This window comes from Paenarthrobacter sp. TE4293 (assembly GCF_050435325.1).
GTDB lineage: Bacteria > Actinomycetota > Actinomycetes > Actinomycetales > Micrococcaceae > Arthrobacter > Arthrobacter nitroguajacolicus_C.
In genome coordinates this window covers 1-114154 of sequence record NZ_JBNJRY010000012.1, presented here as the reverse complement: position 1 = coordinate 114154, position 114154 = coordinate 1, and the positions used below count along the sequence as shown (strand labels likewise).

113 protein-coding genes and 1 tRNA gene (1 of these 114 cut by a window edge) are annotated in these 114154 nt (G+C 63.4%); 61 read left to right on the top strand and 53 right to left on the bottom strand.

Going from position 1 to position 114154, the window contains the following annotated elements:
• The 5 genes in view from QF015_RS20605 to QF015_RS20585 are tightly spaced (at most 27 nt apart) and all read left to right on the top strand, a layout consistent with a single transcriptional unit that may run on beyond the window.
• On the top strand, positions 1 to 1001 hold the 3' portion of the coding sequence (locus tag QF015_RS20605) for a styrene monooxygenase/indole monooxygenase family protein (RefSeq protein WP_429390595.1). The gene continues 241 nt to the left of window position 1, outside the view; only the last 1001 of its 1242 coding nucleotides appear in the window; its start codon lies off the left edge, out of view; its stop codon occupies positions 999 to 1001.
• A 27-nt stretch (positions 1002 to 1028) separates the two neighbouring features.
• Entirely contained in the window at positions 1029 to 2810 is a 1782-nt protein-coding gene (locus QF015_RS20600) for a flavin reductase (protein WP_429390594.1), read from the top strand.
• A 21-nt stretch (positions 2811 to 2831) separates the two neighbouring features.
• Positions 2832 to 4469 carry a phytoene desaturase family protein gene (locus tag QF015_RS20595; protein ID WP_429390593.1) on the top strand — a complete coding sequence of 546 codons (1638 nt, stop codon included), beginning with the start codon at positions 2832 to 2834 and terminating at the stop codon, positions 4467 to 4469.
• Between the two features lie 7 nt (positions 4470 to 4476).
• Positions 4477 to 5253, top strand: a complete 777-nt coding sequence (locus QF015_RS20590) for a cyclase family protein (protein WP_310203713.1) — start codon at positions 4477 to 4479, stop codon at positions 5251 to 5253.
• Positions 5250 to 6926 (top strand): thiamine pyrophosphate-binding protein, encoded by a 1677-nt coding sequence (locus QF015_RS20585; RefSeq protein ID WP_429390592.1) that lies wholly within the window; start codon positions 5250 to 5252, stop codon positions 6924 to 6926. The genes QF015_RS20590 and QF015_RS20585 overlap by 4 nt, the downstream gene beginning before the upstream one ends.
• Positions 6927 to 6962: 36 nt before the next feature.
• Here QF015_RS20585 and QF015_RS20580 read toward each other — a convergent pair whose 3' ends face one another.
• Genes QF015_RS20580 through QF015_RS20570 form a run of 3 tightly spaced genes read right to left on the bottom strand, consistent with a single transcriptional unit; the run spans position 6963 to position 10446 of the window.
• Positions 6963 to 7997 carry a LacI family DNA-binding transcriptional regulator gene (locus tag QF015_RS20580; RefSeq protein WP_429390591.1) on the bottom strand — a complete coding sequence of 345 codons (1035 nt, stop codon included), beginning with the start codon at positions 7995 to 7997 and terminating at the stop codon, positions 6963 to 6965.
• Positions 7994 to 9574 carry a glycoside hydrolase family 43 protein gene (locus tag QF015_RS20575; RefSeq protein WP_310203721.1) on the bottom strand — a complete coding sequence of 527 codons (1581 nt, stop codon included), beginning with the start codon at positions 9572 to 9574 and terminating at the stop codon, positions 7994 to 7996. Before QF015_RS20575 ends, QF015_RS20580 begins: the two co-directional genes overlap by 4 nt.
• Before the next feature lie 5 nt (positions 9575 to 9579).
• Positions 9580 to 10446: a PmoA family protein gene (locus tag QF015_RS20570; protein WP_429390590.1), complete on the bottom strand. Its 867-nt coding sequence runs from the start codon at positions 10444 to 10446 to the stop codon at positions 9580 to 9582.
• A gap of 299 nt (positions 10447 to 10745) precedes the next feature.
• Here QF015_RS20570 and QF015_RS20565 point away from each other — a divergent pair, with 299 nt between their 5' ends.
• The 7 genes from QF015_RS20565 to QF015_RS20535 all read left to right on the top strand — a co-directional run bounded on the left by QF015_RS20565 (position 10746) and on the right by QF015_RS20535 (position 19289).
• Positions 10746 to 12056, top strand: coding sequence for an ABC transporter substrate-binding protein (locus QF015_RS20565; protein ID WP_429390589.1), 1311 nt, complete (start codon positions 10746 to 10748; stop codon positions 12054 to 12056).
• A gap of 33 nt (positions 12057 to 12089) precedes the next feature.
• Positions 12090 to 13037, top strand: coding sequence for a carbohydrate ABC transporter permease (locus QF015_RS20560; protein WP_429390588.1), 948 nt, complete (start codon positions 12090 to 12092; stop codon positions 13035 to 13037).
• Positions 13038 to 13045: 8 nt separating this feature from the next.
• The gene (locus QF015_RS20555) at positions 13046 to 13942 is read left to right on the top strand and encodes a carbohydrate ABC transporter permease (RefSeq protein WP_310203733.1); all 897 of its coding nucleotides are present in this window, start codon (positions 13046 to 13048) and stop codon (positions 13940 to 13942) included.
• 49 nt (positions 13943 to 13991) lie between these two features.
• Positions 13992 to 15974 (top strand): pectinesterase family protein, encoded by a 1983-nt coding sequence (locus QF015_RS20550; RefSeq protein ID WP_429390587.1) that lies wholly within the window; start codon positions 13992 to 13994, stop codon positions 15972 to 15974.
• Position 15975: 1 nt separating this feature from the next.
• Positions 15976 to 17421 (top strand): pectinesterase family protein, encoded by a 1446-nt coding sequence (locus tag QF015_RS20545; RefSeq protein ID WP_429390586.1) that lies wholly within the window; start codon positions 15976 to 15978, stop codon positions 17419 to 17421.
• 84 nt (positions 17422 to 17505) lie between these two features.
• Positions 17506 to 18651: a zinc-dependent alcohol dehydrogenase gene (locus QF015_RS20540; RefSeq protein WP_310203742.1), complete on the top strand. Its 1146-nt coding sequence runs from the start codon at positions 17506 to 17508 to the stop codon at positions 18649 to 18651.
• Positions 18652 to 18707: 56 nt separating this feature from the next.
• Positions 18708 to 19289, top strand: a complete 582-nt coding sequence (locus QF015_RS20535; protein ID WP_310203746.1) for a hypothetical protein — start codon at positions 18708 to 18710, stop codon at positions 19287 to 19289.
• Positions 19290 to 19367: 78 nt separating this feature from the next.
• Here the strand turns inward: QF015_RS20535 and QF015_RS20530 are convergent, their stop codons facing one another.
• Positions 19368 to 19799 carry a universal stress protein gene (locus QF015_RS20530; RefSeq protein ID WP_310203748.1) on the bottom strand — a complete coding sequence of 144 codons (432 nt, stop codon included), beginning with the start codon at positions 19797 to 19799 and terminating at the stop codon, positions 19368 to 19370.
• Positions 19800 to 19961: 162 nt separating this feature from the next.
• Between QF015_RS20530 and QF015_RS20525 the strand changes: the two genes are divergently transcribed.
• Both QF015_RS20525 and QF015_RS20520 read left to right on the top strand, forming a co-directional pair.
• Positions 19962 to 20768, top strand: coding sequence for an SDR family oxidoreductase (locus QF015_RS20525; RefSeq protein ID WP_429390585.1), 807 nt, complete (start codon positions 19962 to 19964; stop codon positions 20766 to 20768).
• A 108-nt stretch (positions 20769 to 20876) separates the two neighbouring features.
• Positions 20877 to 21086 (top strand): dodecin, encoded by a 210-nt coding sequence (locus QF015_RS20520; RefSeq protein ID WP_011773002.1) that lies wholly within the window; start codon positions 20877 to 20879, stop codon positions 21084 to 21086.
• Positions 21087 to 21139: 53 nt separating this feature from the next.
• Here the strand turns inward: QF015_RS20520 and QF015_RS20515 are convergent, their stop codons facing one another.
• The gene (locus tag QF015_RS20515) at positions 21140 to 22018 is read right to left on the bottom strand and encodes a helix-turn-helix transcriptional regulator (protein WP_429390584.1); all 879 of its coding nucleotides are present in this window, start codon (positions 22016 to 22018) and stop codon (positions 21140 to 21142) included.
• Between the two features lie 186 nt (positions 22019 to 22204).
• Between QF015_RS20515 and QF015_RS20510 the strand changes: the two genes are divergently transcribed.
• The 5 genes from QF015_RS20510 (at position 22205) to QF015_RS20490 (ending at position 27003) form a co-directional block, all read left to right on the top strand.
• Entirely contained in the window at positions 22205 to 23026 is an 822-nt protein-coding gene (locus QF015_RS20510) for an aldo/keto reductase (protein ID WP_429390583.1), read from the top strand.
• A 26-nt stretch (positions 23027 to 23052) separates the two neighbouring features.
• Positions 23053 to 24024, top strand: coding sequence for an aldo/keto reductase (locus tag QF015_RS20505; protein ID WP_310203764.1), 972 nt, complete (start codon positions 23053 to 23055; stop codon positions 24022 to 24024).
• A complete protein-coding gene (locus tag QF015_RS20500) occupies positions 24018 to 25058 on the top strand; it encodes an NAD-dependent epimerase/dehydratase family protein (RefSeq protein ID WP_310203767.1) in 1041 nt (346 codons plus the stop codon). Before QF015_RS20505 ends, QF015_RS20500 begins: the two co-directional genes overlap by 7 nt.
• A 61-nt stretch (positions 25059 to 25119) precedes the next feature.
• Positions 25120 to 25950, top strand: a complete 831-nt coding sequence (locus QF015_RS20495; protein WP_310203770.1) for an aldo/keto reductase — start codon at positions 25120 to 25122, stop codon at positions 25948 to 25950.
• A 3-nt stretch (positions 25951 to 25953) separates the two neighbouring features.
• A complete protein-coding gene (locus QF015_RS20490) occupies positions 25954 to 27003 on the top strand; it encodes a lactonase family protein (protein WP_429390582.1) in 1050 nt (349 codons plus the stop codon).
• 74 nt (positions 27004 to 27077) lie between these two features.
• Here QF015_RS20490 and QF015_RS20485 read toward each other — a convergent pair whose 3' ends face one another.
• Positions 27078 to 27308: a hypothetical protein gene (locus tag QF015_RS20485; protein WP_310203773.1), complete on the bottom strand. Its 231-nt coding sequence runs from the start codon at positions 27306 to 27308 to the stop codon at positions 27078 to 27080.
• Positions 27305 to 27502, bottom strand: coding sequence for a hypothetical protein (locus QF015_RS20480; protein ID WP_310203776.1), 198 nt, complete (start codon positions 27500 to 27502; stop codon positions 27305 to 27307). Before QF015_RS20480 ends, QF015_RS20485 begins: the two co-directional genes overlap by 4 nt.
• Positions 27503 to 27809: 307 nt before the next feature.
• On the opposite strand from QF015_RS20480, the gene QF015_RS20475 reads away from it, so the two are divergent.
• Positions 27810 to 30602, top strand: coding sequence for an alpha-amylase family glycosyl hydrolase (locus QF015_RS20475; RefSeq protein ID WP_429390581.1), 2793 nt, complete (start codon positions 27810 to 27812; stop codon positions 30600 to 30602).
• 97 nt (positions 30603 to 30699) lie between these two features.
• On the opposite strand, the gene QF015_RS20470 is transcribed toward QF015_RS20475, so the two are convergent.
• The 4 genes from QF015_RS20470 to QF015_RS20455 all read right to left on the bottom strand — a co-directional run bounded on the left by QF015_RS20470 (position 30700) and on the right by QF015_RS20455 (position 35493).
• On the bottom strand, positions 30700 to 31740 hold the full coding sequence (locus QF015_RS20470) for a hypothetical protein (RefSeq protein WP_429390580.1): 1041 nt from the start codon (positions 31738 to 31740) through the stop codon (positions 30700 to 30702).
• 5 nt (positions 31741 to 31745) lie between these two features.
• Complete coding sequence (locus tag QF015_RS20465; RefSeq protein WP_310203785.1) at positions 31746 to 32255, bottom strand: RNA polymerase sigma factor; 510 nt, start codon at positions 32253 to 32255, stop codon at positions 31746 to 31748.
• 130 nt (positions 32256 to 32385) lie between these two features.
• Positions 32386 to 34815, bottom strand: a complete 2430-nt coding sequence (locus QF015_RS20460) for an Ig-like domain-containing protein (RefSeq protein WP_429390579.1) — start codon at positions 34813 to 34815, stop codon at positions 32386 to 32388.
• 54 nt (positions 34816 to 34869) lie between these two features.
• On the bottom strand, positions 34870 to 35493 hold the full coding sequence (locus tag QF015_RS20455) for a hypothetical protein (RefSeq protein ID WP_310203792.1): 624 nt from the start codon (positions 35491 to 35493) through the stop codon (positions 34870 to 34872).
• 240 nt (positions 35494 to 35733) lie between these two features.
• On the opposite strand from QF015_RS20455, the gene QF015_RS20450 reads away from it, so the two are divergent.
• Positions 35734 to 36711: a serine hydrolase domain-containing protein gene (locus tag QF015_RS20450; protein ID WP_429390578.1), complete on the top strand. Its 978-nt coding sequence runs from the start codon at positions 35734 to 35736 to the stop codon at positions 36709 to 36711.
• On the opposite strand, the gene QF015_RS20445 is transcribed toward QF015_RS20450, so the two are convergent.
• The 8 genes from QF015_RS20445 to QF015_RS20410 form a co-directional block, all read right to left on the bottom strand.
• The gene (locus QF015_RS20445) at positions 36708 to 37754 is read right to left on the bottom strand and encodes a HoxN/HupN/NixA family nickel/cobalt transporter (protein WP_429390577.1); all 1047 of its coding nucleotides are present in this window, start codon (positions 37752 to 37754) and stop codon (positions 36708 to 36710) included. The two genes, QF015_RS20450 and QF015_RS20445, sit on opposite strands and share 4 nt — an antisense overlap.
• Positions 37754 to 38587 carry an urease accessory protein UreD gene (locus QF015_RS20440; protein ID WP_397336742.1) on the bottom strand — a complete coding sequence of 278 codons (834 nt, stop codon included), beginning with the start codon at positions 38585 to 38587 and terminating at the stop codon, positions 37754 to 37756. Before QF015_RS20440 ends, QF015_RS20445 begins: the two co-directional genes overlap by 1 nt.
• Positions 38588 to 38736: 149 nt before the next feature.
• Positions 38737 to 39354, bottom strand: coding sequence for an urease accessory protein UreG (ureG, locus tag QF015_RS20435; protein ID WP_429390576.1), 618 nt, complete (start codon positions 39352 to 39354; stop codon positions 38737 to 38739).
• 21 nt (positions 39355 to 39375) lie between these two features.
• Complete coding sequence (locus QF015_RS20430; protein ID WP_429390575.1) at positions 39376 to 40044, bottom strand: urease accessory protein UreF; 669 nt, start codon at positions 40042 to 40044, stop codon at positions 39376 to 39378.
• A 204-nt stretch (positions 40045 to 40248) separates the two neighbouring features.
• Positions 40249 to 40722: an urease accessory protein UreE gene (ureE, locus tag QF015_RS20425; RefSeq protein WP_429390574.1), complete on the bottom strand. Its 474-nt coding sequence runs from the start codon at positions 40720 to 40722 to the stop codon at positions 40249 to 40251.
• 8 nt (positions 40723 to 40730) lie between these two features.
• Positions 40731 to 42461 (bottom strand): urease subunit alpha, encoded by a 1731-nt coding sequence (ureC, locus tag QF015_RS20420; RefSeq protein WP_429390573.1) that lies wholly within the window; start codon positions 42459 to 42461, stop codon positions 40731 to 40733.
• A complete protein-coding gene (locus tag QF015_RS20415) occupies positions 42458 to 42826 on the bottom strand; it encodes an urease subunit beta (RefSeq protein WP_429390572.1) in 369 nt (122 codons plus the stop codon). Before QF015_RS20415 ends, ureC begins: the two co-directional genes overlap by 4 nt.
• 8 nt (positions 42827 to 42834) lie before the next feature.
• Positions 42835 to 43137, bottom strand: a complete 303-nt coding sequence (locus QF015_RS20410; protein WP_089593256.1) for an urease subunit gamma — start codon at positions 43135 to 43137, stop codon at positions 42835 to 42837.
• Positions 43138 to 43336: 199 nt separating this feature from the next.
• Between QF015_RS20410 and QF015_RS20405 the strand changes: the two genes are divergently transcribed.
• Positions 43337 to 43858 carry a flavin reductase family protein gene (locus QF015_RS20405; protein ID WP_429390571.1) on the top strand — a complete coding sequence of 174 codons (522 nt, stop codon included), beginning with the start codon at positions 43337 to 43339 and terminating at the stop codon, positions 43856 to 43858.
• A gap of 49 nt (positions 43859 to 43907) precedes the next feature.
• On the opposite strand, the gene QF015_RS20400 is transcribed toward QF015_RS20405, so the two are convergent.
• On the bottom strand, positions 43908 to 44981 hold the full coding sequence (locus tag QF015_RS20400) for a LacI family DNA-binding transcriptional regulator (protein WP_310203827.1): 1074 nt from the start codon (positions 44979 to 44981) through the stop codon (positions 43908 to 43910).
• Positions 44982 to 45196: 215 nt separating this feature from the next.
• On the opposite strand from QF015_RS20400, the gene QF015_RS20395 reads away from it, so the two are divergent.
• The 8 genes from QF015_RS20395 to QF015_RS20360 all read left to right on the top strand — a co-directional run bounded on the left by QF015_RS20395 (position 45197) and on the right by QF015_RS20360 (position 53042).
• Positions 45197 to 45679 carry a hypothetical protein gene (locus tag QF015_RS20395; protein WP_429390570.1) on the top strand — a complete coding sequence of 161 codons (483 nt, stop codon included), beginning with the start codon at positions 45197 to 45199 and terminating at the stop codon, positions 45677 to 45679.
• A 40-nt stretch (positions 45680 to 45719) separates the two neighbouring features.
• A complete protein-coding gene (locus QF015_RS20390; protein ID WP_310203833.1) occupies positions 45720 to 46880 on the top strand; it encodes a substrate-binding domain-containing protein in 1161 nt (386 codons plus the stop codon).
• 58 nt (positions 46881 to 46938) lie between these two features.
• A complete protein-coding gene (locus QF015_RS20385) occupies positions 46939 to 48447 on the top strand; it encodes a sugar ABC transporter ATP-binding protein (RefSeq protein ID WP_429390569.1) in 1509 nt (502 codons plus the stop codon).
• 3 nt (positions 48448 to 48450) lie between these two features.
• Positions 48451 to 49437: an ABC transporter permease gene (locus tag QF015_RS20380; protein WP_310203840.1), complete on the top strand. Its 987-nt coding sequence runs from the start codon at positions 48451 to 48453 to the stop codon at positions 49435 to 49437.
• Positions 49438 to 49440: 3 nt separating this feature from the next.
• A complete protein-coding gene (locus QF015_RS20375) occupies positions 49441 to 50598 on the top strand; it encodes a Gfo/Idh/MocA family protein (protein ID WP_429390568.1) in 1158 nt (385 codons plus the stop codon).
• On the top strand, positions 50595 to 51410 hold the full coding sequence (locus QF015_RS20370; RefSeq protein ID WP_310203847.1) for a sugar phosphate isomerase/epimerase family protein: 816 nt from the start codon (positions 50595 to 50597) through the stop codon (positions 51408 to 51410). Before QF015_RS20375 ends, QF015_RS20370 begins: the two co-directional genes overlap by 4 nt.
• 64 nt (positions 51411 to 51474) lie before the next feature.
• A complete protein-coding gene (locus QF015_RS20365) occupies positions 51475 to 52647 on the top strand; it encodes a Gfo/Idh/MocA family protein (RefSeq protein ID WP_429390567.1) in 1173 nt (390 codons plus the stop codon).
• 56 nt (positions 52648 to 52703) lie between these two features.
• On the top strand, positions 52704 to 53042 hold the full coding sequence (locus QF015_RS20360) for a putative quinol monooxygenase (RefSeq protein WP_429390566.1): 339 nt from the start codon (positions 52704 to 52706) through the stop codon (positions 53040 to 53042).
• Positions 53043 to 53165: 123 nt separating this feature from the next.
• Here the strand turns inward: QF015_RS20360 and QF015_RS20355 are convergent, their stop codons facing one another.
• Genes QF015_RS20355 through QF015_RS20345 form a run of 3 tightly spaced genes read right to left on the bottom strand, consistent with a single transcriptional unit; the run spans position 53166 to position 55753 of the window.
• On the bottom strand, positions 53166 to 54266 hold the full coding sequence (locus QF015_RS20355; RefSeq protein ID WP_310203857.1) for a D-TA family PLP-dependent enzyme: 1101 nt from the start codon (positions 54264 to 54266) through the stop codon (positions 53166 to 53168).
• An 18-nt stretch (positions 54267 to 54284) separates the two neighbouring features.
• Positions 54285 to 55289 carry a LacI family DNA-binding transcriptional regulator gene (locus QF015_RS20350; protein ID WP_310203860.1) on the bottom strand — a complete coding sequence of 335 codons (1005 nt, stop codon included), beginning with the start codon at positions 55287 to 55289 and terminating at the stop codon, positions 54285 to 54287.
• Positions 55290 to 55345: 56 nt separating this feature from the next.
• Positions 55346 to 55753 carry a RidA family protein gene (locus QF015_RS20345; protein ID WP_310203864.1) on the bottom strand — a complete coding sequence of 136 codons (408 nt, stop codon included), beginning with the start codon at positions 55751 to 55753 and terminating at the stop codon, positions 55346 to 55348.
• Positions 55754 to 55966: 213 nt separating this feature from the next.
• Here QF015_RS20345 and QF015_RS20340 point away from each other — a divergent pair, with 213 nt between their 5' ends.
• From QF015_RS20340 to QF015_RS20330, 3 genes are all read left to right on the top strand, one after another.
• A complete protein-coding gene (locus tag QF015_RS20340) occupies positions 55967 to 56116 on the top strand; it encodes a hypothetical protein (RefSeq protein WP_429390609.1) in 150 nt (49 codons plus the stop codon).
• Positions 56117 to 56145: 29 nt separating this feature from the next.
• Positions 56146 to 56736 carry an ANTAR domain-containing protein gene (locus tag QF015_RS20335; protein WP_429390608.1) on the top strand — a complete coding sequence of 197 codons (591 nt, stop codon included), beginning with the start codon at positions 56146 to 56148 and terminating at the stop codon, positions 56734 to 56736.
• A 115-nt stretch (positions 56737 to 56851) separates the two neighbouring features.
• Positions 56852 to 57226 carry a hypothetical protein gene (locus QF015_RS20330; protein ID WP_429390565.1) on the top strand — a complete coding sequence of 125 codons (375 nt, stop codon included), beginning with the start codon at positions 56852 to 56854 and terminating at the stop codon, positions 57224 to 57226.
• Here the strand turns inward: QF015_RS20330 and QF015_RS20325 are convergent.
• The 3 genes from QF015_RS20325 to QF015_RS20315 form a co-directional block, all read right to left on the bottom strand.
• Complete coding sequence (locus tag QF015_RS20325; protein ID WP_429390564.1) at positions 57223 to 58749, bottom strand: alpha-N-arabinofuranosidase; 1527 nt, start codon at positions 58747 to 58749, stop codon at positions 57223 to 57225. The genes QF015_RS20330 and QF015_RS20325 overlap by 4 nt on opposite strands.
• Positions 58750 to 58909: 160 nt before the next feature.
• Positions 58910 to 59146, bottom strand: coding sequence for a hypothetical protein (locus tag QF015_RS20320; RefSeq protein WP_429390563.1), 237 nt, complete (start codon positions 59144 to 59146; stop codon positions 58910 to 58912).
• Positions 59143 to 59424, bottom strand: a complete 282-nt coding sequence (locus tag QF015_RS20315; RefSeq protein ID WP_429390562.1) for a helix-turn-helix transcriptional regulator — start codon at positions 59422 to 59424, stop codon at positions 59143 to 59145. The genes QF015_RS20320 and QF015_RS20315 overlap by 4 nt, the downstream gene beginning before the upstream one ends.
• Before the next feature lie 226 nt (positions 59425 to 59650).
• On the opposite strand from QF015_RS20315, the gene QF015_RS20310 reads away from it, so the two are divergent.
• The 6 genes from QF015_RS20310 (at position 59651) to QF015_RS20285 (ending at position 64762) form a co-directional block, all read left to right on the top strand.
• Positions 59651 to 60265: a helix-turn-helix domain-containing protein gene (locus tag QF015_RS20310; RefSeq protein ID WP_429390561.1), complete on the top strand. Its 615-nt coding sequence runs from the start codon at positions 59651 to 59653 to the stop codon at positions 60263 to 60265.
• Positions 60252 to 61334, top strand: coding sequence for a hypothetical protein (locus QF015_RS20305; protein WP_429390560.1), 1083 nt, complete (start codon positions 60252 to 60254; stop codon positions 61332 to 61334). The genes QF015_RS20310 and QF015_RS20305 overlap by 14 nt, the downstream gene beginning before the upstream one ends.
• A gap of 93 nt (positions 61335 to 61427) precedes the next feature.
• Positions 61428 to 62399 (top strand): hypothetical protein, encoded by a 972-nt coding sequence (locus tag QF015_RS20300; protein ID WP_429390559.1) that lies wholly within the window; start codon positions 61428 to 61430, stop codon positions 62397 to 62399.
• A 16-nt stretch (positions 62400 to 62415) separates the two neighbouring features.
• Entirely contained in the window at positions 62416 to 62886 is a 471-nt protein-coding gene (locus QF015_RS20295) for a hypothetical protein (RefSeq protein WP_429390558.1), read from the top strand.
• Between the two features lie 100 nt (positions 62887 to 62986).
• Positions 62987 to 63331 (top strand): ImmA/IrrE family metallo-endopeptidase, encoded by a 345-nt coding sequence (locus QF015_RS20290; protein WP_429390557.1) that lies wholly within the window; start codon positions 62987 to 62989, stop codon positions 63329 to 63331.
• 63 nt (positions 63332 to 63394) lie between these two features.
• Positions 63395 to 64762, top strand: coding sequence for a tyrosine-type recombinase/integrase (locus QF015_RS20285; RefSeq protein ID WP_429390556.1), 1368 nt, complete (start codon positions 63395 to 63397; stop codon positions 64760 to 64762).
• Between the two features lie 83 nt (positions 64763 to 64845).
• Here the strand turns inward: QF015_RS20285 and QF015_RS20280 are convergent.
• Positions 64846 to 64918 (bottom strand) — tRNA-Lys (locus tag QF015_RS20280).
• Positions 64919 to 65156: 238 nt separating this feature from the next.
• Here QF015_RS20280 and QF015_RS20275 point away from each other — a divergent pair.
• On the top strand, positions 65157 to 65816 hold the full coding sequence (locus QF015_RS20275; RefSeq protein ID WP_207595776.1) for a hypothetical protein: 660 nt from the start codon (positions 65157 to 65159) through the stop codon (positions 65814 to 65816).
• Between the two features lie 234 nt (positions 65817 to 66050).
• On the opposite strand, the gene QF015_RS20270 is transcribed toward QF015_RS20275, so the two are convergent.
• Positions 66051 to 66767, bottom strand: coding sequence for a hypothetical protein (locus tag QF015_RS20270; protein ID WP_310203882.1), 717 nt, complete (start codon positions 66765 to 66767; stop codon positions 66051 to 66053).
• 212 nt (positions 66768 to 66979) lie between these two features.
• Here QF015_RS20270 and QF015_RS20265 point away from each other — a divergent pair, with 212 nt between their 5' ends.
• Together QF015_RS20265 and QF015_RS20260 are read left to right on the top strand one after the other, a co-directional pair.
• Positions 66980 to 67597: a DUF47 domain-containing protein gene (locus QF015_RS20265; RefSeq protein ID WP_310203885.1), complete on the top strand. Its 618-nt coding sequence runs from the start codon at positions 66980 to 66982 to the stop codon at positions 67595 to 67597.
• A gap of 1 nt (position 67598) precedes the next feature.
• Positions 67599 to 68615, top strand: coding sequence for an inorganic phosphate transporter (locus tag QF015_RS20260; protein WP_429390555.1), 1017 nt, complete (start codon positions 67599 to 67601; stop codon positions 68613 to 68615).
• A gap of 94 nt (positions 68616 to 68709) precedes the next feature.
• Here the strand turns inward: QF015_RS20260 and pstB are convergent, their stop codons facing one another.
• The 4 genes from pstB to pstS all read right to left on the bottom strand — a co-directional run bounded on the left by pstB (position 68710) and on the right by pstS (position 72856).
• Positions 68710 to 69489: a phosphate ABC transporter ATP-binding protein PstB gene (gene pstB / locus QF015_RS20255; protein WP_011772968.1), complete on the bottom strand. Its 780-nt coding sequence runs from the start codon at positions 69487 to 69489 to the stop codon at positions 68710 to 68712.
• A 71-nt stretch (positions 69490 to 69560) separates the two neighbouring features.
• Positions 69561 to 70664, bottom strand: a complete 1104-nt coding sequence (gene pstA, locus QF015_RS20250; RefSeq protein WP_310203890.1) for a phosphate ABC transporter permease PstA — start codon at positions 70662 to 70664, stop codon at positions 69561 to 69563.
• A complete protein-coding gene (gene pstC / locus QF015_RS20245) occupies positions 70665 to 71597 on the bottom strand; it encodes a phosphate ABC transporter permease subunit PstC (protein WP_310203893.1) in 933 nt (310 codons plus the stop codon).
• A 137-nt stretch (positions 71598 to 71734) separates the two neighbouring features.
• The gene (gene pstS / locus QF015_RS20240; protein ID WP_310203896.1) at positions 71735 to 72856 is read right to left on the bottom strand and encodes a phosphate ABC transporter substrate-binding protein PstS; all 1122 of its coding nucleotides are present in this window, start codon (positions 72854 to 72856) and stop codon (positions 71735 to 71737) included.
• Positions 72857 to 73102: 246 nt separating this feature from the next.
• On the opposite strand from pstS, the gene QF015_RS20235 reads away from it, so the two are divergent.
• The 4 genes from QF015_RS20235 to QF015_RS20220 are packed head-to-tail and all read left to right on the top strand — an operon-like array spanning position 73103 to position 77054.
• Entirely contained in the window at positions 73103 to 74230 is a 1128-nt protein-coding gene (locus QF015_RS20235; RefSeq protein ID WP_310203899.1) for an FUSC family protein, read from the top strand.
• 41 nt (positions 74231 to 74271) lie between these two features.
• The gene (locus QF015_RS20230; RefSeq protein ID WP_429390554.1) at positions 74272 to 74970 is read left to right on the top strand and encodes a phosphatase PAP2 family protein; all 699 of its coding nucleotides are present in this window, start codon (positions 74272 to 74274) and stop codon (positions 74968 to 74970) included.
• A gap of 32 nt (positions 74971 to 75002) precedes the next feature.
• The gene (radA, locus tag QF015_RS20225; RefSeq protein ID WP_429390553.1) at positions 75003 to 76376 is read left to right on the top strand and encodes a DNA repair protein RadA; all 1374 of its coding nucleotides are present in this window, start codon (positions 75003 to 75005) and stop codon (positions 76374 to 76376) included.
• 54 nt (positions 76377 to 76430) lie between these two features.
• Positions 76431 to 77054 carry a Pr6Pr family membrane protein gene (locus QF015_RS20220; protein ID WP_429390552.1) on the top strand — a complete coding sequence of 208 codons (624 nt, stop codon included), beginning with the start codon at positions 76431 to 76433 and terminating at the stop codon, positions 77052 to 77054.
• On the opposite strand, the gene QF015_RS20215 is transcribed toward QF015_RS20220, so the two are convergent.
• Positions 77051 to 77767 (bottom strand): TetR/AcrR family transcriptional regulator, encoded by a 717-nt coding sequence (locus QF015_RS20215; protein ID WP_429390551.1) that lies wholly within the window; start codon positions 77765 to 77767, stop codon positions 77051 to 77053. The two genes, QF015_RS20220 and QF015_RS20215, sit on opposite strands and share 4 nt — an antisense overlap.
• A gap of 229 nt (positions 77768 to 77996) precedes the next feature.
• On the opposite strand from QF015_RS20215, the gene QF015_RS20210 reads away from it, so the two are divergent.
• The 6 genes from QF015_RS20210 to disA all read left to right on the top strand — a co-directional run bounded on the left by QF015_RS20210 (position 77997) and on the right by disA (position 88018).
• Entirely contained in the window at positions 77997 to 79538 is a 1542-nt protein-coding gene (locus tag QF015_RS20210) for an amino acid permease (protein WP_310203916.1), read from the top strand.
• 34 nt (positions 79539 to 79572) lie between these two features.
• Positions 79573 to 80460 carry an urea amidolyase associated protein UAAP1 gene (locus QF015_RS20205; RefSeq protein ID WP_429390550.1) on the top strand — a complete coding sequence of 296 codons (888 nt, stop codon included), beginning with the start codon at positions 79573 to 79575 and terminating at the stop codon, positions 80458 to 80460.
• Complete coding sequence (locus QF015_RS20200; RefSeq protein ID WP_429390549.1) at positions 80457 to 81113, top strand: urea amidolyase associated protein UAAP2; 657 nt, start codon at positions 80457 to 80459, stop codon at positions 81111 to 81113. Before QF015_RS20205 ends, QF015_RS20200 begins: the two co-directional genes overlap by 4 nt.
• A complete protein-coding gene (gene uca / locus QF015_RS20195) occupies positions 81110 to 84808 on the top strand; it encodes an urea carboxylase (RefSeq protein WP_429390548.1) in 3699 nt (1232 codons plus the stop codon). The genes QF015_RS20200 and uca overlap by 4 nt, the downstream gene beginning before the upstream one ends.
• Positions 84805 to 86706, top strand: a complete 1902-nt coding sequence (gene atzF, locus QF015_RS20190) for an allophanate hydrolase (protein ID WP_429390547.1) — start codon at positions 84805 to 84807, stop codon at positions 86704 to 86706. Before uca ends, atzF begins: the two co-directional genes overlap by 4 nt.
• A gap of 235 nt (positions 86707 to 86941) precedes the next feature.
• Complete coding sequence (gene disA / locus QF015_RS20185; protein ID WP_024819020.1) at positions 86942 to 88018, top strand: DNA integrity scanning diadenylate cyclase DisA; 1077 nt, start codon at positions 86942 to 86944, stop codon at positions 88016 to 88018.
• A gap of 15 nt (positions 88019 to 88033) precedes the next feature.
• On the opposite strand, the gene QF015_RS20180 is transcribed toward disA, so the two are convergent.
• Complete coding sequence (locus QF015_RS20180; protein ID WP_310203930.1) at positions 88034 to 88750, bottom strand: hypothetical protein; 717 nt, start codon at positions 88748 to 88750, stop codon at positions 88034 to 88036.
• 115 nt (positions 88751 to 88865) lie between these two features.
• On the opposite strand from QF015_RS20180, the gene QF015_RS20175 reads away from it, so the two are divergent.
• From QF015_RS20175 to QF015_RS20165, 3 genes are all read left to right on the top strand, one after another.
• Positions 88866 to 89816: an A/G-specific adenine glycosylase gene (locus QF015_RS20175; RefSeq protein ID WP_429390546.1), complete on the top strand. Its 951-nt coding sequence runs from the start codon at positions 88866 to 88868 to the stop codon at positions 89814 to 89816.
• Between the two features lie 114 nt (positions 89817 to 89930).
• Positions 89931 to 90413 (top strand): hypothetical protein, encoded by a 483-nt coding sequence (locus tag QF015_RS20170; protein WP_429390545.1) that lies wholly within the window; start codon positions 89931 to 89933, stop codon positions 90411 to 90413.
• 45 nt (positions 90414 to 90458) lie between these two features.
• A complete protein-coding gene (locus QF015_RS20165; RefSeq protein WP_310203937.1) occupies positions 90459 to 90932 on the top strand; it encodes a MepB family protein in 474 nt (157 codons plus the stop codon).
• A 3-nt stretch (positions 90933 to 90935) separates the two neighbouring features.
• On the opposite strand, the gene QF015_RS20160 is transcribed toward QF015_RS20165, so the two are convergent.
• Positions 90936 to 91763 (bottom strand): helix-turn-helix domain-containing protein, encoded by an 828-nt coding sequence (locus QF015_RS20160; protein WP_429390544.1) that lies wholly within the window; start codon positions 91761 to 91763, stop codon positions 90936 to 90938.
• Positions 91764 to 91842: 79 nt separating this feature from the next.
• Here QF015_RS20160 and QF015_RS20155 point away from each other — a divergent pair, with 79 nt between their 5' ends.
• On the top strand, positions 91843 to 92355 hold the full coding sequence (locus tag QF015_RS20155) for a VOC family protein (protein WP_310203943.1): 513 nt from the start codon (positions 91843 to 91845) through the stop codon (positions 92353 to 92355).
• Between the two features lie 19 nt (positions 92356 to 92374).
• Here QF015_RS20155 and QF015_RS20150 read toward each other — a convergent pair whose 3' ends face one another.
• The 7 genes from QF015_RS20150 to QF015_RS20120 form a co-directional block, all read right to left on the bottom strand.
• Positions 92375 to 92734 (bottom strand): VOC family protein, encoded by a 360-nt coding sequence (locus QF015_RS20150; RefSeq protein WP_310203945.1) that lies wholly within the window; start codon positions 92732 to 92734, stop codon positions 92375 to 92377.
• A 3-nt stretch (positions 92735 to 92737) separates the two neighbouring features.
• Positions 92738 to 92998 carry a DUF4235 domain-containing protein gene (locus tag QF015_RS20145; protein ID WP_090824014.1) on the bottom strand — a complete coding sequence of 87 codons (261 nt, stop codon included), beginning with the start codon at positions 92996 to 92998 and terminating at the stop codon, positions 92738 to 92740.
• A gap of 104 nt (positions 92999 to 93102) precedes the next feature.
• On the bottom strand, positions 93103 to 93279 hold the full coding sequence (locus tag QF015_RS20140; protein ID WP_035760998.1) for a CsbD family protein: 177 nt from the start codon (positions 93277 to 93279) through the stop codon (positions 93103 to 93105).
• A gap of 91 nt (positions 93280 to 93370) precedes the next feature.
• Positions 93371 to 94066, bottom strand: coding sequence for a dihydroxyacetone kinase phosphoryl donor subunit DhaM (dhaM, locus tag QF015_RS20135; protein ID WP_310203950.1), 696 nt, complete (start codon positions 94064 to 94066; stop codon positions 93371 to 93373).
• The gene (gene dhaL / locus QF015_RS20130; RefSeq protein WP_429390543.1) at positions 94063 to 94725 is read right to left on the bottom strand and encodes a dihydroxyacetone kinase subunit DhaL; all 663 of its coding nucleotides are present in this window, start codon (positions 94723 to 94725) and stop codon (positions 94063 to 94065) included. The genes dhaM and dhaL overlap by 4 nt, the downstream gene beginning before the upstream one ends.
• Positions 94726 to 94727: 2 nt before the next feature.
• On the bottom strand, positions 94728 to 95729 hold the full coding sequence (gene dhaK, locus QF015_RS20125; RefSeq protein ID WP_429390542.1) for a dihydroxyacetone kinase subunit DhaK: 1002 nt from the start codon (positions 95727 to 95729) through the stop codon (positions 94728 to 94730).
• Positions 95730 to 95863: 134 nt separating this feature from the next.
• Positions 95864 to 96532 carry an isochorismatase family protein gene (locus tag QF015_RS20120; protein WP_310203958.1) on the bottom strand — a complete coding sequence of 223 codons (669 nt, stop codon included), beginning with the start codon at positions 96530 to 96532 and terminating at the stop codon, positions 95864 to 95866.
• Between the two features lie 104 nt (positions 96533 to 96636).
• Between QF015_RS20120 and QF015_RS20115 the strand changes: the two genes are divergently transcribed.
• Positions 96637 to 97614 (top strand): GlxA family transcriptional regulator, encoded by a 978-nt coding sequence (locus QF015_RS20115; RefSeq protein ID WP_310203961.1) that lies wholly within the window; start codon positions 96637 to 96639, stop codon positions 97612 to 97614.
• A gap of 52 nt (positions 97615 to 97666) precedes the next feature.
• Here the strand turns inward: QF015_RS20115 and QF015_RS20110 are convergent, their stop codons facing one another.
• The 9 genes from QF015_RS20110 to lysS form a co-directional block, all read right to left on the bottom strand.
• The gene (locus QF015_RS20110; protein WP_429390541.1) at positions 97667 to 97855 is read right to left on the bottom strand and encodes a hypothetical protein; all 189 of its coding nucleotides are present in this window, start codon (positions 97853 to 97855) and stop codon (positions 97667 to 97669) included.
• A 12-nt stretch (positions 97856 to 97867) separates the two neighbouring features.
• Positions 97868 to 99316 (bottom strand): FAD-binding oxidoreductase, encoded by a 1449-nt coding sequence (locus QF015_RS20105; protein ID WP_310203966.1) that lies wholly within the window; start codon positions 99314 to 99316, stop codon positions 97868 to 97870.
• A 118-nt stretch (positions 99317 to 99434) separates the two neighbouring features.
• Positions 99435 to 99944 carry an amino-acid N-acetyltransferase gene (locus QF015_RS20100; protein WP_429390540.1) on the bottom strand — a complete coding sequence of 170 codons (510 nt, stop codon included), beginning with the start codon at positions 99942 to 99944 and terminating at the stop codon, positions 99435 to 99437.
• A 52-nt stretch (positions 99945 to 99996) separates the two neighbouring features.
• Complete coding sequence (locus QF015_RS20095) at positions 99997 to 102096, bottom strand: S9 family peptidase (protein WP_429390539.1); 2100 nt, start codon at positions 102094 to 102096, stop codon at positions 99997 to 99999.
• Positions 102097 to 102169: 73 nt separating this feature from the next.
• Positions 102170 to 103387, bottom strand: coding sequence for a glycosyltransferase (locus QF015_RS20090; protein WP_429390538.1), 1218 nt, complete (start codon positions 103385 to 103387; stop codon positions 102170 to 102172).
• Positions 103388 to 103469: 82 nt separating this feature from the next.
• Positions 103470 to 105962, bottom strand: coding sequence for an ATP-dependent Clp protease ATP-binding subunit (locus QF015_RS20085; protein WP_310203975.1), 2493 nt, complete (start codon positions 105960 to 105962; stop codon positions 103470 to 103472).
• 372 nt (positions 105963 to 106334) lie between these two features.
• Complete coding sequence (locus tag QF015_RS20080) at positions 106335 to 106661, bottom strand: histone-like nucleoid-structuring protein Lsr2 (protein ID WP_310203978.1); 327 nt, start codon at positions 106659 to 106661, stop codon at positions 106335 to 106337.
• 129 nt (positions 106662 to 106790) lie between these two features.
• Positions 106791 to 106964, bottom strand: coding sequence for a hypothetical protein (locus QF015_RS20075; RefSeq protein WP_310203981.1), 174 nt, complete (start codon positions 106962 to 106964; stop codon positions 106791 to 106793).
• A 2-nt stretch (positions 106965 to 106966) separates the two neighbouring features.
• Entirely contained in the window at positions 106967 to 108496 is a 1530-nt protein-coding gene (gene lysS, locus QF015_RS20070; RefSeq protein WP_310203984.1) for a lysine--tRNA ligase, read from the bottom strand.
• A gap of 76 nt (positions 108497 to 108572) precedes the next feature.
• Here lysS and QF015_RS20065 point away from each other — a divergent pair, with 76 nt between their 5' ends.
• Genes QF015_RS20065 through QF015_RS20055 form a run of 3 tightly spaced genes read left to right on the top strand, consistent with a single transcriptional unit; the run spans position 108573 to position 111225 of the window.
• A complete protein-coding gene (locus QF015_RS20065) occupies positions 108573 to 109469 on the top strand; it encodes an alpha/beta fold hydrolase (RefSeq protein ID WP_310203986.1) in 897 nt (298 codons plus the stop codon).
• A 9-nt stretch (positions 109470 to 109478) separates the two neighbouring features.
• On the top strand, positions 109479 to 110333 hold the full coding sequence (locus QF015_RS20060) for an alpha/beta fold hydrolase (RefSeq protein ID WP_310203989.1): 855 nt from the start codon (positions 109479 to 109481) through the stop codon (positions 110331 to 110333).
• Positions 110334 to 110391: 58 nt separating this feature from the next.
• Positions 110392 to 111225 (top strand): alpha/beta fold hydrolase, encoded by an 834-nt coding sequence (locus QF015_RS20055; RefSeq protein WP_429390537.1) that lies wholly within the window; start codon positions 110392 to 110394, stop codon positions 111223 to 111225.
• Positions 111226 to 111266: 41 nt separating this feature from the next.
• On the opposite strand, the gene QF015_RS20050 is transcribed toward QF015_RS20055, so the two are convergent.
• A complete protein-coding gene (locus QF015_RS20050) occupies positions 111267 to 111989 on the bottom strand; it encodes an EamA family transporter (RefSeq protein WP_429390536.1) in 723 nt (240 codons plus the stop codon).
• A 130-nt stretch (positions 111990 to 112119) separates the two neighbouring features.
• On the bottom strand, positions 112120 to 113058 hold the full coding sequence (locus QF015_RS20045; protein ID WP_429390535.1) for an alkaline phosphatase family protein: 939 nt from the start codon (positions 113056 to 113058) through the stop codon (positions 112120 to 112122).
• Positions 113059 to 113129: 71 nt separating this feature from the next.
• Here QF015_RS20045 and QF015_RS20040 point away from each other — a divergent pair, with 71 nt between their 5' ends.
• The gene (locus tag QF015_RS20040) at positions 113130 to 113993 is read left to right on the top strand and encodes a LysR substrate-binding domain-containing protein (RefSeq protein ID WP_310204001.1); all 864 of its coding nucleotides are present in this window, start codon (positions 113130 to 113132) and stop codon (positions 113991 to 113993) included.
• Positions 113994 to 114154: the final 161 nt, after the last annotated feature.

Here is a 114154-nt window from a genome sequence, read left to right as displayed (position 1 = left end):
CCCACCCCGAACTGCCTGGCGGGAAGGCCATCAGCTGGTCCTCACGCCTGGACCACCGTGCCAAGTCCATCGACCAGCGCGTGAAATTCCCGCGGTTCATGGAGGAGTTCACCGCGCGCGGCGGCGAGCTGGTGTTCGAAGACGCCGGAGTAGGCGAGCTGGAAAAGTACACGCAAGACTCGGACCTGGTGATCGTGGCAGCCGGCAAGGGCGAGATCGCGCAGCTCTTCACCCGCGACGCCGAACGCAGCACCTACGACGCCCCGCAGCGGGCCCTTGCCTTGACCTACGTGAAGGGACTGAAGCCGCGCGAAGAGTATTCGGCGGTGTCGTTCAACCTCATCCCCGGCGTGGGTGAGTACTTCGTCTTCCCGGCACTCACCACTACCGGCCCCTGCGAAATCATGGTCTTCGAAGGCGTTCCCGGCGGCCCCATGGACACCTGGAAGGGACTGTCCCCCGAAGAGCACCTGGAGAACTCCAAGAACATCCTGAAGACCTTCCTGCCGTGGGAAGCCGAACGCGCCACGAACGTGGAACTCACCGATCCCAACGGCGTCCTCCAAGGCAGGTTTGCCCCGACCGTCCGCCACCCGATTGCCACCTTGCCGAGCGGCCGGCAGGTACTGGGCCTGGCCGACGTCGTGGTGTTGAACGACCCCATCACCGGCCAGGGCTCCAACAACGCGAGCAAGTGCGCGGCGTCGTACATGGACAGCATCATCGAGCACGGCAACGCAGCCTACGACGCAGAGTTCATGCAGGGCACGTTCGAGCGCTATTGGGATTACGCCCAGCACGTTGCACACTGGACAAATGCCCTCCTGGCCCCGCCGCCGCCCCACGTCCTTGAACTCCTGGGCGCCGCGAACAACGAGCCGCATATTGCCCACCGCTTTGCCAACGGCTTCAACCACCCTCCGGAATTCCAGGAATGGTTCATGTATCCGGACAAGGCCGCTGAGTACTTGGCCACCCTTTCCACCGCCAAGGTTTCGTAGCACACCCCTGCCACTAAGGACTCAAACATGCGAAAGATAGCAATCGTCGGGGCCGGGGAATCCGGTGCCCAACTGGCCCTGGGCCTGCAGCGGGAGGGCTACCCGGTAACACTCCTTTCGGACCGTTCCGCGGCCCAGATCCGCACGGGCAACGTCATGTCCAGCCAGTGCATGTTCTCCACAGCCCTGGACGCCGAAGCCCAGATGGGCACGGCACTCACGGAGTTCTACGGGTCCGGTACCGTCCCGGGCATCACCTCCATCCGCTTACGGGTAGACGCTGACCAACCCATCGAGTGGGAAGCCCCCTTGGACGGGCCTGCCCGCTCCATCGACCAACGGATCAAGAGTGCCCTCTGGATCGAGACGTTCGTGGCAGCCGGAGGTGACTTCCGGATTGAGAAAGTGACCCCGCGCATGCTCGAAGAACTCGCCCGCGACTACGAACTTGTCATTGTCAGCACCGGCAAGGGCGAGATCGGCCAGATCTTTCCGCGGGACAAGGCCAAGTCGCCCTTTGACCGGCCGCAGCGGGTCCTGGCGCTCAACTACGTCACGCCCGACGGCGGTGCTGCCGCCAGCGGTGCTGCCGCCAGCGGGGTGGCCGGGACGTCACCCGACAACACCTCCACCAGCGCCGCCGCCATCCGCATGTCCATGGCCCCCGGCGTCGGCGAGTTCTTCACGTTTCCGGGCCTGACCGTTTCCGGTCCGTGCCGGATGATGGTGTTCGAAGGCGTGGTGGGCGGCCCCATGGACCGCTGGACCGGCGTCGGAAGCCCCCAAGAGCAGCTTGAGCGTTCGCTGGAGATCCTGCGCGAGCATTTCCCGCACGAAGCCGGCAATTTCGAGGACGCGGAATTGACCGACGAAGGCGCCACGCTGCTGGGACGCATCACGCCAACGGTGAGGTCCGCCGTCGGGGAACTCGGGAACGGGAAGCTGGTGTTCGGCCTCGGTGACGCCGTGCTCCTCAACGACCCCCTCACCGGGCAGGGCTCCAACAACGCAACGCTGGCCGCCAAGTATTACCTGGATTCGATCGTTCGCCGGGGCCAACAACCGTTCGACCGCCACTGGATGGAGCGGACGTTCGATGAGTTCTGGCGCGGATGGGGCCAGTGGGCCGTTGAATGGACCAACGACCTCCTGAAGCCGCGGAGGGACCACCAGAAGACCCTGCTCAGCGAAGCCGCGGAACACCCTGCGCTGGCAGCGGGAATTGCGGCCGGCTTCGATGACCCCAGGACCTCGTACCCCTGGTGGTTCGACGCCACCGCGGCGGCAGATTTCATGCAGGCCCGCAAAGAGGAAGACACCTCGGTGTTCGATGTCCGCGATTTCCGGGGCGCGTTGGGGCAGTTTGCCACCGGCGTCACCGTGGTGACCACTGTTGCCGCTGACGGCCGGAAAGTGGGCATGACGGCGAATTCGTTCACGTCGGTTTCCATGGAACCGCCCTTGGTGCTGTGGTGTCCCGGCAAGCGGTCGCCGAGCCTGGGTGACTTCGAAAATGCCACGCATTTCGCCATCAACATTTTGGCCAGCGACCAGCACGTCCTCTCCCGCCAGTTCGCGACCCCCGCCACCGACAAGTTCGCCGGAACAGAAACCACTGAGGGCATCGCCGGAGTCCCGCTGTTGGATGGCGCCGTGGCGACATTCCAGTGCCGCACGGTCTCACGGCACGACGCCGGCGACCATGTCATCTATGTGGGCGAAGTGGAGAAATACGACTACGACGGCGGCGCTCCCCTGGTGTTCCATGCCGGGAAGTACCACGCCACCGCCAGCCACCCGGACTTCTGACCACCCTTGAAAGGAGCAGATATGCACGATTCCGTTGACGTCGCGATCATTGGCTCGGGCATCAATTCCCTGGTCGCGGCAGCTGAGCTGGCGATGGACGGCCAGCGCGTCTGCATCATCGAAAGGTCGGACAGGCTGGGTGGTTTCATTCATTCCGCCGAGCGGACCCTGCCGGGTTTCATCCACGACTCCTTCTCCTCCTGGCACCCGTTGTTCGTCTCCGGCGGCGCCTACGCGGCGTTGGGCAAGGAACTGCACGCCAGGGGGCTGGAGTACTGCAACACTACGGCGGAAGTGACCGCAAGCGTCGCAGCGGATCCCGCCACGGGCGCCCACCGCGTGGTCATTGCCCACCGGGATCCGGGTGAGACGGCTGCCGCCTTTAAGGTTCCCGCCGATCAAGCCGCATACCTGGCCATGCTGGATGACCTTGGGCGGAATGCGGACACCGTTTTTGGGGCCTTCGGGGCCGAGCTTCGATCATTCAGCGATGTTGCGAAAATCGTGTTGGGCGCGGTTCGACGGGGGCGCTTGAAAGCGACCGAACTTTTCGTCCGGGACTCGGTCATGAGCGGACGGAACTACACGCGCAGCCGCTTCGACGGGTGGGAAGCGGACCAACTGTGGTCTCCGTGGCTCCTGCATGCCGGCCTGGGACCGGACCAGGCGACAGGTGGGGTGATGCTGCCGGTGATGGCCATGAGCATGCACGGCTTCGGGATCCCCGTGGTGAAGGGTGGTTCCTCAAAGTTTGTTGAGGCGTTTGAGTCGTTGCTTCGCGACAACGGCGTCCGGATCATGCTGGGTGCTGAGGCGGAAGAGATCCTGGTGGACAGCGGTTCAGGCAGGGTCACCGGTGTCCGCACCCCACGGGGCGTGCTCGCCGCAGGCACCGTGTTGGCCAACGTCTCGCCGCAGGCACTGTATACCCGGCTGCTCAGCCAGCCACCTGCCGGTACCGCCGCGGCTGCCGAACGCTACCAGAACGGCCGGGGTGCCCTGCAGATCCACCTCGCCTTGGACAAGCCCGTTGAGTGGCTGGATTCCCGGCTCAACCGGGTGCCGTTGGTGCACATCAGCAACGGTTCGGACAGCACAGGGATCGCATGTGCCCAGGCTGAGGCGGGCCTCCTGCCCAGTGAACCCACGGTGGTGGTGGGCCAACAGTGCGTCCTGGATCCGTCGCGGGCACCGGAGGGCAAGGCCACCTTGTGGCTGCAGTTGCAGGAAGTGCCCTTCACGCCCGTCGGCGATGCGGCCGGGCAACTGGACGTAACCGGCGGCTGGACCGACGAACTGAAGCAGGACTATCTGGAGCGGGTCCTCGACCGGTTGGAGCACTTCGCCCCAGGCACCCGGGCTACGGTCCTGGCGTCGGACATCATGGCACCGACGGACTTGCTGGCCGCGAATCCCAATGCCGTCAACGGTGATCCCTACGGAGGCTCTGCGGAGCTGTTCCAAAACCTGCTCTGGCGTCCTTTCCCGGGAGCGGCAGGACACCGGACGCCCATCAACGGTCTCTGGCACATCGGCGCCTCCACCCATCCGGGCCCAGGCCTTTCCGGCGGTTCCGGGCACTTGGTGGCCCAAAAACTGACCACTAAAGAGCCACGACTTTCCCGTATTCAAGCAGCACTGAAACCACGCAAGCGATAGGAGAACAATGTCTGTTCTGGCCGGGCTCACTACAGCCCTTTCGAACGGCTCGGTGGAGATCATCGATCTCACCACGCCCCTGAGTTCCGAGACCCCCATCCTGAACCTGCCCCAGCCGTTCGCGAATACGGTGGGTTTGTCGGTCTCGCCGGTGAGTAATTTCGACGACGCCGGCCCGGCCTGGGCGTGGAACGACGTCACCGTAGGCGAACACGCCGGGACGCACCTGGACGCTCCCGTCCACTGGATCACGGGCAAGGACGGCAAGTCCGTGGACCAGATCGAACCCCACCGCCTGGTGGGCCCCCTCGCGGTGATGGATAAGACCACAGAGGCTTCGGCGGACCCGGACTTCCTGCTGGAGCCCGAGCACTTTGAGCAGTGGCAGGAACAGCACGGGGCTTTCCCGGAGAACTGCTGGGTCATCTTCCGGACGGGCTGGTCGGCCCACGGCACGGATGCTGCAGCTTTCGTCAACGCGGACGACGCCGGCCCCCACACTCCCGGCGTCTCTGCGGCAGGTGCCAAGTGGCTCGCCAGCAACACCTCGATCAGCGGGTTCGGTGTTGAAACCGTGGGTATCGACGCCGGCCAGGCCGGTGCACTGGACCCGATGTTCCCGGTGCATTCGTTCCTGCTGGGCGCGGACAAGTACGGCGTGACCTCGCTGCGGAACGTGGACCGGCTTCCGGTCACAGGCGCCACGCTGGTGGTCGCGCCGCTGCCTATCGTCGGTGGCACGGGCAGCCCCAGCCGAGTGTACGCCTTGGTGGAGCGCGCATGACCGGGCAGGCCCGGGTTTCCGAGCTGGTCGGCAGGACGCTGGCGAAGCTCGGCGTGGGGCATGTTTTCGGGGTGGTGGGCAGCGGAAACTTCGATGTCACCGGCACGCTCATGGCCGAAGGAATCCCGTTCACCGCCGCACGGCACGAAGGCGGCGCCGCGACCATGGCGGACGCTTACTCCCGAATGTCCGGCAAAGTGGGTGTCGTGACCACGCATCAGGGCTGCGGGCTCAGCAACGCCATCACCGGAATCGGAGAGGCCGCGAAAAGCCGAACCCCGATGATCGTGCTGACCGCGGACACCCAGGCAGCGGCGATCCGATCCAACTTCATGATCGACCAGGATGGGCTGGCCCGCAGTGTCGGGGCCGTAGCGGAGCGGATCCACTCCCCCGCCACAGCCGTCGCGGACACCCTCCGGGCCTTCCGGACCGCAGTGAACGAGCGCCGCACCGTGGTCCTGAGCCTGCCGCTGGACATCCAAAGTGCCACGGCCGCGGACGAGGCGGGCGCCGTCGTCGTGCCTGAACCGCTGAAGGTTCGCCCGGCCGCCACCGGAGCGGAGCACCTGGCCGCCCTCATTGCCACAGCGGAACGTCCTGTCTTCGTCACCGGGCGTGGCGGACGCGGTGCCCGGGACGAAATCCTGGACTTGGCGCATCATGCCGGCGCGCTGGTGGCGACCTCCGCGGTGGCGAACGGGCTGTTCAACGGCGACTCCCACAACCTGGGCATTTCGGGCGGCTTTTCATCACCGCTCACTGCGGAGTTCATCAGCGGCGCGGACCTGATCGTCGGGTGGGGTTGCGCGCTGAACATGTGGACCATGCGGCACGGCAGGCTGATATCCGCCGGCACCACAGTGGTGCAGGTCGACGTCGAGGATTCCGCGCTGGGCGCCAACCGGCCCATTACGTTGGGCGTCCTGGGCGACTCGGCGCTGACGGCCAAGGATGTCTTGGACGCTCTGCGGGGTGTCCAGCCGGAGCCGGCCGAAAAGTACCGCACCGAAGCCAACGCATTGGCCATTAAACACAAGGCGCGTTGGCGGGACGTGGACACCGAAGACCTGTCCACGGCAACTTCCATCGACCCGCGGGTCCTTACCCGCGAACTCGACACCCTGCTCCCGGCGGAGCGGATTGTGGCCATCGATTCCGGCAACTTCATGGGCTACCCCAGCCAGTACCTCGCCGTGCCGGATGAGTTCGGGTTCTGCTTCACCCAGGCATTCCAGGCGATCGGACTGGGGCTCTACACAGCCATCGGAGCCGCGCTTGCCCAGCCGCACCGTTTGCCGGTGCTGGGCGCGGGTGACGGCGGATTCCTCATGGGGATCAGCGAGCTGGAGACCGCCGCGAGGCTAAAACTGCCGCTGGTGTGCATCGTCTACAACGATGCCGCGTACGGAGCCGAAGTGCACCACTTCGCTCCGCAGCATTCCGAAGCCGAACTGGCCAGCGTGGTTTTCCCGGAGACAGACATTGCCGCCATCGCCCGCGGGTTTGGCGCCGATGGAGTCACCGTCCGGACCCTCGCCGACCTCGACGCCGTCCGACCGTGGGTCGCTGCCTACGAAGCCGGGACACAAGACCGTCCGTTGGTGATCGACGCCAAAATCGCCTCCGACGGCGGCTCATGGTGGCTGGCGGAGGCATTCCAGGGCCATTAGGGCCGGGGCTGCCCGACCAGGCCCGGGGCTGCCCAGCTAGTCGCGGGGTGGGGCGGTGCTTTCGCGCACCACCAGCTCCGTGGCGACCTCGAGGGCACTGGACGAACCAAGGCCCGGCTGCTCGATCTGCTCAGCGAGCATGCCCACGGCCATCGACGCCAGCTGGGCCAGCGGTTGCCTAACCGTGGTGAGCGGCGGGGACGTCAGGGCCGCCTGGGCGATGTCGTCGAAGCCTACAACGCTGAGGTCGTCGGGGATCTTCAGGGAACGCTGAGCTGCGGCGTTCATGACACCCAGGGCCTGGAGGTCGCTGCCGGTGAAGATTGCTGTCGGCCGCTCGGGCAGGTCCAGAAGCTCCCCACCCAGGCGAAGGCCCGACTCGATGCTGAAGTCGCCGTCGCGCACGAAGTCGGAAAGGACCGGGAGACCGGCTTCGTGCAGCGCAGCAGCATAGGCCGCGTAACGGGCCCGGCCGTGGCCGGGGCTGTGCACGCGGCCGGTGATGATGCCAATGCGTTGGTGCCCCAGCCCGAGCAGATGGGAGACCGCGCCCAGGGCTCCGGAGAACGACGCCGGGCTGACGCTGGGTATCTGCAGCCCCTCCGACCCCTCGGGGTCGATGGCGACAGCTGGAATGTTCAGGGCTCGCGTCTGGGCAACCAGAGCTGATCCCTGGCGCGGGGCAAGGAGCATCACACCATCGAGGCGGTTGCTGGAAGGCTCCCGAAGCTTCTGCCAGTTCTCCGCAGTGGCGTTTACGGCCCGCGTGTAGGCCACCGTGTAGCCCAACCTGGCCGCCGCAGCTTCCACTCCCTCCATGGTTTCCAGGACCCACGGCGAATCGAAGTTGTTCACCACCAATTGCAGCAGCCCAGGCTCCGAGGGCGTGTTCCGTTTGGTGTAGTCGAGCTCCTCCAACGCCTGCTGCACACGGGCGCGGGTGGCTTCAGAAACGTGGGAACGGCCGTTCAGCACCTTGGAAACAGTGGGCACGGAGACGCCCGCAACCGCAGCCACATCTGCAATCCTGGGGCGCGGAGTGGCGGTCAACGGTGCGGTCCTTGAACTCATGGGGAAACTGAAGCGGCAATGCGCGGGGCCGTTGACCGGCGGACCGGCGCAGTTTCGACCCGCACGGGTCCAACGATAACACTGCCGCTTTCGCGCGAACCCAAGGGCGACGCCGTGAAAATTCCCAGCTCAGCCCCGATCCAGCGTCCCTCCACCACCTCGAAATCCCACAGGGGAATCTGCCATGGATCCGTGGGGCCCACCCGCCAGGCAAACGTTGCCCGCGGCGTCTCATCTGTCCGGATCTGTAGTTCGATCCTCGGCCCCGGTAGGTCCACGGCACGCCCCACGGGCAGTTCCTGCGGACCTTCGCTGCCGGTGCCGCTGCCCAGGACGTACCCGTCACCCGTGCGCACGATGCCCAGCCAGGCGTAGCGCTGGCCAAGAATCACGACGCCGGCCCGGGTGCCGGCCGGGACATCGTCCAGTTCCAGCGTGGTGGTGAAGGTGGACGGAACGCCGGGGAGGATCTGGCCCAGGACGTTGGGGAGTTCGCGGAGATTGATGGGATCGTTGGCCTGCGGACGCAGGACCAGGTGCCCTCCTCCACAGGTGGACAACCATTCCTTGCGGGGGTTGGCCTGCCAATGCCACTGCGGCCCCAGGCCAGGGGAGGTGAAATTGTCGCTGGTGGGTGGGGCCACGTCCTCGGGCGAAGTACCCGCCGGATAGGGGTGCGTCGCCACAGGGGTTCCCGGTCCGCCGTCGTCCGCTGGTTTGCCCATCCATGGCCAGCCGTCCGCGTCCCAGCCCATGGGCTGGAGGTGGACCACGCGGCCGTAGGCGCCGCGGTCCTGGAAGTGCAGGAACCAGTCCTGCCCCTCGGGCGTGGTGACCCAGGCTCCCTGGTGCGGGCCGTTGACGGGCGAATCGCCCTGTTCCAGTACCCGCCGTTCCTCGTATGGCCCGAACGGGGAACGCGAGCGGAAGACCGACTGCCATCCAGTGGCCACCCCACCGGCCGGCGCGAAAATCCAGTACCAGCCGTCACGTTTGTAGAACTTGGGCCCCTCCAGCGTGGTGAAGCCGGGCAGGTCTTCGCCGTTGATGACGTGGGTTCCGTGATCCAGCAACCGTGTCGCGTCCGGGCTCATCCGGTGGACGGTCAGCCGGTTCTTCACCCCGATGCGGCTTTTCGCCCAGCCGTGCACCAGGTAGGCCTGCCCGTCCTCGTCCCACAACGGGCAGGGATCGATGAGGCCGCGGCCCGCATACAAAAGGTGCGGCGCACTCCACGGACCCTCAGCCTTCTCGGCGCTCAGCACAAAAATGCCGTGGTCCGGGTCCGGGTAGAAGATCCAGAACTTGCCGTCGTGATGGCGCAGCGAGGGAGCCCAGACTCCGCTTCCGTGGCGCACCAGCGAATAGTGGCCATGCTGCGGCAGTTCAGCGAGGGCGTGCCCGGCGTGCTCCCAGTCCACCAGGTTCCTGGAGCGAAGCACCGGCAGGCCCGGGGCGCGGTTGAAGCTGGAAGCAATAAGGTAATACACCCCGTCGACCTGGACCGCATCCGGGTCCGGCCAGTCACCGTTGAGGATGGGGTTGGTGTATTCGGGAAGGCGGGGTCGATGTCCCATGGCTGTCATGTCGTCCTGTCGGGAGAGTTGCTGAAGTGAAAGTGCTGGTGAAGGAGTTCTTCGGCGTGCTGGCTGGTGTCCACCTTGCCGTCGTGGATCACTGCGTGGAGGCTGAGCGTGAGCGGCTTGCGCCGGTCGGCCAGGGCTGGGCTGTCCCACGCAACGGCAGGTCCGGCACCCACATAGCCTTCGGTGCGGATGAACCAGGGACGCACGTGTTCGGGATCCTGGGCGAGGACGACGCTGACGCCCTGGCCTTGCTGCCGGGTGCCCACCATGAGCCACGGGGACAGCGAACCGTGCGCTGCCTCCACGCCTGCCCCGTCCGTGCACAGCACGTGTGCGGGGCTGTCGCCTGCGGCAAAACGCCAGAAGATACCGCCGTAAGCGGCCCCTGCGCGGCCCTTGACGGCCGACGACGACACGGACAGTTGCTGCACGTCACCGGCGGGGCGGATCACTGAGTTAAAGGAGAAGCTCCACGTGGCCGGGGCGGGGTGTAGTTGATATGTGTAGCTCCGGCGTTCGCCCGCCAGCTGCTGACCACCGGAGGAGAACCAGTCGACGTCGGCTTCCGCGATTCCGTCGTGATGTTCCCACGCCGAGGCAACCTGGCGCCCGTGATTCGGGAGGACCACGGGGCCTTGGCGGGTGTACGTGGATCCGCCCCAGAAATTGGTGCCGTTCACATCCGAGAAAGCCAGTGACAGCCCCAGATGGTGCGGGTGGTCCGATGGCGCGGCCTCGGTGAGGACCGCCCCGCCCAGTGTCCGGACGGGATGCAGGTAGGGCCTTGGCGCCAGATGGGTGGCCAGGTCATCGCCGGGATTCTCCTGGACCACCTCGGCTCCCCTGAGGTGGAAGCTGCCCATTCGGCCTCCTTCGGACGGGTTGGCTGGGTGTGGGATCAGCATAAACATGACGGAAAGACTTCGGCAACACCATAAGAAAGTTTCTTTTAATAATTTCGAACCAGAATGCAATGACGTGTTGACAGTCACAGTAGTTCCTTGCTAGAAATCGTTTACTCACTACTTTTTCACCCTCAAAGAATGCTCAATCCTCGGCGCAGACCGCACATATCAGGTTCTGTTGGGCAGAAACTTTCTGCTTGGATCAGCCGGCCACCGCATCGACCCTCCTCACAGGGCACCCAGAAAGGCGTCATTCAATGAAGAAGACAGCAAACACTCCTATCCCGCGCAGGACGGTGCTGGGCGCCGCCGTAATCGCGGCCGGCCTGGCCCTCAGCGGCTGCGGAGGAGGTGGCGCCGCACCGTCGGGCAACGGCGGCAACGTTGAGTTGAACTTCGTGTTCTGGGGCGATGCCAACCGCGCCAAAATGACGGAAGCGGCCCTGCGGATCTTTGAAAAGAAGAACCCGGGCATCACCGTCAAGACCGAATACCAGGACAGCGGACCCTACGCCGACAAGCTGGCCACGCGTTTCGCGGGCGGCAACCCGCCGGACGTCCTGGCCATGGCCAACCGCAGTCTCTTGGAGTACGCCCAACGCGGGACCTTGGCGGACCTCAAGTCATTCCCCGAACTGAACCTGGACAAGGTTCCCGACACCACCCTCAGCCGCGGCGAGGTGGACGGAAAGCTGTACGGCCTCGCCACCGGCGTCACCACCATCGGCATGGTGGTGAACAAGACCATTACGGACCAGGCCGGCGTCACCATCCCGGATGACAAGACCTGGAGCTGGGAGGACTACGCCAAGTTCGCTACCGAAGTCACGGAGAAGACCGGCGGAAAAGTCTACGGAGCAGGGTACGACGTCTCCACGGAAACGGGCCCCATCATGCTCGCCCGTCAACGCGGCGAGGACTTCTACACCAAGGACAACAAACTCGGTGTCAGCGAGAAGACCATCGAGGACTGGTTCCAGTACAGCGTGGATCTCCGTAAGGCCGGCGGCTATCCGCCGGCGGGGTTCTTCGAGCAGATCGGCGGGTCCCCTGCCCAGTCATACCTGGCAAAGGGAACGGTTGCCTCCCAGATCATCCCCATCAACAACTTCAGGGGCTACAACGAGGCAGTTGAAGGCGAGGTGGTCCTGCTGCGCATTCCGGGCGAAACCACCGGCGAGCGCCGTGGTTATTCCGCTGATCCCACCATGTTGTGGTCCATCGCTGCCAAATCCAAGCACCCCAAGGAAGCCGCCAAGTTGGTGGACTTCCTGACCAATGACGCCGAGGGCGCTGCCGAAGTCCTCACCCAGCGCGGTGTTCCCATCAATCCCGAGGTGGCGGATGCCATCACACCCAAGTTGAGTGCCGATGACAAGACGTTCGTGGATCTGATGGCCGCCATCCAGAAGGACGATCTTCCTGCCGCGTACGTCTACCCGAAGGGCGCCAGCGTTGTGGCCGACACGCTCAAACAGCTGACCACCGAAGTGGAGTTCGGCCGTGTCAGTCCCGCCGATGCCGCGAAGACCTTCATGGAGAAGAGCAATGCAGCCATCAACAAGTAAGTCCGGACCTGCTCCTGAGAGGACCGTGGCATCATGTCAGTTCTGACCAAGCAGCCTCCCGGCGCCGCTGCTGCTGCGACAACGGACGGCAAGCCACGCATCCGCCCTGCCCGGCGCAGAAAGCAGCGCTCAGGGTATCTGTTCCTGCTCCCTTGGTTCCTGGGGATGCTGTTCACCATCATTCCGTTCTTCGCCTCCCTGTACCTGGCCTTCACGGACTACAACCTCTTCACCGAGCCCAACTTTGTGGGTTTGGCGAACTTCCAGGCGATGTTCGAGGATCCGCGGCTCCTTCAATCCCTGAAGGTCACCGTCATTTACACTTTCGTGTCGGTTCCGATCTCCTTGGCTGTTGCCTTGCTGGTGGCGTTGGTGTTGAACCGCGGGCTGCAAGGCCTCTCGATCTACCGCTCCGTGTACTACCTGCCCTCCTTGCTGGGTGGGAGCGTGGCCATCGTGATGCTGTGGCGCTACATCTTCGGCAATGACGGCATCGTCAACGGGTTCCTGGGCCTGTTCGGCATCCAGGGGCCGGCATGGGTGACCGACCCCCAGTTCTCACTGAGCACCCTCATTGTGCTGAACGTGTGGACCTTCGGCTCGCCCATGGTCATCTTCCTCGCCGGCCTGCGGCAGGTCCCGGGGATGTACTACGAGGCAGCGTCCATTGACGGCGCCTCCAAGTGGCGGCAGTTCCGGAGCATCACCTTGCCCCTGATCAGCCCCATCATCTTCTTCAACCTCATCATGCAGCTCATTGGCTCCTTCCAGACCTTCACCCAGGGCTACGTGATGAGCGGCGGTACAGGCGGCCCGGCAGATTCCACACTGTCCTACAACCTGTACCTCTACCAAAAGGGCTTTACCGAGTTCGAGATGGGGTATGCCTCGGCCATGGCCTGGCTGCTGTTGATGATCATCGCGATTTTCACCGCCATCAATTTCATCGCATCCAAGTTCTGGGTCTTCTACGACAATTAAGGCACCTCATGGCACTCCTTGATCTACCTCTCAAGCGCAAGCCGGCCAAGCAGGAACAGCCCGAAGATGCCTTGACGGGCACACCGGCCACCCGCTTCTCGCGGCACCTGGTTCTCTGCCTGGTGGGGCTGGTAATGCTGTATCCCCTGCTCTGGCTGATCTCCAGTTCGCTGAAGCCCAGCAACGATATTTTCCGCCAACTGGGGTTGTGGCCGGAGAACTGGGACTTCTCCAACTATGCACAGGGCTGGACTGCCCTGGACCAGCCCTTCCACGTGTATCTGATCAACTCGATGATCGTTGTGGTCTTCTCGATTGTGGGCAACATCTTCTCCTGCGCGCTGGCGGCGTACGCCTTTGCCCGGATGGAGTTCACCGGCCGGAAACTGTTCTTCGCCCTCATGCTGGGGACACTGATGCTGCCAGGCCATGTGCTGCTGGTCCCGCAGTACATCATCTTCTCGCAGCTGGGCTGGCTGGACACGTACTTGCCTCTCATCGTTCCCAACTTCATGGCCACCAATGCCTTCTTCATCTTCCTGATGGTCCAGTTCATGAAATCCCTCCCGAAGGAACTCGACGACGCCGCCCAGATCGACGGGTGCGGCCCCTTCCGGACTTTCATCCGGGTGATCCTCCCGCTCTGTGTTCCGGCCATGGCAACCACGGCGATCTTCACGTTCATTTCCACGTGGAACGAATTCTTCGGACCGCTGCTCTACATCCAGAACCAGGATCTCTACACCGTTCCCCTGGCCCTGCGTGCGTTCATGGACTCCGAAGGCCAAAGCATGTGGGGTCCCATGTTCGCGATGTCGGTGGTGTCCATTGCCCCGATCATCGGCTTCTTCATCGCGGGGCAAAAATACCTGATCAATGGCATTGCCACCACGGGCCTCAAATAGCCCCGCCCTGACCCGGGCAGCCACAACAGACAAGACAAAGGAGTTTTGCATGCGCTTGCGACGCTTACTCGGCGCGGCCACCGCCGTCGTCATTCTTGGAAGCCTTACCGCTGTGCCCGCACGGGCAGAGCCTGAACACCACGGCACTGAATCCCCGGCCGCCGCAGCGGCCCTGTGGAAGCAGCGCCCCGACGGGTTCGCGTCCCTGCCGGGCAACGGCTTGGACGGGACCACCGGCGGCCAGGCGGGGAGGCACGTAAGCGCTTCTTCGCTGGAAGAGCTGAAAGCTTATGCCGCGGCGGAGGAGCCCTTGGTCATCTTCCTCAAGGGCAGCATCACCGCGCAGGACTACGTCAAGATTCCCGTCACGTCGAACAAGAGCTTCATTGGCTCCGGTGCCGGGGTGGAACTGGTCAACGCCGGTTTCAAGCTCATCAACGTGTCCAACGTGATTTTCCGGAACTTCACGGTCCGCGACTCCTACATTCCCGGCGACTGGGACGGCAAGCGGCCGGACAATGACCGCGACGGGATCCAGCTGGATACCTCGCACCACGTCTGGGTGGATCACATGAAGTTTGAGCGCATGGGCGATGGCATGATCGATACCCGCAAGGATTCGGACTACCTCACCTATTCGTGGAACGTGTTCGCGGATAACAACAAGGCCCTGGGCGTTGGCTGGACCAGCAATGCGGTCACCAAAATGACCATCCACCACAACTGGATCCGCAACACTGTCCAGCGCAACTTCAGCCTGGACAACACTGCGGCCGCACACGTCTACAACAACTACCTGCAGGACATCGGCCAGTACGGAATGATGGGCCGGAACGCCGCCAAGGTGGTCCTGGAGGGCAACTACTTCACCGCTGTGGCCGATCCTGTGGTGGCCAAGGACCCCGCCACGGAAATCGTCAACCGTGACAACATCTTCGATGCCACCCGTGGCCGCAAGGACAACATCGGCAGCGCCTTTGACCCCACCCGGTCCTACGCCTACGCCAAGGACGACGCCGCCAAGGTTCCAGGACTGGTCACCTCAGGCGCCGGACCGCGTGAAAGCCAAGCGCCAAGCACGACGACGGACATCACCGTCGCGCTGGACGGCACCGGCGACTTCGGCAGCCTGCAGGCGGCCATCGGCTCGATTCCGGCGGGCAACACCCAACCCCGGACCATCACCATCAAGCCGGGTTTCTACCGGGAAATGGTGAACGTCTGGGCTGACCGGCCAAACGTCACCTTCCAGGGAGCAACGGGCGACCCTTCCGACGTCGTGATTTCCTACGACCTCCCAGCCAACGGCGCCAAGTTCTTCGGCGGGACCTGGGGCGCGGCCGGCAGTGCCACGCTCAACGTCCTGGCCCAGGACACCACCTTCCGCAACCTCACGGTCGAGAACGCCTATGACGAAGCCGCCAACGGCGGAAGCCAGGCCCTCGCTGTCCGTACCGTGGCGGACAAAGTAACGTTCGACAACACGAGGTTCCTCGGAAACCAAGACACCTACCTCGCGGACACCACGGGCCGGGACGCCACAGCCCGCACCTACCTGAAAAACTGCTACATCGAGGGCGACGTGGACTTCCTCTACGGACGGGGCACAGCCGTCTTTGACGGCTGCACCATTCACTCCCTGGACCGCGGCAGCGACGTCAACAACGGGTACATCGTGGCCCCGAGCACCAAGAACTCCAACCCCTACGGCTTCCTGATCGTGAACAGCACCCTCACCTCCGATGCCGCCCCCGGAACGGTCAGTCTGGGACGCCCATGGTTTGCCAGCAGCGATCCCGATGCCCACCCGATGGCCGTCATCCGTGATTCGAACCTTGGCAGCCACATCGCTGTGCAGGGTTGGTCCGACATGAGCGGACATGCTTGGACCGAAGGACGCTTCGCCGAGTACAACAACACGGGACCCGGCGCGTTCACCAACGGGTTCCACCCCCAACTCACGCCCCAGGAAGCCCCGAAGTTCACCAAGGAGACCTTCCTTGGTGACTGGACCCCGGCAGCAGGTGCCTGAGATGGCGAACACAGAACACAGGGGCATCCGACGCCGGACCCTCCTTTCCGCAGGACTCGCTGCAGGCACCTTGGCGTCGGCCGGCCTGTTCACTCCGGCTGCCTCCGCCGTGGCAGCGGAAGGTGCACCATCCGGCGTCGACCCCACGGGGTTCGATGAAGCAGGGCTGCCGATAAACCGCGGGCACGGGGGTGCCTGGACTGAGGCGCCGGAGGGGTTCGCCGGCGTCGGTACCACCGGCGGGGCCGGGGGCAGGCTGGTCCATGCCAGGACGCCTGACGAGCTCCGCGGGTTCGCCAAGAGCGCCGAACCCCTGGTGGTGATCCTGCATGGCGAACTGGTTTTCGCACAGTACGAAAAACTGACGGTGACCTCCAACAAATCCTTCCTCGGCGCGGGTGAAGGGGCAGCGGTGGTCAATGCCGGCTTCAAGCTGGTCAACGTGGCCAACGTTGTGTTCCGCAACTTCACGGTCCGGGACTCCTACATTCCCGGTGACTTTGTGGGGAAACGGCCTGACAATGACAGGGATGGAATCCAGATGGACACCAGCACGCACGTCTGGGTGGACCATATGCATTTCACCCGCTTGGGCGACGGACTGGTGGATATCCGCAAGGACTGCGACAACGTCACACTGTCCTGGAATGTCTTTTCGGACCATAACAAGGCCCTCGGTGAAGGGTGGACCCAGAATGTGGTCACCCGGGTGACGCTGCATCACAACTGGATCCGGAACACCCACCAGCGCAACGCCAGCTTGGACAACACCGCGGCATCGCATGTCTACAACAACTACTTGGAGAACGTCTCCAGCTACGGGATGCTGGGGCGGAACGCAGCCTTGCTGCTGGTGGAGGGAAACTACTTCCGGGACGTCCGCAATCCGCTCCACCACCAAGGGCCGGGCGGTGGGTTGGCGGCCCGCAACAACGTCTTTGACGAGTGCACGGGGAACACCGGCCAGGAACGCGGCGAGTCCTTCCACCCCCCGTACCCCTATGACGTGACCCCCACCAGGGCGGTTCCCGCACTGGTACGTGCCTTCGGCGGGCCTTTGGGAGGGACCGGGCCTGCACTCCGGAAGGTCATCACGGTGGCGCTCGACGGAACCGGCGACTTTGCCAGCATCCGGGCGGCCATTGGCGCGATCCCCGCGAATAATCCAACAGCCGTCACCGTGCTGGTGCAGCCCGGTCTCTATCACGAGCCATCGGTTGTGTGGGGTGACCGTCGCAACATCACCCTGGCCGGCGCTACAGGAAATGCCGCGGATGTGGTCCTGAGCAACAGTGAAGGCGTGACACTCACCGTGGCGGCGGACGGGTCGACGGTGCAGGACCTGACAGTCACGTCCGACACCCCACAGTCCGGCACCGTCCTGCAGGTCGCCGGAAAGGATGTGACCTGTTCCAACGTGACGGTGCTCAACGGCACCTCGGGATAGGAAAAGTAAAGTCTGGACTTTAATAATAAGCACGCTTAGCATTTTTACCGTGTTATCGACAGCTAGCTGTTGGAGGCGGCCACAATGCGAGCGATGGTGTACCGCGGCCCTTACAAGGTCAGGGTCGAAGAAAAAGATATCCCCCGGATTGAGCATCCCAATGACGCCATAGTCCGGGTTACCGGAGCCGCGATCTGCGGCTCAGACCTGCACCTGTATCACGGCATGATGCCGGATACGCGTGTGGGGATGACGTTCGGGCATGAATTCGTGGGAGAGGTCCACGAGGTTGGTTCGTCAGTGGAGAACCTGAATGTGGGAGACCGTGTGATGGTCCCCTTCAATATCTACTGCGGGTCCTGCTACTTCTGCGCCCGCGGACTGTATTCCAACTGCCACAACGTCAACCCGAACGCGACGGCGGTGGGCGGCATTTACGGGTACTCGCACACCACCGGTGGTTACGACGGCGGCCAGGCTGAGTTCGTGCGGGTGCCGTTCGCCGACGTCGGACCCAGCAAAATTCCCGAGTGGATGGATCAGGAAGACGCGGTGATGCTCACCGACGCCCTCCCCACAGGCTACTTCGGGGCCCAACTGGGAGACATCGAACAGGGCGACACCGTGGTGGTTTTCGGTGCGGGACCCGTGGGCCTGTACGCGGCCAAGTCGTCATGGTTGATGGGCGCAGGACGCGTCATCGTCATTGACCACCTTGAGTACCGGCTCGAGAAGGCCAGGGAGTTTGCCCACGCGGAAACGTACAACTTCACCGAATACGACGACATCGTGGTGGAGATGAAGAAGGCCACCGACCATCTCGGTGCGGACGTGGTGATTGACGCCGTCGGAGCCGAGGCCGATGGCAACCTGACCCAACACATCACGTCGTCCAAGTTCAAGTTGCAGGGAGGATCTCCCGTCGCCTTGAACTGGGCCATTGATTCAGTACGCAAAGGCGGGACAGTGTCAGTGGTGGGAGCCTACGGCCCGATGTTCAGTGCGGTGAAATTTGGCGATGCCATGAACAAGGGGCTGACGCTGCGGATGAACCAGTGCCCGGTCAAGAGGCAGTGGCCCCGGCTGTTCGAGCACGTCCGGAACGGCTACTTAAAGCCAAGCGACATCGTCACCCACCGGATTCCGCTGGAACACATTGCCGAGGGCTATCACATCTTCTCGGCGAAGCTGGATGACTGCATCAAGCCGATCGTGACCACAGTCGCCTAAACCCCGGCTGGATCGGGCTTGGCAAGCCGGATCATGTTGAGCAAGGGAGAAACATCATGCCGTACACAGCAGAACGGCCACAGCCTCGGCCGGCACCCGAAGAGTTGCGGGCCAGGATCCCGGGATGGGGAGTGGACCTCGACCCCAAGGACCGCCCGGCGTTCCCCCGCGAGCAGCGCGGGATCTCCACCGGAGCGCATTGGGACTTCCCGGAGCGCCAGGAGGAAAAGTATCCAAGGGAACGCTCCGTTGAGCACAAATTCCTGACACCCGTTTTTGGAACATCAACACCACCCAAGGGCGCCTCAGGTGCCATCAGAAGGTACGCCTACAAATACAGCGAAGGGCGGGCCGCCCATTGGCTGCTCCTGATCGCGGCAGACCGCGTGGACGCGTGGGAGAGCCACCTGCGCTCGTTCGGCACGCTGCACCCGGACAACCCGATTACGGAAACGGGAGTGCTGAGCGAGTTCAAGAATCACGGCTTGGCCTCGCGGCGTGACCGAAAACGTGCGGACACCAAGCACCAGTGGATGGATCCGATCATCGTGGCGGGACCGTGGCTCCTGGTGGGTGCGGGAGTGGTTCTCGCCCTCAAGGGGGTCGCAAAAGCAGCCAGGAAAACCCGTCGACGCTGACCCAACCCCATCCGGGTAGCACAAAGAGGCCGTTTTGAACCCTCAAAACGGCCTCTTCTGCTGGTTGGCTTGGGTGGGTTACGCGTCGACGTCCGTGTTGACGATGTACACGTCGCACGGAGCACCGTGTGCCACGCTGTTGGCGATGCTGCCCAGCACGCGGCCCAGGCCCTTCATGCGCTTGTTGCCGACCACGATCAGCGAGGCGTTGTTGGCCTCTGCGTAGTTGATGAGGGCGTTGGCCGGAGTACCACGGGCCGCGTAGTACTTGACGCTGTTGTTCGGAATATCCAGCTCTTCGGACACCTTGCGGGCAACGTATTCCGCCGAATCGGCGGACGAGACGGTGATGCGGTCGCTGCCGCTGCCGAATTCCTCGATACGGTCATCGGAGAAGCCGCTGATCACGTGCAGTTCGGCACCGAGAGCCGTCGCGAGCTTCGCTGCTGCCACTGCTGCCCGTTTGGCCGTTTCGCTGTTGTCAACGCCGACGACAATAACATCTGACATGAGTACTCCTGGTTGTGGGGATTCACTGGGTGCTGCTGCAAGAAATCTACACTCCATCCCCATCAGCCGGGATGAAGCGTCAGCACCGGGAGTGTTTACGGCTGTGCCGGGCAGGGTAGGGATAAAAGCATCGGAACGATCACACGACCGAAAGGCAGGACCATGAGCGACTCACCATTCTCCCCGCAGACCGCCATCGTCACGGGATCGGATTCAGGCATCGGCCGGGCCACGGCGGTGGCTCTGGCCAAGGCCGGCATGGACGTGGGCATCACATGGCATTCGGATCACCAGGGTGCCGAGGAGACGGCTGAAGAGGTCCGGGGGCTTGGCCGCAAGGCTGTGGTGCAGAACCTGGACACTACGGATATTCAAGGAACGGCCGCCGCCATCGACCAGCTTGCTGACGCACTCGGCGGCGTGGACGTCTTCGTCAACAACTCCGGAACGGGTGACGGCACCAAATTCCTGGACCTCGACTACCAAACCTGGATGTCAACCCTGGACACCAACCTCAACGGGGCCTTTGTCGCCATGCAAACAGCGGCCAAGCGCATGGTGAAGGCGGGTCGTGGTGGGCGGATCATCGCGGTAACGAGCGTGCATGAGTTCCAGCCAAGGGTTGGCGCCTCCGCCTACGATGCCTCAAAGCACGGGCTCGGTGGCCTCATCAAAACCATGGCCTTGGAACTCGCCGAGTATGGAATCACTGCCAACAATGTGGCGCCCGGTGAGATCGCCACTCCCATGACGGGCCAGGAAGACGAGGATCCCACCACGAAGGAGCGCCCTGGAGTGCCGCTGGGACGTCCCGGAGATGCCCGTGAAATCGCAGCCGTCATCGCTTTTCTCGCGTCCCCGGCCTCCAGCTACGTCAACGGCGCTTCGTGGCCCGTGGACGGCGGAATGCTGCAGATGGGACCCCAGGCCGGCTCGCACATCACCAGCAATGACTGGCGCGAAAGCTGACCCTGCACCACCTCTGGCCGCACGGAGATCCGTGGGCTAGTCTGCTTGGACGGCCTGCCTGGCGGGCCTGATTTTCCAGAGATTCGTAAGACGTTGATGAGGAGCACCATGGCTGGCCACACATATAGCGTTTCCGAAATTGTAGGAACTTCCACCGAGGGCGTTGACGACGCGATCAAGAACGGCATCGCAACAGCCTCCCAGACCCTGCGGAACCTGGATTGGTTTGAGGTCAAGGAAATCCGCGGCCACCTTGAGGACGGCGCGGTAGCCGACTGGCAGGTCACCATCAAGCTGGGGTTCCGCCTCGAGCGCTGAAACGCTCTCCGCGAGATGACAGTTATTGCCGATGTTTCAGAGGAACATTGGCATTAACTGTCATCTCGGCGCGCAGGCTCAGGCACCTGGGAGGCGGCGCCCACGTCACCAAAGCTGAGCAGCGTCAAAGCGTCCGACGACGGCGAGCCGGCTTTGGCCGAATAGACCCGCAGGAGCTGGTCGGGATCGTCCGGGAGACCCAGGGTTTCAAAGTTCAGTTCGAGGTCGCCCACCACCGGGTGGTGCAGCCGGACGGTGCCCGCGGATCGCGTGGCGACCCTGTGCCCGGCCCACCACTGACGGAAATGCTCGCTGTGGACGGCCAGTTCTCCCACCAGTTGATTGGTCTGGGGGTCGTTGGGATGCCGGCCCACATCCATGCGCAGGGCACCCACAGCCTCGGCGGCCACGGTCTTCCAATCCCTGAACAGCGCCCCGGCGTCGGGATCCAGGATGATCCAGCGGGTCAGGTTCCGCTCGGGCGCCGGCAACGCCGGGAAATCGGTGAACAGCAAGTGGGCCAGCCGGTTTCCGGCAAGGACATCAGCGCGGCGGCCCAACACCATCGCCGGAACATCTCCGACGGCGTCCAGCAACTGCCGCACGGCAGGCCTGACCTTTTGCACGGGGCCGGGATTGCCTGCCGAGCTGGCGCAGTGCTCCAGCAGGTCCATCATGTGTGCCTGCTCCCCCGCATCGAGGCGCAGGGCACGTGCCACGGAATCAAGGACTGCTTTGGAGGGGTGGATGTTGCGGCCCTGTTCCAGGCGCGTGTAGTAGTCGGTGCTCACACCGGAAAGGCGTGCCACCTCTTCGCGGCGGAGCCCGGGCACCCTGCGCGATCCGCTGGACTCCTGCGCTCCGGCGTCTTCGGGTGAGAGGCGGGCGCGCATGACTTTGAGGAACTTGCCGAACTCTGCGCTTTGACCCATCCGTCTATTCTGCCGGTGCAGATGTGTGAAACACCATCATTCTGGGTAGGACTGCCAGACCTAGGAAAAACAGGATCAGGCTGGGTTGCTGACTCGGCCGCAAAAACTGCATAGGCTCAGTACAGAGCCTCCGAAAACGCTTTCTGGAGAATCGCCACCATCACCATCCCGTCGAAGGAGACCGTCATGCCAGAGCTGATATTGAACAACGGCGTCACCATCCCGCAGCTCGGATTCGGTGTCTTCCAAGTGCCCGCCGAAGAAACACAGAGGGTCGTGGAAGATGCGCTGGAAGCCGGCTACCGCCACATCGACACAGCTGCCGCGTACCGCAACGAGGCAGGGGTAGGCGCCGCCATCGCCGCCTCGGGGATTCCCCGCGATGAACTCTTCATCACCACCAAGCTCCGCAACGGTGAGCAAGGCGCGGCCCCTGACGCATTCCAGCGCAGCCGGGACGCCCTGGGCCTGGATGTCATCGACCTCTACTTGATCCACTGGCCCGTCCCATCCCAGGGTCTCTTCGTTCAGGCGTGGAAAGACATGGAGAAGCTCTACCAGGACAAGCAAATCCGGGCCATCGGCATCTCCAACTTCCTCTCTGATCATGTGGACACGCTGCTCAAGGAAGCGGACGTCGTCCCGGCCGTCAACCAGATCGAGGTCCACCCCACCTTCCAGCAGGGTGAACTGGCAGCAAAGTGCCGCGATCTGGGCATCGCCGTGGAAGCCTACAGCCCCTTGGGGCAGGGCAAGGACCTCAACGCTGAACAGGTGGCGCTGGTAGCCGCTGCACACGGCACCACTCCTGCGCAGGTGATCCTCGCCTGGCACCTGGCGCAGGGAACCATCGTGATCCCCAAATCAGCAGACTCCACCAGGATGCGCGAAAACTTCGGCGCAGCTGACCTCTCCCTGACCGAATCCGAACTGGCAGCCATCACGGCACTGGAGGCGGGCGCCCGCATCGGTTCCGATCCCGCCGTCGCATCTTTCACCCAGCTCTAAACCCCCTAAAGAAGGACCTGACAACCATGCAGTACACGCACCTTGGCCGCTCCGGCCTGAAAGTTTCCCGTCTCTGCCTGGGCACCATGAATTTCGGCCCGCAGACGGACGAAGCAACAGCACATTCGATCATGGACTCCGCGCTGGATTCCGGCATCAACTTCTTTGACACCGCCAACGTCTACGGCGGAGCGGAACACCGCGGCTGGACCGAGGAAATCATCGGCCGCTGGTTCGCGAAGGGCGGCGAGCGCCGCGAACGGACCGTCCTGGCCACGAAGCTGTACGGCACCATGACGGACCGTCCCAACGAATCGAAGCTGTCGGCGCTGAACATCCGCCGCGCACTGGATGCGAGCCTGAAGCGCTTGCAGACGGATTACATCGACGTCTACCAGTTCCACCACATTGACCGCGATACCCCGTGGGATGAGATCTGGCAGGCCATCGAAGTGGCCGTGCAGCAGGGCAAGATCCTCTACTCGGGAAGCAGCAACTTCGCCGGCTGGCATATTGCCCAGGCGCAGGAAGCTGCCCGGAGGCGGAACTACACCGGGCTGGTCAGCGAGCAGTCGATCTATAACCTCTTCAGGCGCGAACTTGAGCTCGAGGTCATTCCATCCGCTCAGCAGTACGGCTTGGGCCTGATTCCGTGGTCGCCATTGCAGGGCGGGCTGCTGGGTGGCGTGCTGAAGAAGGAGGAGCAGGGAGTTCGCCGTGCGGAGGGCCGGGCTTTGGAAACGCTCAAGAAGCACGAGGACCAGATCCGCCAGTACGAGGACTTTGCGGACGAACTCGGCCACGCGCCGGGCGACGTCGCCCTTGCCTGGTTGCTCCACCAGCCCGCTGTGACGGCGCCGATCGTGGGACCCAGGACCCAGGAACAGCTCGATGCCGCCATCAGGGCTCTCGATGTCTCCCTGAACGATGATGCCCTCAAACGGCTCGACGACATCTTCCCGGGCCACCGCCCAGCGCCCGAAGACTACGCATGGTGAGCAGCCTGCTGCCCGACAGCCTCGGAGCGTCGGCGGACACCGTCGCGCCCCGGGACATTTTGTTCATTGGCGGGACGGGGGTCATCAGTGCAGCGGCGGCCGAACGCGCCGTTGCCCTAGGCCACCGGCTGACCATCCTCAACCGGGGACGGTCAGCCGGGCGGCCGGTCCCAGGTGGCGCGGAAGTGCTGCACGCCGACATCCGCGATTCCCAGGCGGTGCGTGAGGTTCTCCAGGGAAGGGAGTTCGACGCCGTTGCAGACTTCATTTCCTTCACACCGGACCAGGCGCTGGCCGGCTTGGATGTGTTCCGCGGGCGGACGGGCCAGTACGTGTTCATCAGTTCCGCTTCGGCGTACCAGAAGCCGCCAACAACGCTCCCGATCCGGGAATCGACCCCTTTGAAGAATCCCTTCTGGCAGTACTCCCGGGACAAGATCGCCTGCGAGGAACTGCTGTTCGAGGCCTATCGGGAGCAGGATTTCCCGGTCACCGTGGTGCGGCCTTCCCATACCTATGACCGCACCAAGATCGCGATGGTGGGCGGCTGGACTGACATCCACCGCATGCGCGCTGGAATGCCGGTCCTGGTTCATGGGGACGGAACCTCGCTCTGGACCCTGACGCACAGCAGGGATTTCGCCAAGGCCTTCGTCGGGCTCCTGGGCCGGCCTCAGGCTGTGGGTGAGAGCTACACCATTACCTCTGACGAGTTCCTGCCGTGGGACCAGATCTACCGCCTGTTCGCGAGGGCGGCCGGCGTTGCGGAACCCGAACTGTTTCACGTCTCGTCCGAGACCATTGCCGCCCACAGCCCTGAACTCGGTCCCAACCTGCTGGGCGACCGCTCCCACTCCGTGGTCTTCGACAACTCCAAGATCAAAGCCCTGGTTCCTGGTTACCGGGCCACCATCCCTTTCGCGGACGGTGCCCGGGAGATCGTCGAATGGCACGACGCCCACCCGGAGCTGCAGGTGGTGAAGGAGGACTACATGGAGTTGACCGACCGGCTCCATGGCTGGTCACGAAGATAGCTGTTGCCAAGCGGCCGGCCACCAGCGTAGAAACAGAGAAACCCAGAGGAGACCAAGGCCCATGACACTTGCCCCACTCATCGAGCTGAACGACGGCTTCAAGATCCCGCAATTGGGCCTCGGCACATGGCCCTTGAATGACGCCGAGGTTGCCGACGCCCTGGTGGCGGCGGTGGAGCATGGCTACCGGCACGTGGACACGGCCAGGAAGTACGGTAATGAGAAGGGCGTCGGCAACGGCATCCGGGCGTGCGGACTGGACCGCAAGGAACTCTTCATCACCACCAAACTCGATGGAGAATTCCAAGGCTCCGGCAAGGCCGTTGATGGGCTGGAAGGGTCGCTGGAGCGGCTCGGCCTGGAATACGTCGACCTGCTGCTGATCCATTGGCCGCTCCCCCGCCGCGGCGAATTCGTGTCCACGTGGAAGACATTCGAGCAACTGCAGGCTTCGGGGAAAGCACGCTCCATCGGCGTCTCCAACTTCAAACCCGCCCACCTTGACCAGCTGTTCCGGGAGACGGAGGTCGTGCCTGCCGTCAACCAGATCCAGGTCAGCCCTTCCATTCCCCGCCCGGCCGCCCGGGCCTACAACGAGCGGCACGGCATCGTCACGGAGTCCTACAGCCCGCTGGGTGCCAGCAGCGATCTGCTCAACGCCCCGGTATTGGCCGGCATTGGCGGAAAGTACGGAAAGACGCCGGGACAGGTGGTGCTGCGATGGCACGTGCAGCAAGGACTGGTGGCCATCCCCAAGACAGCCAATCCGCAACGGATGAAGGAGAACCTGGACGTGTTCGACTTCGAACTGGACCAGGACGACCTCAACAAACTGCAAACCCTCGACGCCGGCCCGGACGCGGGCGTCGACTCGGACGTTCAGGGGCACTGACGCGTGACAACAACAGACACGGACACCCTCATCTGGGTGGGTTCCTACACTGCTGACAGGAATGGCAACGGCGAGGGCATCAGCGCACTCTCGGCGGACTCCGACGGGAAACTCACGGCACGTGGCTTGGCCGTCGCGGCGAACTCGCCCTCGTTCCTCGCACTGCACCCCACCCTCCCGGTGGTCTACGCCGTTGCGGAGGAAGGCAAGACGGTCCGGGCCTATCGCCGGACGGGGGATACGGGTTTGCAGGCCTTCGGTGAGCCTTGGCCGGCGGGCGACGCCACCTGCCATGTCGCCGCGGACCCGCACGGCCGCTTCGTGGTGGCCACCTGTTGGGGCGACGGCCAGGTCATCCTGTACGAACTGGACGACGACGGCGCCCTCACCTCGCGCACCAGCGCTACAGCCGCCGTCGATCCCCACTTCACCGGACCCACGGACGACGAGCGACCCAGCCGCGCGCATTCGAGCCTGATGCTCCCCGACGGACGGGTCATGACCACCGACCTTGGGCATGACCTGGTCCGCGTGTGGAAGTACGTTCCAGCAGAAGGCTTGCAGGCTGACCACCAGGTGGTGCTGCCCAAGGGCTCGGGCCCGCGGCATATGGCACGGCATCACAGCGGGACGGTGTTCGTGGATACCGAGTACTCGGTGGAAGTGGCCGCGGTCCGGATGGAACCGGACGGCACGTACGAGCTCACCGCTGTTGTCCCGGCCAGCATCAACAAGCCGTTCGACGGCGACTCCGGAGCGGAGATCGCGTTGTCACCGGATGGCCGGTTCGCCTACGTGGGAGTCCGGGGTTCAAACCGCATCTGCGTGCTGAAGGTGACCCACGACGGCACTGAAATTGAGCCCCTCGCGGACGTTCCCTGCGGCGGTGACTGGCCACGCCATCATTTGGTCCGCGAAGGCTGGCTGTACGTCGCCAACGAAGGTTCGGGCGACGTCGTGAGCTTCAAACTCGACCCTGAAACCGGTCTTCCGGACGGGCCCGTGGACCGGGTGCCGACAGGCTCACCCAGCGTGTTGGTTCCCGCGGGCTAACTACCGCCGAGGTGGCATTTAATACGTATGATCCGCTCAGACATTGGTATCAAATGCCACCTCGGCGAGTCTTTTTAGACGGACCAGACCTGTACGTCGTCCGTGCCACAGATGAGCTTGCGGCCCGTCGGTTCAAGGATGACCCAGAGCAGTTCCTGGTGCTTCGAGACATCGTCGACGCGGCCGGTTCCGGCACCCCACGCGACGTCATAGATCCACACAGGATCGCCGGAACTGAGCTCGGACCACTCCGCTGCCGGGATATGCCGGTAGTCGGCGGGCCGGTTCAGGATGGAGGTGGTCATGCTGACACTTCCGAGGCCGTACGGCGCCGCCATACGGTAGCCACGCCGTTGTGGGCCGGCAGCAAGTGGCCTTCGGGAAACACCTGGACAGCGTCCGGTTCAGAGTCCGGGCTCCACAGGCCCGACGCCGGGCAGTGGGAACCGGTAGGCATGACACGGGTGGCTCGTTCGCGCAGGAGGGCGATGCTCTTCATCGTTGAAACTCATCCTTGGGAGTAGATCGGGGCACTGCGTGGTGTGAAGCAGATCTCTTCAACCCTATGCAAGTCACAAGGGCTTGGTTATGGACAGATGCATAGCGTTCTGCGGCAGGGCCGTGCAAGCACACAGTGAGATGGGGGCATCCCTTCGGCTAGGGGCCATGCAAGCGCTTCCAACAATTGAACGTCTGGACTTTTCTTCACATCCCGTAACTCATTGATTCTCTGGATTAAGATTCCGCAAGCGCTTACAGTTGTGACTTGTCCCACAGCACCGTCGCTTAGCGGAAGGTTCCATCACTTGTTCTCTCGCAGCTATAGACCCTCCATCCCCCACCAGCGCCGGCCCTTTGGCCGCCTCACCGCCGTCGTCCTCACGACGGCGGCGCTCACCGCCTCCGCGGTTCTGCCCGCGGGTGCCGCTCCGGCCACCAAGACACCTGATCCCGCAGCACAGCACTCCATCCGAGGCGGGGTCAGCGACCAGAACTTCTACTTCGTCATGGCGGACCGCTTCAACAACGGCACCACCACCAACGACGACGGCGGACTGGGTTCCGACCCGATGGTGTCCGGCTTCGACCCCACACGCAAAGGGTTCTTCAACGGCGGTGACCTGAAGGGATTGCAAGACCGCCTGGACTACATTCAAGGGCTCGGAACGAACGCCCTCTGGCTCACTCCGAGTTTCAAGAACAAGGCAGTCCAAGGCGACGGGAGCCTGGAGAACAGTTCCGCCGGTTACCACGGCTACTGGGTCACCGACTTTACGCAGATCGATCCCCACCTGGGCACCAACGCTGAGCTGAAAACACTCATCGATGCCGCCCACGCGCGCGGCATGAAGGTGTACTTCGACATCATCACCAACCACACCGCGGATGTCATCCAGTACCAGGAGACCCAGTCGGCACCCTACATCCCGAAGGAAGCCAAGCCGTACCGCACTGCCACTGGCGAGGCCTTCGATGATCGCGACTACGCAGGGACGCAGGACTTCCCGGCCTTGGATCCCGCGACGTCGTTTCCCTACACGCCCGTGGTCCCGGCCGCCGAGAAGGACGTCAAGGTTCCATCCTGGCTGAACGACCCCACGCTCTATCACAACCGCGGCAACACCAACTTTGCCGGCGAAGACTCCTTGTATGGCGACTTCTTCGGGCTGGACGACCTCTTCACCGAGAACCCGAAAGTGGTGAACGGGATGATGGACGTCTACAAAACCTGGATCCGCGACTTCGGCATCGACGGTTTCCGCATCGACACCATGAAGCACGTCAACGATGAATTCTGGCAGCAATTCGGCCCGCAGGTGCTCAGTTATGCCAGGGAACAGGGCAAGGACGAGTTCTTCATGTTCGGGGAAGTCTTCGACACCTCCAAGAGCATCACCTCCACGTTCACCACCCGGAACAAGATGCAGGCAGTGCTGGACTTCGGCTTTCAAGGCGCGGCCCGCAGCTTCGCATCGCAGGGCAGCAAGGCCACAGGCCTGGCTGATTTCTTCAACGGCGACGACTGGTACACGGACGCCGACTCCAACGTCTACCAACTGCCCACGTTCCTGGGAAACCATGACATGGGCCGCATCGGCACCTTCATCGCCCAGGACAACGTGGGGGCGTCCGACGCTGAACTGGTGGAACGCGACGAGCTGGCCCATGAACTGATGTACTTCTCGCGCGGCAACCCCGTGGTCTACTACGGGGACGAGCAGGGCTTCACGGGGGCCGGCGGTGACCAGGATTCGCGGCAAACGATGTTCGCGAGCAGGGTTCAGGAGTACCTGGATGACGACCTCCTGGGCACCAGTGCCACCCACGCCACGGACAACTTCACCACCGGGCACCCGCTGTACAAGAAGATCGGTGAACTCGCGGCGCTGACGGCCAAGCACCCAACACTCCGCAGCGGCGCCCAGCAGAACCGCTACGCGGCGGACGGTGCCGGGATCTACGCCTTCTCCCGCATCGACGCCAAGGAACAGCGCGAATACATCGTGGCCGTCAACAACAGCGAAACCGCCCAAACCGCGGCGATCCCCACGTATGAAGCCAAGCAACCGTTCAAGTTGGTCTACGGCAACGCTCCCAAGAACGCCAAGACCGATTCCCAGGCGAACCTGGCCGTCACCGTTCCGCCGCTTTCCGCCGTGGTTTACGAAGCGGCGGGGCAACTTGCCAAGTCCAAGGCGGCGCCCGCCGTCGTGCTCGAAAAGCCGGTCACCGCGGCCGGTGACGCGACCCGCCAGAAGGTGACAGCCGACGTCGACGGTAACTCGTTCTACGAAGTCACCTTCCAGGCTCGGACAGCCGGTGGCGCATGGACGCCAATCGGCACGGACGACAACGCGCCCTACCAAGTGTTCCACGACGTCTCGTCCTTGGAGTCCGGCTCCACGGTGGAGTATCGCGCGGTGGTGCTGGACAACCGCGGACAGACGTCGGCGAGTGAGCCGAAGAGCGGAGTGGTGGGCGAGGCCGCACAGCCCGACACTGTCGCCGTGGCCGGCAGCCTCAACACCGAACTGGGCTGCACCGAGGATTGGCAGCCGGGCTGCGAACACGCGCTTATGGGTTACGAGCAGTTGCACCGGTTATGGCAGCTGAACGTCCCCAACCTGCCCGCTGGAACCTATGAGTTCAAGGCCGCTCTCAACGGGAGCTGGGACGAAAACTATGGTGCTGGCGGCGAGCTTGATGGCCCCAACGTGGTGTTCACGCACGCGGGCGGTGCTGTCACGTTCCTGTACGACCAGGCCACGCACGTGATCAGCGCGGCAGTTCCGGGCCAGCAACCGGCCTCAGTGTCCGTGCCGGGGAGCCTGAACTCCGAGCTCGGTTGCGCCGGTGATTGGATGCCGGACTGCGCCCAAGCCCAGTTGTCCCTGGATGCCGCTGACGGGCTCTGGAAGCTTTCCGTGCCCGACCTCGCTGCCGGAAGCTACGAGTTCAAGGCCGCCATTAACGGCTCCTGGGCCGAGAACTATGGCCTGGCCGGAGCCCCCAACGGCAGCAACATCACGCTCAAGCACGACGGCGGGCCGATCACCTTCCGGTACGACCCCGCCAGCCACCTGGTCACCGCCGGGTAACCCAACCGCCGGGTAACCCAACTGCCCGCTCACCCAATTGGGGACAGCACCTGCCGCAATGAGTACTCATTGGAGCATGTACTGTCCCCTGGTTGGGCTACTTGTAGCTCAGGCTGAGGAGCATGGACTTCAGCTGGGCGTACTGTGTGGTGCCCATATAGGCTTTGGCTGCCTCGGGGGTCGCGAAGGTGGGCTGCTTGTCGAAGTCGAACAGCACGTAGGCGTTCATGAATCCGTTGGGCATCCTGATCAGGTTGGTTCCCGAGTCCGTCTCCCCGGACTGAAGCTCCGAGGCCAGGCGAACGTCCATGAAATAGTACGCATCACCCAGGACTTTGGCACTGCCCTCCGGTGCTCCATACGGAACATACCTGGACTGGTTGGCCGCGAAACCAAACTCCACAGGATTGCCGGAGATATCCCTAAGCCCAGGGACGGCAGCCCGGTCATAGACAGTACGGGTTACCTCGCCCGCGGTGCCGTCTCCGTAGAACCCGCTGCTCACCATGGCAACCTTGGTGCCTGCACTGTCCAGGATGGTGGCCCCTTGGGATGCAGCCTTCGTTTCCTCGGAAAGATACGGCCCCTGCTCTGTGTATGCGCTCCAACCAACCGGAAGCGTGAAGGAGAGGTGTCCGTCGGGGAAGGTGAATGTCTGGGTTTGCGCCGTGTGCGGCAGCGTTGTTGTCGAAACGGGTGTAGGCGCCACCACGGGAACCGTTGGAGCCGGCGGGGAAGTGGGCGCGGCAGCCGTTGCCGTAGCCGTGGGCGTCGCTGACGATGTACCCGAGGGCGTAGGGGTGGGCGTCTGCGTGGCGGAAGCGCTGGGCGTGGGCGTCGCTTCTGTCGTGGTGACCGTGACGGCAGGCGCCGGCGCGGTGTTCACGGAACCAAAGTTGGCGGCTACCAGCACTCCCGCCGTGACGGCCGCAGCTGCGAGCAACAGTCCGCCCGCAATTCGGCCGGCCTTACGGTGCCTGCGCTGGTCCAGGGAGGTCACCGCCGGCAAGGGACGGCTGTCGCTGAACACCGTGGAACCGGAAAGGATCCTGTGCAGCGCTTCTTCGCCGTTGGGTTCGGCTATTGGATCGACAGTGATCGGGTCGATCGCTGAAATCTGGTTCTTGATCGGATCCATTGTCTTCAGACCCCCATCTTGTGTGTGGTGGTTTCGGCCCCTGCAGGCATCTGTTTCCGGAACGCCGTTCGGGCCCGGTGGAGGCGGACCTTGGCCGCCGATTCACTGCACTGCAGCACGCCCGCGATGTCAGCCGTGCTCAGCCCGTCCCAGTAGGCCAGCTGCAGAATGTCGCGGTCCTGCTCACGCAACCGCATCATGGCATCCTGTACCGCGACGTTTTCGGACTCACCGCCGAACCGCTCCACCGCCGTCGTCCGCAGCTTTTCCTGCAGCGCCAACTGCCGGTCGCGGCTCCGGTAGGCATTTCCCACCAGGTTCCGCGCCACCGTCAAAAGGTAGGGAAGCTCCGGATGGGAATCGTCGGTCCATTTTTGCCAGACGATGCGGAACACGTCGGCTGCGATCTCCTCGGCTGCCTCGCTGGATTCAACGCGTCGGCAGACGAATCTGAAAACGGCTGGGTAGCTGTCTTTGTGAATGGCGATAAACGCCAATTCGCGCTCTGAAAGCACGATTGTTCCCCCTGATATAGAGCCCTGAACTGCAGGATACTTGTATAGTTTCCGGCCGGACCGCCACGGTTACAGGGTCGGCGAAATTTCTTCGGAATGGTGCGGCCTTTGTCAGATGTCACTGTCCGTCTCAGAAGTCGCGGTCCACGGTTCCCGGTTCCGTCAGGGGTGCCAGCGAGCAAGCCGCCCCTGTCAGGGTGGTAACGGCCGACGTCGGGGTCCAGACCATGCTTACCGCTGCGCCTGCCGTCCTCACGCCGGAGCCGCCGCTGGCAGCACTGCCCAGCGTCACCGTCACCACGGTGCGGGGAACGCCTCCCACGGTCTCTGTTGCCGCTGTCATGGTGGCGTTGAAAACAACTGTCTTGCGACTCTTCGCGTAGTTCTGCTTGAGGTTGACCGACCCGAGGTTGACGCTGCTGCCCGCACGCTGGACGTCCAGGAGGTCCTGGGAGTTGCCCAACCCCACCAGGTTCCCGTCCCGCAAACGTACCGTCACCGGCAGTGCCGCCCCTGCCCAACCGGGCGTGACCGTGGCCGGGTTGACCTGCTGGCTGTAGACGAAACTCATGGAGTCACCGCTTTCGAGCCTGCTTTGGGTGCTGCCCCCGTTGCTCGTTCGGATGTCGGCGGCACGCAGCGGGCTGTTGTCCACCCTCCTGGAGGCGACCGTCGCGGAGAACGTTTCCTTGCCGTTGCGATCCGTGAGGACTGCCCTCAGGTCGTAGGCCGCATTTGCGTATCCCGCGGTGTTCCAGCTGCAGGCATAGGGAGCTGCAGCCGTGGTGCACAGCGTGGTCCACGATGTTGTCCCTGTTGGTGCCACCTGAATCCTGACGGAGGCAATCCCTGCCGTTGAATTGGCGGCGGCGGTCAGGGACACGGTGCCTGTCAGGTAGGCTCCCGGGTCCTCCAGGGAAATCGATGCGATCGTGTTGTCCACCGTCCGGCTGGTTGAGGCCGTGGTGGTGCTGTTGCCCGCGGCATCCACACTGATTGCGCGGAAGTAGTAACCACCATCGGAGACAGCGGTGGTGTCGAAGCGGCAGGAGTAGGGGCTCTCGGTCACAGTGCATGCTGTGGACCACGTGCTGGTGCCGGTCCTGGCGTATTGCAGGCTCACTTGGGAGACGCCCGAGTGGGCGTCCGTGGACGTCGCTGCCAGGGTACGGGTTCCGCTGAGGGGCGTGCCCGGATCCGTGAGCGCCACGGTGGGCGCGAGGTTGTCGACCGTGATGTCCGTGACGGTCGCTGAATACGTCGTGGTCAATCCAGCCACGGCCACCGCGCGGAGGTCGTATGTTTCATTGGCGAAAAGGGCTGTATTCCAGGTGCAGTTGTACGGGCTGACCAAGTTCAAGCACAGGGTGTTCCACTTGTTCGCACCGGCCACGGAGTATTCCACCCGGACGGTGTAGATCGTGGTGCCCGCACCCAACAAGCTGGTGGACAGCTGCACATTCCCCCGCACTGCTTCGGCCGGGGTCGCGAGGACCACAGTGAAACTGTTGGCGACAGTTGTGGCGCGGACCGCGGACACGGCGGTGAGTCCGGCGTTGTCTGTTGCCCGCGCGCGGAGGGTGTAGCCGCCGTCGGGCACTGTCTTGGTGTTCCACTGGCAGGTGGCTGTTGCCGTAGCCGTGCTGCAGAGGTTGGTCCACGTCGAAGTACCGTCGCGAAGGTACTCGACGTCGATGCTTCGGATCCCCGACTCGGCATCCTGCGCCGTGGCGGAGATAGCGACGGTGTCCCTGATCGAGACGCCGGGGTCCGCGAGGGTGGCTGTCGGCGGGTTCCAATCAGGCGCCGCAGCGAACGTGTTGGCGGTGTTGGACGTGATTGAGGTGAAGGCGGCAGCGGACGTCCCAGCCGTCGCACCAAGGATGACCAGCACTGCCATGAGGGCCGCGAGAATGATGGCGGTAACGGCCCTAACGTGGGGGTGCGCCCACAGTGCGGGCATATCGGCGGTTGCGGAAAGCAGTCGTCGGGAGCCCGCCTGCGGTTTGTGTGCCTTTACCCCAACCGCACCCGCAGGTTGGGCGCCGCCCAGGTAGATGGCGCACGCTATGGCCAGAAGCGTGCCAATGGACCAAAGGGCCAGTTGCGGGAACGTACCGTGCGCAATCCACAGCCCGGGCAAACCAACCATGGGCACCAGGAGGCGGGCCTGGCCCCTGATCTGCTCACGCTTCATCGGGGTGCTGTCGGCGTCCTCATTCGCGTCGCCGGCGGTGATGTAGGTGCCGTCGTCGTTGGCACCGATGATGCGGTGCAGCCTGGTCCTTTCTTTTCCGTCGGGCTCAGCTCCTGCGGGACTGAGGAACTCCACCACCCCGCCAACGGGAACGGGTTGGTCGTCGGGAAGGGCTGAGGAAAGGACGACATCGCCGGGACTGATGTGGGGTTCCATGGACCCGCTTTGCACTACGCTCCCGCCCCACCCCAGAAGTGCCGGGAAGAGCGCTATGACCGCCAAGGTCAGGGAGATGCCCAGATACACGCGGGCCATGAGGGCCACAACGAACGGCACCCATCCCTCAGCTGAGAACAGGGCCATCCTGGCACTGTCCTTGGTTTCCAGGCTCACGATGCTGCGAAAGGTCCCTTCAGGCTACGGAGTAGGTGCGGTGTCAGACTGCAGTTCCCACACCAGGTCAATGCTGACCCGGGCGCCCTGCAATGCGTTCACCTGCTCCTGGGTGAGCCCGGTGGTATCGAAGCGCCACGTGCCCCGGTAGCTTTGCGTCTCTCCCGGCGTGCCGGCCGTGTCCCAGGGCGATCCACCCGTTGCATAGTCCCGGCTGGTAGTGGCCAAGGTAGAGAGCGGATACTCCGGCACGGTGTTGGCCGTGGGTGTAAAGCCGTTGCAGTTATTGAACGAGCCGCCGGTTCCCTGCTCCAAATCGAAGAAGATGCGGTCCTCCAGTCCGCGGTCAGTAATCAGATTCTGCGTATAGGCGCGGACTTCGCCGGGGACGTTGGAGTTGGATGTCACCACAATGCACTTTTGACCGGTCTGGCCGGGAACAATGTTTTCCACCGTGAAGGCGGCTGCCCCAAGGTCGTCGTCCGTCAAAGTAACGCTGCCCGTGCTCCAGGAACTGCCGGAGTTGCGGGTGGTAGCGGTGAAAGCAGCCTGCGAGCCTTGCCAGACCATGGCTCCTGCTACGAGGACCGCGATAGGACCTGCAGCGAAAACTGCGATGGCCCTGGTGCGGGAGGAGGGGGTTTTCATAGCTGAATTCCTTTGCTTGAGACCATTGAAATGACCGCACGCAGGGAAGCATCGAAACCAGGCACCCCTTCACTGCGCAACGACGTGTTCAGGCTACGTGAATTACGGACCGCTATCTACAAGTTAGTCATGCAATTGATGATATTTGTCATATGACTTGTCATTAACCGCCACGCCCCCCGCTTCGGGGGTCCGCGATAGATTCGACCCAAGGACTTCGAGCGAGAGTGTGGAGCAACCATGGTGGAAACAGGACCCTCGGCAGATTGGGCCCGCAAGCAGGTAGACCTGGGGCGCGTTCCGGTGGCCGTGCTGGGAATCGCGTCAAGCCAGGGCATCGAGGACGTGGTGGCCTTCGGGACCGACGACGGCCGGCAAGCAACCGTCGAGGACCACTTCGCCCTCTTTTCCGTCACCAAACCCATCACCGCCTTGACCGTGATGCGGCAGGTCGAGCGTGGAACGTTGTCACTGGGCGAGTCCCTTGGCGCGGCCGTGCCCGGCTTCGGCGCGGGCCGCACCGATACCGTGACGCTGGAGCAATTGCTCAGCCACCGCTCCGGGATTGCGGACCCAGCGCTCGACGCCGGCACTCCCCTCCGCGAGGCCCTTACCTCAGCGGGACAGGCTTTCTACGCGGGATCGTTGGTCCAGTACTGCAACATCGCCTTCGAAGGTGCCGCCGCCATGGCCGAGTGGGCCGACGGCCGGACGTTCGAAGACCAGCTGCTTTCCCTGGCTGGGGACACCGGCGCCGGCTCACTCACCTTCGATGCAGCATGCAACCCGCATACGGTCCACGGCACCGGGACGGCGGGCCTCGATGTGCAGGCCATGTACAGGAACCGGCATCCCGGTGCAGGGCTTTTCGGGACGGCTGCGGACCTGCTCAACCTGGGATCGGAGCTGCTGCGGGATTCGGGTAAGGCAGTCCGTCCGGCAACCCTGGCAGCGATGCGCCGGCCCCGCACCACGGAGGTTTCGCATATCACCACCCGCCCTGCTCCACTGCGCCACACCGGGCTCGGCTTCCAGCTGCCAGCCAACGAATCCGAACTGCTGGCCAAGGGGATTTACGGCCACCCCGGCTGGTCCGGGACGGAGTGGTGGATGTTCCCGGAACAGGACCGCTGCGTCGTGTTCCTGACGAACGTGTTGGATGCCCCGGACGTTGGCGTGGACACGAACCAACTGTTCAACGCGGTAGCAGCGTCCTAGGTCCTGCTGTCGGCGGTCCGGTGACGCACCGCAGACACAGCCCACGCCAGCACAAACAGGCCCACCAGGATCAGGCCCGCGTCACCGAGGTCGATGCTGCCGAGCCATGTCGTCAGGGGGTCCTGCAGCTCAAAGGCAGCGTTCACGAATCCACCCAACGTGATGACGGCGATGAACAGCGCCGAGACAGCTGAAATACCCGTGATGACGGCGTTGAAACCAAGCTTGCGCTGCGGGTTGTGGATGGCTGATGTGTACATTTTCATCATGGCCACGCCATTGACCGAATCGCACAGGGTCATGGCGGCCGTGAACGCGAGCGGCAGGGCCATCAAGGCGAGCGGCGAAACGCCGGCGAGTGACGCCGTCGTGGTGATGACCAGCAGCCCGATGGTGGTGGCGGTGTCGAATCCGAGCCCGAACAGGAAGCCGATGACGTAAATGTTCCGCGGACGCTGCACCTTGGACAGCGGTTTGGCCAGTAAACGGGCAACAAGCCCGGTCGCTTCCAGGTCCTCCTGCCGCGCTTCGCCGCCTGCCTGCACCTTCCGGTACACCTGCGTGGCACGAACGAACGCTGCACCATTGAACAAGCCCATCACCATCAGGAACAGTCCGGAAACGCCACTGCCGATCAACCCCAGCACCTTGTTGCCCGTGGTGCCGTCCTCCATGAACTGCCCGATCAGCGTGGCACCAGCCACCACCAGCAACCCCGCCAGGATTACCACGGAACTGTGGCCCAGGCTGAAGGCAAACCCGACACTGACGGGGTCCTTCTGCTGGGCAACGAACTTGCGGGTCGAATTGTCGATCGCGGCGATATGGTCCCAGTCGTAACTGTGCTTGATGCCGGCGACATACGCAGTGACCACCAAGCCCAGCGCCAGCGGCTGCGCGGCACCCGCTGCGCCAACCAACAAGAGCACGACGGCGGCAATGTGCAATGCGGCGACGGCACCGAACGTGAACAGCAGGCGGGTCCGCAGGGACAACATCTCCCGCTCCCGATACATGGTGGCGAACTCGGTCAGCGCAGTCATTAATACTTCCTCAGGTTCAAGGGTCCCTGCCCGTACCAACGTTCACGGAGAACGCCGGCGCAAACACCCAGCAATGCAGTGAGTTCCTCAGTGCTGTTCGACAACGATCGCAACACAAGCCCGGCAGTCCCGGCAATAGCCGCCGTCAAGGAAACACCCGTGTACGCGTCAAAATCCCGGGTTATCCCGTGCAGTTCATCGGCGAGCGCCTGATCCACCCGGCGGTCAACCACCAGCAACGACCCCAGATGGCTGAAACCTTCCATGAACCCCATCCCGGTCACGTCCCCCAACGGTGGCCTGATCAGCAGGTTGTCGAGTGCCAGCAGTTTCCCGCCTTCGCCGGCGTGGACATGGATCTCATTCCGCAGCCGCACTTCCTCGTACTTGAAGGATGCCCCGTCCGGCGACCACCCCGGCGTGATGACCTCAGCCATGACAAGGCTCGACGTCGGGTGGAGGCTCATGCGCGTATTCTGCCGGTAGCTCGCCTCCCGATACGCAATAAGCTGGTCCGGCATCAGTTCCAATCGTGAGCCCTCCCCCAACCGGACCTGCATGCGTTGCTCAGCGAACGACCCCGGCGTGCGGTAAACCTTGGTAGCCGACTGCGTCGTCAACAGCAGCCCGGCCCCGGCCTCAACCTCCACCTCAATAAGAAACAGATCGGCCCCCAGGTACGCCCCGCCAGGATTGACCATGACATAACAAACCTGGCCGCTCTCATCCAAGTAATGGGGCCGGAGCACCCGCAAAGCGCCCTCATGAAACTGCCGCAAAGCAACAGACCTACCCCCGCGCACACCAACGCCAAGCTCCAACCGCCCCCGCACCGGCCGCTCCCCGACAGCCAACGCAGAGCTGGGCTCTGGTCCCACTCCTTGGCCTTGGTCAGCGGAGGCTGGGATAAGGGGCCGCGGCGTGGTGGGCACCGCGAAGCGGGCACGGCTCCTTATCCCAGCCGAAGCGGTGGCGGCCGTCCTCATGACGCCAAGTCGAGCATCAGGACGTCCCGCCGGATCCAGTTAAGGACGGCGTCCAACCCTTCGTCGGTCTTCAGGTTCGTAAAGCAGAACGGCTTGTTTCCGCGGAATTCCTTGGAATCCCTCTCCATGATGGCGAGGTCCGCTCCGACATGGGGTGCCAGGTCGGTCTTGTTGATGATGAAGAGGTCCGATTTGATCATCCCTTGGCCGGCTTTGCGGGGGATTTTTTCGCCTTGTGCGACGTCGATGATGTAGATGGAGAAGTCGACGAGCTCGGGGCTGAAGGTGGCGGAGAGGTTGTCACCGCCGGATTCGACGAAGATGACCTTGAGGTCGGGGTGCCGGGCTTTGAGTTCTTCGATGGCGGCGGTATTCATGGAGGTGTCTTCGCGGATGGCGGTGTGGGGGCAGCCACCGGTTTCGACGCCGATGATGCGGTCTTCGGGGAGGATGCCGTTGGCGGCGAGGATTTTGGCGTCTTCGATGGTGTAGATGTCGTTGGTGATGGCGGCCATGGAGATGTCGCCGCTCATGTGGCGGGTAATGCGTTCCACGAGCTGCGTTTTGCCTGCTCCGACGGGTCCGCCGACGCCGATTTTGATGGGTTCTGACATGTCTTCTGTCCTTTGCACTAGCTAGCTCATGAACATGCGGGCGCGTTGCCGTTCGTGCCGCATTTGTGAAATTTCAAGTCCGGGGCTGACGGCCCCAAAGTCGTCCCAGCACAGTTGTGCTATATCCTCGACGGCGGCAGCAACGGCGTCGTGCGCGTGGCGGAGCACCCGCTGCCCGGCGTTCTGCCCGAGCGGTATGGCACGTACGGCGTTCTGGGTCAGCGAAGTAACGGTGGCGAACAAGTAGGCCGAAAGCGCCGCCTCGAAGGGAACCCCCAGCGACCGCGCAATGACACCAAAAGCCAAGGGCTGATGCCCTGAGGCCAACCCGTCACGCACAAGCCCCCGATACGCCTCCAACTCCCCCGAGGGAAACACCTCCCCACCGATCTCCAACAGCCGTCCCCCCATTTTCAAAGACGCCTCCCGCACTTCCCGTGCCAACAACTGCCCGGAAAGAACAGAATCCAACAACCCAACGTCCACCCCCTCATACAAAAACCGCAAAGCCAACCCATCGGAATACGTCAGTTGCTGGCCGATAAAGGCGCGAAGCCAATTTCCAAACGACCCCTCATCACCAACCAACCCACGCTCGATGTAGCTCTCAAACCCCAAAGAATGAGCAAATGCCCCCGTAGGCAACGCAGAGTCGGTCAACTGTTGAAGAGCAAGCTGATATGAGGTCATGAGTCGCTCCGAAAGGTGAGGCGAAGAGCCGGAGCCGCGCCGGATTTTTGGGCCGCGGTGTGGCGGGCCACGCGGGGGACCCACTGCCGCGAGGGCCCCGACCTGAGCTTGCGAAGGTTGGGAGCGGCTGGGGACGGGCACGGCCCAAAATCCGGAGCGGCGCCCCAGCCACGGTCACCCACGGACGGCAGCATGACCGCTGTATTAGTGCGAATGCTCAGCATGGCGGAACGGCACCGGCATGACCCGCTCTTGCCGGTCGTAGGGGACGCCAACGCTCTTCAAATAGTCTTCGACCGTGTGGTCATACTGGCAAACCATGACGTCGGCCCCATATTCGGAGGAAGCGTCGAAGAACTGTGCCTGCAGATGCCGGTTGCCGAGGGAATGCGCTACGACCCCCATTTCGTGGATGCTCCGCGGCCCAATGACGAGGACGTCGGTGGGCAGCACGGAGATGACGATGACGTTGGCATCGTCGACGGCGAGGATGTCGCCGTCGCGGAGGTCGCCGGTTCCAGTGGGGAGGCGGATGCCGAGTTCCTTGCCGTGGTCTGTGGTGACGCGTTGGATGCGTTTGACGAGCAGGGCGCTGGGGAGCACGACTTTTTCTTGGTGGTGGCCTGCGTAGGCATTGGGGTGTTCGTGCAGGTTGCCCAGGATTTCTTCGATGATCATGCCGGCTCCTAGAAGAGGAAGTAGCGCTGCGCCATGGGCAGCACGTCGGAGGGCTGGGAGGTGACTTCGTCGCCGTCGACCGTCACTTTGTAGGTTTCGGGGTCGACGGCGATGTCGGGGGTTTCGCCGTTGTATTTGAGGTCCGCTTTGGTGAGGTTGCGGATACCGGAGACGGGTTTGATGATGCGTTGGAGGCCGAGTTCGGCGGGCACTCCGGCGTCGATGGCGGCTTTGGACAGGAACGTGATGGACGTCTGCTGGAGGGCTTGGCCGTACGTGGCAAACATGGGCCGCATGGTGCGGGGCTGGGGCGTGGGGATGGAGGCGTTGGCGTCGCCCATGAGCGCATAGGCGATCTGGCCGCCTTTGATGACGAGCTCGGGTTTCACGCCGAAGAACGCGGGATCCCAGAGGACCAGGTCCGCGAATTTGCCCTCTTCCACGGAGCCGATGACGTCTGCCATGCCTTGGGCGATGGCCGCGTTGATGGTGTATTTGGCCACGTAGCGCTTGAGTCGGAAGTTATCCGATCCGTCGGATCCGTGGGCAGCACCGGTCGGGTCTTTCAGCACACCACGCTGGCGTTTCATGGCGTCCGCTACCTGCCACGTCCGGGTCACTACTTCGCCCACACGGCCCATGGCCTGGGAGTCGGAGGAGGTGATCGCGAAGATCCCCAGGTCGTGGAGGACGTCCTCGGCGGCGATGGTTTCGGCGCGGATGCGGGAGTCTGCGAAGGCCACGTCTTCCGGGATGTCGGGGTTGAGGTGGTGGCAGACCATGAGCATGTCCAGGTGCTCTTCGATGGTGTTTTTGGTGTAGGGCAGCGTGGGGTTGGTGGACGCCGGAAGCACATTGGGCAGGCCGGCGATCTTGATGATGTCCGGGGCGTGCCCACCGCCGGCGCCTTCGGTGTGGAAGGTATGGATGACGCGGCCGTCGATCGCCCGGATAGTGTCTTCAACGAAGCCGCACTCGTTGAGGGTGTCGGTGTGAATGGCCACTTGAACGTCGTATTCATCGGCAACGCGCAAGGACATGTCGATGGACGATGTGGTTGAGCCCCAGTCCTCGTGCACTTTCAGTCCCACCGCACCTGCGCGGATCTGCTCCGCGAGGGGCTCGACGGCGGACGCGTGGCCCTTTCCGAACAGGCCGATGTTAACGGGCAGCCCCTCGGCGGCCTGCAGCATTCGCGAGATGTGCCAGGCGCCGGGCGTGATGGTGGTGGCTTTGGTTCCTTCGGCGGGTCCTGTGCCGCCGCCCACCATGGTAGTGACTCCGCTGCACAGTGCCGTGGGGACCTGCTCCGGGGAGATGAAGTGGATGTGGGTGTCGATGCCGCCGGCGGTGAGGATCTTCCGTTCGCCGGCGATAATTTCAGTGCTGGCGCCGATCACGATGTCCACGCCGTCGGCAATCTGCGGGTTGCCGGCTTTGCCGATTTTGAAGATGTGCCCGTCTTTGAGGGCAACGTCCGCCTTGTAGATACCGGTGTAGTCCAGCACGATGACGTTGGTGATCACGGTGTCAGGGATGTCTTCCGAGCGCGTCAACCGACCGTTCTGGCCCATGCCGTCGCGGATCACTTTTCCGCCGCCGAACACTACTTCTTCGCCGTAAACCGTGTAGTCCTTCTCGATCTCCAGGAACAGTTCGGTGTCGGCCAGGCGGATGGCGTCGCCGGTCGTTGGACCGTACAGCTCGGCGTATTGGCGGCGCGGAATGTCGAAGCTCACTTGGCGTCTCCTTCTGCAGCGGCATCCTGGTGGGCCGCCCCGTCGAGGCGGGACCCGCCGTCGAGCGTTCCATTGACAGCGTTGCTGAGGCCGAAGACCTCCCTCGCACCCGCGAGCTCAATCAACTGGACCGTCTTCCTGTCCCCCGGCTCAAACCGCGCGGCGGTGCCGGCGGGGATATCCAGGCGGCGGCCGTAAGCGGCATCACGGTCGAATTCCAGGGCGTGGTTCGCCTCGGCAAAATGGTAGTGCGAGCCGATCTGCACGGGCCGGTCACCGCGGTTCACCACGTCGACGGCGATCGCCTCGCGACCGCTGTTGCAGGCGATGGAACCGGGTTGAAGCCTAAATTCACCGGGGATCATGGGGGCTCCTAACGGATGGGGTGGTGGACGGTGACGAGCTTGGTGCCGTCAGGGAAGGTGGCTTCAATCTGGACGTCGTGGATCATTTCCGGCACGCCCTCCATCACGTCTTCGCGGCGGAGCAAGGTGGTTCCGTAGCTCATGAGATCAGCAACAGTCCTGCCGTCACGGGCACCTTCGATGAGTTCGTAGCTGATGATTGCCACGGCCTCGGGGTAGTTCAGTTTCAGTCCCCGCGCCTGGCGGCGGCGCGCCAGGTCGGCGGCCACCACGATCATGAGTTTCTCCTGCTCGCGGGGCAAAAGATGCATCGAATCTCCTTGTACGTGGGCACGACGGTGACAGTTGTGACCAGCGTAGGGAGCGGAAGTTTCGGCTACGTTTCCAAATCGTCTCAACGGGGGGTCGAATTGCGCCGAATTGACCTCAACTTAAGTTGAGGTCCTAGCATCAAACACGTGTGCGCCTGCGAAGCGGCGCCGTCCCGCCCTGCCCCACGAAGGTGACTGAATGACCCAGCACAAGCCTCTGCCATCCGAGCCAATCGGCGAGCTCTTCAGGACGGCGTTCCGCTCGCATCCGGCGGGCGTCGCCATCATCACGGCGGCGGGGCTGGAGGGACCGGTGGGACTCACTGCATCGTCGGTGGCATCGGTAGCGGTGGATCCGCCGACGCTTGCCTTCTCCGTCACCGGCGGCCGATCAGCTTCCCACATTGCTGCCGCGCAGACGGTAATGGTGCACCTCGCCGGAGCCGACCAGGTCGAACTCGTCCGGACGTTCGCCAACCCCGCCGCCCCACGCTTCACCGGTGACATGGACTGGGAACTGCTGCCTACAGGCGAGCCCCTGCTCAGGGACGCCGGATGGGCGCTGCGCTGTGAAATCGTCCATCGGGCACCACTGGGCGGCTCTGTCCTGCTGGCGGCAACGGTGGTGGATATCCGGTCCAATCTCTCCGGCTCCGCTCCGCTGGTTTACCACGACCGGGAGTTCCACACCGTGTTCGAGAGGGTTCCGGCGTTGGGCTGACTCCGGGCTGCCACCGCTGCTGGTGGCCGAGCCATCATGCGTCGCGTGGTTACGGCTTCTTGAGGCGGTTGGCGCGGGCGGCACTGTTGCGCACAACAAGCGTCGGCGCGGTCGGAGCACGGTCCACTTCGCGCCCCTCCATCGCTCCGATAAGCACTTCCATGCTCATGAGCGCCAGCGCGGTGAAGTCCTGGCGCACCGTTGTCAGGGGCGGAAGGAAATAGTCTGAGCCTTCGATGTCATCGAAGCCGACAATGCTCACGTCGTCTGGAACGCGGACCCCGTTTTCGGCGAAGGCACGTATAAGTCCGAGGGCCGTGTGGTCGCTTGCCGCGAAGATCGCTTGGGGGATCTTCTTCTCGCGGATCAGCTTAAGGCCGGTTTCGAAGGCCCAACGGGGGCTCCAGTCGCCCTCGAGGCAGAGCCCCGGTGAAAGCCCCGCGTCCCGAAGCGCAGCTTCCCAGCCACGCTTTCGCACCCGCCCATCGAACCAGTCCATGGAGCCGGCGATGTGGGCGATATCTGTGTGGCCCAACTCAATGAGATGTTGTGTGGCAAGGCGTGCTCCCAACTCCTGGTTCTCCGAGTAGGTAAAGACGTCCGGGGTTGAGGATGCTCCAGCGGCGATCATCTCCACCGGCACGCGGCAGGAGGCCTTCCAGACGGCTGCCGCCATGTCGACCACGGGCGCGATGACAATGATGCCGCCGACTCCAACGTCATCGAGGGTGTCCAGCGCGGGCTGGACAGACTCGGCGTAGGGTTGGTCGACGCTGATGACGGTGGTGGCGTACCCCTTCTTCCGGGCCACGCTCTCCAGGGCCATGAGTGTCCCGACAGGACCGAACCGCGGGGAGCCGTCGGAAAGAATCCCTATCGAGGTCGACCTGCTGGTGACCAAGGCTGTCGCCGCCCTGTTCCGTCGGTAGCCGATGTCCTTGATGACCTGCAAAACCCGCTGACGGGTTGCGTCGCTGACATCGGGTGCATCGTTGAGAACCCGTGAGACAGTTCCGAAAGACACGCCGGCCATTTGGGCCACGTCGTTGATGGTCGGCTTCCGGCGCAAGGAGGCGCTCGAAGACCGATCTTTCGCTCCGCGCGGGATTACAGCGCCTGCCATGCTCTCTCCTGTCTCGCGCCGCACATGCCAACACCTGTGTCGTTACGGTACGCATCCCAATCCTATGTCGAGGCGGTCCGACGCAGTGCCGCTCCTTGGGCCTTTTGTGAGGCTTGACACGCAACTCCGTAAACGTTTACGATTTTGGCCGTAAACGTTTACGGTACATCCGTTAGCGTTTACGGGCCCGAGCATTCAATGAGGAAGGAGCGGAAATGCCTGACACCGTCGCAGATGCATTTGCGCTCGATCCCCGTTTCGCCTTGGGAACGATCCATCGGGAGCAATGGGCAAATCTGGCATTGCTCCTCACGGACGAAGCAGTCGATGATCTCGCCGTGGCTGTCCGAACCTTCGTCACCGCCGGCTCCTCTGGAGTCGTTGGCATCTTCGCAGACAATCTCCTGTGGGCCGCCCTGGTCATCACCTCTGACGAATCGGGCGGAGCAGCGTCGGTGTCCACTATGGACTACCCGGCTGCCGAAGCTGACGGAGACATGACCAAAGCAGCAGTCGAGGCAGTGAACTGGGTTCGAACCCACCACGGGCCGTGTTCCTTGGGCTTCTTCGTCCGCAAGGAGCATCTTCACGCGCTTCTGCTGGCTTCAGACAAGGCCCGCGCCATCCGTTCGGCCTCGGCCGTCGGCGGCCTCGTCCTGTCGCCGATTCCTCCGGCGCTGGCCATTGCCCTCGCCTAGCCCTTCCCCACCACCCATCACCTCAAAGCACTGGAGAACAATGATGATCCGCAGGCTTCCCCTCATGGCCGTGGCAGCAGTCCTGTCACTCTCCGCAGTTTCCTGCAGCAGTTCGACGCCGGCCACGTCCAACGTTCCTGACGCCGGTGTCTCCGAAAAGGCTCAACAGGCCCTGGACAAGGTAACCGGACAGGTCCTGAGCAAGGGCCCTAATGGCGAATCGCCTTCCCCGGCGTCAGCTTCAGACCTGACGCCCGAAGAGATCGAGAAGATCAGGGGGCTGAACGCCACAGCAGCTGTCGTGATGCACTACGGCGGCAATGACTGGGCCACAGCCCAGGTCAACGGTCTCAAAAATGAATTCGAGAAACTGGGCATCAAGGTCATCGCCACAACGGATGCGAACTTCAAACCGGACAAGCAGGTCTCGGACCTCGAAACAGTCATGACACAGGACCCGGACATCATCGTGTCCATCCCCACAGATCCTGTGGCTACGGCCTCCGCCTACAAGAAGGCAGCGGCTGCCGGGACCAAGCTCGTCTTCATGGACAACGTTCCCCAAGGATTGACCGCCGGACAGGACTACGTTTCCGTCGTCTCTGCCGACAACTACGGCAACGGTGTCGTGTCCGCCCACCAGATGGCCAAGGCGCTGGGTGGCAAGGGAAAGATCGGTCTTGTCTTCCACCAAGCCGACTTCTTTGTGACCAAGCAACGCCATGAAGGATTCAAGGACACCATCACCAAGGAATACCCGGACATTCAGATAGTGGAAGAAAAGGGCATCGCCGGCCCCGACTTCGCTGGAGACGCCCAGGCTGCCGCCAATGCCATGATCAGCAAGTATCCCGATCTCTCCGGCATCTGGGCAGTCTGGGACGTCCCGGCGGAAGGTGTCATGGCTGCAGCCCGCGCGGCCGGCCGGCTGGATTTGAAAATTGCCACAGAGGACCTCGGCAAAAACGTTGCCATTGCCTTGGCTAAGGATGAACTGGTCGTCGGCCTCGGCGCCCAGGTCCCCTTCGATCAGGGCGTCACAGAAGCACGGCTGGCCGCGGGCGCCCTCATCGGCAAGGAAGCGCCGGCCTACGTGGCCCTGAGTGCTCTCCCGGTTGACCACTCCAACGTCCTGGAAGCCTGGAAGCAGGTCTACCACGAGGACGCCCCCAAGGACATCCAAGAGTCCTACAAGCGGTAGCCAGACCCCGACGGTACGGGGTGGGTCACTCCCCCCGTACCGCACCGAAAGGGCAACAATGAACACCCCAGACAATGTCATCGAGATGCGCTCGATTTCGAAGGGCTTCAATGGCGTTTCCGTTCTGAAGGATGTCAGCTTCGACGTTCGCCGCGGTGAGGTCCATGCGCTGGCAGGCGGTAACGGCGCCGGAAAGTCCACGCTCATGAAGATCCTTCAAGGCGTCTACCAAGCAGACGCCGGCGAGATCCTCGTCGGGGGCAAAACTGCCTCCATCCATTCGATCCAGGACGCAAAGGACGCAGGGATCGGCATGGTCTTCCAGGAATTCAGCCTCGTACCGAGCCTGACCGTTGCGCAGAACATCTTCCTCGCGGCTGAACCACTCGGCGCGGGCGGACTCATCGACGACCGCGCCGCTGCACGGCGGGCCAAAGAGGTCTTTTCCGAGATGGAGGTCGACGTCGACCCCCGCGCCGAAGTCTCACGGCTCGGTACCGCTTACTGGCAGCTGACCGAAATCGCCAAAGCCCTCGCGCAGAATGCCACAGTGCTGATTATGGACGAACCGACAGCCAGTTTGGCCCGGCACGAGTCCGAAGCACTTTTTGAACTGATCGACCGCCTTAAACAACGAGGCATTTCAATCATCTACATCTCCCATCGTATGGACGAGGTCTACAGGCTCGCAGACCGCATCACCATCCTTCGCGACGGAAGCCACCTCCTCACCGAGCCGCTCACCAACATCACCCGCGAGCAGATCGTGGAGGGCATCGTGGGAAAGAAGATTGAAGGCCAACTCACCTACCAGGCCCGGAGCCATACAGCCCACGATGAAGCCCCCTTGCTGGAAGTCCGGGGGTTGAATGCCGGCCACCGGGTCCGCGACGTCTCCTTCGCACTCCAGCCCGGCGAAATCCTCGGCCTGGCAGGCCTCATGGGCAGCGGACGCACTGAGCTCGCACGTGCCCTCTTCGGCATTGACAGAGTAGACAGCGGTGACGTCCTCCTTCGTGGCAGAAAGGTGAGTCTGGCAACTCCACAGCAGGCCATCAACGCTGGCATCGCCCTTATCCCGGAGGACCGCAGGGCCCAAGGCCTGGTCCTGGAGCACTCGGTGCAGGACAACCTGCTGCTGCCGCTTCTTGGACAAATTCAGCGCGGCCCCCTCCTGGACAGCGCCAAAGGCAAGAAATTGGCCTCGTCGTTGATCGGGAGATTCGCGGTAAAGGCAGCCCATCCCCGCAGGCCGGTTCGGCTGCTCTCGGGCGGAAACCAGCAGAAGGTGGTCATCGCCAAGTGGCTGGGCACCGATCCGGACATCCTGATTTTGGACGAGCCAACGGCCGGCGTTGACATCGGCACCAAAAGCGAAATTTTGGGCATGATCCGTGAATTGGCCAGTGCCGGCAAAGCCGTCATTGTCATCTCCTCCGAGTACCCCGAACTACTCGCGGTCAGTGACCGCGTGCTCGTCCTCAAGGACGGCTCCATCATCCGTGACATCCCCCGCGGCGAGATCGCTGACGAGGAATATCTACAACTTGCAGTCCAGGGAGTCTGAACAGTGAGCAAGGCAAACATCATCGCCCCTCGGGAGGCCGCGGCACCCCGCAATTTCGGCACCATTCTCAAAGAACTCGACTGGCGACGCTACGTCATTTACATCGGTTTCGTCGTCGTCTTCCTCTTCTTTGCCGTACTACTTCGCGACCAGGGCTTCCTGTCGCCGAACAACCTGCTGAACATCTTCCGTCAAACAGCCACCATCACCGTCATCGCAGTAGGTATGACATACGTGATCGCTTGTGCGGAAATCGACCTCAGCGTCGGATCCGTTGCCGGCCTCTCCAGTGTGTGCACCGCCATGGCACTCTCCCAATGGGGCCTGGTCCCCGGCATCCTTGCCGGCCTCGCTGTCGGGCTCGTGGTCGGGTCAGTCAACGGCGCCTTGGTCAGCCTCCTCGGAATCCCCTCCTTTTTGGTGACCCTGGGCATGCTGGGCATAGCAGTTGGTGTGGCCCAATGGATTACGGCCTCGGCGCCCCAGCCGATTCTTGACGACACCTTCAACGTGGTGTTTGGTTCGGGGAATATCGGTCCCATACCTGGTTTGGTCGTCTGGAGCGCCATCTTTGTTGCCATCGGCGCCGTTGTGCTGAACCGCACCCGTTTCGGCCGCCAGGTCCTTGCCACAGGCGGCAACCGCAACGCGGCAGACTTCACCGGCATCAACACCAAGCGCATCAAATTCCAGGTGCTCCTGATTTCCGGCATGGTGGCCAGCGTCGCCGGCATGCTGTACGCAGGCCGCCTTCAGTCAGGCCGATTCCAATGGGGAGCGGGCGACGAACTCTCCGCCATCGCCGCCGTCATCCTGGGTGGAACCAGCCTCTTTGGCGGATTCGGCTCAATCGTCGGGACTCTTTTCGGGGCACTCCTGATCGGGCTGATCAACAACGGACTCATCCTGGCTGGGCTCGACAGCAGCCAGCAGCAGGTGGTTCGCGGCGCAATTATCATCCTCGCCGTCGCACTCGCCAGGAAGAAGTGAGACGTGACGACACCTGGATTGCGTGCCGGAATCATCGGCACAGGGTTCATGGGCTCCGTCCACGCACACGCCGTCCGGGCAACAGGAGGTGAAGTCACTGCGGTCGCCGGAAGCAGTCGGGCATCCGCGGAGGCGGCCGCCGCCAACCTTGGCGCCCGAAACGCTGCCGAGTCGCCGGAGGCACTGATATGGCGGGACGACGTGGATGTCGTTCACATTTGCACCCCGAACGCCACCCACGCAGACCTGGCTCGGAAGGCCATCGCCGCCGGAAAAGCGGTTGTCTGCGAGAAGCCACTCGCTACCAGCGTCGAGGACGCCCGCGAATTGACGGATCTGGTCGATGGCACTGGTGTGGTCGCAGCCGTACCCTTCGTTTACAGGTTTTATCCGGCCGTCCGGGAAGCGCGTGACCGCATCGCCCGCGGTGAGGCCGGACGTCTCTGGATGTTGCACGGCTCTTACTTGCAGGACTGGCTGGCTGACGCAGAAGCCACGAACTGGCGCGTCGATACGGCGCGCGGAGGAGCATCGCGGGCGTTCGGCGACATTGGCGTGCACTGGTGTGACCTGCTGGAATTCACCACCGGACACAGGCTGACCAGGCTTGCGGCCAAGACCAGCCGGGCGTACGACCAACGCGAAACTGACGGGCAATTGGCCTCCGTTGCCACCGAGGACGGGGCAGCGCTCCTCTTCGAAACCGACCAAGGAGCCACCGGATCGCTGATAGTCAGCCAAGTCAGCCCAGGCCGAAAAAACCGCCTGTGGTTCTCCTTTGACGGAACCGAAGCATCTTTCAGCTTCAACCAAGAGCAGCCGGACACCCTGCGTGTAGGCCGCGCAGATTCCACTTCTGACATCTCTGTCGGGCAACATACCCTCACTACTCCCGGAGGCAGACGATACGCCAAGCTTCCCCCCGGCCACCCACAGGGATACCAGGACAGCTTCAATGCCTTCGTCGCAGACGTATACGCCACGGTCGACGGACATGAGCGGGAGGGCCTTCCCACCTTCCGGGATGGACTTCGCGCCGCCCTCCTGACAGAGGCAGTCATCACCTCTTCTGCGCAGCAGTCTTGGGTTGATGTGCCCAGCGTTGACGATTTCCACGCACTACTAGAACCGCCATCCTTAGTCGAAAGGCACAAACAATGAAGCTAGGTTACTGTTCCATCACCTGGGGCGGCGTCGTCGGCCATCCCCAAGGAGTGACGAGCGTCAAGGACCTCTTCTACCTGACCCCCGGATCCATGCACGACGCCGTCCGGGACATAGCCTCCGTCGGCTACGAAGGTGTTGAAATGTTCGACGGAAATCTTGCGGCGTACGCGGAGAGGCCCCAGGAACTCACAGAACTCCTGAGGACCTCCGGAGTCTCCCTGACAAGCGTCTACACCGGGGCCAATTTTATCTACGCTGACATCCTTCCGGACGAAATGCATCGTATCCACAGGGCCGCGGAATTGGCCGCGAAATTCGGAGCAGAGCGGTTGGTAGTTGGTGGTGGGGCCCGTCGAGCGGCCGGCACCACCGACGAAGACTACCGCCGCCTCGGTCATGCGTTGGACAGCGTAACGGACATTGCTGAAAGCTTCGGGCTGTCAGCGAGCTACCACCCGCATCTGAGCACCATCGTGGAAAGCCCCGACGAGCTTGACAAGCTCATGCCGCTCACACGGATAGGCTTCTGCCCTGACACGGCCCACCTTGCTGCCGGCGGAGCCGACCCAGCCGCGGTCATCCGTAAGTACCCGGACAGGATCCGGCACGTCCACCTCAAGGACTTTCAGCAGGACCCGTTCAACTTCCTTCCCCTCGGCCAGGGCGAACTCGACTTCCCGGACATCATCGCCGCGATCCGGGAAAGCGGATACGACAGTTGGCTCATGGTCGAGCTTGACGGCTACGACGGCGATCCGCGGGCAGCTGCCGAAATCAGCAAGAAGTATCTCGAAAGAATCCTCTAACCCTCTACAGCGCAAGGGACAGCCGGCCTCGGCGACTCCCGCTTTCCGAAAGGAACCAATCCACATGCAGAACCTCAACGTCGGCCTCATCGGTGGAGGCTTCATGGGCAAAGCCCACTCCCTCGCTTACGCCGCCATGCCCATGTTCTTCTGGCCAGCCCCTGCTCTCCCGGTCCGCAAGGTCATCGCAGAGGCAAACCCGGATTTGGCAGCCGAGGCGGCCCGTCGCTTCGGCTTCGAAAACTCCACCTCAGACTGGCGCAGCATCATCGATGACCCAGACATCCACGTCGTCGACATTGCAACGCCCAACCATCTCCACGCCGAAATCGCCATCGCCGCCGCAGAAGCGGGCAAGCACATCATCTGCGAAAAGCCCCTCGCACGTACAGGGGATGAATCCAAAGCCATGTACGACGCGGTCAAGGACAAGAACATCGTCCACATGGTCGCTTTCAACTACCGCAGGACCCCCGCCGTCGCATTGGCCAAGAAGTACATCGAAGAGGGGGCCATCGGACGCATTCTAAGCTTCCGGGGAACCTATCTCCAGGACTGGAGTGCCGACCCCAATTCCCCCCTGTCCTGGCGATTCCAGAAGTCCATCGCGGGCTCAGGCGCCCTCGGCGACATCGCAACCCATGTCATCGATATGGCCCGGTACCTCGTCGGCGAGTTCAGCGCAGTGAATGCCCTTCTCTCCACGTGGATCCCTGAGCGGCCGCTGCAGACGGGCGGAGCGGATGCACTCGGCACCGTACGGGGCGGGGAAGGTCCCAAGGGCGAGGTTGATGTTGATGACGAGGTCATGACCATGATCCGCTTCGCCAACGGCGCAGTGGGTTCCATTGAAGCGACCCGCAATGCCCACGGCCGGAACAACTACATTACCTTCGAGATCCACGGAACCGAGGGCAGCATCGTCTTCAACTACGAACGACGTGATGAACTGCAGGTCTGCTTTGCCTCCGATCAGGCCGACCGCCGCGGATTCCGGACCATCTACACCGGCCCGGCACATCCCTACGGAGAAGGACTCTGGCCCATTCCTGCGCTCGGTATTGGGTACGGCGAAACAAAAATCATTGAGGCGCACGACTTCTTCAAGGCCATTGCAGAAGGAGGGAGCGTAAGCCCCAACTTCGCAGATGGTTACCAAGTCGCACTCATCGACGACGCCATTGTCGAGTCCGCGGCAAAAGAATCATGGGTCGAGGTCCCGCAAATTACCGCTTGATCCTGTCCGGGAGGGGCGTCCAGGAAACGCCCCTCCCGAAACCCTGAGGAATACAAATGACACATCGTCCCACTGACCGCAATGGAACTGACCGCCAAGGAACTGGCGAAGTCTGGCTCATGCCGGTTTTCGTCGCTGAAGCAGGGCACGAAAAGGCTCTTCAAGAAGCCTTGCGCGCACTGCAAACGCAAAGCCGCAAAGATGCTGGGTGTCTGGAGTACACCGTATTTTCTGACGCTCAGCGGCCCGGTACGTTCGTTCTCTTCGAAGGGTGGTCGCGTGACGAGGACCTCGCCGCCCATAACGAAGAACGCCACGTCAAGGATTTCATGAAGGAGGTGAGCCCCCTCCTGGCAGTACCGTTTTCCGTGACTCCTCTGGCACCCCTCCAGTGAGCTGAGCTGCCTCAAACAGCGCCGCACCAACTTTATGCCGTGGCGGGCGTTTCCCCGTCGCCGGAGAACAAACCGTGGCACGTGGCTACTCAGCCAGCACCTGGCTGGCTGAGTCGGCCGCGGCTAGTTGTTGCGCCCGCGCGCCGCCACAGCCCAATGGTCCACCACGGCACCATCGCGTACCACCGTGACCTCATCCACGAGGTTCATGGTCAGGCACACGTGGTTGGGGATCACCCGGAGCCGGGTGCCAAGCGCCGGAAGTTCGGACGAGTCCGGCCACACAACCGTGGCGTGGTGCTCAGACAGCGCAGTGACCCTAGCTTCGGGGTATTCGGGAAGCCGTGCGTATCCGGTGGCCCAATCCGGGCGGTCGCTGCCCAGGATTTTGCTGCCGGAGTCCACCACCACGCGGCGGACGTTGCCTCCTGCAGCCTCGTGCCTGCTGACGACGGTGGCCGCGACAGTCAGCGCGATGTCGTCCCACGCGCACCGTTCAAGTTCCAACTGCTGGGCATCGCCAAACACATAGACACCGGGACGAAGCTCCGTGGCCACCGTTTCGCTGTCAATCAGGGCTGTCGGCGTAGATCCCCCGCTGATGGTGGTCACCTCGAAGCCCGCCTCGGACAGCGCCGTCGCAGCCAAGCCAAGTGCCTCATTTTCGTTGCTCGCCGCCCCCGTGGGCATTCCAGGCTTGTAGCTGTGGCCGGGGAACGTGAAAACGCCGGACACCAACAACCCGGCGGCGGCCGCTGCCTGGGCGACGTCCACCACCTCGTCCGGTAGAACGCCGCTGCGGTGATGACCACTGTCCACCTCGATCAGCACCTCAATGCTGCCGGCATCCGCACCGAGCCTGCGACCCATCGCCGTCGCACTTTCAGCGGAATCCACGCCAACGGCGATGCGGGCCGTGGACGCCAAGTCCCGCAGCCGGTCAGCGTGGTGGGCCTCCACCCAAAGCGGGTAAGCGATGAAGATGTCCTTCACGCCGTCCGCCGCGAAGACCTCAGCCTCGCCGATAGTGGCAACAGTGATCCCCACGGCGCCGGCCGACAGCTGCCGCCGCGCGATCTCCAACGTTTTGTGCGTCTTCACATGGGGTCGAAGCTTAAGTCCCCTGCTGAGCATGCTTGCTGCCATGCGTTCGATGTTCCGGTCCAGGACGTCGACGTCGATCAGGACGGCAGGGGTAACAACTTCAGCGGGGATCACGTTCATTCCTCAAACCCTAACGGCCTACGGCGCCGACTGCCTGACCCGCAGCTCAAATGCCGCCTCCGGCTGCTGCACTTTGTGCGCGGCGGTCCTTCCCTCAATCCGATCGATGAGGAGTTCGACGGCGCGCTCCGCGATTTCCGCACGCCCCGGCGCCACGGTGGTCAGCGACGGCGAGGCAAACCTCGCCTCATCGATGTCATCAAAACCGGCTACAGCGATCTCCCCGGGGACCTTCTTGCCACGTACCAGCAGCTCGTGAAGCGCACCCAAGGCGAGCGCGTCGTTGAGTCCGAAAACAGCATCAAATTCCACCGCACTGTTCAGCAACCGCGTGATGGCGTCAGCGCCGCCGTCGCGCCGCCAATCGCACCCAACCACCAAGGCAGGATCGTAAGGCACCCCGGCGTCAGCGAGCGCAGCCTTGTACCCCTCAAGGCGCAGGCCGTTACTGCCGGTTGTGTCGCCGTCGTGCGCGCCCAAGACAGCTATACGACGGCGGCCACCCGTCAGCAGGTGCGTGGTGACCGCGGCGGCAGCTTTGTAGTTTTGGATGAGGACCATGTCCAGCCGTGGGTCCTGCACGTATTCGCCCAGGAGGACCAGCGGCTTCTTGCCGGCGCCGGCAATAATCTGTTCTGCGTCAAGGCCGAGGGGTATGAAAAGGAGACCGTCCGTGAGGGTGCGGAACTGGCCTTGGAGCGCCGCCTTTTCATGCTCGGGGACATTCCCGGACTGTTCCACGAGGACGCGGTAACCCCGGTCCCACGCCGATTTCATGACATCCGACGCCAACTCGGCGTAGTACGGGATGGACAGGTCGGCCAGGACCAGTCCAAGCATATTCGTCTTGCCTGAGCGGAGGCTGCGGGCTGTCAGGTTGGTTTCATAACCGAGCTCATCGATGGCATCAAGGACACGCTGTTTGGTGGTGGGCCGGATGAACTCGTAATTGTTGATCACGTTGGAAACCGTCTTCAACGAGACCCCGGCAACCCGCGCGACGTCGTTCATGGTGACGGCCATCAAAGTGCTCCTTTTGTCCTGTTGGACTACATCGTTGCAGATCCGTCCTTGGCGGGTCAGTCCATGACGGCGGCGATGGCTTCAATCTCCACAAGCTGGTGGTCGTACCCCAGGACGGTGACGCCCATGAGTGTGCTCGGGACGTCATGATCGGCGAAGGCGGCACGCACCACGTTCCAAGCGGTGACGAGGTCGGTCTGCTGGGTCGACGCAACCAGGACGCGGGTGGATATGACGTCTCCGATTCCTGCTCCTGCGGCTTCCAACGCCAGGCGCATGTTTTCGATGGCCTTTTCCGCTTGGGCTTTGTAGTCCCCGATGCCCGCGGTGGTCCCGTCCTCGTTCAGGGGACAGGATCCGGCCAGGAAGATCAACCGGGCTTCAGCGGGGGCGGTCGCCGCATACGCGTACTCGGCGACCGAACTGAGCCGGTCGGAGCGAATGAGGGTGACTGCATGGGGCATGGGATTCCTCCGTTTGTCGGCTTGGGTCCATTTGAGTCCATCCCATCACGGCCCTCTGCCCTGTCATGTTGATGGGCAACGGCGTAGTGTCACAAGTAAGAGATTTCGGGTGCTGACGGGACCGGGGTTGATATTCGGGCTTTGCGCGATTACGAGCGCACTGCCGCCCAGTTGGAGTTGCATTGACTCCGGCATTGCATGAAGCGAGGCCCCGTGGCCCAGCACAACACAGCCCCATCAGCTCAAAAACAGGCCGAAGCCGACTTGACTGATTTTTTGGTGCGACTTCAGGATCTTTTGGTGGGCAACGCGGATATGCGCGAGTTTCTTGAAGACTTCGCTTGCATACCGCAACCAAACTGACCAAGGACGGCAATACCATTGCTTGCGGCGTGACGGTCATTCGGCAAAAAAAGCCGGTGGCTGTAGCGGAAAGTGATTCCCTCGCCCGAAGACTTGACGAAATTCAGAATAGTTTTGACGATGGACCATGCCTCACGGCCCTCCGGACCCGGACCATTTCCCATGTCCCTGACGTTTGTGCTGAGCAGCGTTGGCCGGATTACATGAAAGCTGCCGCCGCAACCAATGTCGGCTCCATCTTGGCCCTGCCCATGGAACTGAACAGGACCGCGGAGGCCGTGGTGAACCTCTACTCCACACGCCGGCACGGCTTCTCGGAAAAAGACATCATGGCCGCTGAGCGGATTACGGACACTGGAGCCAAGGCGCTTCACCTCGCAGTGAAAATGGCACAACTGCGGGACGCACGCGACAACCTCACGGCCGCGTTGGAGTCCCGCGCGACCATCGATACTGCCGTGGGAATCATCATGGCCGAGAACAGGTGCAGTCGTGACGCAGCCTTCCAAATCCTCGCCAAGGCCTCGAGCCATCGAAACGTCAAGCTCAGGACCGTGGCCGCCGGCATCATCGCCAAAGTTGCCGGGGACCAAAGGCTCACAGCGAACTTCGAAGAATGACCTTTTAGCTGCTCCCCAATAGCCGTCACACATCGCTCATCCCCTTGCAACGCGCCCGCAACAAACATGCGGAATGCTGGGGTCAAATGGACGGCGAAGAGTGAGGGGAACAGACATGAGCATCGCAAACAGGGATCTTTTCCAAGCACTTAAAACGCAAGCGAGCCTGGCGCAGGCGTTCGGCACCATGCCGGGCAGCACGGAAGAACCGCACCGGCTGAGCCCCGGCGACTACATCGAGGCCTGGCACAACGGCCGCCTTTATCACCGGGGCACCGTGGTCAAAACCGTCGCGGGGACCGACCTCTTCTGGCTGACGGACGATACCGGGAGCAGGCGGCTCCTGGACATGGAGTCCATGGAAATCGTCACCGTTGACGAGCCGGCTGCGGCACCCGCATCGCAGGCACCGGAACCAACTCCGTCAGCTACGGTCACACCGATCTCCGCGTACCCCATGTTCCACGACGGCACGCAGCAGATCGCCTAGTTTTCAAGCGACAACCGGATCATGGTCCAGCTCACGGCCGGAAGCCCGGCGGTGAGGCGGCCGCCGTCGAGCTTTACACTGACGTTCTCGGACGGCAGGACCGACGTCGAGTCGTCGGCAGTGGCCTGCCAGTACGGGTCCTTGTTCGAGTAGGTGACGGCCTCAATGACTTTGCTTGCGTTAAGGCTTCCGACGGCGGCATCCAGCGTCAGCGCGTCCGTCGCCGAGCGGTTCACCGCGAACACCACGGCCTCTTTGGCTTCTGCATCAAAGGTCGCCACGGCTGACAGGGCGGTGACGCCCGCCGTCTTTTCGGTCTCCAGCAGCGGGGATTCGACGGCGAGGTTCAACACCGTGCCCGAGGCATTCTGCGAAGTGAGCGCAAACGGGTGGAACGTGGTCTGCTTCCAGGCCCGCCCACCCGGCTCGGTCATGATGGGTGCGATCACGTTGACCAGTTGGGCAAGGCTCGCGGAGTGGACGCGGTCCGTGTTGCGCAGCAGCGTGATGAGAAGATCTCCCACCACCACGGCGTCGGCAACCGTGTAGCGGTCCTCGAGGAGCACTGGCGCCACTGGCCAGTCGTCGCCTGTGGGCACCTTGGACTCGTCGCGGGACATGTGCCAGACGTTCCACTCATCGAACGAGATATTGACCTGCTTCCCGGACTTGTAGGCCGACTTCACATGGTCGATGTGCGAGACCAGGTCCTTGATAAAGGCCTCCATCCGGTGTCCTGCGGAGAGGTGCTCCTGCAGATCCCCGAAGTCCTCAAAGTACTGGTGCGCCGAGATCAGGTCCACCAACTCGTACGTCTCATTGAGGACCACGCGCTCCCATTCGCCGAACGTGGGCATGGTTGGTCCCGAACTTCCACAAGCCACCAGTTCCAAGTCCGGGTTGACCATGCGCATCGCCCGCGCCGTTTCGGCGGCAACCCGCGCGTACTCGCCGGCTTTCTTGTGGCCGATCTGCCAGAAGCCGTCCATCTCGTTGCCGAGGCACCACATCTTGATGTTGTGAGGCTCGACGGCGCCATTCGCCTTGCGCTGTTCGGACAAGGCCGTTCCACCCTTGATGGTGGAGTACTCCAGCAGGTCCAGCGCTTCCTGGGTTCCCCTGGTGCCCAGGTTCACGGCCATCATGGGTTCAACCCCGGCTTTCTCCGACCACTTGGCGAACTCGTCCACGCCCACCAGGTTGGGATCACTGGAGTGCCAGGCGAGGTCGAGCCTTGTTGGGCGGTCCTCCTTGGGTCCCACTCCGTCTTCCCAGCGGTACCCCGAGACGAAGTTTCCGCCCGGGTACCGGACTGTGGAGACGCCGAGTTCCTTGGTGAGGTCGAGGACGTCGGTGCGGAAGCCGTCGTCGTCCGCTTTCGGGTGCCCGGGCTCGAAAATGCCCGTATAGACGCACCGTCCGAGGTGCTCAACGAAGGCGCCGAATGTCTTCCTCCTGACGGGACCCACGACGAAGGTGGGGTCGATGGTGATTTTGGCCGTGGGGTTGTCTTGGTTTCCCAAAGGGTGGGTCCTTGTCTGCTGGTCTATTTGTTCAGCTTGCCGATTTACAACGTTATAGAAACCATGCTGACGTGGTGTTGGTGTGGGAGTCAAGGGATTTCTTGGCGTGAGTTCCGGCTCCTAGGCTGACTTCCATGTCTTCCGGAGTTGTAAGAGCCGCCTATTCTGCGCGTTCCGCCGAGTACACCTCGCTGTTCGGGTCCATCAGCAGTACGCATCCGGCCGACAGGGCACCGGAGTCTTTTGCGTTTTCGATGGCCTCGGCCCACACCCTCGTGCTGATGTGAGATGCAGCGAGCGCCCCGATAAGGCGACTGTTGAAGGCTCTGCGTTCATCCGCTGACATCCCTTCCCGGGCCGCGTCGAGCGTTTCCAGCTTCGATTCCCAGCCGCTCATGCGTGCATCCTTTTCTTCCGGTCCGCATAGATTGCATGTGTTGAATCTGCAACTGGAGGCAAAATGTCATGCTCCTCGGCCTCAAAAAGCTCCTGCCATGGCACGCCCAACCAGGCCGCTATTCCAATGGCCACGCCTTCCGTGCAGGTCTTCATCCCCCCGGTTTCGAGGAGGTGAATTGTCTGCTGCGAGCGCCGGATGAGGGTTGCCAGCTGCTGCTGGGAAAACCGCTGCTGCTTTCGCCACCGACGGAGCGCGGCCGGGTCTTTGACCTTCATCCACGTATCCCTTCGATTGAGCGACGGACGCCGCCTTGTTGTCTGCATAGCCATTCTGTCCTCCACTTGTGAATTTTACAAGTTCAATATCTCTAATCTTGAACTACTTGTCAAACTCACAAGTGAGACAGCCCTTCTAAACTCTGCAAAGATGAGCAAGTTACTTGTATTCAGATTGCAGCTCGCCCCTTACTAAACGGCGGCACCATCAGGAAGAGTCATAGTTGTGAACCAACCTCAGAGCCTCAGCGAACTGGTCGAGCTTGCGGCCCAGTATCGCGACGCATCAGGCCTCGGCCTGGCGCAGCTGGCGGCCAAGAACGGCCATCAGGTGACGGCAACGACGATCAACCAGATCCGCCAGGGCCTGTACAAGTCGAAGCCACGCGAAGGCACCCTGCGTGCTTTGGCATGGCTGGCCGGCGTTTCAGACGAGGTTGCGTTCACGGCCGCGGGACAAACTGTCCCCGGCCCACCGTTCGCGGAGGAACTCCCTCCTGGTGTCGACAACCTCTCGCCGAAGGCGCGGAAGGTTGTACTCGACATGGTGCGGGTCCTCGTGGATTTGGAGAAGAGCGCAGATGCAAGCAACACCGATGCAGAGGAACAGCCAACCGACATCCGGGATGCCGGCAAGCGCCGTAACGCTCGCCCTGGACAGAAGACCGGACTGGCAGTAGTCCCGGCAAACCCTGACGCGCCGGCTGATGGCAATATCCCTTTGCCGGAAAACTGGCAGGACCTTGCGGCCTATACGGGCCCCACACGACACAAAGACCGCGAATCCGAATGGGCGCAGCGAGGCGAAGAGTCGCAGGGAGATGAACATGACCACCACTGACAGTTCCTCTCCTGTTGCACTGAACCCCACCAACAGCGAGGGATACGGCAACCGCCTCCGGTGGATTGAGGGAATCTCCAAGCAGCTCAGCACACTGTCAGAAGCGATGCCGGGGTTCGCCGCGTTACTAAACGACGGCGATAATGTCGACGTTGAGACTGCGGCACGCGTAATCGAAATGTGGATCCATCTGCTTTCGAATGAACATGTGCGCGTAACGTTTGCTCAGACGCCTCTTGGCCATGAGGAGTCGCACTGGCTCCGAGGAAGCGATCTCCAAGAGCTTCAGTTTGCAGCCAACCAGATCACTCAGACATTCCAGTCACTGACCGAGCTAACGACGATCAACTTCTACGCTCAAAAACTGCTCACAATGCTCAGAGCCGCCCTGCGGCGTTCTTCGGCCTTCAACATTCATGGGCCGATCGGCCTGCAACAAGCAACCGATTCACTGCATCAAGTGCAGGAAGAGCTATTACAGTTCGACGCTGACCTGGACGAGCGGCTGCGGAAACGACAAGAAACTGCGGTGGCTGAGACAGAAGAAGCCCGTTCAGCTGCGAAACGTGCTTCGGGCGCCACAGGGCAAAACCTCATGTCGACTTATTACGCAAAGCTCGGCAAGGATGAGATTGAGAACGCTGACCGGTTCAGGAAGCTGACGGTCCAGTTTGCGATAGCCGGCGGCGCTGCCGCCCTGATCTTCCTCTTGCTGCCGCAAGAAGTCTTCGGCTCCGTTGAAGGTGCCCAGATCTGGGTCAGACTCGCGCAAAAGGTGGTGTTTCTCGGAGGTGTGTTCGCTCTTGCCGGGTACTTCGCCAAGCAGGCCCACCAGCATCGGTCGCTCGCCAACTGGGCCCAGGCGCTGGCGGTGCAGCTCCAGACTTTCGAGGCGTATCTGGCGGCGGTTGACGATCGTCAGGTCAAGGACGAGCTGATAAAGAACTTCGCGGGCAGAGCCTTTGGGGAACACCCGGCCTTGAAAGGCGAGCAGCCGGTTACCTCCAGTGCCGCGCTCATAGATACCGCGGCGAATCTAGCTGCCAAATTCACCTCAAGTGCGAAGTAAACTCGGGTTCGCAAGGCCCAGTCGCACCAATTCATAAGACAACTAGTAAGTGATAGTCGCCCAACGAGGCGCAGGGAGAAAAAGGGGGCGGCTGTGGCCAAGAAGAACCTGACACGAACCGTGCAGTATTGGCGGATGGTCAACGCCGCGACGAACGAGCCGGTCGCTGAACAGAATTGGGCCGAGATCCTGAAGACGGCCTATGGGGCACCCATCACCCATCTGATTCTCAACAAAGAGATCACAGGGAAGGTATTCACCCTTCAATCTGACGAAGCCTGGCAGAACTTCTTGACGCCAGCCAGCCTGAACAACCTGACCCAGTCCATGGGCGAGACGGTGTATGGCTTGGTTGCCACCACTGATAAGGACCACCTGCCGAATCAGGCGCAGCGTGGCACCGGAGAGCAGAAGCCTGTCACCGTTGAAGAGGGCTATGCACCCATTGACAACCTCTTTGTTTGGTTCCTCCCCTTCGGCAACATCATGGCTGTGCTTCAGGAGTCAGTCTCGTCAGCACGGCCGAAAGCGATTGCTGCCTGGCTTACTCATGTCATGCGGGATCAGAACAAGCTTCCTCAGCACAACTTCCACTGGGCGGCGCAGCCTGTCATTGATCCGGAACGCCGAAAGATCCTTAACCGGGCCAGCCGGCTCCGGCGTATGCAGGTCGGTGGCACTGTTACGAGCACAGACTCCGGGCCCCTGCGGGACCTATTTCTTGGTCCTGAGTACGAGGGCGAGTACGAGGTTGAATTCCGAATCAGGCACATCAAGAAGCGAAACCCGGAGCACTACGAAGACGACACAGCTGCATCCATGGACTGGTTTATGGAGCAGTTCGGGAGTCATCTTGGCGAGCTGGACGTTGCTCGCGTGACGGTCGATAAAGACCCGGGCGATGACATCCCCCGTGGCGAAATCGACCTCCTTGCCCAGCGGATGACGCGCAAGAGAACCATCCAACTGGGCCAGCACGGACAGGCGATCGTTGCTTCGTCGGCCGTCTCTGAAATAGTGGAGGCATACATCCAGGACTTCGAGGACCTGGCCAAGCTGCGGTAGACGAATGGTGGTGGGGATGCCCAAGTCCAAGAGCAAGAAACAGAGCATGGTCTCGCTTTGGATCGCCCTTGCGGTGCTTGTGGCCCTGATGGCCTGGTCCAGCATTGGCTTCGGCAATTTGATTGCCCAGGCAAAGGTGGAAGACGACGAACTACAAGCCGGGCTTACGAATATCGCCACTCTTGGAGGCGTCACAGCCGGGCTTTCTCTGGCCGGTGCGGCCATTCTTTCGCTGACCGGGCAAGCTGTTCACAACTTAGTTGCCCGCTATGGCCCCTGGATCCGGGGCATAATCTTTGGCGGTTACTTGGTGACGATTGTGGCGTCCTTTGTGGCTGGCATTGGTGCCATGTTCCCGAAATGGGAAGGAGCACCGTGGCTAGCTTCGTCCTCCGCATCAGTGATTTTCGGCGGGCTCCTCGTGACGGCCATGTTCATCAACAGCGCGTTCAGATGGCACCACACGAACCCACGGCCTTCCGCGTAACTCGTCTCGAATGTCAGCCCTCGCTACTAGTGTCCACTGAGTGTTTCATCCCTGGAGAGCGCTTAGAGCCTTAGCCCACGTTCGGCTGTCGTGGGTAGTCATGCCTGACGGCGCTCCTGGGCGTACCAACGGGGTGGACATCATCTGGCTCGACAAAAGCCTCGACCAGGTTGAACGACGCTGCACAGTTACCCACGAGTTGATCCATCTGGAGCGAAAGCACCTTGGTTGCCAACCGCCAGCTATAGAAGCTGAGGTTCGCGCTGAGACGGCGCGGCGACTCGTGCGGATGGATCACATGGTCAAAGGACTTGCCTGGTCGCGCTCCTTCGGGGAACTGGCCGACGAACTCTGGGTCACGCCGGAAGTCCTCCGGGACCGATTTACGAGCCTCACCGAGGCCGAGTGGGCGATCCTTCTGGGCGTCGAACTACAGCAGCACTGACATCCACGCACGCGAGCGCCGGACGGCCTCGTCTGCACAAACTTGCATCATGGAGGGGAAGCCATGTCCGAACCAGAGAAGCCCAAGAAGAGGCGACCCAAAGGCGACGGCGCCGAGGCCTATCAGCTGCCAGACGGCCGCTGGCGGGCAGAGGTGGACCTCGGAGTGGGTGCCAACGGCAAACGCCGGCGCCGCCCTGTGTACGGGGCAACCAGAGCGGAAGCGAATAGGGCGCTGCGCGATGCCCTTCGCCATAAAGAGGACGGCGTCCTATCAGCTTCCAGGCCACCAACCTTGCAGGCCTGGCTGGACCACTGGCTGACAACCATCGCACCAACCTCTGGGCGCGTGCGTCCACGGACGATGGTCGGCTACCGCTCCTATATAAGGGTCTGGGTCGACGACAAGCCGCTTGGCAAGGTCCGCTTGGACAAACTCAAGCCCGAGCATTTCGAGCTGGCGTACGCCGGCATGCGTGAACTGGGCAAGTCTGAGAGCACTATCGCGCAGCTGCACCGTATCCTTCACAGGGCTCTGAAGATCGCTGTTCAACGGCAGCGCATAGCGACGAATCCGACGGACCGGATGGACGGCCCGCAGGCGGCCGCGTTCGAACCGCAGATCCTCACGACGGCTGATGCCAAAAAGCTGGTACGGGCTGCAGCGGCTGACCATGAGAACGGCGCCCGGTGGCTGCTGTCCTTGGCCATGGGGCCGCGTCAGGGCGAAGTCTTGGGGCTGGCGTGGGACAAGATGGACCTTGACGGCGGCAAGTTGAGCATCCACCGGGAGCTGTTCCGGCTGCCGTGGCAACATGGATGCCCGGACGCGGCTGAGAAGAAGCCCAGCTGCGGAGGCAAGCGCGGCGCGGACTGCCCCAAACGGCACGGCGGCGGCCTCTACCTAGGCGAACCGAAGTCGAAGGCTGGCAAGCGCGACGTCCCTCTCCCCGATGACCTGGTGAAGGCCTTCCGCGTGCACCGGCGTGAGCAGCTGCGGATCCGCACCGAGGAAGGCGAGCGGTGGGCGCCGTTCACTTCGGCCAACGGCGAGACCGTCGAGCTGGTTTTCAGCCAGCGCAACGGCAAAGCCCACGACGCCCGCAAAGACCACGCAGCCTGGAAGACGTTCCTGGCTGACAACGGAGTCGATGAGGTGCGCGTGCACGACTCGCGCCAAACAGCCGCCACCGTCCTGCTGCTCATGGGCGTGCCCGGGCGCGTCGTCATGGACATCATGGGCTGGTCTCAGATGTCCATGCTCACCCGATACCAGCACGTCCTGGACGAGATGAAAGTGGACGCAGCACGCAAGATCGGAAACGCCCTCTGGTCCCCCGATCCCGAGCCAGAACCGGAACCTGAGCCCGCACCGGCCGCACCCTCCACGGTGGTCGATTTCGCTGCGTTCCGAAAGCGCCGGAGCGGATAGGCCACCAAATAGGCCACCAAGCTCAAAAGCGGCGGTGCATAAAAAATCCCCCGGAACCGCGTGGTTCCGGGGGATTAGGAGGGTGGGCCCTGTGGGGATCGAACCCACGACCCACGGATTAAAAGTCCGATGCTCTACCAACTGAGCTAAAGGCCCCTCCAGCTGTAGAAACAGCCATGAATACTGTACCCCAACGTCAAGGCAGACGAGGAACTCAAGGTGACGTGCGCCGTCGTCACCTTCTTTGGGGGAACGCTCGACGGCGGCGCGGGGCGGCAGCGGCGTGTCGGACCCGGGACGGCGCCAAAGCAGGTGGTGAAGGCACACCCCCGGCAACGGCGCAGCCCGGCAACCGTTACTCGACCCCACCAGAGCACAGGAGTACGGTGAACTCATGAGCGAACAGCCAGGACCACGCGCGTACGGCGGAGCAAACAGGCACCACAAACCCAAGCCTTTTGCTCCGATCGATTTTGAACCGTTCGCCGGCGGGGCAGACCCCGCGCGGGTTTCCGAGGCCGCCCACCTTGCTGCGCAGGCCTTGGTGAGGCGGGGCCGCGACAGCGACGACCCCAAGGTCACCCGTCGCCTCGTAAAACTGGCCGATGAGCAGGGACTGGAAGCCATCGCCGAGATGTGGGCCGAAAGCCCCGCCCGCAGCCTTCCCGGCGCGCTCTGGAGGCTCTACGCCCTCCGCGCCGCCACCATCCAGAACCCCGAGAAGATCTCCGTCTACTTCAGGGCCGGCCGCGATACCGCGCAGGTTTCCAACGTCGTCGCCGGCGCAGCGGAGCCGCCCGGAGCCGATGAAATGAAAACCATGGCTGACGCCATTTTGTCCGGCGCGTTCGACGGCGAGTTCGACGTCGCGCTGGAACGTTCCGCTGCTTTCTGCCGCGTGGTGGCACTCGGCCAGGCGACCCTCGCCGACGGCGCAGAGCACAGCAATGAAAGTCACGCGAGCAAGCTGACCCGCAACTCGCACCAGCTCGTCAAAACGGCCGAGGACCTTGAGCACGCCGCCAATGCATGGCGTCTGGGCGAGCTGGACTAGCCAACAAAGAGGGCGAAACGTACCCACGCCGACCCCGGACTGTCAATGTTGACTTAGCCCGCCGGACGGTGAAAACTAAAACTGGTGTCGAACCGCGAAACCCCCGGGCTTCAACTTATAGCCGCTTCGAGCGGCCTACCGCCGAGAGGCGTATCCGGTTCGGCACCATTTTTATGCCCGGACGCAGATTGCCCGGGACCGCAGTGAGACGGACCCGGGCAAATGCAGTCGGAATTACTTCAGCGTGACCGTGGTGTCCGCCGTTTCCTTCTTGTCGTGATCCAGATCGCCGGCAGCGTCCTGGGGCGTCAAGGTCGCCTTGATCTCCGTTTCCTTACCGGCCGTGTAGGCGAAGTTCTCCGCAATGTTGAACGACTCCCCCGGCTTTAGCACGAACGGGGCCTTTTCCTTCAGCTTGGTTCCGGTGCTGGAAAGCCCATGCTTCTTGTAGCCGTCACTGCTGGAGTCCGATGGCATGCCGCCAAGGTACTTCCAGTCCGTGTACTTGGCCGAAGGGGTGACCAGGGAGTGGCTCAGGGGAATATCTGCTGATGAAGTGTTGGTGACCACGTAGTTCAGGTAAACCACAGGCGCACCCTTCTTCAGCAGGTTCTCCTTGGTGTCCTTGTCCACGAACATGCTGTCCTTGGACGCCACGTCCGTGGCCACTTGGTAGATGTCCACGCTGAAGCTATCGCCCTTGAGCGAGCCAAGCTTGTCTCCCGAATCTGAAATAGGGAGCGCCCAGGCTGCGGCGGTGTAAGCGCCGGAGGAGGTCCCGGCTCCTTCGGAAGAGGCAGCGGAGGGCGAGGCCGACGTTGACGCCGAGGCTGACGAAGAAGGAGACGAGGACGACGACGATTCGGCACCACCCGTCGTCGAGCCCGCCGTCGTGGTGCCGCAGGCACTGAGCGCGAGCATTCCAGCTGCCGCGAGGCTGGTGATTTTCACAACATTATTGAGTCGCATAATTCCCCCATTGAGTGGATTAATCCGGAGCTTGCCCAGTCTTTCACAGTGCCGGAGGCGTTGCGATGGGGACTTCTTCCCTTCACACCCCCGCCCTTCACTGGAGCACTGAATGGACCGGTAAAGTTGGGACCGAAATGGGCTGCGTCAAGTCAAGCCGCCCACGCCCATCCGTCCCCAGCCCGGAAAGCGATATGAAGCTGCGCCTTTTCCCCCAGGAACCTGCCGGGCTCGTCCTCCTCGCGCAGATGGCCAGTGTGATCGTGGCCGGCACCGGGACGCTCTCCGAAATTCTTGGAGCCCCAGCCAGCGAGCACGAGCGCCTCGCCGAAGAACTTCACGAACACGAGTCCAAGTCCCTGGACCTGCACTTCGCCCTGCTGACCCACATGCGCACCAGCTTTGTGAACCCGCTCCCCCGCGAGGACATGTACACGCTGTCCCGCCACCTCACCGAGGCCATGGAGAAACTCGACGCCGCCGGTGACCTTGTAGCCCTCTACAAGCTGGACCGACTTCCCAAACGGGCAGCCGACCAACTGGAGATCATCAGCCGGCAGGCCGAGCTCACCGTGGACGCCATGCGGAAACTCGAAGACCTGGACGAGCTTGAGGACTACTGGATCGAGATCCTCCGGCTGGCAAAGCGCGCAGAACGGACCCACCGGATCTGGGTGGCCGAGATGCTCAAGGACATGAAATCCACGCAATACGCGCGGCACCGGGACATCGCCAACCAGTTGGTGGAAGTTACCAAGGACATGCGGAAGGTCGCCACGCAGGTAGGCAGCATCATCGTCAAGGAATCATGACGTGACCATCGCCATCCTGGTCCTGGTAGTTGGCCTGGCTTCCGGTTTCGCATTCCTGAACGGCTTCCGCGACGTCTCCAACGCCGTCGCACTTTCCACGCGGACCCGCGCACTCACTCCCTCCATTGCGGTGCTCCTGGCCGCCATCTTCAACTTTGTGGGCGCCATGCTCAGCGGCACTTTCATCCTGGCCTTCACCCAGTCCTGGATCACCCTGCCGAGCGGCACCAGCGGCCTGACCATCCTCGCCTCGGCCCTCACGGCAGCCATCCTGTGGGGAGTGTACGCGTGGTGGCGCGGCATCCCGCTGTCCTCCACCAACTCATTGGTAGGTGGACTGATCGGCGCTGGCGCGGCGAGTGTCCTGGTCGGGGGAAACGCGTTGGGAGGCCTGGACAACATCCTGCTCACCCAGGTGGCGCTGCCCCTGATTCTTTCGCCCGTCATCGCGTTTGTGGCGGCATACCTGCTGGTGTGGCCCGTGACGTGGGCTGCACGGTACACGCAGCCCAACGTGGTCAACCGGCGATTTCGCCGCGCCCAAGCCATTTCGGCCGCCGCGGTTGCTTTTGGCCACGGGCTGCAGGATGGCCAGCGCACAGCTGCGGTGATCCTGCTCGCCGTGGTGGCAGCAGGGTTATCCGGTGGCAACGATGTGCCTCTCTGGATCCTCCTTCTCACCGCCGTCATGCTGACTGCAGGCACCATGTTCGGTGGATGGAGGATCTCCCATACCTTGGGCCACAAGCTCATCCGGGTGGATCCACTGCGGGGTTTCGTATCTCAGACGCTGACCTCTGTGATGCTCTTTATCGGCGCCATCGGTTTCCATCTGCCGCTCTCCACTACCCACATGTTGACCGCGTCCGTGCTGGGGTCGGGGGTCAACCAACGCTTCCACACGGTCAACAGGCGCCTGGTCCGGAGGATTCTGTTGTTCTGGCTGGTGACTCCCTTGGTCACAGCCGCCGCTGCCTTCATCCTGGAGCTGGCGTTCTCGCCCCTCGCAGACCTGTAGTTGGACAAGAAAAAACGACGGCGGCCGTACCCCCAAGGCGACGGCCGCCGTCGTTCTGTGCCGACTCCCCCCAGAAGCCGGAACCTGCGAACCCTTATCCGAAGCGGCCGGAGACGTAGTCTTCCGTGGCCTTCTGGCCGGGGTTGTTGAAGATGCTGGTGGTGTCAGCGAACTCGATCAGCTTGCCCGGCTTGCCGGTGCCCGCGATGTTGAAGAACGCGGTCTTGTCCGACACACGCGCAGCCTGCTGCATGTTGTGGGTCACAATCACCACGGTGTACTGGTCCTTGAGCTCGTTGATGAGGTCCTCGACGGCCAGTGTCGAAATGGGGTCCAGCGCGGAGCAGGGCTCGTCCATGAGGATCACCTGGGGCTCAACGGCAATGGCGCGGGCGATGCAGAGGCGCTGCTGCTGGCCACCTGAAAGGCCGGAACCGGGCTTGTCCAGGCGGTCCTTGACCTCGTTCCACAGGTTGGCGCCCACCAAGGACTTCTCCACAAGGGCATCTGCTGCGCCCTTGGAGATCTTCTTGTTGTTCAGCTTCACGCCGGCCAGCACGTTGTCGCGGATGGACATGGTGGGGAACGGGTTGGGGCGCTGGAAGACCATGCCCACCTGGGTACGGACGGTTACGGGGTCCACGCCGGGGCCGTAGAGGTTGTCGCCGTCCAGGAGGACCTCGCCCTCGACGCGTGCGCCGGGAAGGACCTCGTGCATGCGGTTCAGCGTGCGGAGGAAAGTGGACTTGCCACAGCCGGACGGGCCGATGAAAGCCGTGACGGACTTGGCCTGGATGTTGATGTTGACGTCCTCGACGGCCAGGAAATTGCCGTAGTAGACATTCAGGTCTTTGACGTCGATGCGCTTGGACATGGTGTTCCTTTGTTCCTTGGGGGTACTGGAAGTTTGAAGGTTCCGCCGTACGTAACCGGCGGCAGGCCCGGCTAGCGTCCCGTTTTGGGTGCGAACAGACGGGCTATGAGGCGTGCTCCGAGGTTCAGGAGCATCACCAGGATGATCAGCACCAGCGCGGCGCCCCAGGCCCTCTGATCCGAAGGTTCAGGGTTGGACGGCGACGTCGGGTTGAGGATCTGCGTGTAAATGAACGTGGGCAGAGAGGCCATCCAGCCACCGAACACGTTGTTGTTGATGGTGGTGGCGAAACCTGCGGTCACCAGGATGGGTGCGGTTTCGCCGATAACCCGGGCGATCGCCAAGGTGACGCCGGACGCGATGCCGGAGATCGCCGTCGGGATGACCACCTTGGTGATGGTGCGCCACTTGCGGACGCCCAGCGCGTACGAGGCTTCGCGGAGCTCGTTGGGGACGATCTTGAGCATTTCCTCGCTGGACCGGACCACTACCGGGATCATCAGCACGGAAAGCGCGACGGCGGCTACCGCACCGGTTTTGGTGCCGGGGCCCACAATGGCGAAGAAGAACGCTGCCGCGAACAGGCCTGCCACGATCGACGGGATGCCGGTCATGACGTCCACGAAGAACGTGATGGCGCGGGCCAGCGGACGGTCGTTGCCGTATTCCACCAGGTAGATCGAGGTGAGCAGGCCCACCGGCACGCTGATCACCGTGGCAAGGAGCGTGATCTGGAGGGTGCCCAGCAGTGCGTGGTAGATACCGCCGAGAACCGGGGCACCTTCCTCTACGGCCTTGTTATCGAACGCGCCCGTGACGCCGTTCATGGACGTTCCGAGGAAGCCGGGGGTGATGAGGCCGGGGATGCCGTTGATCAGTACGGTGAAGATCACCGAGATCAGCGGCAGGAGGGCGATCAGGAATGCGCCTACCACCAGGCAGGTGGCGAGCTTGTCCTTGGCTTTGCGGGCGCCCTCGACAACGCCGCTCCAGGAAACCAGGCCAACGGCGAACAGGATGGCGGAGACGATGCCCCAGCCGAAGGCGTTGAAGCCGATGAGCGCCAGGATTGCCGCACCCACGATCAAGGCGACGGCCAGGACAATGTAGGGCGCGAACTTGGGCAACTGGCCCTTGGTGAGCGCGGAGCGCTTGCGGACTACTGTGGCGGTCATTTAGTTGGCTCCCGAGAATTCTTTGTGCCGGCTGATGATCCAGCGGGCGATCATGTTCACGCCAAGGGTGATGACGAACAGCACCAGGCCGGCAGCGATCAACGTGTTGACCTTGAGGCCACTGGCTTCGGGGAAGTTCAGGGCGATTTCCGCGGCGATGGTCTGGTTGCCGGACTGGATAAGGCTGGCAGTCAGGACGCCGGAGGAAAGCACCAGGGCAACGGCCATGGTCTCACCGAGCGCACGGCCCAGGCCCAGCATGATGGCGCTGATGATGCCCGGACGGCCGAAAGGCAGCACGGCCATCTTGATCATTTCCCAGCGGGTGGCTCCCAATGCCAACGCTGCTTCCTCGTGCAGCTTGGGGGTCTGCAGGAAGATTTCGCGGGACAGGGAGGTGATGATCGGCAGGACCATGACGGACAGGACGATGCCTGCAGTCAGGATGGTCTTGCCAGTGGCCGACGCCGGGCCCTCAAAGATGGGGATCCAGCCGAGGTAGGTGGCCAGCCAGTCGTAGGCAGGCGAGATTTCCTTGGCCAGGAAGGCCGCACCCCAGGCACCGTAGACCACGGAAGGAATGGCGGCGAGCAGGTCCACGACGTAGCCCAGCCCGGAAGCGAGCCGGCGCGGGGCGTAGTGCGAAATGAACAGTGCCACACCGATGGCCACCGGGGTGGCGATGACGAGTGCTATGACTGCGGCAATGAGGGTGCCCACCACGATCGGCGCGATGTAGGCGAAGAAGCCTTTGCCGCCTTGGATGTCTTCAGCCGGGGCGGTGAGCGCAGGGATTGCCTGCACCACAAGGAACAACGCGACTCCGAAGAGAACCGCGAGAATCAGGCACCCTGCGGCCATGGCGGCCCCGGAGAAAACCTTGTCCCCGGCGCGTCCTGCGCCCTGGGAGGTTGTCAGGGAGTTGGTGGTCACTTCACGATCCTTCAGTCTCAGTGAACTGGTCTTACATGGCTAAGTTCCCTGCCCCGGTCCGGTGCCGCGGTGGCCACCGGAGTGCGGGACAGGGAACTTCAATGTTCAGCCGGGTTCAGCAAACCCGCCGGCGAAACCTAGGACTTGGCCTTGATGGTTTCGATAGCGGCCGTTGCCTTCTCCTGCAGCGTTTTGGAGAGCGGCGCGGACTTTGCGGCGTCGGCTGCGGTCTTCTGCCCTTCGTCGGAAACGACGTAGCTTTCGAAGGCCTTGACCAGGTCAGCGACAGCAGCAGTTTCGTAGGTCGTGCACACGACGTGGTACGAAACGAGGACTACGGGGTAAGCGCCCGATGCGGTGGTCTTGCGGTCCAGCTTGATGGCGACGTCGTTGGCAGCGCGGCCGTCAACGGCCTTGCCGGCTTCGACGGCCTTGGCTGCAGCGTCAGCGGAGATCTTGACGAACTCGTCGCCCACCTTGATGGACGCGGTACCGAGCTTGCCGGAGACAGCGGAGTCATCTGCGTAGGTTACGGCACCCGGGGTGTCGGTAACGGTCTTGACGACGCCGGAGGTGCCCTTGGCATTTTCGCCGGCCAGGGTAGCGGGCCAGACGCCGGCAGCCTTGTCCGTCCAGACCTCGGGAGCTGCAGCTGCGAGGTAGTCGGTGAAGTTGGTGGTGGTGCCGGAGTCGTCAGAGCGGTTCACCGGGGTGACCTTGAGGTCCGGGAGGGTGACGCCTTCGTTGAGGGCGGCGATTGCGGGGTCGTTCCAGTTGGCGATTTCGCCGCGGAAGATCTTGGCGACCGTTGCGGCGTCGAGCTTCAGTTCCTTGACGTCCGGGATGTTGAAGGCGACGGCGATCGGGGAGATGTACACCGGGATGTTGATGGCGCCGTCGGGGCCGCACTTGGCCTTGGAGCTTTCGAGCTCTTCGTCCTTCAGGTAGGCGTCCGAGCCGGCGAACTGTGCTGAGCCGTCGATGATGGCCTTGCGGCCTGCGCCGGAACCGTCCGGGGAGTACTGGACCGAAGCGCCGGAGTTGGCGGCGGAGAAACCGGCTTTCCAGGCGTCCATGGCTGCGCCGGTGGAGGAGGCGCCGATGCCGGTCAGGGTGCCGGTGACCTTGGTGCCTGAGGCTGCCGACTGGGTGCCGCCAGTGGTGCCCGTTGCGTTGTCTGAACCGCAAGCAGTGAGCGCGAGAGCGCCGGCTGCGATGACCGCGATTGCCGCGTTGCGGCCGAAGTGAGTTGCCTTCACTTGGATGTGCCCCTTCCAGGGATTCTTCGATGCGGGCCGAACGGAGATTTCGGCGTGCGCGAGCTGAGGACCTTTTGTTCCTTTACTGAAGGTAAGGAGCGCAGGTAACGGGACCTGCGGTAGAAGGTGAACAGAAAGTGAACGACGGCGGACCATTGGGTAATGTGGCGCGCGCCACCTTGAGCGGCACCCGGGTTGTGTTGGTGCCTTCGCCGGAACCTGAGCCGGGCAAATAGACTGGACGACATGGCCGCCGCGAAGGGATTTTCCGCAAGCAAGAGGTTCCTGCGTGCCAGAGTCCGTACAGGTTTGGTCCGCAGCCGGAATTCGTTGACGCCGGCCATCCAGATGACCGTGTGCGCGGTGGGCGCCTACGCTTTCGCCGAGTACGTCCTGGGCCACCAAGGCCCGTTGTTTGCGGCTACGTCTTCCCTGATTGCCCTTGGCTTCTCCCGTGATCCGCGCCTGCGCCGGGTGATCGAAGTGGGGCTGGGGTGCACACTCGGCATCGTGGTGGGTGACCTGCTGCTTCACTGGCTGGGCGCCGGGATCTGGCAGGCCGCCGTCGTGCTTCTTTTCTCCATCCTGCTGGCCAGATTCCTGGACAGCGGCACTATTTTCACCACCCAACTGGGCCTGCAGTCGTTGCTGGTGGTGCTGCTGCCGGCGCCTGCCGGCGGGCCCTTTACGCGCAGCCTGGATGCCGTGGTCGGTGGCGTGTTCGCGCTGCTGGTAACCATCCTGGTGCCGAAGGATCCGCGCCGCGAGCCCCGGAAGGACGTCCAGAAGATCCTGCACGAGCTCGCCGAAGTGCTGCGTGAGTGCGGGAAAGCGATGGTTGAAAGCGACTCCACGATCGCCTGGCACGCCCTGATCCGTGGCCGCAACTGCCAGCCGTTGGTGGACCGGATGCGGCAGACGCTGCGCGCCTCGGGCGAGGTGGCCACACTGGCTCCCGCGCACCGAAGGCATCGCGATGAACTGGCCGGCCTGGAACATTCCCTGGAGTACATCGACCTCGCACTACGCAACAGCCGGGTGTTTGCGCGGCGCCTCACCAGCGCCATCAACCACGCTGCATTGTCCGATGAAGCGATCGACAGCATCTCCGAGGTCCTGCAGGAAACGGCTGCGGCGATCGACGAGATGACCATCGGGTTGTCCGAGCAAAGCGAAGGGACACGCCGCGTTCATTTGCGCCGGGCCCGGAATGACCTCTCGGACATTGCAGCGCGGCTGCACCCCAAGATGCTTGATGTCCAGCGGCTTGAGGGCGAAACCGTAGTGATGCTGTTCCGTCCACTCATGGTGGACCTCCTGGAAGCCAGCGGGATGGAACCGGACGAGGCCCGCGCGGTGCTCCCGGCGCTGTAGCCTCGCAGAGAAGCCCCAGACCTGTTTGGCAGAATGAACCAATGACCCCCGCCTTTTCCACGCGTTTCCAGGCTGCACCGGCGCTCAAGCTTCGGCAGCGGCCCCTGTTCCTGTGGGCAGGCATTTTGCTGGTGGCCGGGGACGCCGTCTTCTGGCTCATGTTCGCCGCAGTGCTGTCCGGGACCGGGCTTGCCACGTTGGATGGTGCGGTCCACAGCTTCATGGTTGATTCGCGCAACCCCTTGCTTACTGCGCTCCTGATGGCAGTAACCACCGTGACCTCACCCTTGTGGATCACCATCATTGGCGTGGTGGTGGCGGTGACATGGACGGTATGGAAAAGAGAACTCTGGCGGCCGGCCGTCCTCCTGGGCGCCATGGTACTTGCCATCATCCTGTTCGCGGTGGTGAGACAGGACGTGGGGCGCTCCGGACCGCCGTCGTCCGATGTCCTGCTGGGCCCTGACGACGCACTGTCCTTCCCCTCCGGCCACACCCTGGGCGCCGGGATCTTCGCGCTTGTCCTCACCTACCTGGTGGTCTCGCGCTCCGGCTCACGCATGACGGGGGTCCTCGCCTTCACCGGTGCCGCCCTGCTGACGCTGCTGGTTGCCTGCAGCCGGATCTACCTCGGGTATCACTGGCTCACGGATGTGGTCGCTTCTCTTGGGCTCGCGCTTGGCGTGACGGGCATTGCGGTGTTTGTGGACGCAGCCCGGCACGGCGGACGGCGCGGCTAATACTGTCAGTCCCCGCCACTACGCTTGAACCCATGGCTTCCAAGACGACCCGCGCATCCAAAACACCCGCCTACAAGTGTGCCGAATGCGGCTGGACCGCCATCAAGTGGGTGGGCCGCTGTGGCGAATGCCAGGCGTGGGGAACCGTTGAGGAATACGGCGCCACCGTAGCGCGCACGACGGCGGCGGCAACAGTCCTGGAGCCGGCCCGCCGTATCGCTGAGGTGGATGGGACCACGGCAGCATTCCTGCCCACAGGCGTGGATGAACTGGACCGCGTCCTCGGCGGAGGGCTCGTCCCAGGCGCGGTCATCCTGCTCGCGGGGGAACCCGGCGTCGGAAAGTCCACCCTCCTGCTGGACGTGGCCGCGAAGTTCGCCCGAACCGGCCAGGACGTCCTGTACATCACCGGTGAAGAGTCCGCTGCGCAGGTGAAGCTGCGCGCCGAGCGGATCGACGCCGTCGCCCACACCCTTTATCTTTCCGCGGAAACCGACCTCGGACAGGCCCTTGGGCAAGTGGAAAAGCTGGAGCCCAAACTGCTGATTGTGGACTCAGTGCAGACCCTGAGCAGTGCCGACGTCGAAGGCAGTGCCGGCGGTGTTTCGCAGGTGCGCGAGGTCGCCGCATCGATCATTGCCGCAGCCAAACGGCGCAACATGACCACACTGTTGGTGGGCCATGTGACCAAGGAGGGCACCATCGCCGGACCGCGGCTGCTGGAACACCTGGTGGACGTCGTGTGCCAGTTCGAAGGCGAGCGCCACTCCCGCCTGCGCCTGCTGAGGGCTGTCAAGAACCGTTATGGCGCCACGGACGACGTCGGATGCTTCGACCTCAACGAGACGGGCATCGAGGGGTTGGCTGATCCCAGCGGTCTGTTTGTTTCGCGGACCCGGGAGCCCGTTTCCGGAACGTGCATCACGGTGACCATGGAGGGACGCAGGCCGCTGCTTGCTGAGGTCCAGTCGCTCCTTGCCGAGAGCCCCAATTCCCAACCGCGCCGGGCAACCAGCGGCTTGGAAAGTTCCAGGGTCGCCATGCTGCTGGCAGTTCTTCAGCAACGGGCCGGCTGCATGCTTCACAAGGACGATTCCTATGTGGCGACCGTGGGCGGCGTGAAGCTCACAGAGCCGGCAACGGACCTGGCCGTCGCTTTGGCTGTCGCGTCCGCCAAGTCCCGGAAGGCACTCCCCCAGCGGCTGATTGCCTTCGGCGAGGTTGGCCTCGCCGGTGAAGTCCGGCCAGTTCCCGGAATCAACCAGCGAATCCAGGAGGCACACCGGCTCGGTTTCACGCACGCCATTGTTCCTGCCAGCCCTGCAGGTGCCGGTGTTATCCCGGACGGCTTCTCGGTACGCGAAGTGGGCCACTTGGCTGAGGCAATGGAATTGCTGATCACATAATACTGCCGGGGTGTCGGGGCTGTTCGGGGGGTGCAGTCAGCGAGGATGAGAGGCATGACCAAACGGAATGTGCTTATCGGGGGACGCTTTTTCTTTGGGCTTTTGACGTTGGTGGCGGTAGGAACACAGCTGACGGTTCATCTGGGAATGGGCTATGACCTGTGGAACTTCTTCAGCTACTTCACCAACCTGTCCAACATCTTCGCCGCTCTGGTGCTGCTCATCAGCGGCTATCGGGTGCTGATACGGAAGCGACCTACAGAAGCCGACGACGTCACGCGTGGCACGGCCACCATTGCCATGGCCGTGGTGGGCCTGGTGTTCGGCGCCTTGCTCGCCGGCGAGGACCTCGGCTCATTGTTGCCCTGGGTCAACTTCGTGGTCCACTACCTGATGCCCGTGGTGATGGTGGCGGACTGGCTCTTCCAGCCTCCGCGGGCAACGCTGCAACTCCGGCACGTTTGGTTCTGGCTGCTCTACCCCATTGGCTACCTGGTCTACAGCCTGGTCCGTGGCGCTTTGGTGAACTGGTACCCCTACTGGTTCATTGACCCGGCCCGGGCCGGCGGTTGGGGCGGCGTGGTGGTGTTCGCACTCGCCATATCCGTTGGCTTCCTGGTGGTGAGCCTGGCGATGCTATGGCTGGGTAACAAACTCAAGCGCCAGGTGGATTACTAGGCACTTTCCGCTGCGAGCGCCGGCTCAGAGGCTTCTCCACGACGGTTTGCCTCGCCATACCGGCTGATGAGTTCGCTGCTGGCATCCCTCACCGCCTGAATCTTTTGCCTGAGGCCGGCCAGGATCATCACCGTATCGGCCGTAGTGGACGCCGAGTCCGTTGCGATCAGCCCGTCCGCGCGGAGGTTGATCAGTGACTCGACCAGCCGAAAAGCGGTGTCGCCCAGGCCCGGGTCTGCGTCGGAGACCGCCATCAGCTCCCGTCCCAAGTCTCCGTAAATGGACCGGAGTTCCTGCCGTGCTGCCATGAATGGCTGGAAGACTTCCGCCCTGGCTTCCGGCAGGTGATAGAGCACCCCGAGGTTCCAGCGGGAAGTGCAGAGCTGCAAGCCGTCGAACAGGACCACTGCGTGCAGTCGTGCCGCAGCCGACGCAGCGTTAGCCGAGTGCTGATGAATTGCACGCGCGAAGTGAAGGCTGGTGGACACTGTCCCGCCGAGGAGTTCGCCCAGGATCTCGTCCTTGGTGGAGAAGTGGTGATACAGCGACGATTGCCGGATTCCGACGGCGTCGGCAATGGCCCGTGTGGACGTATTGGCGAATCCTTGGCTGGTAAAGAGTTCGGCTGCGGCATCCAGGATTTCATCGCGTGCAGTGGCTCCCGGGCGTACCGCTTGCTGCTTGCGGGGGCGTCCCGGTCCGGTTGTAGTCACACCTCATTCTTGCATCGCCGCAACACCAAAGAGCCTGTTCACGACGTGCTGCCGGAACGGTGAGATTTCCTTAACACGGTTGAAACGAGCGGTAACCAAGGCTTTACATTGCCGAAACGCCATGGGGACACCCCGCTGGAAAACTATCAAGTGACCGATATTGACGGACAGGCAGTCAAAAACCTCTCCGAACTGGTCCCATATCCCGTTCCAGACACGGAGAAACCCGATGACTTCAACCCTTTCGACGGCGACCCACCGCACCGACGATGCAGACCTGACAGCACTTGGCTACCAGCCCACGCTGCACCGCAAGCTGGGCCGCTACGCGTCGTTCGCCGCAGGTTTTTCATTCGTCTCCATCCTCACCACCATCTTCCAGCTCTTCGCCTTCGGCTACTCCTTTGCCGGCCCGGCCTTCTTTTGGACGTGGCCCGTGGTCCTGGTCGGCCAACTTCTGGTAGCCCTGAACTTCGCTGAACTCGCCGCCAGATACCCGTTGTCCGGTGCTGTCTACCAGTGGTCGCGCCGTATGGGCGGCGAAGTGGTGGGCTGGTTCGCCGGCTGGTTCATGTCCATCGCCCAGGTCATCACTGCTGCCGCAGCAGCCATTGCGCTCCAAGTGGTACTCCCCCAGCTGTGGGTCGGATTCCAGCTGGTGGGAGGCGACCCCACGCTGACATCTCCCACAGGCGCAGCCAATGCAGTAATCCTCGGTGCCGTCCTCCTGGTGATCACCACTGTGATCAACTGCCTTGGCGTGAAGCTCATGTCCCATGTGAACTCCATCGGCGTCACCTGTGAAATTGTGGGCGTCGCCGCAGTAATCCTTGCGCTGTTCTCAGCCGCGCAGCGCGGCCCGGAGGTGGTAGCGGACGTCAGTGTGGTCACTACCTCGGACCTTGGTGCCGTAGGTGCCTTCCTGGTCTCTGGTTTGATGGCCGCGTATGTGATGGTCGGCTTCAACTCCGCCGGCGAACTCTCGGAGGAAACCAAGAACCCCCGCAAGACCGCACCGCGCACCATCCTCTCGGCGCTGATCATCTCGGGCGTTGGCGGCGGACTCATGATTATCGCGGCACTGATGGCAGCGCCAAGCCTCGACGACGGCAGGCTCGCCACCGAGGGACTCCCCTACGTGCTAACGGCCGTGTTGGGTACGTTCTGGGGCAAGGTGCTGCTGGTGGACGTGGCAATCGCCATCTTTGTCTGCACCCTGGCCATCCAAACCGCCGGTTCACGCCTCGTGTTCTCCATGGCCCGCGACGGCAAACTGCCAGCCGCTGCCCGGCTAGCGAAGGTCCATCCCAAGCGCGGGACCCCCATGTGGCCCTCCATCGCGATCGGCGCCCTGGCTGTGGGCATCCTCGCCATCAACATCGGCAACTCCGCGCTCTTCACAACCCTCTGCAGCGTGTGCATCGTGATGGTGTACCTGGCGTACCTGATGGTCACTGTCCCGCAACTGCTCAGCCGCTTCCGTGGTGACTGGGACCGGGTGGGCCAGACCATGCCGGCCGGACTCTTCTCACTGGGCGGGTGGGGCTTGCCAGTCAACATCCTGGCCGTACTCTACGGCGCCCTGATGGTCATCAACCTCTCCTGGCCCCGCCCCGAGGTGTACGACCCCTCCGGCGAACACGGGATCCTGCTCTTCTCCGCCCCCATCATGGTGGGCGCCGTCCTGCTCCTGGGCCTCTGGGTCCGGCGGAACATCCGGGTCCGGGAAAACAAGGCCGCAATCGCCGCAGAATCCGTCAACGCCGGCTGACCCCGCCAAACACCCAAGCACAGAAAAGACAGCCATGACCCAGACTCTTGAAACACGCACTTCTGACAACGGAACCGCCACGACTACCGGCGCCAAGCTGCACGCACGGGCCCAGCACGGGCGCACGGCCGAGACCATGATCCACGTCCCCCCGGCTTCGGGCCCGCCACGTTTGACCGAGGTCCTCCCGGCGGAGGCAAAGGACTCCCTGACGTGGGCGGAAACACTTGCCTTTGGCCGCTACACCCATCTGGAACTGGCCCGCGGGACGCGCATCAGGATCACAGACCTCGACGGCGATGCCTGCGTTCACGCTGTCCTCATCCGGAGCGGCGCCCAACACGAGCGGCTCAACGTAGCTGATACGGTCAAGGTCCCCTGGCAGGCGTACATCACTACAGGCCATCCCCTGCTGTCCGACGCCGGCCGGCTGATGGCCACCGTCGTGGCCGATTCCTCAGGTAAGCATGATGCCCTCACCGGCACCACCCACCTGGTCGGAAACACTGCCAAGTACGGTGCCGGATCAGCCCACAGCCAGTCACCGGCGGGCCGTGAACTGCTGACCTTGGGCGGCATGAAGCATGGCATCAGCCAGAATGAACTCCCACCGTCGTTGTCGTTCTTCAAAGGCGTCACCGTGGAGCGGGACGGCAGCATCACGTTCGCCGGCAGCGCCGGTGCCGGAGCCGCCGTCGAACTCCTCCTCCACATGGACACAGTGCTGGTACTGGCCAATACCGCCCACCCGTTGGACCCGCGTCCGGAATTCGCAGGAAGCGCCGTGGACATCGCCGCGTGGCGGGCTCCCCAGGACCTTGAAGCTCTCAAAAACGGAACCCTCAACGTAGACCTGGGCCCAGAGGGACGTCTGGCCCTCCACAACACAGAACTCGACTACAACGCAAGGACCTCCGCATGAACGCCATCTCAGAAATCAGCCCCGCCCTGGTCCCTGGCCGCGTCGTAGTGGACGAGCTGGTGGAAGCCCGTGGCCCCTGGTCCGCCGTGATTGCTGCCGGCGACGTGCTCACCATTGTGGACCTCGACGGGAACCAAGCCGTGGACTGCATTCTCTACGCGGCACGGGACACCAGTATGCGCTACTCCGCCGCCGTGACCATCGCAACGCAAGGCAGCATCTTCCTCACCACTGGCTCAGTTCTCCGCGCCGACAGCGGCCAGGAACTGATGACGGTGGTGGCGGACGAGGTTGGCGTCCACGACACGATCGGCGGTGCCTGCTCCCAGGAATCCAACACACTCCGCTACGGCCAACACACCCACGAACAGCATGCGTGCGTGGAGAACTTCCTCATTGAAGGTGCCAAGTGGGACCTCGGCAAGAAGGACCTGGTGTCCAACATCAACTGGTTCATGAACGTGCCGGTGGATCCCGACGGCGCCCTGGGCATCGTGGACGGGCTGTCCGCACCCGGAAAGCGGGTAGCCCTCCGCGCCGAGGTGGACACGCTGGTGCTGGTGTCCAACTGCCCCCAGATCAACAACCCCTGCAACGGCTTCAACCCCACGCCGGTGCGCATGATCGTCACACGTCCGGAGGACCGTGCATGAACCGCTTCGACACCCTGCTCATTGCCAACCGTGGCGAGATCGCCTGCCGGATTATCGAGTCAGCACGCAAGGCGGGGCTGCGCACCGTGGCCGTCTTCTCCGAGGCAGACCGCGGCGCCAAGCATGTGAAGCTCGCTGACGACGCTGTCCTGCTGGGACCTGCACCCGCCAAGGAGTCGTATCTCAAGGTTGACGCCATCCTCAAGGCGGCGGCTGCCACCGGGGCCGGGGCCATTCATCCCGGTTACGGATTCCTGTCCGAGGACGCAGCCTTCGCGGAAGCCGTGGAGGCAGCCGGCTTGGTCTTTGTGGGGCCCACTCCCGAACAGCTCCGGATTTTCGGCACCAAGCACACCGCCCGCGACGCTGCCCAACGCGCCGGGGTACCTATGATCGCGGGATCCGGCCTTCTGGAGGACCTGGACGAAGCCGTCGCAGCAGCGAAAACCATCGGCTACCCCCTCATGCTCAAGGCAACCGGGGGTGGCGGCGGAATCGGAATGGCAGTTTGCCGTGACGAAGCCGAACTCCGCGACAACTACTCACGGGTGGCCCGTTTGGCCAGCTCCAGCTTTGGAACAGCCGGAGTCTTCGCTGAACGCTACATCGAGCATGCCCGCCACGTGGAAGTCCAAGTGTTCGGAGACGGTGCGGGCCGCGTGGTGAGCCTTGGCGACCGTGATTGCTCGCTGCAACGCCGCCACCAGAAAGTGCTTGAAGAGGCGCCCGCTCCGGACCTCCCGGAAGCTCTGCGGGAGGAACTGCACCGAAGCTCCCGCGCACTCTGCGCCTCCGTGGGCTATCGCTCTGCAGGAACAGTGGAATTCGTCTACGATCCCGTCCGCCAGGAAGCATCCTTCCTGGAAGTCAACGCGCGGCTGCAAGTAGAGCACCCCGTCACCGAAGCCATCACCGGCGTTGACTTGGTGGAGTGGATGCTGAACCTTGCCCGGAATGAGCCGGTGCTTGATGGCGTGCCGGACAGTGCGCCCGTTACAGGTCATGCCGTGGAAGCCCGTATCTACGCAGAAGACCCGGCCCGCAACTTCCAGCCCAGCGCCGGAACGGTCACCAACGCGCAGTACCCGGCCTCCGACGTCGTGCGCATTGACGCCTGGGTGGAGACCGGCAGCGAAGTCTCCACCAGTTACGATCCCCTGCTGGGCAAGGTCATCACGTCCGGTACTACCCGCGACGCCGCCTTCGACGCCCTGGCCGCGGCGTTGGCGGAAACCCGCATTGACGGCATTGAAACCAACCTGGGCATGCTGCGCGCCGTGGCCGGGATGGACGTGGTCCGCGCCGCGGAGCATTCCACCGGAACTCTGAACTCCGTGGGCGATCCTGAACCACGGATCACCGTTGAACGGCCGGGACTCCAGACCAGCGTGCAGGATTGGCCGGGCAGGACCGGGCTCTGGCAGATCGGAGTGCCTCCGAGTGGACCCATGGATGATTTGTCGTTCCGGTTGGGCAACACCGCGCTGGGCAATCCTGAGGGCGCACCCGGTCTGGAATTCACCATGGCCGGACCGGCGCTCCGCTTCACCCACGCCACCACAGTGTGCGTCACCGGAGCGGACGTCACGGTGACCGTCAACGGCCGTCCGGCCCCAGCGTGGGAACCCATCACCGTCCCGGACAACGGTCTCCTGGACATCGGCACGGCGGACGGATCCGGGCTGAGGGGATACATCCTGTTCGAAGGTGGGCTTGATGTTCCCCAGTACCTGGGGAGTGCTTCAACCTTCACCTTGGGCCAGTTCGGCGGCCATGGCGGCCGCGTCCTGCGGGCCAGCGATGTAATCCGCACCGTCACCGGGCACCTCCCTGAGACCGTCCCCGGCCCGGTTCCCGTGGAGAGCCGCCCGGCCCTCACCACGGAATGGGAGCTGAAGGTGGTGGAAGGACCGCATGGCGCCCCGGAATTCTTCCAACGCGAAGACATTGAGGAACTCTACGCCGCCGAATACGAGGTCCACTTCAACTCCGCCCGCACCGGCGTCCGCCTGATCGGGCCCAAACCGCGCTGGGCACGCAATGATGGCGGCGAGGCCGGACTGCACCCTTCGAACATCCACGACACCGCCTACTCTGTGGGTGCCTTGGACTTCACCGGCGATACCCCCATCCTGCTGGGCCCGGATGGTCCCAGCCTGGGCGGTTTCGTCTGCCCCGTCACCGTGGTGGCCGGCGAGCGCTGGAAGCTGGGGCAACTCCGCCCCGGGGACAAGGTCCGCTTCGTGCCGATCCGCTCCGTCGAGGCACCTTCGGTGAAGGAACTTGGCGCCGCGAGGCAACTGATACTGCCGGGTGCCGGCGGGTTCGGCACCGGCTCGGCTTCCGGCACCGCACCAGGCACGGCCGAGTTGCTGCGCGGCGACGGCGACGACGGCGTGCTGGGCCGGGTGCCCGAAGGTGACGGACGGCCTGCTGTCACCTACCGCCGCTCCGGTGACGACAACCTTTTGGTGGAGTACGGCGACATGGTGCTGGACCTTGGCCTCCGCGCCAGGGTCCACGCCCTGCACCAGGAACTTAAGCGTCTCGCCGTCCGGGGCATCGTGGATCTGACGCCAGGTATCCGTTCCCTGCAGATCAAAGCCGATCCCTCCGTCCTTCCCACATCTAAGCTGTTGGGCCTGGTGCAGGAAATAGAGGCCGCACTCCCTGCAAGCTCGGAGCTGGTGGTGCCCAGCCGCAGCGTTCGCCTGCCCTTGTCCTGGGACGATCCCGCTACCCGTGAGGCAATCGAGCGCTACATGGCCGGTGTCCGCGACGACGCCCCGTGGTGCCCGTGGAACATCGAGTTCATCCGCCGCATCAACGGTTTGGACTCCGTCAACGATGTCTTCGATACGGTGTTCAACGCGGAGTACCTCGTCCTGGGACTGGGTGATGTGTACCTCGGAGCGCCGGTGGCAACACCGTTGGATCCGCGGCACAGGCTGGTGACCACCAAGTACAACCCTGCCCGCACCTGGACGCCGGAGAACGCCGTCGGCATCGGCGGAGCCTACATGTGCATTTACGGCATGGAAGGTCCCGGTGGATACCAGTTCGTGGGACGTACCACCCAGGTTTGGTCGCGCTACGCGGATTCGGCGCCGTTTGAGCCGGGCTCGCCGTGGCTGCTCCGGTTCTTCGACCGTATTTCCTGGTACCCCGTCAGTCCCGAGGAGCTCCTGGACCTCCGCGCCGACATGGCTGCTGGCCGTGGCCATGGCGTCGAGATCCAGGACGGCACGTTCTCACTTGCAGAACATGAGGAATTCCTGGACCGCAACAGCGTCTCCATCGCGGAATTCCGCGAGACCCAGTCGGCGGCTTTCGCCGTGGAGCGGCAGGCCTGGGAGGAAGCCGGCGAGTTCGATCGTGCCGAGCAGGCAGTCTCGCTGGCCCCGCCGGCCGACGACGTTGTTGTTCCCGACGGCGGCGCCCTGGTGACGTCGCCGTTCGCAGCCAGCGTGTGGAAAGTGGACGTGGAACCCGGAGACTTGGTGGTGGCCGGCCAATCGCTGGTTTCCCTTGAGGCGATGAAGATGGAGACGGTCATCCAGGCTCCGGTGGATGGAGTGGTCCAACGGATCCTGCCCGCGGCGGGCGCCCAAGTGGTGGCTGGTGAAGCGCTGGTGGTCCTGGAGCCAGTGGACGTCCGGGCACCCGCACTCGTCCTGGAGGCAAGCGCATCATGACCAGTCCCACCGGAACCACAGTTGCTCGGGTACTTTCGGCGCTCGAGGCGATTGACGCCGTCGACCGTCCCGAAATCTGGATCCACCTGCGCGGGCGGGACGAACTGCTCGCAGAAGCGGGCCGGATTGACGCCGCCGTTGCGGCCGGCGGGAACCTGCCGCTTGCCGGTCTCCTGCTCGCCGTGAAGAACAACGTGGATGTTGCCGGTCTGGGCACGACGGCGGCGTGCCCCGGCTTTGGGGATGTAGCCACCCGGGATGCGGTGGCGGTCTCGCGGCTCCGCACTGCCGGCGCCTTGGTGCTGGGCGCCACCAACCTGGACCAGTTCGCTACAGGATTGGTGGGAACCCGCAGCCCCTACGGTGCCGTCCGTGATTCGAGGCGACCTGAGCGCATTTCCGGCGGTTCGAGCTCCGGTTCCGCAGTGGCCGTTGCCCTGGGGCTCGTGGACCTTGCCATCGGGACAGACACGGCTGGCTCGGGCCGCATCCCTGCTGCACTCCAGGGAATCGTGGGGATCAAACCCACCCTGGGCGTGGTGTCCACCGAGGGTGTGGTCCCGGCATGCCGTTCGTGGGACACCGCCACGATCTTCGCCCGCGATCTCGCCACTGCCGAGCTCGCCATGGGCATCATGGCCGGGCAGGGCCGCAACTGGCCCACCGACGTGAAGGTTGCGGCACCTTCCACCCCGCGGGTGGCCTATCCGGCTGCCCTGCCGGCGCTCCCGGCAGGGTGGGCGTCGGAATTCCAGGCGCAGATCGGGCGGCTGCGGTCCACAGGAGTGGTGGCGGAACCCATCGACCTGGACGTCTTCCTGCAAGCAGCCCGGCTGCTGTACGACGGCGGATTGGTGGCCGAACGCTACGCCGCCGTCGGCAGCTTTATTGATTCGGCGACGTTGGGCGGGGTAGGTACTTCGGACGGTGCAGCCCAGTCCGGCGAGGTGCCCGCAACGCTGGACCCCACAGTCGCCGGCATCATCAAAGCCGCGGGCAAAGTCCCGGCACACCGGTACGTCGCGGACACGGCGGCCTTGGAGCAGCTCAAACGCCGCGCCATGGAGCGCCTGGACGGATTCGACGCATTGGTTGTACCCACGGCACCGTTCCATCCGACGCTGGCCGAGGTGGCGGCCGATCCGGTGGGGGTCAACTCCCGGATGGGCACCTATACCAATTTCTGCAACCTCTTTGATCTCAGCGCTGTTGCCGTACCGGCGGGCACCGTCACCGAGACAAGCGGCGATAAAACAGGCAGTACCTCCCAGTTCGGCCTGACGGTGGTTGCCCGGACCTTCGAGGACGGGGTGGCCGCGGACATTGCGCGTCGGATCGAGCTCACCCCGGAGCTGCCCGAACTGTTCGCGGCGGGCGCGGCGACAGCACCCGCTCAGTCCTCCGCACCCAAGGCCCCCTGGCCGGTTGCTGCGGGAGCCGCCGTCGTTCCCCTCGTAGTCGTGGGGGCGCACCGGAAGGGGCAGCCGCTGGCGGCGGAGCTCGAAGGGCGTGGAGCTTTCTGGGACGGCCCGGTGACCACCGCGGCGCAGTACCGGATGGTGGCTTTGGAGACCACGCCGCCCAAGCCCGGAGTGGTTCGTTCGGCGCGCGGAGCCGGGCTCGTTGCTGAGAGATGGCTGCTCTCCGAGGCTGCGCTCGGGTCCTTCCTGGCCGAGCTGCCGGAACCCATGCTGCTGGGGTCCATCACGCTGGACGATGGCAGCAGAGCGGTGGGTTTTGCCTGCGACGCTGTGGCCGCGGCAGAGGGACGGGACATTACCGAGTACCGCGATTGGATTAAATACCTGGAGGAAAACGCTGCTGCACCGGGAAGCCCCGGGCTGTGGCGCGAGGCCGGTGGAGCTTTGCTGACCGGGCTCGGGCGCGGCAGGAACTAGGCGGGAGGCGGCTGATTGACGGAAATAGGGTTCCCGCCAATCAGCCGCCAAACCACTTTGCGGGCGCGTCCGAACATCACGAAATGACCCACTTTGGGGCTTGCTGGTGCGGTTAACGGTGCCCGGAAGCCCTATCATTGTGCTTGTCGTCATTGGGGCATTTTTTGTGAGTGCCCACTGACGCCGGATTCAGCTTGTCTGTGAGCCGAGGCTTGCACCTTCGAAGGGAAACCCTATGGCCCGGAGCCCGGAAGAGTCGCTTAAGGCGACCCTGGCCAGAGTCGCACCCGGAACCCCGTTGCGCGATGGCTTGGAACGCATCCTCCGCGGACGGACCGGCGCCCTGATCGTGTTGGGCTACGACCGCACTATCGACTCCATTTGTTCCGGTGGGTTCGATATCGGCATCGATTTCTCCCCCACCCGCCTGCGCGAGCTGGCCAAAATGGACGGCGCCATCATCTGTGACAAGGACGCCAGCAACATTGTCCGCGCCGCAGTCCAACTGGTCCCGGATTCAAGCATCGAAACCCAGGAATCGGGTACCAGGCACCGCACCGCTGAGCGCGTGGCCATCCAAACCGGCGTTCCGGTGATCTCCGTGAGCCAATCGATGCAGATCATCGCGCTCTACGTGAACGGCTTGCGCCACGTCCTGGAGGGGTCCGAAAAGGTCCTCGCCCGCGCCAACCAGGCCCTGGCTACCTTGGAAAGGTACAGCGCCAGGCTGGACCAGGTCACCAGTTCCCTCTCCGCCCTCGAAATCGAGGCACTGGTCACCGTCAGGGATGTCGCCGTGACGCTGCAGCGCCAGGAAATGGTTCGCCGCATCTCCGAGGAAATCGCCCAGTACGTGCTGGAACTCGGAGAAGACGGCCGCCTGCTGTCCCTCCAGGTAGAGGAACTGACCATGGGCCGCGGGCCGGGCAGCGACGTCATCATCCGCGATTACTCGGACCCGGACGCCACGCCGGAAGAAATCGAGGAAGCGGTCCAGGCCCTCCTCAACCTGGGCCCCACGGAACTGATCGACCTCAGCCGCATCGCGCACATCATTGGTTTCGCCGGCGGGGTAGAGCAATTGGACGCCGTGGTTCAGCCGCGCGGCTACCGACTCCTTTCGGGCCTGAAGTCGGTGCCCAAGGCAGTGGCCGACCGCTTGGTGGACTACTTCGGCGGGCTCCAGAACCTGATGGCCGCCACCATTGACGACCTGATGACCGTGGATGGTATCGGCGACCAGCGCGCCCGCACAGTCCGCGAAGGCTTGAGCCGCATGGCCGAAGCAAGCCTGTTGGACCGCTTCCTTTAGGTCAACTGGAAGAATCTAGTTCAGCTGGAAAACAGCCTTGGGGCTGGACTTGTTTCCCAGCCGTGCTTCGAATGTGTAGTAAGCGCCACCGCCGCCCGGCTTGGCGGTGATGGCACCGCAGCCTTCCACCGTCCGGTTGCGCTGCCACGGGAAGTTTGCGGTCTCGCTCTTGCCTGGCTGGATGGTTTTGATGAGGTCTTCGCCGCCGGTTTGGCAGTCCTTGGACGAGAAGATCCGGTCCGAGCCGCTCATCACGAGGTATTCCATTTGTGAGGTGCCCACATTGACCTCGCACGGGGCGGTGCCACCGTTGGTGATGGTCATGGTGAGCAACGGCTGCTCCTCCGCGCCATAGGCAGCTTTGTCGGTTTTCGCGGCAACGGTCATGAGGTTGAAGTCGCACACCGGCGTCGGCGAAGCAGACGGGGACTGCGACCCTGACGGTGCGCTTCCCTGCGTCGGCATCTGCGAAGGCTCATTCGTGGCGACCGCCTGCGGCTCATCTTTCCCGGCGAGCGCACCGCTGATGGCAACCCCGCCTCCCACCAGGAGCGCGAGGACCAGCAGCAACGCGCCAAAAACAACCAGCCGACGACGGCGGTAGACGGCAGGGCTGGGTCGCCGCCTCTTCGTCGGGGTACTGCGGCCGGCGGTCCCGGATGAGCCACGGGCAGCACCCTTCGCCGGCGCTGATGAGCGCGCGGTCGACTGCTGCTTACCCTTGGTGGCCATGGTTCTAGGCTAGGCTCGTGGACCTCGGGGCACCTAACCTACACGCCGCAGGCCGCCAATCCGGGGCTGTGTGACGTCGGCCATGGGACTGGATTCCACTAGAGTTGATGGCAGTATGACACTTCCCGACACCACCCAGCTCGCCGGGCTCCACGACGCCTTGGATCAGTGGTTCACGCAGGCCGCCAGGGACCTCCCGTGGCGCGAGCCGGACTGCAGCGCGTGGGGAATCCTGGTCAGCGAGGTCATGCTCCAGCAAACTCCCGTGGTGCGGGTGCTCCCTGTGTGGCTCGACTGGATGGACCGCTGGCCCACGCCCGCCCACCTTGCCAGCGAGCCCTCCGGCGAAGCCGTCCGCCACTGGGGCCGCCTCGGTTATCCGCGCCGCGCCCTGCGGCTGCACGCGGCCGCCGTCGCCATTCGCGAGCAGCACGGCGGCAACGTCCCTGACACGTACCCCGAGCTTCTGGGGTTGCCGGGCGTCGGCAGCTACACAGCTGCCGCCGTCGCAGCCTTCGCTTTCGGGCGACGCGAAACCGTGGTGGACACCAACATCCGGCGCGTCCACGCCCGGCTCATCTCAGGGAACGCCCTTCCCGCCCCGGCCTTGACGGCAGGGGAAATGCGCCTGGCCGAGACCCTCCTGCCCGAGGACCAGGAGTTGTCCGTCCGTTGGAACGCCTCCGTCATGGAACTCGGTGCCATGGTGTGCACCGCCCGCAGTCCCAAGTGCACCGACTGTCCCGTCCGCTCGAGCTGCGCCTGGCTCGCGGCCGGTGAGCCGCCGCCGTCGTACACGCCCAAGGGCCAGTCGTGGCACGGCACCGACCGACAAGTCCGGGGCGCCGTGATGGCCGTCCTCCGAGAGGCCGCCACCCCGGTCCCGCGCCAGATGTTCGAGCAAGCGCCGGCGGACCTCGGATTCCCGCCGTCCGGCATCGGGATCCCCCTCGCGGCGCTGCACCGGCTCAACTCGGCTCCAGAGCAGCTTGAACGCGCCTTGGACGGACTGTTGGTGGACGGTTTGGCGGAAATGCACGACGGCGGTTTGCGGCTTCCGGCGTAGCGTTCGGCAGGGGGCGGTATCGGTTCGGCAACGGGAACCCGCGGCCCGTAACGATGCAGGTGCCTTTCTGGTGGTGCCGGGGACACGGACCGTTTCCGGCCCTACCCTGAAGCCATGGGCAGAATCGCAGTGGCATTGACCCTTGCCGGCACCGCAGCGTTGCTCCCGGGATGCTATCCGGATGCTGTGGCCTGCCCGGCCATTGGGCATATCGCCGGCGTGTCCCTCACCGTGGCGGCAAACTATGCAGCGCAGGTTGGCACGCTTCGGCTCAAGGCCTGCCAGGATGGCAGCTGCACGGAAAAGGACGTGGTGCTGTATCCGGGTGCCACAGCCGTCGACCAAGGCTGCACACCGGACGGCGTATGCTCCGCGACCTCATCCCCGGACGGGACGCTGCAGGGCTCCATCGAGCTTCCGGCCCTCAGCGAAAACCCCCTTGAAGCGACCGTCACTGGCGCGTCCCCCACGGGGACCATGCTGCCCGAGCGGACGTTGACTTTCACGCCGAAGGGCGGGTATCCCTACGGCGAACAGTGCGGCCGGGTCATTTCCGCCACCCTGGTACTGGACGGTGAGGGGTTGCGGCAGGGCTGAATTTCGGCGCGGCCGTGGCCTGAGGCGGCGCCGTAGGATGAAAGTGTGCCTGACCACGATCTTCATCCCGACGTCAATGAGGCACTGCGGGTCCTCAGCCAACCCTCCGGGTCCCCTTCAACACCGGTACCCGAGGCCGACAATCATGAGTATGGCGCCGCCGTCGCACGCCTCGGCCGGAAACAAATCCGGTTCCGCGTGGGAAAGCCCACCCCAACGAAGGTGGGCCTTTTCATCGCCGTCTGGCGCCGCGCGCAGGACGGGTCCACAGAGCCCTTCCCCGCCGAAGACGGCGCCGACTTGCTGGTGGTCACCGTCCGGGAAGGAACCGGGGCAGGCTACTTCGCTTTCCCTCTGTCCGCGCTGGTCGAGCACGGAATCGTGTCAGTGAACGGCTCCGGCGGTAAGCGCGGCTTCCGGGTTTACCCGCCATGGTCCAAGGTGAGCAACCGGCAGGCAATACGGACCCAGCAATGGCAGTGCAGCTACTTCACTCCGAACACAACGGCAAACCGGTAAGGGCTAGTCCGGATCTCCACCAACAGACCTCCGGTAGTTGCTGGGGGTGAAGCCCAGATACTTTTGGAAGTCATTCGTCAGGTGCGCATGATCCGCGTAGCCAAGCTCGACGGCGATCGCCGCCAGGTCCGCTGTGGGGTCGGACCGGGTGCGCTCGGCAGCGTCCTGGAGCCTCCGGCGCCTGATGAGGGCGGAGGGGCTGAGTCCTATGTACTTCTTCGCGATCCGCTGCAGCGTTCGTGGAGAAACCGCCAGCTGTGACGCCGCGTCCTCGATCATGAGCACGTCCGGATCCGAACCCATCACCTCCATCATCCGGTTCGCGAGCAACGCCTCCTCGGACAGCGCCACGTTCGAAGAGGCCGGATCCAAGGAAACCAGCCACTCAACAAAGGCCTCTGCTGCCCGTTCACGGTGAGCTCCGCCGTCGTGCGTTGCATCGTCGGGAGGCGTGGTCATCGCGGCCGAAACCGCAGCATGCAAGTCGGGCAATGCCAGCGCCAATTCCTTGTCCCGGAGGGCGCCGGGATCGTTGGTGAACAGGGGCACTGCCGCCGGGCGAAGCAACGCGCCCACAGCCCAGCCGGCCCCGGTGAGGTCCCGGTAGGCCGCCCGGGTTGTCGGTCCGGAAAGGATGACATCCCCGGGCTGGACCACCAGATTGGATGCGGGGTAGGCGATGAGGTGTTGCCGTGAGCTCCGGCCGGCTTCGATGTCCCACTCCGGAATCCAGAACCACTGCACGAGGTGGGCAACCGAATCGGGGGCGGGAATCCGGTGGAAGGTGGGCAGCCGCGCCGGATACAGGATGCCCTTGAACGAACCCTCCATTGGAGCCTTTCCCCAAGCGGATCAAACCTGTCGCGAATCTCCAAGCGCCCCCGCACCCTCTGCACGTAGCGTCAACACCATGACCGATACTACAAGCACAGAATCAACCACCGCGGCCCACGGCCAGCACACCACACACGGCATTCCGAACGGGCTGACCAGCCTCACACCGTTCCTCGCCGTACCCAACGCCAAGGAGGCGATCGCGTTCTACCGGGACGTGTTTGGCGCCAGGGTGGTTGGTGAGACCGAGATGGGCGGAATGGTGGTCCATGCCGAACTCGACTTCGGAAACGGCCATCTCCAGCTTGGCGAACCCACCCCGGAATACCACCTGGTCCCGGCACCGGGCGGCGAGGACGACTGCTACTCCCTCGGCCTCTACTGTCGTGACGCGGACGGACTTGTCCAGAAAGCCTCGGAGGCCGGCGCCACCATCCGCGAGCCGCTGACGACGTTCGTTTCAGGTGACCGGTACGCGAGCATCCGTGACCCCTTCGGCGTCCGCTGGTCCATCATGACCCGCGTGGAGGACCTCTCCGAAGAAGAGAGCAACCGCCGCGTCGAGAAGTGGGCGGCGCAGCAGGGCTAGGGACCGCCAGGCAGGCGCGCTACGACAAGCAGAGGCAGAAGGGGTGCCCGGCGGGGTCAAGGAACACCCTGAAGGTTTCGCCGGGCTGGTGGTCGGCTTTGGTTGCGCCAAGGGAGAGCGCAACTTCCTCGCCCTTGTCCAAGTCCTCCACCACCATGTCCAGGTGCATTTGCTGAGGAATCGTCTGTCCGGGCCATACCGGCGCCTGATAGACCTCCACCTGCTGGAAAGAGATGCAGTTGCTGCCGTCGGCGGGGCGGATGTCGGACCAGTCGCCCTTGTCTTCGACTTCCCAGCCGAAGAGTTCGCCGTAGAAAGCCGCCAACGCCGGGGCGTCGGGGCAATCGATGACAATGCTCGGGAATTTAGCTATAGCCATGTGTTAAACCTCGTCAGCTGTCTTCTTCATACGGGCCAGGGCGCTCTTGGTGCCCCGCTGGGTGAGGACGTGAACTATGGCGCCGACGCCTGCGGACACAACCGCGAAGACCAGCACGCCGGGCAGGGAGTCATTGAGGTCCGTTCCGTCCTTTGGAGCGGGCTTACCGGTCTTCTTCTCCCAGAGGCCTTCCAGCGTCTTGTTTGCGAGCGCGCCAGCTCCGAGGCTGACGGCCAGGCCGAAAAGTTTCACCAGAATGTTCACGAAGATCCTCCATCAGATAGCGCGCCGCCTGGCGGCGCCTCACACAACAATCGCCTCAAAGACAAAGCAGGGCCGCTGCAATTGCAGCGGCCCTGCCTGGATTCTTAGTCCTTCTTGAAGGCGTCCTTCAGCTTCTCGCCGGCACCCTTGAGGTCGGCTTTCGTCTGGTCGCCCTTGCCTTCGGCTTCCAGTCGCTCGTTGTCCGTGAGCTTGCCGGCGGCTTCCTTAGCCTTGCCGCCGAGCTTCTCGCCAGCGTTCTCCATCTTGTCGTCAGCACCCATGTTTCGTACCTCTTCCTTGTAGTGAACCTGTACCTCTACAACATCACTAATCAGTGTACTTAGCAATATTTGGGAGAAAATTGTCTCCGATTTAGAGCTCTCCGAACCCTTCCTCCACCAGCCTGCCCACGTAGTCCACAGCCTTCTGCGCGTCTTTGCCGCGGGCTTCGACGCGGAGGGTGGAACCCTTACCGGCCGCCAGCGCCATAAGCGCCATAATGGACATGCCGTCGACGCCGTTGACCGTCACTTCTGCGTCCAGCCCCGACAGGCCGCCGGCGATCTTCGCTGCGGGCCGGGCGTGCATCCCCAAGGGGTTGATGAGTTGGAACTCGCCGCTTGCGTCAGGCTGGCCCGTGGCCACGGTGTCATCCGCACCGCTTGGTCCAGCGGCGTCAGCCAGCCGGATCCCCGCAGCTTCTGCCGCCTTACGGACGTCCTCGACGGCGGCACCTCCTTGGGCAGCAACGGCTGCGGCCACCAGTCCTTCAACCAAGGGCGCGTCGGCCAGGAGCACAGCGTCAGGATCGCTGGCGAACTCCATGGCAGATTCGGCCGTCATCACTGCCGAGCCCAGATCGGTCAGCACCACGACACCGTCACCACCGGAGTCGATCAAGGACTGCTCGACGGCGGCCAACACCTTCTCAAGGCTGGTTCCGATCCGGTCGTCGTCGGTGCCCCCGGCGGCGGCGAGCTCGACGTCGGGGGCCATCTGCGCGGCGAGTTCCACCGCCCCCTCGGCAATCTTGCTGCTGTGCGATACCACCACGATCCCAACCGTCATACGGCGTCGTTTCCAGCGTCGCCAGCGGCGCCGGCGGCAGCGGTCGCCGCAGCGCGAAGGAGGAGGGCCGTGGAGGCCGCTCCCGGGTCGCGGTGCCCGGCACTGCGCTCCCCCAGATAGCTGGCCCTGCCTTTGCGCGCAACCAAGGGATCCGTTGCCACAGCCCCGGTCTCCGCAGCTTCCGCGGCAGCTTCCAGGACGCCCGCCGGATCCGCCCCGTCTGTTGCCGCCTTCCCGGCAGCTTCCACGGCGGGTGTCCATGCATCGATCATCGTCTTGTCGCCCGGTTCGGCTTTGCCCCGGGCCACTACGCCATCGCGCGCGGCGGCGAGGGCAGCCGCCAGCGCCTTGGCATCAATATCGGTTGCGTCCCCCAGGGTGGTGGCCGCCCGCAGGTACGCCGTCCCGTACAGGGGCCCCGCCGCTCCGCCCACTTTGGACATCAAGGCCATCGCCGCGGCTTTGAGCGCAGCTCCGGGAGTGTCCGGCGGAGTCTCATCGAGTTTTTGCAGCACGGCCTGGAAGCCGCGATCCATGTTCTCGCCGTGATCGGAGTCGCCGATGGCACGGTCCAGGTCGATCAGTTCCACGCGGTGCTCCGCCATGGCCTTCGCGGAAAGTTTCAACCAGTCGAGTGCCCAGTCAACATCCAGCCCCATGCTCACGCTCCCCATCGCAGCGCGGCGGTGTGGACGGGAGCGTCCCACAGCCGCGTCATTTCATCGTCAAGACGCAGCACGGAGACGGAACAGCCCTGCATCTCCAAGGACGTGACGTAGTTGCCCACCAGCGAGCGCTCCACGGTGGCACCACGCTCAGCGAGGACCTGGGCCGCCCGCCGGTAGACGATGTACAGCTCGCTCTGCGGAGTTCCGCCCATCCCGTTGACGAACAACAGGACCTTGTCCCCGGAGGCCACGGCCAGATCCTCAAGTACGGGTTCCAGCAGCCGGTCCGTGATGGCATCTGCACTCTCCATCGCGATCTTGTGCCGGCCCGGTTCGCCGTGAATGCCGATGCCGATCTCGACCTCATCGTCGGCAAGTTCGAAGCTCGGCGTCCCCGCATGTGGCACAGTGCACCCGGACAGGGCAACGCCCATGGTCCTCACATTGGCCACCACGCGCTCGGCGATGGCCGCGACCGTATCAAGATCATCTCCGCGCTGGGCGGATGCTCCTGCGATCTTCTCAACCAGCACGGTTCCGCCAACCCCTCGCCGGCCGGCCGTGTACAGCGAGTCCTCCACCGCGACGTCGTCGTTGACCAGGACTGAACGCACGTGCACGCCCTCGGCTTGTGCCATCTCGGCGGCCGTCTCAAAGTTCAGGACATCGCCGGTGTAGTTCTTCACGATATGGACGACGCCGGCACCTGAGTCAACTGCGACGGTGGCCGGAATGATCTGGTCGGGGGTTGGTGAGGTGAAGACTGCGCCGGGCACAGCGGCGTCGAGCATGCCGAGCCCCACGAAACCCGCGTGCAGGGGCTCGTGGCCGCTTCCTCCGCCGGAGACCAAGGCGACCTTGCCCGCTACCGGGGCACCCTTACGAATGACATATTTGGGCTCGGGATGGACGTCCACAATGTCGGCATGGGCCATGCCGAACCCTTCTACGGACTCGTCCACCACGGCGCGTGGATCATTGATGAGCTTTTTCATGGAGTGCTCCTGGGCGTGCTCTGGCTGGTGCTCTGACCCTACTACCGGCGGCCCGGCCCACGGTAGGCCTTGAGCGCTCCCGGTCCGGAGTAATCCTGTGGTTCGTCCCGCCTCCGTCTACGCGCGTGCGCTTTTCAGCGCGAGGCTCCTTGCACTGCCGAACTGCCCAGGTCGCTCTTCTCCAAGGCGTAGCCAGCGTTCAGGGCTTCCACCCAGGCGTCAGTGGTGCTGACCGCCGCCCAGTTCGAGTTCAGCAAGGCCATCAGCGTTGTGTGAACGGTTTCGGCATCAGCGAAACCGGCATCGTTGGCCAGGTTGATGGCACCGGTCGCGTCGGAGAGGACTTCAGTACCGAAGCCGATGAATTCGGCCTCCACAGCGGAAGCGAGAATGCAGTTATTGGTCATGTAGCCCACCAAGGTGACGGTGTCGACGCCGTGCTGCCGCAGCCATGCGGCCAGATCCGTGTCGGCGTAGACCGAGCCATAATGCTTGACCACGTGCTTCCAGGAGTCCTTCCGGCGGTTCTCGACGTCAGGGTGGAGGGTGAACTCCAAGGTTCCCGGAGCGAAAGCCGACGCACCTTCTCCCTCGCTGTGCTGGATGACGGCCACCGGGATGCCTGCATTCGTCGCGGCGTCAATTGCTTTGCCGATCATCCCGATGGATTCCCGGTGCGGGGGGAACTGGATCTCAAGGGGTCCGCTGAAATACTGCTGCTGGACGTCGACGAGGACAAGCGCGCGGCGGGGCGTGGTCATGATGCTCTCTTTCCCTTTGGTGATTCCATGTGGTGATTCCATGTGGGCGCCTTGCGGCAACTCCCCCATCCTGTGCTCATTCCCGATCCACCACCAGTGGCATAAATGCCCTTGTACGATTGATTCAGGCCAATCCAGGAGGACCCTTGCGCATCGCCGTGTATGCCTTTGACGACGCAACGATGTTCCACCTCGCTGTACCCCAGATGGTTTTCGACGAGGTCACGCGCCAAGGACTCGCGGAGTGGAAAACCCTGCTCTTTGCGGATCAGGCGGGCCACATCCGCACCGCGGAAGGCTATCGCCTGGGAGGGATCCTTGGCCCCGAATCGGCGGCCGAAGCCGACGTCATCGTGGTGCCCTCATGGTTCGATGACGATCGCCGGCCCAGCGAGCAACTCCGCCACCTTCTGCAGCAGGCGCATCAACGCGGCGTCGTCATCCTTGGCCTCTGCCTGGGGACCATCCCTGTTGCCGATGCGGGCCTGTTGGGCGGACGATCCGCCGTCACCCATTGGGCGGCCTTTGGCTCGCTCTCGGCACGCCATCCGGACGTTTTCCTGGATCAAACAGTTCTGTACATCGATCACGGTGATGTGCTGACGTCGGCCGGCACGGCATCCGGGTTGGACGCCTGCCTGCACCTGGTGCGGACCCGTCTGGGATCCGCAGCAGCCAACCAGGTTGCACGCAGCCTGGTCATCGCTCCGCACCGCGAAGGCGGACAGGCCCAGTACATAGAGCATCCCCTGCCACCACGGTCCTCTGACAATCCCATGGCATGGCTGCTTGAATGGGCCTTGGGGCATCTGGGGGAAGAGCTGACGATAGACAGGCTCGCCAACCAGATGCACATGAGCCGTCGAACGTTCATTCGGGCCTTCAGGGCATCTACCGGTGCCACGCCCTCAGCATGGGTGCGATCCCAACGGCTGGACGCGGCCAGGCATCTCCTGGAAAGCTCCAGTCTGTCCATGGACCAGGTAGCAGCCGAATGCGGCTTTGGAAGTGCGGTGACCCTTCGGCAAAACTTTGCCCGGGCTTTTTCCACCTCGCCCTCGGACTATCGACGCCACTTCGACGCCCAACCCAGTGCTGCACTGCCCGCCGCCCCAAGGCAGTGAGGGGCAGGCGTGCGGAAGGGGCAGCTCCTGGGAGCTGCCCCTTCGCCCTGCCCTACTTCCCAACCGGTGGCGGCTGCTCCGCCTCGGATTCCTGCCTGGCGTGGTATTCAGGCCAGAAGGCGGAGTACAAGTCCGGGTCGGAGTGGCGGTCCCCGGACCACGAGGACTCGTGCGGCCATGGTCCGTGCGCGATGTCGATCTGGAATGCCGAGAAGTCGGGGAACGTGACGCGGTTGTTCATTGCCGTCAGCCCTTAGTTGCTCAGCACGGCGTCGCCGCCGGCGGTGGCGACATCCTGGAGCAGCACGGTCTGGTCGATGACCGGGAGACCCACCACGTGCCCGAAGCTGAACATGTTCTGCGGATCCAGCTCAGCTTTGGCCTTGCGGAGCCGCTCCAATGCCGATGCCCGCCAGGGCCGTTCCCTGTCTTCCGCATCCACAAAGTGGCCATGCAGATTCACGAACGTTCCGGGGTTGGCGGCGGGCCGAAGGTCATCATGGACGGCATTGAACACCCTGGGCAGCATCTCCACCACGGGCGGGACGGCGATGGCACCCATGAAGAAACTGAAGGCGGCATCGCGCCCGCCCACTATGTCGTCGCCATCTGCACTCTTGGCCAGGGCACCGCCCAGCAAACGCAGTTCGGCCAGCAATACAGGGCTTTCGACGCCGGGACCGAAGTGCCGCAGGAGCGCATCGGCCGCAGGATCATCCAGCTTGTCCAGAAGGAACCCGTGCTCCATCACAGGAACTGGCTGGTCCGGATCCTGGTGGATCGTGTCGAAAGCCGTAGCGTCCAGCGGCCCGGTGGCGTCCATCATGAACGGCGCACTCCGGCGCATGGGTTCCAGGGCCTCCGCCGCCGCGGCCAGATCGCCTTGGTACGCATAGCGGAGGTGGATCACAAACTTTCCGCGCAGCGGTTCCGGGACCATGTCCATGTCCGGCAGCCGCAGGAAGGCCATCGACGCCGAAGCCTCCACGGGCAAGGCAGGCGCCCAATCCCTGAACGCCTGCAGCACTTCAGGGGCATGCTCTCCGTCGAAGTAGATACCGCCGGCGTAGAGGTCCGACGCCGGGAACAGGTGGAATTCCATAGCCGTGACGATTCCCAGGTTTCCCTTGCCGCCGCGCAGGAGGAAGAACAGCCCGGGGTCTTCGTCCTTTGTCACCCTGCGAAGGACGCCGTCCGCCGTGACGATCTCGAAAGCAATCACGTGGTCCGAAGCGAAGCCGTACTTCCGGCCGAGAATCGGGAGCCCACCGCCCAGCGTGTAACCCACCACGCCGACATCGGTGGTGGAACCGCAAAGGCCCATCAATCCGAAGGTCCCGGCGAGATCCACCACGGCCTTCCAGCGGACGCCCGCACCAACACGGGCGGTCTTTTCCAGGGGATCAATGCTGAGTTCAAGCATGCGGCGGGTGCTGATGAGCAGGCCGCCCTCAATGGCGTTGGTGGCACCGTGACCGGTGGATTGGACGGACACGGGCATGCGGCGCTCCGCCGCCCAGCGAATGGCCGCCGAGACATCCTCTGCGTCGAGGGCGCCGAAGGCGAGATCCGGCTGGTGCTGTGTGGATAAATTAAAGGCCGCTACTTCGGCGGCGAAGCCGGAATCGGCAGGCGTGAACACTGGACCGCGCACGCTGAGTTGGAGTTCTGAAACATCTGAAAAGGACGCGTGGGACTGCATGATCTTCTCTCAATTGACCGATGTGATGGAAGCTTCCCCAGCAAGCCTTATTCAGTTTATCCATCAACTTTAGATAAGAGAAGAGGTTTTAAATCACCCATAATCGGGCAGGGTTGAACTAGAGCTGTTTGATCATGCGGGTATTGCCCAAAGTGTTGGGCTTAACCCGCGCCAGGTCCAGGAACTCCGCCACGCCTTCGTCATGCGAGCGCAGCAGCTCGGAGTACACCTGGGGATCCACGGCCGACTGGTCAGCCATGACTTCAAATCCGTGGCGCTTGAAGAAATCCACCTCGAACGTCAGGCAGAACACGCGGCTCACGCCAAGGGCGCGCGCTTCCTCCAGCAGGTTCTCCACCAGGACGTGCCCTACACCCCGCCCGCGCCAGGAATCAGCTGCGGCAAGCGTGCGGACTTCGGCCAGGTCTTCCCACATCACGTGCAGCGCCCCGCAACCAATCACCTCGCCCTCGCTGGACTCGGCAATCCGGAATTCCTGCAGGCTCTCGTAGTACGCGACGGTTTCCTTGGCCATGAGAATCCGCTCCTCAGCCAAGGGAGCCACAAGCCTCTTAATCGCCGCCACGTCGCTGGTGCGGGCAGGGCGGAGGCTGAAGGTCGGATTCACTCCCCCATCCTAGCGAGGAAGCTACTTCTCCCCAGCCTCCGCCCCCATGGTGTTACAGCCCCAGCTCCTCCGGCAGGGAGACGTCCTTCCCCAGCACCTGCTTGGCCAGGAAGTGCTCAACCACGCCGTACCAGATCTTTGCGTGCTGGGGTTGGAGCACCCAATGGTTTTCGTCGGGGAAGTAGAGGAAGCGGTGCGGGCTCTGACCGTTGTCGTCCGCGGGCAGTTGTGAGGACGACAGAAGTTCGTACCAGAGGCGCAGTCCTTCACCGATGGGCACCCGGTAGTCCTTGTCGCCGTGGATCACCAGCATGGGTGTCTTGATGTTGCCCACGTTGAGGTGAGGCGAGTTCGCCATGGCCATCTCCTCGGTCATTTCCTTCAGCCAGTATTGGGCCGCGTCGGTGGTGGGCCCGAACTGGTCCAGCGCCCACAAGCTGGCGTGGGTGACAATCGCTGAGAACCGGTCGGTTTGGCCGGCGACCCAGTTGGCCATGTAGCCACCGAAGGACCCACCCATGGCAGCTGTCCGCGTTTCGTCAATGTCCGCGCGTTCCACCACCGCATCCGTGATGGCCATGAGGTCGGTGAAGGGCTTCTTGCCCCATTCGCCCCAACCGCGCTGGATGAAGTCCTGGCCGTAGCCGGTGGAAAGTGCGGGGTCGGGCAGGAGCACGGCGTAGCCCTTGGCCACGAGCAGCCACGGGTTCCAGCGCCACGTCCAGGCGTTCCACGAACCAAGCGGTCCGCCGTGGATCCACAGCAGGAGCGGCGCGGGGTTATCAGCAGACGCACCCTCTGGGAGCGCCAGGTAGGCGGGTACGCGCGCACCGTCTTCCGCCGTCGTTTCCACACGCTCCAGATGCCCCTTGCAGTTGGGTCGCTCCGCCGGAGCCTGCAGCCGGGTCACCTCTCCCGTGGCGAGGTCGATCCGTACGGCCTCGGGCGGGAACTCGTACGAGCTGCGCAGCGCGTACGCCGCAGTCCCGTCAGGGGAAACCACGACGTCGGAATAGGCGGAAGCGTCCTGCGTCACCCTCGTCACCCCACCGTCAGCGACGCTGATCCGGAAGAGCGGCGACGCGCCGTCGTCGTCCGCTTTCGCCAGGATGGCACTGCCGTCAGGGAGCCATGCGAGCGCAGTAGCCCAGCGGTCCCACTGATGGGCCAGCGGCTCCAGGTCCGTGGTTTCGCCGCCGACAGTGAGCAGGTGCAGCTTCACCTGGGGAGCCTGCGTGGGGGTGGTGTCACTTTCGCTTTCCACCACCAGCGTGCGGTTGTCCGGACTGACGGGTCCCGGGAAATAGCTCATGCCTTCGTGGTCCAGCAGCACCTTGACGTTTCCGGTGGCGACGTCGACGGCGGCCAGCACCTCGCGGCTGTCGGCTCTCGCGAGCGCCTTGGTCATGCTGGTGTAGATGGTCTTGCCATCGGGACTCACCACCGTTTTTGCCTCGCGCAGCGAACCGCCGACGCCGGGCGTCAGGTTGCGCAGCTTGAGCGGAAGCGGGGCGTCGACGGTGGACGGCTTGCCAGGTTCTTCTACCTCGCCGTGCTCCACTGCGAAGATCCGCGGTTCGGCCGGGCCAAGGTCGGCATCCCAGTAGCGGACAGGGTAGCCGCTGTGCAGGATGGCCGAGACCTTGTTGTCCTTGCGCGCCTTGCGGCGATCACTGTCGCTGTCCTCATCGGCGGATCCTGCCAGGACCTCGGCATTGACGAAGGTGGCGTCCGCGTCCTTCGCGGCCATGACGGAACTGATGCCACCCGGGCGCGAATGCACCACCCGGGCCTCTCCCCCGTCAGCGGGCATCAGCCATAGGGCATTCACGGGATCAGCGTCAGGGCTGTCCGGGTCAGGGCGGGCCGATGTGAAGTAGAGGTCGCCGTTGGCAGCGAACACTGCACCGGCTTCTCCTTTGGAGCTACGGGTGATGCGACGGGCAGGCTTGTGGCCTGCCGGATCGATCTCCCACAGGGCCGTCGCGAACTCGGTTCCCTTGCCGTTCAACGTCGAAACGGTGGTGACCAGGCGCTTGCCGTCGGGACTGAGGGTGAGGCCGCCTACCCGTGGGATGGAGAGGTAGTGGTCCGTGTCGTGAAAGGGTGTTTCGGGCTGCTCGCCCTGGGTGTGAGTGTCAGCAGAGTCCATGATCTGATTCAACACGTATTGTGCTGCCGATCACAGGGTGGTTCACTCACAGTGAAACAGTGCTTTCATACTTTCAAGGAGTCGGAAGGTTCCGCAGGGCCTCTGCGACGGGTATGGTCCCGTCTTCTTTCGCAATGGCGGCCGCCAGGACGCGGGCCCGTTCCGAGTACGAGGCCGTTGTGACGGCTTGCGCGATGGCATCACCGAGGCGCACCCGAGTCAGCTTCCTGTAGGGAATAGGCTCCGGGCCCGCCCCGAGGCTTGCGATCCGTGAGGCCCATAAGGGTTGGTCCGTGTACACGGGGACACCTACGGACGGCACGCCAGCACGCAGTCCGGCGGCAGTGGTTCCGGCGCCGGCATGGTGGACCACGGCAGCCACCCGGGGGAACAGCCACTCATGCGGAACGCTCCCCACACCAAGGGCGTCGTCACCCAGCACGCCCTCGACACCCTGCACCACAGCCCGCACTCCGGCGCGACGCGTGGCGTCAAGGATGAAGGCGGGATCAAGGTGTGCGCTGCTTCCAAAACCAACGAAAACCGGAGCGGGCCCGTCGGCGAGAAAATCCTGCAGGTCCGGGGATGGCCCCCAACCCTGATTCACCGGAGGCCACCAATACCCGGCCATCACCAAGCCGGAATGCCAGTCAGCGGGCCGGGGCAGGACGGCAGGGCTGATGCCGTGAAGAATGGTTGCGCGCATTTTCCTCCGGCGACGTTCACCGGCAGCCCGACTCTCCGTGGGCAGGCCCAGCTGCCGGCGAAGGCGGGCACTGGGAGCATCATAGGGAGCCGGACCTGCGGCCGCCCGCTCACCAATGATCCTGTTTCCCCACGCCCCCAGGCTTCGCGACGAGTTCATGAGCACTGGCGGATAGGCCGCGCTCGGCTCCGTCGGTTGCAAATGGGCGCCAATCACCGGAATACCGAAAGCCTCCGCGATGTCGTAGGCGTAGGGAGCCACCGAGTTGGCCAGGATGACGTCGGCTCCCGCCTCGGCGGCCGCCAGGGCCCCGGTGGCTGCGTTGTCCATGTACTCGCCGAGCTTGCGCCAGAAGGTCAACAGGCTTCCAGCTGTTGCTTTCGCACCGGGAGCCGGCCGCTTGATCAGCTCGGTGAGATTTCCGGGCAGCGGCCTGAACTCGCATCCCGACGCGACAACCAGGGGCGCATAAGCAGGGTTGGCCGCAATGGCCACCTCGTAGCCCAGCTCTTGCAGCCGGCTTCCGAGCCCCGCCATGGGCGCCACGTCCCCGCGCGTACCGGGAGCCACCATCAATACCCGCATGCCACCCGATCCCCTCTCAGGAGTTAGTAAAAACCCCGCCCACTCCTTTCGGAATGAGCGGGGCTTCTGGTACTGAAGTGCTTTACGCGGTCGGAGCGATTTCCGGGATGCGCGGCTTGGCGTTGCCTTCGAACGTGAACTTGGCGTCGTCACCTTCGCCGTCAACGTCCACCACAACGATGTCGCCGGAGTGGAGTTCGCCGAACAGGATCTTCTCGGACAGCTGGTCCTCGATCTCGCGCTGGATGGTGCGGCGCAGCGGCCGGGCACCCATGGCGGGATCGTAACCACGCGTGGCCAGGAGAACCTTGGCAGCGGGCGTGAGCTCGATGCCCATGTCCTTGTCCTTGAGGCGGCGCTCCAGACGGGTCACGAACAGGTCCACGATCTCGATGATCTCGTCCTGCGTCAGCTGCGGGAACACCACGACGTCGTCAACACGGTTCAGGAACTCGGGGCGGAAGTGCTGCTTGAGCTCTTCCGTGACCCGGGCACGCATCCGGTTGTAACCGGTCTGGGTGTCCGTGCCGGACTGGAAGCCCGTGGCCACACTCTTGGAGATGTCGCGGGTACCAAGGTTGGTGGTCATGATGATCACGGTGTTCTTGAAGTCCACCACGCGGCCCTGGGAGTCGGTCAGGCGGCCGTCTTCCAGAATCTGCAGCAGCGAGTTGAAGAGGTCGGCGTGAGCCTTCTCCACTTCATCGAAGAGGACCACGGAGAACGGACGACGACGGACCTTCTCTGTCAGCTGGCCGCCTTCTTCGTAGCCGACGTAGCCCGGAGGTGCACCGAAGAGACGCGAGACCGTGTGCTTTTCGGAGTACTCGGACATGTCAAGCGTGATGAGGGCGTCCTCTTCACCGAACAGGAACTCAGCCAGCGCCTTGGCGAGCTCGGTCTTGCCGACGCCCGTGGGGCCGGCGAAGATGAACGAGCCACCGGGGCGCTTGGGGTCCTTCAGGCCTGCACGGGTGCGGCGGATGGCCTGCGACAGGGCCTTGATGGCCTCGTCCTGGCCGACGACGCGCTTGTGCAGTTCGTCTTCCATCTTGAGCAGGCGCGAGGATTCTTCCTCGGTGAGCTTGAAGACCGGGATACCCGTGGAGTTCGCCAGAACTTCCGCGATCAGGTCTTCGTCAACCTCGGAGATGTCGTCCATGCCGCCGGACTTCCAGTTGCGCTCCTTCTCTGCGCGTTCGGCAATGAGCTTCTGCTCCTTGTCGCGCAGCGAGGCAGCACCCTCGAAGTCCTGGGCGTCGATGGCGGATTCCTTCTCCATCTTCACTTCCGCGATGCGCTCGTCCATGGCCTTGAGCTCCGGCGGAGCGGTCATGCGACGGATGCGCAAGCGTGCACCGGCTTCATCGATGAGGTCAATCGCCTTGTCCGGCAGGAAGCGGTCCGAGATGTAGCGTTCGGCCAGCTGTGCGGCTGAGGCGAGGGCGCCGTCGGTAATCGTCACGCGGTGGTGGGCCTCGTAACGGTCGCGAAGGCCCTTAAGGATCTCGATCGCGTGCGCGACGGAGGGTTCCTTCACCTGGATCGGCTGGAAGCGGCGCTCAAGAGCGGCGTCCTTCTCGATGTGCTTGCGGTACTCGTCAAGCGTGGTGGCACCGATGGTCTGGAGTTCACCACGGGCGAGCATCGGCTTCAGGATGGACGCAGCGTCAATGGCGCCTTCGGCAGCACCTGCACCAACGAGGGTGTGGATCTCGTCGATGAAGAGGATGATGTCGCCGCGGGTGCGGATTTCCTTGAGGACCTTTTTCAGGCGCTCTTCGAAATCACCGCGGTAGCGCGAGCCGGCGACCAGGGAACCGAGGTCAAGCGTGTACAGCTGCTTGTCCTTGATGGTCTCCGGGACATCGCCGCGAACGATCGCCTGGGCGAGGCCTTCGACGACGGCAGTCTTACCGACGCCGGGCTCACCGATCAGCACCGGGTTGTTCTTGGTACGGCGGGAGAGGACCTGCATGACGCGTTCCATCTCCTGCTCGCGGCCGATCACAGGATCGAGCTTGTTTTCGCGCGCAGCCTGGGTGAGGTTGCGGCCGAACTGGTCAAGCACCACCGAACCGGCAGGGGTACCTTCGGGCTGGCCCTGGCCGGAGCCGCTGCCAGCGGTTTCCTTGCCCTGGTAGCCGGAGAGCAGCTGAATGACCTGCTGGCGGACCCTGTTGAGGTCTGCGCCAAGCTTCACCAGCACCTGGGCGGCCACGCCTTCGCCTTCGCGAATGAGGCCGAGCAGGATGTGCTCAGTACCGATGTAATTGTGGCCGAGCTGCAGTGCTTCGCGAAGGGAAAGCTCAAGCACCTTCTTGGCGCGCGGCGTGAAGGGGATGTGACCGGACGGGGCTTGCTGGCCCTGGCCGATGATCTCCTGCACCTGCTCGCGAACGCCATCGAGCGAAATGCTCAGGGACTCGAGCGCCTTGGCAGCAACGCCTTCACCCTCGTGGATCAGACCCAAGAGGATGTGCTCGGTACCGATGTAATTGTGGTTGAGCATCCGTGCCTCTTCTTGGGCAAGGACGACCACGCGACGGGCACGGTCCGTAAATCTCTCAAACATTTCGCCACACTCCTAGCTACGACGTACTTTGATGCTACGTGTCGGAGGGGCACTTTTGGAGCGTGTTCGCCACAGGGGAAACATGACGCCGTGAAGGAATAAAACGGCCGCTTCCCCTTGACCCCGGCAGGCGACGGTGACATCCTGCCGACCAGCCCAGGCAACCCGCCGGCCGCAGGGGCGGGAGCAGTCCCCCTGCGGCGCGCATCGACGGCTTTCCCATAACCCCCAAAAGCACTGGTATTCAGGGGGCCGGGGCCGGGCGGATTCCCGGGCTATTCCCCACCGCCGCCGTCCGCGGCAGCCCAACTAACCCGGCGCTTTAAACAACCAATGCCCCGGCAGCGACTGCCGGGGCATTGAAGTGGTGAATCAGGAATTGGCCTTTTGGTAGGCTTCCTGAATTTCAGCCTGAATACGTCCGCGGCTGTTGACCGTGTAACCGTTATCCCGCGCCCACTGCCGGATCTGTGCCGAATCCTGGTTGCGGGCTGGAGTAGCGCGACCCCGCGTACCACGGCCGGAAGAAGTCTTCCGGGCCTTGGCGACATAGGGTTCCAGTGCCTTCCGAAGCGAAGCTGCGTTTGCTGTGGACAGGTCCATTTCGTAGCTAACGCCGTCCAGGCCGAAGCGGACAGTTTCGTCCGCAGCTCCTTCATCCAGGTCATCGACGAGGATGATTTTTACTTTCTGTGCCATGAGTTGCCTCTCTTTTGGAGGGATGGATAATCAGAAATTCCCCGGGTTCCTTTGTCGATTATCGTTCACGGCAAGCACGCACGTCAAAGCACAATTGGATTTAGGTGAAACTGGAACCAATTTAGGAGCCTATTTAGCGGCTGGCCCATCAGATGCCGGGCCGGAATGTTTCGAATTCGCTTCAGCCTGCGCGCGGGCTTCTGCCTGACGCTCGGATTTGTCTGCATTGAAGATCGACTTCATGGCAAACCAGAAGATCAAACCGACAACTATCGACGGCGCAAGGACTGCGATGTACTCCATGATCAGTGTCCTTCAGGCTTCAACAGGGGGAAGAGGATGGTTTCGCGGATGCCGGCGCCGGTAAACAGCATGACAAGGCGGTCAATGCCAAGTCCGATGCCACCCATGGGCGGTGCGCCGTATTCGAGGGCGCGGAGGAAGTCCTCGTCGAGCTGCATGGCTTCCTCGTCGCCGGCGGCGGAACGGCGTGACTGCTCCGTGAGGCGTTCCCGCTGGATGACGGGGTCAATGAGCTCGGAGAATGCCGTGCCGCGCTCCATGCCGCCAATGATCAGGTCCCATGCTTCGATCAGCCGCCCGTCTTCGCGGTGCGGACGGGCCAACGGCTGGGCGGAGGGCGGGTAGTCGTAAACGAACGTCGGGTTCAGCAGGGTGGGTTCCACGATTTCACCGAACAGCTCCACGACGATTTTCTCGGCGTCCCACTTGGGGTCCACCTTGACGTCGTGCTTGGCAGCAATTGCCAGCAGTTCCTCAACCGTGGTGTCCGGCGTAATTTCCACACCCACTGCTTCGGAAATTCCCGGGTATACCGAAACCCACGCCCATTCGCCGTCGAGGTTAATTTCACCCGCATCCGTCTGGATGGTTCGCGTGCCGACGACGTCGGCCACGTTCAGGATGATTTCCTTCATGCGTTCTGCCATGACGAACTGGTCCGCCCAGGCTTCGTAGCATTCAAGGGTGGTGAATTCGGGGCTGTGCGTGGAGTCCACGCCTTCGTTGCGGAAAACACGGCCCATGTCATAGACCCGGTCGATGCCGCCCACGACGGCGCGCTTCAGGAAGAGTTCAGTAGCGATGCGCAGCGTCATCTTCTGGTCGAAGGCGTTCATGTGTGTTTCGAACGGGCGGGCCGTCGCGCCGCCATGGACCAGCTGCAGGATGGGGGTTTCCACCTCCACGTAGCCATGGCGGTCCAGGGTGTCGCGGACCGAGCGGGTGATGGCTGCGCGCTTGTAGACCATTTCGCGGGCTTCGTCGCGGACCATGAGGTCCACGTAGCGCTGGCGGACGCGGGTTTCCTCGTTCAGTTCTGCGTGCAGGACCGGAAGGGGGCGCAATGCCTTTGACGCCATGGACCAAGAGTCGGCCATGACGGACAGCTCACCGCGGCGGGAGGAGATGACCTCGCCCTTGATGAAGACGTGGTCGCCCAGGTCAACCAGGGCCTTCCAATCAGCGAGCGCTTCCTCGCCGACGTTCGCCAGGCTCAACATGGCCTGCAGCCGGACGCCCTTGCCGTCCACGCCGCCCTCCTGGAGGGTGGCGAAGCAGAGCTTGCCGGTGTTGCGCACGAAGACGACGCGGCCGGTGACACCAACTGTGTCGCCCGTGGTTTCGTCGGCTTCCAGGTGCGCGTACTTCTCGCGGATTTCGCCGAGGGAATGGGTCCGTTCAACACCCACCGGATAGGCCTCTGTGCCGCGCTCGATCAGCTTGGCGCGCTTTTCCATACGGATGCGCATCTGCTCGCTGGCATCGATGGGCTCTGCGGAGGTGTTCAGGGCTGGGGTGTTTGCGGAAGTCACAGTCCTTAAGTTTACCGGTGATTACGGGCCTTTACTTCCGGAGCCCAGGATCAGGGAAAAGCATAGACTCGGGGCTGTGGAGACATGGACGGTTGAAACGGTCGACGGCGGCGGGCACCTTGAGGTGCACACCTTCCGGCCCGCATCTGGTGCTTCGATTCCCGGTTCGAAGGCACCCACTGAACCACCCGGCGTCGTGCTCATCCATGGCACTTTGGTGACGGACTCGCTGTACTGGCCCTTCGCGCGGAGCCTCAGCGTCATGCTGGGGCGCCCCGTTCACAGCTACAACCGGCGCGGCCGCGGGCAGTCCGCGCCGCAACCACCCGGCTATTCGGTGGATACGGAGATCTCCGACCTCCAGGCCGTGATGGAAAAGAGCGGGTCCACCGACGTCGTGGCGCACAGCTACGGTGGCTTCGTGGCACTGCAGGCTGCGAGGCGGGCCAGGATCAACAAACTGGTCACCTACGACGCCGCGGTTTCCCTGTCCGGCAACCTCAGCAGCCGGTGGCGGCCCGAGCTCGAGGAAGCGGTGACCGCCGGACAACTGGACCATGCATGGGCGCATCTGGTGCAGGGCCTCGGGACTGCCGGCCCCATTTCCTACCTGCCCATGGGGGCCCTGCGCACGCTGAGTGTCCTTTCGGCCCGCACCCGCCTGGGACTTGAGATGCGCTCCTTGCTGCCTACCGCAGTTACGGAAATGCGCGCAGTTCTGGACGCCGACGCCCATCTTCACGACTTCATGAAACTCTCCACGCCGACGCTGATGCTCAGTGGCGGGTGGAGTCCGTCGTACTTCGCGGAAACCGGCCGCATCCTGGCCGGAGCAGTGCCCGTGATCGACTTCGCCGTGGTGCCGCTGCAGTTCCACGAGGGCCCGTTGCGACCCGGCAAACGGCTCGCGGCACGCATCGCGCGGTTCCTTTCGGGAACCCCGTTCAAGGACGAACCAGCAGGGGACGCCTAGGATGTTCCGGTGAAGGAACGCGATATCAAGACGCACGACGGCGGCCGGCTCGCCCTGTACAGCTACGGCACCGAAGATGCACCCGGGGAACGCCGGGTGGTACTCATCGGCGGCGCATTTCTCACGGCGCTCATTTACCGGCCATTTTCCGTCGCCTTGGCCAAGGGGCTCGGTGAGGGCTGGGCTGTCGACGTGTATGACCGCCGCGGCCGGGGCAAATCCACCGAGCAACCCCACAACTACTCCATGGCTACGGAGATCGCCGATGTCCGGACCATCATGGACGCCACCGGGGCCCGGAACATCTTCGGTCACAGCCTGGGCGGATCGGTTGCCTTGAACGCCGCCCAGGCCTTTGCCGGCACGCACCACCAGCCTGACAAGCTCGCCGTCTACGACGCCGCGGTCAACATCGACGGAAGCATGGATACCGACTGGCTGGCCGGGTTCGCGGACTCGGTCAACAAGGGCGACATCAACCGTGCCATGGCCCGGATGAAGCGGGGCATGAACCCCGGGACGGCCCTTGCCCGGGTCCCCGAGCCGGTCCTTGTCGGGCTCATGGCAGTGGTTTCGCGGACCAAAGTCAACAAGCTTTTCCGGGAGCTCATGCCCTCCGGAGTCGGCGAACTGAAGGCCGCCTTCGAAGCTGCCGATACCCTGCGGGACTTCTCCGTCCTGCCTTCCAGCACGCACTTCATGGTGGGCAAGAAAAGCCCACAGTTCTACAAGGTCACGGCGGCCCGGCTGAACAGGGCCGTGCCCGGCAGCACCTTGGAGGTCTCCCCCAAGGGGTTCCACGGTTCCATTCCCGCCGCCGTCAACGAGCTCGTCTCGGATATCTCGGACTATTTCAAGCGCTGAATCCACATAAGGGACCGGCATGCTGCCCGCATTCAGGTCGCTCGGTTAGGCTCAAGTCATGACGCGCGACATCATCATCACAGCCGACGGCGGACACCTTGAAGTACTCACCACGGGTGGTGAGCTGGCAGCGGCAGGTTCCGGCGTCGTCGTCGTTCCTGCTTCCATGGTGACGGCTGCGGACTACACCCGCTTCGCGCAAAAACTGAGCCAAGCGCTGGGCCGCCCCGTTCATACGTTCAACCGTCGCGGGCGCGGCGATTCATCTCCGCAAGCCGAGGACTACACGCTTGAGGCCGACATCCGGGACCTTGACGCCGTCATGAAGCACACCTCCAGCACCGACGTCTTCGGGCATAGCTTCGGCGGCGCCGTTGCCCTGCATGCGGCCCGGACGCTACCGGTGGAGCGCCTTGCCGTTTACGACCCCGCTGTGTCGGTCAACCACAGCGTCAAGGCCGACTGGACGCCGGACTATGAACGCGCGACGGCGGCGGGAGACTACGATCGCGCCCTCGCCGTCCTGATCAAGGGAGTTGAGACCGGCGGCGCCTTCGCGCGCATGCCCTTGTCCATGTTGACCCTGGCCAACAAGCTCGCCGCAGGCACGCCCCTTGGTAAGCAGCTGCGCGAACTGATGACCTGCGGTGTCCGGGAAATCAAAGCCGTCATCGCAGCTGACATGCCTGCCGAACCATTCCTGGCCCTTCCACTGGAGACACTGATCGTGGTGGGTGAAAAGAGCCCTGCCTACTTCGGCGTTGCCTGCGGACAGATCCATGACGTCCTGTCCGGCTCCAGCTACACCATCCTTCCCGGTTTCGGGCACGATGGCCCCAACAAGACGCCGGACAAGCTGATCTCGGAGTTGTCGGACTTCTTCTCCGGCTAGCAGGGGCAAGGGGAACCGGGAACGGGGCACCGGGCGCGCGATCACCCAAGCTGAATCGCGGCGATCCCTGCAACCGCGACAACCGTCAGGCCGAGCCTGAGCCGACTGAATTTTTCGTTGAAGAACAAGGCGCCGATGACCCCCGCCAAGAGGACGCTGGTCTCACGCAACGCTGACACCAAGGCGAGTGGCGCCAGGCTCTGCGCCCACACGACGATCCCGTAGGCCAGCAAGGACACCAGTCCTCCGATGAACCCCGGTTTCCAATACCGCACCACTCGCTGGGGGAATGAACGGCGATCCGACGCCAAGCGCCAGCAGACCACGGGAATCAACAAGCCCTGCAGCAGGAAGAGCCACGAAATATAGGCCAGTGGGTCACCGGACTGTCGGACACCCACGCCGTCCACCAAGGTGTACGCCGCTATGGCTGTACCCGTGAGCACTGCGAACAAGGTGCCCTTGCGGTTCCTGTTGCCGGCGGCTTCTGCATTCTGTTTCGTGAGCGCCAGGCTCAGCAACGAACCAGCGACCACGGCCACTCCCGCCAACTGCCAGAAACCCAATTTCTCCGCGAGGAAAGTGATGGCAACTCCAGTGACCAGAAGGACGGCCAGGCCACGGGCCAACGGATAGACCTGGGAGAAGTCGCCGTGCTTGTAGGACGTAGTCAGCAGAATGAGGTAGCAGGTTTGCAGGAGTGCCGAGGCGAGGACATACGGCCACGACTGCTGCAAGGGAATCCCGAAGACGGCCGCCCCCACAATGCCCGTGCCAAATAGGCCAGGGCAATCATGGTGGACGATGCGAGGCGGTCCGGGATGGCTTTGGCCAGGGCATTCCAGACGCTATGCAGGACCGCTGCCAGGAGGACGGCGGCCGTTACCGTCAGGGTCACCGGAGCCCTGCCGCCGTGGGGGCTCCCGCCGTGGGGGCTCCCGCGCTGGGAGCTTCTGTCGTCGAAAGGGCCGTCGTCGGAGAGGCTTCACGTGGGCTGCGGCGGGTACCGAAGGGGACGCCCTCGATGTCTCCTGCAACCACTCCGAAAGTGGCGAGTACTTGTGCATGGATGTCAGCGTGGTCCACTGCCGTGACGTGCTGGGGCACTCCGACGCCGCTGGCCGCAATCCAGGCTGTGCGCTCTTCCCCGGTCTCCCCGCCGTGGCCTCCAGCGTCGAGGTGCCCATGGTCGGTGACGACGATGACGGTCCAGTCCTCCTCCTGCCGGCCGGGCCTTGCCTCGATCGCTTGCAGCAGCGTGCCCAGGCGGCCATCGCAACGCTGTATGGCAGCCGTGTAGCCTTCCCCCGTGCCACGGTTGTGTGCTTCGACATCGGCTTCGCCGAAGTACACAAAGGACACGGCCAGGTCCTCGTCCTTAATGCGCGCGGCCGCGTAGGCGGCGACGGCGTCATCAGCAACGACCCAACTGCCGGCGTCGTTCGCTTCCTCGGGGTCCTCCTCCGGCACCCAACCACGGGAGGAGAAGAGGGGGCCGCACGCGGTGCGGGCAGCAATCGGGTGCCAGCTCGCGGCGATCATCGTGTGCGCTTCAGGACGTGCCGCACGAAGGGCCGCGGTGAAGTCGCGGAAAGCGGCGAGCTCGGGCGGGTGCCCATTGTTGCCGGTCACCTTGTGCAGGTCGGCATAGACGCCAGTGGCCACTGTGGCCCACACCGGACCGGAAATAGTGGCGTTCTTCCAATGAACGCGGACAGGAATCAGGAATCCGTTGTCGGCGACTCCATCCAGGGCAGGAGTCGCTGCGGCCTGCAGCGAGTCGAATCGGACGCCGTCAATGCCGACTACAAGGACGCGGGGTTCTTTCGTCATATCCAAGACGCTACGTGGTTCGGATTCCTACCCATAGGAATTGCCGTTCATATCTATAGGAGACTTAGGCCATGCCTATGAATCTCACACATCTGCGGGCGTTCCACCTCGTGGCCACGTACGGCAGCTACGTCGGGGCTGCCGCCGCTGCCAAAGTCAGCCAACCCACCCTCTCAGAGCAGGTCCGGTTCCTGGAGCGGCACCACGGCGTCCGACTCCTGCAGCGCGCCGGCCGCACCGTGGAACTCACTCCGTTGGGAACCAAACTCCTGGCAGTGACAACCAGGTTGTTCGCGGCCGAATTGGAAGCCGAGACGGTCCTCGCCAAGGCCCGCACTGTGATGCGGGGAGAGCTGCGATTCGGCACCGACGCACCCATCAACGCTGTGGGCGTCCTGGGCACCTTCCGCCGCCAGAATCCCGGAGTGAACATCCAACTCGTCAGCGGAAATTCTGCGGACGTGCGCAGACGAGTCCTGGCCGGCACGGTGGACGTCGGCATCCTCGCCGACGAAACACCGCATCCTGACCTGACGGCTCGGGCACTCGGGACGCAGGACCTGGTGGCGTTCGTGCGTCAGGATCACGTCTTGGCCGGAGCGAAAGTGATCCGCCTCCGGGACCTGGTAGAACACCCGTTGATCATTCGCGAGATCGGTTCGGTCACCCGTAGATCCATCGAAACAGCGCTCTCCGCAGCCAAGCTCCAGCCCAGGGAACTACTGGAGACGGACAGCCGGGAAGCAGTCCACGCGGCAGTGATCGCCGGCCTGGGCGTTGGCGTGATCGCAGAGGACGAATTCAACGACGATCCCCGGTTGGTCCTGCTTGACTTCGCCGACCCCATTCCGCCCATCACGGAGTACCTGGTCTACCGGCGGGACAACGAGCGCAGCCATGTGGTGGAGGCTGTCTTGGAGTGCTTGGGAGGGTGAGGCTTCTGGTGGCGTGCTGAGCCCAGGGCTGTGGTTACCGGTTTGTCTGGTTGTTTGTGGGTTAAATGTTTGTGGGTTAAAGGGGAAGAGCCCCGACCGTGTGGTCGGGGCTCTTGCCTAATGGTTGTCCGGCGGTGTCCTACTCTCCCACACCCTCCCGG

Coding starts and splice junctions, on each gene's coding strand:
- QF015_RS20600 (WP_429390594.1), top strand. CDS start 1,029: ATGCGAAAGATAGCAATCGTCGGGGCCGGGGAATCCGGTGCCCAACTG.
- QF015_RS20595 (WP_429390593.1), top strand. CDS start 2,832: ATGCACGATTCCGTTGACGTCGCGATCATTGGCTCGGGCATCAATTCC.
- QF015_RS20590 (WP_310203713.1), top strand. CDS start 4,477: ATGTCTGTTCTGGCCGGGCTCACTACAGCCCTTTCGAACGGCTCGGTG.
- QF015_RS20585 (WP_429390592.1), top strand. CDS start 5,250: ATGACCGGGCAGGCCCGGGTTTCCGAGCTGGTCGGCAGGACGCTGGCG.
- QF015_RS20580 (WP_429390591.1), bottom strand. CDS start 7,997: ATGAGTTCAAGGACCGCACCGTTGACCGCCACTCCGCGCCCCAGGATT.
- QF015_RS20575 (WP_310203721.1), bottom strand. CDS start 9,574: ATGGGACATCGACCCCGCCTTCCCGAATACACCAACCCCATCCTCAAC.
- QF015_RS20570 (WP_429390590.1), bottom strand. CDS start 10,446: ATGGGCAGCTTCCACCTCAGGGGAGCCGAGGTGGTCCAGGAGAATCCC.
- QF015_RS20565 (WP_429390589.1), top strand. CDS start 10,746: ATGAAGAAGACAGCAAACACTCCTATCCCGCGCAGGACGGTGCTGGGC.
- QF015_RS20560 (WP_429390588.1), top strand. CDS start 12,090: ATGTCAGTTCTGACCAAGCAGCCTCCCGGCGCCGCTGCTGCTGCGACA.
- QF015_RS20555 (WP_310203733.1), top strand. CDS start 13,046: ATGGCACTCCTTGATCTACCTCTCAAGCGCAAGCCGGCCAAGCAGGAA.
- QF015_RS20550 (WP_429390587.1), top strand. CDS start 13,992: ATGCGCTTGCGACGCTTACTCGGCGCGGCCACCGCCGTCGTCATTCTT.
- QF015_RS20545 (WP_429390586.1), top strand. CDS start 15,976: ATGGCGAACACAGAACACAGGGGCATCCGACGCCGGACCCTCCTTTCC.
- QF015_RS20540 (WP_310203742.1), top strand. CDS start 17,506: ATGCGAGCGATGGTGTACCGCGGCCCTTACAAGGTCAGGGTCGAAGAA.
- QF015_RS20535 (WP_310203746.1), top strand. CDS start 18,708: ATGCCGTACACAGCAGAACGGCCACAGCCTCGGCCGGCACCCGAAGAG.
- QF015_RS20530 (WP_310203748.1), bottom strand. CDS start 19,799: ATGTCAGATGTTATTGTCGTCGGCGTTGACAACAGCGAAACGGCCAAA.
- QF015_RS20525 (WP_429390585.1), top strand. CDS start 19,962: ATGAGCGACTCACCATTCTCCCCGCAGACCGCCATCGTCACGGGATCG.
- QF015_RS20520 (WP_011773002.1), top strand. CDS start 20,877: ATGGCTGGCCACACATATAGCGTTTCCGAAATTGTAGGAACTTCCACC.
- QF015_RS20515 (WP_429390584.1), bottom strand. CDS start 22,018: ATGGGTCAAAGCGCAGAGTTCGGCAAGTTCCTCAAAGTCATGCGCGCC.
- QF015_RS20510 (WP_429390583.1), top strand. CDS start 22,205: ATGCCAGAGCTGATATTGAACAACGGCGTCACCATCCCGCAGCTCGGA.
- QF015_RS20505 (WP_310203764.1), top strand. CDS start 23,053: ATGCAGTACACGCACCTTGGCCGCTCCGGCCTGAAAGTTTCCCGTCTC.
- QF015_RS20500 (WP_310203767.1), top strand. CDS start 24,018: ATGGTGAGCAGCCTGCTGCCCGACAGCCTCGGAGCGTCGGCGGACACC.
- QF015_RS20495 (WP_310203770.1), top strand. CDS start 25,120: ATGACACTTGCCCCACTCATCGAGCTGAACGACGGCTTCAAGATCCCG.
- QF015_RS20485 (WP_310203773.1), bottom strand. CDS start 27,308: ATGACCACCTCCATCCTGAACCGGCCCGCCGACTACCGGCATATCCCG.
- QF015_RS20480 (WP_310203776.1), bottom strand. CDS start 27,502: ATGAAGAGCATCGCCCTCCTGCGCGAACGAGCCACCCGTGTCATGCCT.
- QF015_RS20470 (WP_429390580.1), bottom strand. CDS start 31,740: ATGGATCCGATCAAGAACCAGATTTCAGCGATCGACCCGATCACTGTC.
- QF015_RS20460 (WP_429390579.1), bottom strand. CDS start 34,815: ATGGCCCTGTTCTCAGCTGAGGGATGGGTGCCGTTCGTTGTGGCCCTC.
- QF015_RS20455 (WP_310203792.1), bottom strand. CDS start 35,493: ATGAAAACCCCCTCCTCCCGCACCAGGGCCATCGCAGTTTTCGCTGCA.
- QF015_RS20450 (WP_429390578.1), top strand. CDS start 35,734: ATGGTGGAAACAGGACCCTCGGCAGATTGGGCCCGCAAGCAGGTAGAC.
- QF015_RS20445 (WP_429390577.1), bottom strand. CDS start 37,754: ATGACTGCGCTGACCGAGTTCGCCACCATGTATCGGGAGCGGGAGATG.
- ureG (WP_429390576.1), bottom strand. CDS start 39,354: ATGTCAGAACCCATCAAAATCGGCGTCGGCGGACCCGTCGGAGCAGGC.
- QF015_RS20430 (WP_429390575.1), bottom strand. CDS start 40,044: ATGACCTCATATCAGCTTGCTCTTCAACAGTTGACCGACTCTGCGTTG.
- ureE (WP_429390574.1), bottom strand. CDS start 40,722: ATGATCATCGAAGAAATCCTGGGCAACCTGCACGAACACCCCAATGCC.
- QF015_RS20415 (WP_429390572.1), bottom strand. CDS start 42,826: ATGATCCCCGGTGAATTTAGGCTTCAACCCGGTTCCATCGCCTGCAAC.
- QF015_RS20410 (WP_089593256.1), bottom strand. CDS start 43,137: ATGCATCTTTTGCCCCGCGAGCAGGAGAAACTCATGATCGTGGTGGCC.
- QF015_RS20405 (WP_429390571.1), top strand. CDS start 43,337: ATGACCCAGCACAAGCCTCTGCCATCCGAGCCAATCGGCGAGCTCTTC.
- QF015_RS20400 (WP_310203827.1), bottom strand. CDS start 44,981: ATGGCAGGCGCTGTAATCCCGCGCGGAGCGAAAGATCGGTCTTCGAGC.
- QF015_RS20395 (WP_429390570.1), top strand. CDS start 45,197: ATGCCTGACACCGTCGCAGATGCATTTGCGCTCGATCCCCGTTTCGCC.
- QF015_RS20390 (WP_310203833.1), top strand. CDS start 45,720: ATGATGATCCGCAGGCTTCCCCTCATGGCCGTGGCAGCAGTCCTGTCA.
- QF015_RS20385 (WP_429390569.1), top strand. CDS start 46,939: ATGAACACCCCAGACAATGTCATCGAGATGCGCTCGATTTCGAAGGGC.
- QF015_RS20370 (WP_310203847.1), top strand. CDS start 50,595: ATGAAGCTAGGTTACTGTTCCATCACCTGGGGCGGCGTCGTCGGCCAT.
- QF015_RS20365 (WP_429390567.1), top strand. CDS start 51,475: ATGCAGAACCTCAACGTCGGCCTCATCGGTGGAGGCTTCATGGGCAAA.
- QF015_RS20360 (WP_429390566.1), top strand. CDS start 52,704: ATGACACATCGTCCCACTGACCGCAATGGAACTGACCGCCAAGGAACT.
- QF015_RS20355 (WP_310203857.1), bottom strand. CDS start 54,266: ATGAACGTGATCCCCGCTGAAGTTGTTACCCCTGCCGTCCTGATCGAC.
- QF015_RS20350 (WP_310203860.1), bottom strand. CDS start 55,289: ATGGCCGTCACCATGAACGACGTCGCGCGGGTTGCCGGGGTCTCGTTG.
- QF015_RS20345 (WP_310203864.1), bottom strand. CDS start 55,753: ATGCCCCATGCAGTCACCCTCATTCGCTCCGACCGGCTCAGTTCGGTC.
- QF015_RS20330 (WP_429390565.1), top strand. CDS start 56,852: ATGAGCATCGCAAACAGGGATCTTTTCCAAGCACTTAAAACGCAAGCG.
- QF015_RS20320 (WP_429390563.1), bottom strand. CDS start 59,146: ATGAGCGGCTGGGAATCGAAGCTGGAAACGCTCGACGCGGCCCGGGAA.
- QF015_RS20315 (WP_429390562.1), bottom strand. CDS start 59,424: ATGAAGGTCAAAGACCCGGCCGCGCTCCGTCGGTGGCGAAAGCAGCAG.
- QF015_RS20305 (WP_429390560.1), top strand. CDS start 60,252: ATGACCACCACTGACAGTTCCTCTCCTGTTGCACTGAACCCCACCAAC.
- QF015_RS20295 (WP_429390558.1), top strand. CDS start 62,416: ATGCCCAAGTCCAAGAGCAAGAAACAGAGCATGGTCTCGCTTTGGATC.
- QF015_RS20290 (WP_429390557.1), top strand. CDS start 62,987: ATGCCTGACGGCGCTCCTGGGCGTACCAACGGGGTGGACATCATCTGG.
- QF015_RS20285 (WP_429390556.1), top strand. CDS start 63,395: ATGTCCGAACCAGAGAAGCCCAAGAAGAGGCGACCCAAAGGCGACGGC.
- QF015_RS20275 (WP_207595776.1), top strand. CDS start 65,157: ATGAGCGAACAGCCAGGACCACGCGCGTACGGCGGAGCAAACAGGCAC.
- QF015_RS20265 (WP_310203885.1), top strand. CDS start 66,980: ATGAAGCTGCGCCTTTTCCCCCAGGAACCTGCCGGGCTCGTCCTCCTC.
- pstB (WP_011772968.1), bottom strand. CDS start 69,489: ATGTCCAAGCGCATCGACGTCAAAGACCTGAATGTCTACTACGGCAAT.
- pstA (WP_310203890.1), bottom strand. CDS start 70,664: ATGACCGCCACAGTAGTCCGCAAGCGCTCCGCGCTCACCAAGGGCCAG.
- QF015_RS20235 (WP_310203899.1), top strand. CDS start 73,103: ATGGCCGCCGCGAAGGGATTTTCCGCAAGCAAGAGGTTCCTGCGTGCC.
- QF015_RS20230 (WP_429390554.1), top strand. CDS start 74,272: ATGACCCCCGCCTTTTCCACGCGTTTCCAGGCTGCACCGGCGCTCAAG.
- radA (WP_429390553.1), top strand. CDS start 75,003: ATGGCTTCCAAGACGACCCGCGCATCCAAAACACCCGCCTACAAGTGT.
- QF015_RS20220 (WP_429390552.1), top strand. CDS start 76,431: ATGACCAAACGGAATGTGCTTATCGGGGGACGCTTTTTCTTTGGGCTT.
- QF015_RS20210 (WP_310203916.1), top strand. CDS start 77,997: ATGACTTCAACCCTTTCGACGGCGACCCACCGCACCGACGATGCAGAC.
- QF015_RS20205 (WP_429390550.1), top strand. CDS start 79,573: ATGACCCAGACTCTTGAAACACGCACTTCTGACAACGGAACCGCCACG.
- QF015_RS20200 (WP_429390549.1), top strand. CDS start 80,457: ATGAACGCCATCTCAGAAATCAGCCCCGCCCTGGTCCCTGGCCGCGTC.
- uca (WP_429390548.1), top strand. CDS start 81,110: ATGAACCGCTTCGACACCCTGCTCATTGCCAACCGTGGCGAGATCGCC.
- atzF (WP_429390547.1), top strand. CDS start 84,805: ATGACCAGTCCCACCGGAACCACAGTTGCTCGGGTACTTTCGGCGCTC.
- disA (WP_024819020.1), top strand. CDS start 86,942: ATGGCCCGGAGCCCGGAAGAGTCGCTTAAGGCGACCCTGGCCAGAGTC.
- QF015_RS20180 (WP_310203930.1), bottom strand. CDS start 88,750: ATGGCCACCAAGGGTAAGCAGCAGTCGACCGCGCGCTCATCAGCGCCG.
- QF015_RS20175 (WP_429390546.1), top strand. CDS start 88,866: ATGACACTTCCCGACACCACCCAGCTCGCCGGGCTCCACGACGCCTTG.
- QF015_RS20170 (WP_429390545.1), top strand. CDS start 89,931: ATGGGCAGAATCGCAGTGGCATTGACCCTTGCCGGCACCGCAGCGTTG.
- QF015_RS20160 (WP_429390544.1), bottom strand. CDS start 91,763: ATGGAGGGTTCGTTCAAGGGCATCCTGTATCCGGCGCGGCTGCCCACC.
- QF015_RS20155 (WP_310203943.1), top strand. CDS start 91,843: ATGACCGATACTACAAGCACAGAATCAACCACCGCGGCCCACGGCCAG.
- QF015_RS20150 (WP_310203945.1), bottom strand. CDS start 92,734: ATGGCTATAGCTAAATTCCCGAGCATTGTCATCGATTGCCCCGACGCC.
- QF015_RS20140 (WP_035760998.1), bottom strand. CDS start 93,279: ATGGGTGCTGACGACAAGATGGAGAACGCTGGCGAGAAGCTCGGCGGC.
- dhaM (WP_310203950.1), bottom strand. CDS start 94,066: ATGACGGTTGGGATCGTGGTGGTATCGCACAGCAGCAAGATTGCCGAG.
- dhaL (WP_429390543.1), bottom strand. CDS start 94,725: ATGGGGCTGGATGTTGACTGGGCACTCGACTGGTTGAAACTTTCCGCG.
- dhaK (WP_429390542.1), bottom strand. CDS start 95,729: ATGAAAAAGCTCATCAATGATCCACGCGCCGTGGTGGACGAGTCCGTA.
- QF015_RS20120 (WP_310203958.1), bottom strand. CDS start 96,532: ATGGAATCACCACATGGAATCACCAAAGGGAAAGAGAGCATCATGACC.
- QF015_RS20110 (WP_429390541.1), bottom strand. CDS start 97,855: ATGAACAACCGCGTCACGTTCCCCGACTTCTCGGCATTCCAGATCGAC.
- QF015_RS20105 (WP_310203966.1), bottom strand. CDS start 99,316: ATGCAGTCCCACGCGTCCTTTTCAGATGTTTCAGAACTCCAACTCAGC.
- QF015_RS20095 (WP_429390539.1), bottom strand. CDS start 102,096: ATGGACTCTGCTGACACTCACACCCAGGGCGAGCAGCCCGAAACACCC.
- QF015_RS20090 (WP_429390538.1), bottom strand. CDS start 103,387: ATGCGGGTATTGATGGTGGCTCCCGGTACGCGCGGGGACGTGGCGCCC.
- QF015_RS20085 (WP_310203975.1), bottom strand. CDS start 105,962: ATGTTTGAGAGATTTACGGACCGTGCCCGTCGCGTGGTCGTCCTTGCC.
- QF015_RS20080 (WP_310203978.1), bottom strand. CDS start 106,661: ATGGCACAGAAAGTAAAAATCATCCTCGTCGATGACCTGGATGAAGGA.
- QF015_RS20075 (WP_310203981.1), bottom strand. CDS start 106,964: ATGGAGTACATCGCAGTCCTTGCGCCGTCGATAGTTGTCGGTTTGATC.
- QF015_RS20055 (WP_429390537.1), top strand. CDS start 110,392: ATGACGCGCGACATCATCATCACAGCCGACGGCGGACACCTTGAAGTA.
- QF015_RS20045 (WP_429390535.1), bottom strand. CDS start 113,058: ATGACGAAAGAACCCCGCGTCCTTGTAGTCGGCATTGACGGCGTCCGA.
- QF015_RS20040 (WP_310204001.1), top strand. CDS start 113,130: ATGCCTATGAATCTCACACATCTGCGGGCGTTCCACCTCGTGGCCACG.